The organism is Rugamonas violacea (assembly GCF_016461825.1).
Taxonomy (GTDB): domain Bacteria; phylum Pseudomonadota; class Gammaproteobacteria; order Burkholderiales; family Burkholderiaceae_D; genus Rugamonas.
Genome location: NZ_JAEMNU010000113.1, coordinates 1 through 113,378, shown reverse-complemented (window position 1 = coordinate 113,378; position 113,378 = coordinate 1). Strand labels below are relative to the sequence as shown.

97 protein-coding genes, 1 tRNA gene and 1 riboswitch (1 of these 99 running past the window's edge) are annotated in these 113,378 nt (G+C 69.0%); of the genes, 77 read left to right on the top strand and 21 right to left on the bottom strand.

Annotated features, from left to right (window positions below; translation table 11 throughout):
- The 35 genes from H7U20_RS20215 to H7U20_RS20045 all read left to right on the top strand — a co-directional run.
- On the top strand, positions 1-878 hold the final stretch of the coding sequence (locus tag H7U20_RS20215) for a TonB-dependent siderophore receptor (RefSeq protein ID WP_199760936.1). It extends 1,258 nt beyond the left edge of the window; 878 of the gene's 2,136 nt are visible here — the last part of the coding sequence; its start codon lies beyond the left edge, outside the window; the stop codon is at positions 876-878.
- Positions 879-951: 73 nt separating this feature from the next.
- Positions 952-2,010: a Fe(II)-2OG oxygenase family protein gene (locus tag H7U20_RS20210; RefSeq protein WP_199760935.1), complete on the top strand. Its 1,059-nt coding sequence runs from the start codon at positions 952-954 to the stop codon at positions 2,008-2,010.
- Positions 2,011-2,063: 53 nt separating this feature from the next.
- A complete protein-coding gene (locus tag H7U20_RS20205) occupies positions 2,064-3,065 on the top strand; it encodes an ornithine cyclodeaminase family protein (RefSeq protein ID WP_199760934.1) in 1,002 nt (333 codons plus the stop codon).
- Between the two features lie 25 nt (positions 3,066-3,090).
- Entirely contained in the window at positions 3,091-4,608 is a 1,518-nt protein-coding gene (locus H7U20_RS20200; RefSeq protein ID WP_199760933.1) for an alanine racemase, read from the top strand.
- Positions 4,609-4,644: 36 nt separating this feature from the next.
- Positions 4,645-5,679 (top strand): cysteine synthase family protein, encoded by a 1,035-nt coding sequence (locus H7U20_RS20195; RefSeq protein WP_199760932.1) that lies wholly within the window; start codon positions 4,645-4,647, stop codon positions 5,677-5,679.
- Positions 5,676-7,094, top strand: coding sequence for an MATE family efflux transporter (locus tag H7U20_RS20190; RefSeq protein ID WP_199760931.1), 1,419 nt, complete (start codon positions 5,676-5,678; stop codon positions 7,092-7,094). The genes H7U20_RS20195 and H7U20_RS20190 overlap by 4 nt, the downstream gene beginning before the upstream one ends.
- A gap of 44 nt (positions 7,095-7,138) precedes the next feature.
- On the top strand, positions 7,139-8,212 hold the full coding sequence (locus tag H7U20_RS20185; RefSeq protein WP_199760930.1) for a FecCD family ABC transporter permease: 1,074 nt from the start codon (positions 7,139-7,141) through the stop codon (positions 8,210-8,212).
- Complete coding sequence (locus tag H7U20_RS20180; protein ID WP_199760929.1) at positions 8,209-9,312, top strand: FecCD family ABC transporter permease; 1,104 nt, start codon at positions 8,209-8,211, stop codon at positions 9,310-9,312. The genes H7U20_RS20185 and H7U20_RS20180 overlap by 4 nt, the downstream gene beginning before the upstream one ends.
- 1 nt (position 9,313) lies before the next feature.
- Positions 9,314-10,123 carry an ABC transporter ATP-binding protein gene (locus H7U20_RS20175; RefSeq protein ID WP_199760928.1) on the top strand — a complete coding sequence of 270 codons (810 nt, stop codon included), beginning with the start codon at positions 9,314-9,316 and terminating at the stop codon, positions 10,121-10,123.
- A gap of 40 nt (positions 10,124-10,163) precedes the next feature.
- Entirely contained in the window at positions 10,164-11,144 is a 981-nt protein-coding gene (locus tag H7U20_RS20170; protein WP_233410931.1) for an ABC transporter substrate-binding protein, read from the top strand.
- 16 nt (positions 11,145-11,160) lie between these two features.
- Positions 11,161-11,640, top strand: coding sequence for a ParB N-terminal domain-containing protein (locus tag H7U20_RS20165; RefSeq protein ID WP_233410930.1), 480 nt, complete (start codon positions 11,161-11,163; stop codon positions 11,638-11,640).
- A gap of 143 nt (positions 11,641-11,783) precedes the next feature.
- Positions 11,784-12,983: a S8 family peptidase gene (locus H7U20_RS20160; protein WP_199760927.1), complete on the top strand. Its 1,200-nt coding sequence runs from the start codon at positions 11,784-11,786 to the stop codon at positions 12,981-12,983.
- A 59-nt stretch (positions 12,984-13,042) separates the two neighbouring features.
- A riboswitch (cobalamin riboswitch) is annotated at positions 13,043-13,268 on the top strand.
- A gap of 156 nt (positions 13,269-13,424) precedes the next feature.
- A complete protein-coding gene (locus H7U20_RS20155) occupies positions 13,425-13,622 on the top strand; it encodes a CbtB domain-containing protein (protein WP_199760926.1) in 198 nt (65 codons plus the stop codon).
- 14 nt (positions 13,623-13,636) lie between these two features.
- Positions 13,637-14,644: a CbtA family protein gene (locus tag H7U20_RS20150; RefSeq protein WP_199760925.1), complete on the top strand. Its 1,008-nt coding sequence runs from the start codon at positions 13,637-13,639 to the stop codon at positions 14,642-14,644.
- A gap of 4 nt (positions 14,645-14,648) precedes the next feature.
- Complete coding sequence (locus H7U20_RS20145; protein ID WP_199760924.1) at positions 14,649-14,978, top strand: (2Fe-2S) ferredoxin domain-containing protein; 330 nt, start codon at positions 14,649-14,651, stop codon at positions 14,976-14,978.
- Between the two features lies 1 nt (position 14,979).
- Positions 14,980-19,257, top strand: a complete 4,278-nt coding sequence (locus tag H7U20_RS20140) for a cobaltochelatase subunit CobN (protein WP_199760923.1) — start codon at positions 14,980-14,982, stop codon at positions 19,255-19,257.
- 1 nt (position 19,258) lies between these two features.
- On the top strand, positions 19,259-21,226 hold the full coding sequence (locus H7U20_RS20135) for a putative cobaltochelatase (RefSeq protein ID WP_199760922.1): 1,968 nt from the start codon (positions 19,259-19,261) through the stop codon (positions 21,224-21,226).
- 10 nt (positions 21,227-21,236) lie between these two features.
- On the top strand, positions 21,237-22,010 hold the full coding sequence (cobA, locus tag H7U20_RS20130) for a uroporphyrinogen-III C-methyltransferase (protein WP_199760921.1): 774 nt from the start codon (positions 21,237-21,239) through the stop codon (positions 22,008-22,010).
- Positions 22,007-22,732 (top strand): cobalt-precorrin-7 (C(5))-methyltransferase, encoded by a 726-nt coding sequence (locus H7U20_RS20125; RefSeq protein ID WP_199760920.1) that lies wholly within the window; start codon positions 22,007-22,009, stop codon positions 22,730-22,732. The genes cobA and H7U20_RS20125 overlap by 4 nt, the downstream gene beginning before the upstream one ends.
- Positions 22,733-22,743: 11 nt before the next feature.
- Positions 22,744-24,327: a precorrin-8X methylmutase gene (locus tag H7U20_RS20120; RefSeq protein ID WP_199760919.1), complete on the top strand. Its 1,584-nt coding sequence runs from the start codon at positions 22,744-22,746 to the stop codon at positions 24,325-24,327.
- Positions 24,314-25,459, top strand: a complete 1,146-nt coding sequence (gene cbiD, locus H7U20_RS20115; RefSeq protein ID WP_199760918.1) for a cobalt-precorrin-5B (C(1))-methyltransferase CbiD — start codon at positions 24,314-24,316, stop codon at positions 25,457-25,459. The genes H7U20_RS20120 and cbiD overlap by 14 nt, the downstream gene beginning before the upstream one ends.
- 41 nt (positions 25,460-25,500) lie before the next feature.
- Positions 25,501-26,214 (top strand): precorrin-2 C(20)-methyltransferase, encoded by a 714-nt coding sequence (cobI, locus tag H7U20_RS20110; protein ID WP_199761000.1) that lies wholly within the window; start codon positions 25,501-25,503, stop codon positions 26,212-26,214.
- A gap of 4 nt (positions 26,215-26,218) precedes the next feature.
- Entirely contained in the window at positions 26,219-26,995 is a 777-nt protein-coding gene (cobM, locus tag H7U20_RS20105; protein WP_199760917.1) for a precorrin-4 C(11)-methyltransferase, read from the top strand.
- Positions 26,992-27,792 (top strand): cobalamin biosynthesis protein, encoded by an 801-nt coding sequence (locus tag H7U20_RS20100; protein WP_199760916.1) that lies wholly within the window; start codon positions 26,992-26,994, stop codon positions 27,790-27,792. Before cobM ends, H7U20_RS20100 begins: the two co-directional genes overlap by 4 nt.
- Entirely contained in the window at positions 27,789-29,363 is a 1,575-nt protein-coding gene (cobJ, locus tag H7U20_RS20095) for a precorrin-3B C(17)-methyltransferase (protein ID WP_199760915.1), read from the top strand. Before H7U20_RS20100 ends, cobJ begins: the two co-directional genes overlap by 4 nt.
- Complete coding sequence (locus H7U20_RS20090; RefSeq protein WP_199760914.1) at positions 29,360-30,472, top strand: CobW family GTP-binding protein; 1,113 nt, start codon at positions 29,360-29,362, stop codon at positions 30,470-30,472. Before cobJ ends, H7U20_RS20090 begins: the two co-directional genes overlap by 4 nt.
- 36 nt (positions 30,473-30,508) lie before the next feature.
- A complete protein-coding gene (locus tag H7U20_RS20085; RefSeq protein WP_199760913.1) occupies positions 30,509-31,084 on the top strand; it encodes a HupE/UreJ family protein in 576 nt (191 codons plus the stop codon).
- Positions 31,085-31,284: 200 nt separating this feature from the next.
- Positions 31,285-32,412, top strand: coding sequence for a hypothetical protein (locus H7U20_RS20080; protein ID WP_199760912.1), 1,128 nt, complete (start codon positions 31,285-31,287; stop codon positions 32,410-32,412).
- A 202-nt stretch (positions 32,413-32,614) separates the two neighbouring features.
- Positions 32,615-33,694, top strand: a complete 1,080-nt coding sequence (locus H7U20_RS20075; RefSeq protein WP_199760911.1) for a hypothetical protein — start codon at positions 32,615-32,617, stop codon at positions 33,692-33,694.
- Positions 33,695-33,749: 55 nt separating this feature from the next.
- Positions 33,750-34,253 carry a hypothetical protein gene (locus H7U20_RS20070; RefSeq protein WP_199760910.1) on the top strand — a complete coding sequence of 168 codons (504 nt, stop codon included), beginning with the start codon at positions 33,750-33,752 and terminating at the stop codon, positions 34,251-34,253.
- Positions 34,254-34,275: 22 nt separating this feature from the next.
- A complete protein-coding gene (locus H7U20_RS20065) occupies positions 34,276-35,556 on the top strand; it encodes a cytochrome c oxidase subunit II (RefSeq protein ID WP_199760909.1) in 1,281 nt (426 codons plus the stop codon).
- Positions 35,540-37,360 (top strand): cytochrome c oxidase subunit I, encoded by a 1,821-nt coding sequence (locus tag H7U20_RS20060; protein ID WP_199760908.1) that lies wholly within the window; start codon positions 35,540-35,542, stop codon positions 37,358-37,360. The genes H7U20_RS20065 and H7U20_RS20060 overlap by 17 nt, the downstream gene beginning before the upstream one ends.
- A gap of 173 nt (positions 37,361-37,533) precedes the next feature.
- Positions 37,534-38,154: a cytochrome c oxidase subunit 3 family protein gene (locus H7U20_RS20055; protein WP_199760907.1), complete on the top strand. Its 621-nt coding sequence runs from the start codon at positions 37,534-37,536 to the stop codon at positions 38,152-38,154.
- Between the two features lie 46 nt (positions 38,155-38,200).
- Complete coding sequence (locus tag H7U20_RS20050) at positions 38,201-38,905, top strand: heme-copper oxidase subunit III family protein (protein ID WP_370593202.1); 705 nt, start codon at positions 38,201-38,203, stop codon at positions 38,903-38,905.
- Between the two features lie 9 nt (positions 38,906-38,914).
- A complete protein-coding gene (locus H7U20_RS20045; RefSeq protein WP_199760906.1) occupies positions 38,915-39,229 on the top strand; it encodes a cytochrome C oxidase subunit IV family protein in 315 nt (104 codons plus the stop codon).
- 30 nt (positions 39,230-39,259) lie between these two features.
- Here the strand turns inward: H7U20_RS20045 and H7U20_RS20040 are convergent, their stop codons facing one another.
- Positions 39,260-40,318, bottom strand: coding sequence for an acyltransferase family protein (locus tag H7U20_RS20040; RefSeq protein ID WP_199760905.1), 1,059 nt, complete (start codon positions 40,316-40,318; stop codon positions 39,260-39,262).
- A gap of 848 nt (positions 40,319-41,166) precedes the next feature.
- On the opposite strand from H7U20_RS20040, the gene H7U20_RS20035 reads away from it, so the two are divergent.
- The 5 genes from H7U20_RS20035 to prsR all read left to right on the top strand — a co-directional run bounded on the left by H7U20_RS20035 (position 41,167) and on the right by prsR (position 48,451).
- A complete protein-coding gene (locus H7U20_RS20035; RefSeq protein WP_199760904.1) occupies positions 41,167-42,456 on the top strand; it encodes a nucleotide sugar dehydrogenase in 1,290 nt (429 codons plus the stop codon).
- A 40-nt stretch (positions 42,457-42,496) separates the two neighbouring features.
- On the top strand, positions 42,497-43,540 hold the full coding sequence (locus H7U20_RS20030) for an SDR family oxidoreductase (RefSeq protein WP_199760903.1): 1,044 nt from the start codon (positions 42,497-42,499) through the stop codon (positions 43,538-43,540).
- A gap of 66 nt (positions 43,541-43,606) precedes the next feature.
- Positions 43,607-45,007: a TIGR03013 family XrtA/PEP-CTERM system glycosyltransferase gene (locus tag H7U20_RS20025; RefSeq protein ID WP_199760902.1), complete on the top strand. Its 1,401-nt coding sequence runs from the start codon at positions 43,607-43,609 to the stop codon at positions 45,005-45,007.
- Between the two features lie 2 nt (positions 45,008-45,009).
- Entirely contained in the window at positions 45,010-47,067 is a 2,058-nt protein-coding gene (gene prsK / locus H7U20_RS20020; protein ID WP_199760901.1) for an XrtA/PEP-CTERM system histidine kinase PrsK, read from the top strand.
- 13 nt (positions 47,068-47,080) lie between these two features.
- Positions 47,081-48,451 (top strand): PEP-CTERM-box response regulator transcription factor, encoded by a 1,371-nt coding sequence (gene prsR / locus H7U20_RS20015; RefSeq protein WP_199760900.1) that lies wholly within the window; start codon positions 47,081-47,083, stop codon positions 48,449-48,451.
- Here prsR and H7U20_RS20010 read toward each other — a convergent pair.
- Genes H7U20_RS20010 through H7U20_RS19975 form a run of 8 tightly spaced genes read right to left on the bottom strand, consistent with a single transcriptional unit; the run spans position 48,390 to position 57,502 of the window.
- Positions 48,390-50,921, bottom strand: coding sequence for a hypothetical protein (locus H7U20_RS20010; protein ID WP_199760899.1), 2,532 nt, complete (start codon positions 50,919-50,921; stop codon positions 48,390-48,392). The two genes, prsR and H7U20_RS20010, sit on opposite strands and share 62 nt — an antisense overlap.
- A complete protein-coding gene (locus H7U20_RS20005; protein WP_199760898.1) occupies positions 50,918-51,613 on the bottom strand; it encodes a tetratricopeptide repeat protein in 696 nt (231 codons plus the stop codon). The genes H7U20_RS20010 and H7U20_RS20005 overlap by 4 nt, the downstream gene beginning before the upstream one ends.
- Complete coding sequence (locus tag H7U20_RS20000) at positions 51,610-52,950, bottom strand: glycosyltransferase (RefSeq protein WP_199760897.1); 1,341 nt, start codon at positions 52,948-52,950, stop codon at positions 51,610-51,612. The genes H7U20_RS20005 and H7U20_RS20000 overlap by 4 nt, the downstream gene beginning before the upstream one ends.
- Before the next feature lie 11 nt (positions 52,951-52,961).
- Positions 52,962-54,026, bottom strand: coding sequence for a hydrolase 1, exosortase A system-associated (locus H7U20_RS30800; RefSeq protein ID WP_199760896.1), 1,065 nt, complete (start codon positions 54,024-54,026; stop codon positions 52,962-52,964).
- An 8-nt stretch (positions 54,027-54,034) separates the two neighbouring features.
- Positions 54,035-54,868, bottom strand: coding sequence for a hydrolase 2, exosortase A system-associated (locus H7U20_RS19990; RefSeq protein WP_199760895.1), 834 nt, complete (start codon positions 54,866-54,868; stop codon positions 54,035-54,037).
- Positions 54,865-55,110 (bottom strand): acyl carrier protein, encoded by a 246-nt coding sequence (locus H7U20_RS19985; RefSeq protein WP_199760894.1) that lies wholly within the window; start codon positions 55,108-55,110, stop codon positions 54,865-54,867. The genes H7U20_RS19990 and H7U20_RS19985 overlap by 4 nt, the downstream gene beginning before the upstream one ends.
- A 2-nt stretch (positions 55,111-55,112) precedes the next feature.
- Positions 55,113-56,204, bottom strand: a complete 1,092-nt coding sequence (locus H7U20_RS19980; protein ID WP_199760893.1) for a GNAT family N-acetyltransferase — start codon at positions 56,202-56,204, stop codon at positions 55,113-55,115.
- Complete coding sequence (locus tag H7U20_RS19975) at positions 56,201-57,502, bottom strand: aminotransferase class I/II-fold pyridoxal phosphate-dependent enzyme (RefSeq protein WP_199760892.1); 1,302 nt, start codon at positions 57,500-57,502, stop codon at positions 56,201-56,203. The genes H7U20_RS19980 and H7U20_RS19975 overlap by 4 nt, the downstream gene beginning before the upstream one ends.
- A 269-nt stretch (positions 57,503-57,771) precedes the next feature.
- On the opposite strand from H7U20_RS19975, the gene H7U20_RS19970 reads away from it, so the two are divergent.
- The 7 genes from H7U20_RS19970 to H7U20_RS19940 all read left to right on the top strand — a co-directional run bounded on the left by H7U20_RS19970 (position 57,772) and on the right by H7U20_RS19940 (position 66,936).
- Positions 57,772-59,400, top strand: coding sequence for an acyl-CoA ligase (AMP-forming), exosortase A system-associated (locus H7U20_RS19970; protein WP_199760891.1), 1,629 nt, complete (start codon positions 57,772-57,774; stop codon positions 59,398-59,400).
- Between the two features lie 80 nt (positions 59,401-59,480).
- A complete protein-coding gene (locus H7U20_RS19965; protein WP_370593201.1) occupies positions 59,481-60,713 on the top strand; it encodes a pyridoxal-dependent decarboxylase, exosortase A system-associated in 1,233 nt (410 codons plus the stop codon).
- 136 nt (positions 60,714-60,849) lie between these two features.
- A complete protein-coding gene (locus H7U20_RS19960; protein WP_199760889.1) occupies positions 60,850-62,700 on the top strand; it encodes an asparagine synthetase B family protein in 1,851 nt (616 codons plus the stop codon).
- Positions 62,693-63,670 carry a glycosyltransferase family 2 protein gene (locus H7U20_RS19955; RefSeq protein ID WP_199760888.1) on the top strand — a complete coding sequence of 326 codons (978 nt, stop codon included), beginning with the start codon at positions 62,693-62,695 and terminating at the stop codon, positions 63,668-63,670. The genes H7U20_RS19960 and H7U20_RS19955 overlap by 8 nt, the downstream gene beginning before the upstream one ends.
- Positions 63,671-63,681: 11 nt before the next feature.
- Positions 63,682-64,827 (top strand): acyltransferase family protein, encoded by a 1,146-nt coding sequence (locus H7U20_RS19950; protein ID WP_199760887.1) that lies wholly within the window; start codon positions 63,682-63,684, stop codon positions 64,825-64,827.
- Positions 64,808-65,911, top strand: coding sequence for a glycosyltransferase family 4 protein (locus tag H7U20_RS19945; RefSeq protein WP_199760886.1), 1,104 nt, complete (start codon positions 64,808-64,810; stop codon positions 65,909-65,911). Before H7U20_RS19950 ends, H7U20_RS19945 begins: the two co-directional genes overlap by 20 nt.
- Positions 65,908-66,936: a glycosyltransferase family 2 protein gene (locus tag H7U20_RS19940; RefSeq protein WP_199760885.1), complete on the top strand. Its 1,029-nt coding sequence runs from the start codon at positions 65,908-65,910 to the stop codon at positions 66,934-66,936. Before H7U20_RS19945 ends, H7U20_RS19940 begins: the two co-directional genes overlap by 4 nt.
- Positions 66,937-66,980: 44 nt before the next feature.
- Here the strand turns inward: H7U20_RS19940 and H7U20_RS19935 are convergent, their stop codons facing one another.
- A complete protein-coding gene (locus H7U20_RS19935; protein ID WP_199760884.1) occupies positions 66,981-67,637 on the bottom strand; it encodes a class I SAM-dependent methyltransferase in 657 nt (218 codons plus the stop codon).
- A 249-nt stretch (positions 67,638-67,886) separates the two neighbouring features.
- On the opposite strand from H7U20_RS19935, the gene H7U20_RS19930 reads away from it, so the two are divergent.
- From H7U20_RS19930 to H7U20_RS19920, 3 genes are all read left to right on the top strand, one after another.
- On the top strand, positions 67,887-68,633 hold the full coding sequence (locus H7U20_RS19930) for an N-acyl amino acid synthase FeeM domain-containing protein (protein ID WP_233410929.1): 747 nt from the start codon (positions 67,887-67,889) through the stop codon (positions 68,631-68,633).
- Between the two features lie 125 nt (positions 68,634-68,758).
- Entirely contained in the window at positions 68,759-69,547 is a 789-nt protein-coding gene (locus H7U20_RS19925; RefSeq protein ID WP_233410928.1) for an N-acyl amino acid synthase FeeM domain-containing protein, read from the top strand.
- Position 69,548: 1 nt separating this feature from the next.
- A complete protein-coding gene (locus H7U20_RS19920; protein WP_199760883.1) occupies positions 69,549-70,424 on the top strand; it encodes a ThiF family adenylyltransferase in 876 nt (291 codons plus the stop codon).
- A gap of 129 nt (positions 70,425-70,553) precedes the next feature.
- Here the strand turns inward: H7U20_RS19920 and prsT are convergent, their stop codons facing one another.
- The 8 genes from prsT to H7U20_RS19880 form a co-directional block, all read right to left on the bottom strand.
- Positions 70,554-73,325, bottom strand: coding sequence for an XrtA/PEP-CTERM system TPR-repeat protein PrsT (gene prsT / locus H7U20_RS19915; RefSeq protein WP_199760882.1), 2,772 nt, complete (start codon positions 73,323-73,325; stop codon positions 70,554-70,556).
- Between the two features lie 153 nt (positions 73,326-73,478).
- Positions 73,479-74,522, bottom strand: coding sequence for a nitroreductase family protein (locus tag H7U20_RS19910; protein WP_199760881.1), 1,044 nt, complete (start codon positions 74,520-74,522; stop codon positions 73,479-73,481).
- Positions 74,523-74,614: 92 nt separating this feature from the next.
- Entirely contained in the window at positions 74,615-75,502 is an 888-nt protein-coding gene (gene pepA, locus H7U20_RS19905) for a flocculation-associated PEP-CTERM protein PepA (protein WP_199760880.1), read from the bottom strand.
- Between the two features lie 215 nt (positions 75,503-75,717).
- The gene (locus H7U20_RS19900) at positions 75,718-76,812 is read right to left on the bottom strand and encodes a nucleotidyltransferase domain-containing protein (protein ID WP_199760879.1); all 1,095 of its coding nucleotides are present in this window, start codon (positions 76,810-76,812) and stop codon (positions 75,718-75,720) included.
- Positions 76,809-77,768 (bottom strand): HprK-related kinase A, encoded by a 960-nt coding sequence (locus H7U20_RS19895; protein WP_199760878.1) that lies wholly within the window; start codon positions 77,766-77,768, stop codon positions 76,809-76,811. The genes H7U20_RS19900 and H7U20_RS19895 overlap by 4 nt, the downstream gene beginning before the upstream one ends.
- Positions 77,762-78,049: an HPr-rel-A system PqqD family peptide chaperone gene (locus H7U20_RS19890; RefSeq protein WP_233410945.1), complete on the bottom strand. Its 288-nt coding sequence runs from the start codon at positions 78,047-78,049 to the stop codon at positions 77,762-77,764. Before H7U20_RS19890 ends, H7U20_RS19895 begins: the two co-directional genes overlap by 7 nt.
- A 37-nt stretch (positions 78,050-78,086) precedes the next feature.
- Positions 78,087-78,665 (bottom strand): hypothetical protein, encoded by a 579-nt coding sequence (locus H7U20_RS19885; RefSeq protein WP_199760876.1) that lies wholly within the window; start codon positions 78,663-78,665, stop codon positions 78,087-78,089.
- Between the two features lie 211 nt (positions 78,666-78,876).
- Positions 78,877-79,509 (bottom strand): XrtA/PEP-CTERM system exopolysaccharide export protein, encoded by a 633-nt coding sequence (locus H7U20_RS19880; protein ID WP_199760875.1) that lies wholly within the window; start codon positions 79,507-79,509, stop codon positions 78,877-78,879.
- 342 nt (positions 79,510-79,851) lie between these two features.
- Here H7U20_RS19880 and H7U20_RS19875 point away from each other — a divergent pair, with 342 nt between their 5' ends.
- The 25 genes from H7U20_RS19875 to mbnC all read left to right on the top strand — a co-directional run bounded on the left by H7U20_RS19875 (position 79,852) and on the right by mbnC (position 108,888).
- Positions 79,852-81,387: an XrtA system polysaccharide chain length determinant gene (locus tag H7U20_RS19875; RefSeq protein ID WP_199760874.1), complete on the top strand. Its 1,536-nt coding sequence runs from the start codon at positions 79,852-79,854 to the stop codon at positions 81,385-81,387.
- A gap of 29 nt (positions 81,388-81,416) precedes the next feature.
- Complete coding sequence (locus tag H7U20_RS19870; protein WP_199760873.1) at positions 81,417-82,349, top strand: XrtA-associated tyrosine autokinase; 933 nt, start codon at positions 81,417-81,419, stop codon at positions 82,347-82,349.
- The gene (locus H7U20_RS19865; protein WP_199760872.1) at positions 82,330-83,940 is read left to right on the top strand and encodes a TIGR03016 family PEP-CTERM system-associated outer membrane protein; all 1,611 of its coding nucleotides are present in this window, start codon (positions 82,330-82,332) and stop codon (positions 83,938-83,940) included. Before H7U20_RS19870 ends, H7U20_RS19865 begins: the two co-directional genes overlap by 20 nt.
- 16 nt (positions 83,941-83,956) lie before the next feature.
- Positions 83,957-84,973 (top strand): XrtA/PEP-CTERM system-associated ATPase, encoded by a 1,017-nt coding sequence (locus tag H7U20_RS19860; RefSeq protein WP_199760871.1) that lies wholly within the window; start codon positions 83,957-83,959, stop codon positions 84,971-84,973.
- A 4-nt stretch (positions 84,974-84,977) separates the two neighbouring features.
- The gene (gene wecB / locus H7U20_RS19855; protein WP_199760870.1) at positions 84,978-86,141 is read left to right on the top strand and encodes a non-hydrolyzing UDP-N-acetylglucosamine 2-epimerase; all 1,164 of its coding nucleotides are present in this window, start codon (positions 84,978-84,980) and stop codon (positions 86,139-86,141) included.
- Positions 86,131-87,036, top strand: a complete 906-nt coding sequence (locus H7U20_RS19850; protein ID WP_199760869.1) for an XrtA system polysaccharide deacetylase — start codon at positions 86,131-86,133, stop codon at positions 87,034-87,036. Before wecB ends, H7U20_RS19850 begins: the two co-directional genes overlap by 11 nt.
- Positions 87,033-88,130 (top strand): FemAB family XrtA/PEP-CTERM system-associated protein, encoded by a 1,098-nt coding sequence (locus H7U20_RS19845; RefSeq protein WP_199760868.1) that lies wholly within the window; start codon positions 87,033-87,035, stop codon positions 88,128-88,130. The genes H7U20_RS19850 and H7U20_RS19845 overlap by 4 nt, the downstream gene beginning before the upstream one ends.
- Positions 88,127-89,395, top strand: a complete 1,269-nt coding sequence (locus H7U20_RS19840) for a TIGR03087 family PEP-CTERM/XrtA system glycosyltransferase (protein WP_370593200.1) — start codon at positions 88,127-88,129, stop codon at positions 89,393-89,395. The genes H7U20_RS19845 and H7U20_RS19840 overlap by 4 nt, the downstream gene beginning before the upstream one ends.
- A complete protein-coding gene (locus H7U20_RS19835; RefSeq protein WP_199760867.1) occupies positions 89,392-89,607 on the top strand; it encodes a hypothetical protein in 216 nt (71 codons plus the stop codon). The genes H7U20_RS19840 and H7U20_RS19835 overlap by 4 nt, the downstream gene beginning before the upstream one ends.
- A complete protein-coding gene (locus tag H7U20_RS19830) occupies positions 89,604-90,824 on the top strand; it encodes a TIGR03088 family PEP-CTERM/XrtA system glycosyltransferase (RefSeq protein ID WP_199760866.1) in 1,221 nt (406 codons plus the stop codon). The genes H7U20_RS19835 and H7U20_RS19830 overlap by 4 nt, the downstream gene beginning before the upstream one ends.
- A complete protein-coding gene (locus H7U20_RS19825; RefSeq protein WP_199760865.1) occupies positions 90,812-92,707 on the top strand; it encodes an XrtA/PEP-CTERM system amidotransferase in 1,896 nt (631 codons plus the stop codon). The genes H7U20_RS19830 and H7U20_RS19825 overlap by 13 nt, the downstream gene beginning before the upstream one ends.
- A gap of 47 nt (positions 92,708-92,754) precedes the next feature.
- On the top strand, positions 92,755-93,972 hold the full coding sequence (locus H7U20_RS19820; protein ID WP_199760995.1) for a TIGR04063 family PEP-CTERM/XrtA system glycosyltransferase: 1,218 nt from the start codon (positions 92,755-92,757) through the stop codon (positions 93,970-93,972).
- Positions 93,969-95,078, top strand: a complete 1,110-nt coding sequence (locus tag H7U20_RS30410; protein ID WP_370593199.1) for a glycosyltransferase family 4 protein — start codon at positions 93,969-93,971, stop codon at positions 95,076-95,078. Before H7U20_RS19820 ends, H7U20_RS30410 begins: the two co-directional genes overlap by 4 nt.
- Positions 95,075-96,487, top strand: coding sequence for a phenylacetate--CoA ligase family protein (locus H7U20_RS30405; protein ID WP_233410927.1), 1,413 nt, complete (start codon positions 95,075-95,077; stop codon positions 96,485-96,487). Before H7U20_RS30410 ends, H7U20_RS30405 begins: the two co-directional genes overlap by 4 nt.
- A complete protein-coding gene (locus tag H7U20_RS19810; RefSeq protein ID WP_199760864.1) occupies positions 96,484-97,956 on the top strand; it encodes a putative O-glycosylation ligase, exosortase A system-associated in 1,473 nt (490 codons plus the stop codon). Before H7U20_RS30405 ends, H7U20_RS19810 begins: the two co-directional genes overlap by 4 nt.
- Positions 97,953-98,978 (top strand): polysaccharide deacetylase family protein, encoded by a 1,026-nt coding sequence (locus H7U20_RS19805; protein WP_233410926.1) that lies wholly within the window; start codon positions 97,953-97,955, stop codon positions 98,976-98,978. The genes H7U20_RS19810 and H7U20_RS19805 overlap by 4 nt, the downstream gene beginning before the upstream one ends.
- Positions 98,975-100,441, top strand: a complete 1,467-nt coding sequence (locus tag H7U20_RS19800; protein ID WP_199760863.1) for a lipopolysaccharide biosynthesis protein — start codon at positions 98,975-98,977, stop codon at positions 100,439-100,441. Before H7U20_RS19805 ends, H7U20_RS19800 begins: the two co-directional genes overlap by 4 nt.
- Positions 100,442-100,478: 37 nt before the next feature.
- Complete coding sequence (locus tag H7U20_RS19795) at positions 100,479-102,221, top strand: asparagine synthase-related protein (RefSeq protein WP_199760862.1); 1,743 nt, start codon at positions 100,479-100,481, stop codon at positions 102,219-102,221.
- Between the two features lie 134 nt (positions 102,222-102,355).
- A complete protein-coding gene (locus H7U20_RS19790) occupies positions 102,356-102,754 on the top strand; it encodes a DUF2946 domain-containing protein (protein ID WP_199760861.1) in 399 nt (132 codons plus the stop codon).
- A 191-nt stretch (positions 102,755-102,945) separates the two neighbouring features.
- Complete coding sequence (locus tag H7U20_RS19785; RefSeq protein ID WP_199760860.1) at positions 102,946-105,021, top strand: TonB-dependent receptor domain-containing protein; 2,076 nt, start codon at positions 102,946-102,948, stop codon at positions 105,019-105,021.
- A gap of 15 nt (positions 105,022-105,036) precedes the next feature.
- Entirely contained in the window at positions 105,037-105,885 is an 849-nt protein-coding gene (locus H7U20_RS19780; RefSeq protein ID WP_199760859.1) for an MbnP family copper-binding protein, read from the top strand.
- Entirely contained in the window at positions 105,882-107,186 is a 1,305-nt protein-coding gene (locus H7U20_RS19775; protein ID WP_370593198.1) for an MbnH family di-heme enzyme, read from the top strand. Before H7U20_RS19780 ends, H7U20_RS19775 begins: the two co-directional genes overlap by 4 nt.
- Positions 107,187-107,246: 60 nt before the next feature.
- Entirely contained in the window at positions 107,247-107,336 is a 90-nt protein-coding gene (gene mbnA / locus H7U20_RS19770; protein WP_093383380.1) for a methanobactin, read from the top strand.
- Between the two features lie 83 nt (positions 107,337-107,419).
- The gene (gene mbnB / locus H7U20_RS19765) at positions 107,420-108,283 is read left to right on the top strand and encodes a methanobactin biosynthesis protein MbnB (protein WP_199760857.1); all 864 of its coding nucleotides are present in this window, start codon (positions 107,420-107,422) and stop codon (positions 108,281-108,283) included.
- Positions 108,280-108,888: a methanobactin biosynthesis protein MbnC gene (mbnC, locus tag H7U20_RS19760; RefSeq protein ID WP_199760856.1), complete on the top strand. Its 609-nt coding sequence runs from the start codon at positions 108,280-108,282 to the stop codon at positions 108,886-108,888. Before mbnB ends, mbnC begins: the two co-directional genes overlap by 4 nt.
- 16 nt (positions 108,889-108,904) lie before the next feature.
- Here the strand turns inward: mbnC and H7U20_RS19755 are convergent, their stop codons facing one another.
- Positions 108,905-110,263, bottom strand: coding sequence for a 3-oxoacyl-ACP reductase (locus tag H7U20_RS19755; RefSeq protein ID WP_199760855.1), 1,359 nt, complete (start codon positions 110,261-110,263; stop codon positions 108,905-108,907).
- Positions 110,264-110,309: 46 nt separating this feature from the next.
- Positions 110,310-111,692, bottom strand: a complete 1,383-nt coding sequence (locus tag H7U20_RS19750; RefSeq protein ID WP_199760854.1) for an amino acid permease — start codon at positions 111,690-111,692, stop codon at positions 110,310-110,312.
- A 119-nt stretch (positions 111,693-111,811) separates the two neighbouring features.
- On the opposite strand from H7U20_RS19750, the gene H7U20_RS19745 reads away from it, so the two are divergent.
- Positions 111,812-111,888 (top strand) — tRNA-Cys (locus tag H7U20_RS19745).
- 49 nt (positions 111,889-111,937) lie between these two features.
- Here the strand turns inward: H7U20_RS19745 and H7U20_RS19740 are convergent.
- Entirely contained in the window at positions 111,938-112,366 is a 429-nt protein-coding gene (locus H7U20_RS19740; RefSeq protein WP_370593197.1) for a transposase, read from the bottom strand.
- Between the two features lie 423 nt (positions 112,367-112,789).
- Here H7U20_RS19740 and H7U20_RS19735 point away from each other — a divergent pair, with 423 nt between their 5' ends.
- Positions 112,790-113,323, top strand: a complete 534-nt coding sequence (locus H7U20_RS19735) for a hypothetical protein (protein WP_199760853.1) — start codon at positions 112,790-112,792, stop codon at positions 113,321-113,323.
- Positions 113,324-113,378 lie beyond the last annotated feature (55 nt).

Here is a 113,378-nt window from a genome sequence, read left to right as displayed (position 1 = left end):
CGCCGCCGAAGAACCTGACCGAGAACCGCCAGACTTCGCTGTTCGTCAGCGATTTGCTGACCTTGAACTCGTCGTGGCAGGCCATCGTCGGCCTGCGCTTCATCCGCTATACCAACGAGTTCACCAAGCCGGGCCAGGCCGGCACGGTCTACCAGCAGAACTCCAGCGTGCCCAGCGCCGGCTTGATGTACAAGCCGGACCGGCGCGTGACGGCCTACGCCAGCTACTCGCAGGGACTGGAGCAGGGCGGCGTGGCGCCGTTCAACGCCGCCAACGCGGGAGTGGCGATGGAGCCGATCAAGAGCCGCCAGGTGGAACTGGGCGTCAAGGCCGAAGTGCTGGACGGCTTGCTGCTCGGCGCCGCCTTGTTCGAGGTGGAGAAGGGACTGGAGTACCTCAACAGCCACAAGGTGTATGTGCAGGACGGCCGGCAGCGGCACCGTGGTGTGGAGTTCAGCGCCAACGGCCAGCTGAGCAAGCACCTGTCGCTGGTGGCCGGCCTGGCCCTGCTCGACAGCGCGCAAGTGGCCACCGGCGACCCGCTCACCAGCGGCAAGCGGGCGCCCAACGTGCCACGGCGTCAGGCCAGCGTGTTTGCCGACTACCGCGTCGCCGTGCTGGACGGCCTGTTCCTCAACGGCGGCGCCTATTTCGTCGCCGCGCGGCCGCTCGACAGCGTCAACTCGGTCGATCTGCCCGGTTACGCCCGCGTCGATCTCGGCCTGCGCTACCAGGCCTGGATAGGCGGCCGCCGCGCCACCTTGCGGCTGAACGTGGAGAACCTGGCCGACCGGCGTTACTGGAACGCGGCGACCTTCGCCAGCGTCTATCCCGGCAAACCGCGCAGCATCGCCGCCTCGGCGCAGTTCGAATTGTAGCCAACAGTTTCACCTACATAGCCAGCCCCGGTGCCAGCGATCTTGTTCACTTGTTTAATTCAGGAGATGATAGATGGCACAGGCAAGTCCCCTGGGCGGCAGCGATGTATCCGCCCTCTACACCCACCGCTTGACGGCGCCCGAGCTGGCCGAGCTCAAGACCCTGGTCGATGAGCTGACGCAGAGCTTCGGCAGCGTCGAGACGGCGGAATTCGCCGACGCCTGCAGCCTGGCGGCGCAGCAGCTGCCGCGCCGCCTGCGCGAGTTGGCGCACCGTTTCAAGTACCTGCACCTGGCCTGCGGCGCCGTGCTGCTGCGCGGCGTGCCGGTCGACGACGAGCGCATCGGCCCCTCGCCGAGCCACTGGGACGCGCCGTGGCGCAATCCGCCGACCTTGCGCGAGGAGGTCACGCAGTGCCTGCTGGCGGCGGCGCTGGGCGATATTTTCGGTTGGCGCACGCAGGAGAACGGCCGCTTCCTGCGCCACATCGTGCCGATTCCGAAGGAGCGCAACGAGCAGCTCGGCGGCAGCAGCAGCACCACGCTGGTGTGGCACAACGAGGAGGCCTTCCACGAGTTCCGCAGCGACTTCCTGGCCATCCTGTGCTACCGCAACGAGGAACAGGCCGAGACCATCCTGTCCTACATCGGCAACCTGCACATCCCGGACGACAAGTGGCGCATCCTGTCGGCGCCGCGCTTCCTCATCCTGCCGGACAAGTCGCACCTGCCGGACCAGAACGTCAGCGCCCATTGGCGCCTGGACGACCACGCCTTCGAACATATTCAGCGCATGCACTCCGATCCACGGCCGGTGCCGGCCTTGTCGGGCGCGCGCGACAAGCCCTTCATCCAGGTCGACGAGGCCTTCATGCGCGCCGCCGACGGCGACGAGGAGGCGGCGCAGGCCTTCGACTGGCTGCTGCGCGAGTTCGACGCCAAAAAGCTCGGCGTGGTCATGGAGCCGGGCGACATGCTGTGGATCGATAACAAGCGCGCCGTCCACGGCCGCTCGATTTATCAACCCAACTACGGCCCGCGCCACCGCTGGCTGCGCCGCGTCAACGTCACGTTGAGCCTGCGCGCCTCCTTGCCCTACCGCGAGAGCGCGCTGGGCCGCCACATCGTCTAGGCGGCGCCCGGCTACACACACGATTACACCATCACATTGAACGGAGATTGTCCATGCATTCCATAGTCACCCATGACGGCGGCGGCTTGCGCGTGTTGAGCAAGCAGGACCTGGCGGCTGTCGATTACTCGCTGGCCGAGGTGCTGCGCAGCGTCGAAGGCGCCTACAAGGCCTTCGCCGCCGGCCTGTCGGCCAACCCGCGCAAGCTGACCACCAAGCCGGCCGACGAGCGCTCGGTGGCCTACGCCATGCTCGGCCGCGACGGCGAGCGCGACACCGTCGCCATCAAGACCTCGTACAAGTTCGACGCCGACCACGACAAGGCGACGCAGAAGTACTACACCTCGCTGCTGCTGTACGACGACAGCACCGGCCTGCCCATCGCGCTGATGGATTGCAGCCTGGTGGGCGCGCTGCGCACGCCGGCCGCCTCGGCGCTGATCGCCCGCGTCTGCGCGCCGGCCGAGGCGCGCACCGCGCTGGTGGTCGGCTGCGGCACCCAGGGCCAGACCGCCTTGCCCTTCCTGGTCGAGGCGATGCCGCAGCTGACGCGGCTGATCGTCCACGGCCACCACGCCGAGGGCGTCGCCGCCGTGTTGGCGAATATGCGCCGCTTCCATCCAGGCCGGCAGGTCGAGGTGTCGACCGATCTGGCGGCAGCGGCGCGGGTCGCCGACATCGTCATCGGCGCGGCGGGGCCGCATTCGCCGGCCCTGGTGCGCGCCGACTGGCTCAAGCCGGACGCGCTGACCATCCTGGTCGGCTACGGCCTGCACGCCGAGCTGCTGCACCGGGCCGACTACCGCATCGCCACCAGCGCCGAGCAGATGCGGGTGACCGGCGTCGACATGGCCGACGAGCGCGGCGAGCTGCCCGAGGTGGACGCCGAGCTGCCGGATATTTTGGCCGGCAAGCAGCCGGGCCGCAGCGCCGACGGGCGTGGCCGCGTGTTCGCCTACAACAGCGGCATGGTCATCACCGACATCGCGCTGGGCCGCCTGTTCGCCGAGCGCGCCCGCGCCCAGGGTCTGGGTCATGTGGTTCAACTCTGGTGAGGCGGCGATGGGACGCATAGAAAACATGGCCGCACATGACGCGCTGCGCGAGCTGCCCCGTTTGCCGGCGCTGGCGCACCCGCTGGTGGCGCAGTTGATCGGTGCGCGCGGCGGCCTGATCGCCGAGTTGGTGCACGGCCTCGGCTCGACCTTGCACGTGGTGCTGCCGGAGGTGTTCGACGCCACGGTGCGGCGCTTCCAGCAGACGCTGGACGAGGCCGGCGTCGATGGTTTTATCCTGTTCGCCAAAAAAGCCAACAAGGCGCGCTGCTTCGTCGAGCGCTGCGCTGAACTGGGTATTGGGGTCGACGCCGCCAGCGTGCAGGAGGTCGAGCAGGCGCTCGGCTCGGGTGTGGCCGGTCGCCACATCGGCATCACCGGTCCGGCCAAGCATCCCGAGTTGCTGCGCCTGGCGCTGCGGCAGGGCTGCCTGGTGGCGATCGATAGTCTCGACGAGCTGCGCCGCTTCGCTGGGTTGGCGACCGAAACCGGCTGCCATGGCCGGCTGCTGCTGCGGCGCCGGCCGCAGGAGCAGCCCAACAGCCGCTTCGGCATGACGGCGGAGGAGGGCGAGCAGGCGCTGGAGCTGTGCCTGGCGCAGCGCGCGCACGTGACGCTGGAGGGTTACGCCTTCCACCTGTCCGGCTATTCGCCGCAGGCGCGCGCGGCCGGCGCCGAGCAGATGATAGACGCGTGCATCGAGGCCAGGCGGCGCGGGCTGGAAGACTGCCGCAGCGTGAATATCGGCGGCGGCTTCGCCGTGCCGTATGTGGCGCAGGCCGACTGGCAAGCCTTTCTGGAGCGGCAGCGGCCGGCGCACTACCACGCCGGCAAGGCCTTCGCCGAGTTCTATCCCTACCACTCGGCCAGCCATGGCGCGGCGATGCTGGCGCAGATCCTCGCCAGCGTGCCGGCGAAGGATGGCGATGGCGGCGACGGCAACGATGACGGGGCAGGGGCAGGGGCGTGCAGCACGCTGGCGCAGCGTTTGCGCCGGCACGGCATTCGCCTGCTGCTGGAGCCGGGCCGGGCGCTGCTCGACCAGGCCGGCTTCAGCGCCTTCCAGGTGCAAGGCGTGAAGGATCGCTTCGGCGATGGCTACGGCATCCTGACCGTCGGCGGCACCAGCTTCAGCCTGTCCGAACAATGGTTCAACAGTGAATTCCTGCCAGACCCGCAATTGCTGGGCGTCGCGCCGGCCGGTGACGCTGCTGCTGCTGCTGCTGCTGCTGCTGCTGCCGCCGCCGCTGCCGCCGCTGCCGGCGCTGTTGCCGATGCCGATGCCGATGCAGGCTATGCCGCCTGTGTCGGTGGCGCCAGCTGCCTCGATTCGGACATGCTCACCTGGCGCAAGGTGCGCTTGCCGCGCCGACCCGAGGTCGGCGACGTGCTGCTGTACTTGAACACGGCCGGCTACCAGATGGACTCGAACGAGTCGCCCTTCCACGACCTGCCGCTGCCGCCCAAGGTGGTGGTGACGCTCGCGCAGGGGGCGCCGCGCTGGCGTCTGGACAGTCATCGCGGCGCCATCGGCGGCGCGTAATCACACTCGCAATCTCACTCTTTGAAGGAATTCGATATGGACCGTCATCCCCTGCAGCACGCCGCGCCGGTTGCCACCAGCGTCTCCGCCCTGATCGGCAACACGCCGTTGCTGGAACTGCTGCGCACGCGCTTCGGCAGCCGCATCCTGCTCAAGCTGGAACAATGGAACCCGACCGGCAGCGCCAAGATCCGCATGGCGCGGCAGATGCTCGACGAGGCCGAGGAACAGGGCCTGCTGAAACCCGGCGGCTGGGTCATCGAATCGACCTCGGGCAACACCGGCATGGGCCTGGCGCTGCTGGCGGCCGAACGCGGCTACCGCTTCACCGCCGTGGTCGACCACCACGCCGCCAAGGACAAGATCCGCGCCATGCAGGCCTTCGGCGCCGAGCTCATTTACGTCAACGAGGACGGCGGCGACGATCTGGCCACCGCCGACCGCGAGGCGCTGGCGGAGAAGATCGCCGCCGAGCAGGGCGCCTACTGGACCGAGCAGCACAACAATCCGGCCAACGGCAACGCCTACCGCTACGTGGCCGACGAGCTGACGGACGCGCTGGGCGACGACATCACCCACCTGATCGGCGCGGTCGGCACCGGCGGTTCGCTGTTCGGCACGGCGCGCGTGCTCAAGCCCAAGCTGCCGCAGATGCGCGTGGTCGGCGTCGAGCCGGTCGGTTCGATCGCCTTCGGCGGCCCGGGCGGCCCCTACTACCAGTCGGGCACCGGCACGCCGGAGGGCGCCGAGATCGGCGCGCTGGTCGACTATGCGCTGCTCGACGAGGGTTTGAAGGTGTCCGACAAACAGGCCTTCAACACGGCGCGCTACCTGGCGCGCAAGTACTCGCTGCTGGTGGGCGGCTCGGGCGGCGGCGTGGTCTACCAGGCGCTGAAACGGATCGAGACGGCGCCACCGGGCAGCACCTTCGTCGTGCTGATCTGCGACGGCGGCGAGAAGTATCTCGACACGGTCTTCAACGACGAATGGATGGCCGAGCGCGACCTGATCGACTTGAGCGTCGGGCCGGAGCTGGACCAGCTGATCGCGCAGATGGTCGCGCATCCATGACAGTGGCGCAATGGCGGCTGGATGGCGGCCACATCGCCGCGCTGGCCGGGCCGCTGATCCTGACCCAGTTCGCCCAAGTGGCCTTGTCCACCGTGGGCATTCTGATGATGGGCTTGCTCGGTCCGCTGGACATCGCCGCCGGCGGGCTGGCGCTGGCCGTGTTCAATCTGCTGCGCACCATGGGTGTCGGGCTGGTGACGCCGACCGGCAATCTGGTCGCGGCGGCCAGCGCGCGCGCCGGCGCCGGCGGCCTTGCCGCCGCCGGCAGCGAGGCCGAGGCGGAGATCCGCGCCATGGTGCGCGCCAGCTTCGCCATCGCCACCCTGGCCGGCCTGCTGTTCTGCGGCCTGATGCTGGGCGCCGGCCCGCTGCTGCTGTGGCTGGGGCAGGACGCGGTGGTCGTGGCCAAGGCCACCGCCTATCTGGCCGCCGCCGCGCCGGGCATCCTGCCGCTGCTGTGGTTCCAAGTGGTGCGCAACTTCACGGTCGGCCTGCGCCGGCCCGGCCCGCTGCTGGCCATTACCATCGGCTCGGTGGCGCTCAGCGCGGGGCTGAACCTGGTGCTGATGTACGGCGCCTTCGGCCTGCCGGCGCTGGGTTTGGCCGGCATTGCCTGGTCGTCCACGCTGGTGCAGGGCTGTTCGCTGGCGGTGTTCCTGCTGGTGGTGCGGCGCGATCCGCTGCTGGCGCGCTGCCTGTCGCTGCGCTGGTGGCGTAGCGACAGGGGCGCCTTGCTGCGCTGCTGGAAGATGGGCTGGCCGGTGGCCGCCACCTACGGTTCGGAGGCCGGATTCTTCGCCGTGGTGTTGCTGTTGGTTGGCGCCGTCAGCGCCGACGCGCTGGCCGCGCACACGGTGGTGAACCAGCTGGTGTACATCGTCTTCATGATCTCGGTCGGCCTGTCGCACGCCGCTTCGATCAGCATCAGCAAGGTATGGGCGCAGGGCGACGTGCACAGCGCGCGCCGCTACGGCCACACCGGGCTGGCGATGGGGCTGGCCTGCATGGCGCTGATCGGCGTGGTGTATTGCGCCGTGCCGACAACCATCCTCGGCCTGTTCCTCGGGCAGGGCGTCGGTGTCAGCGCCGAGGCCATGGCGCTGGCGGCGCAACTGCTGACCATCGCGGCCGTGCTGCAGTTCTTCGACTGCGCGCAGAACATCGGCATCGGTATTTTGCGCGGCGCCGGCGAGACCGGCAGTTCGCTGTGGATGACCTTGATCGGCTACTGGGGTGTGGGTTTGCCCACCGCCTGGCTGTTGGGACGGCATTTCGGCTGGGGCGCCGGCGGCGTGTGGATCGGATTGACGCTGGGGTTGGTGGCGACCGCCGGCCAGCTGCTGCTGCGCTTCGAGCGCCTGATGCGCCAACGCCTGGCGCGGGACGGCGAGGGCAAGATGGTGCTGGCGCCATGAGCACGGGTATGAGTAGGGGTATGAGTAGGGGTATGAGCGCGGATATGAGCGCGGGCACGAGCGCGGGTATCGGCGCGGGCGGCAAGGCGGATGGCGGCAGCAGCTGGGTCGCGCCAGCCTTCGCCGGCGTGACGCTGGTCGTACTGCTGGCGGCGGCCGTCGGCGGCCTGCTGCTGGGCGCCATCGATATCGGCGTCGGGCAGGTCTGGGCCGTTCTGCTGCAACATGCCGGCGCTGCGGTCGGCGCCGTTGCCAGCGACTTTGCCGGCGACACGGCCGGCGAGGTGGTGTGGTCGCTGCGCGCGCCGCGCGTGGTGGTGGGGGCGCTGGCCGGCGCCTGCATGGCGGTGTCGGGCGCGCTGATGCAGGGCATGACGCGCAACCCGCTGGCCGATCCGACGCTGACCGGCGTGGCCGCCGGCGCGGCTTGCGCCATCGTCGCGGCGCAAACCTGCTGGCCGGCGCTGGCGCCGCAATGGCATGCGCCGCTGGGCATCGCCGGCGGTGTGGTGGCGGCCGGATTGGCTTTCGCGCTGGCCTGGCGCGAGCGCCTGGCGCCGACCCAGCTGGCCCTGGCGGGATTGGCGGTGACGGCCTTCGCCACCGCCGGCATCACCACCTTGCTGGTGTTGTCGGGACCGGACGCGGCGTCGCTGTTCTTCTGGCTCAGCGGCGGCCTGGCCGGACGGGGCTGGGAGCACGTCGAGCTGTTGTGGCCATGGGCGGCGGCCGGCATGGCCTTGGCCTGGCTGTGCGCGCCGGCGCTCGACGTGATGGCCTTGGGCGACGAGGCGGCCCATGGACTCGGCCTGCATTTGACGCGCTGGCGCCTGGCCTGCGGCGCGGCGGCGGTGGCGCTGGCCGCCGCCGCCGTGGCCGTGGCCGGGCCGTTCGGCTTTGTCGGCCTGTGCACGCCGCATATCGCCCGCCTGTGCCTGGGCAATGGCCACCGCAGCCTGCTGCTGGGCGCGGCGGGCTGCGGCGCCGCCCTGGTGTGCGTCGCCGATCTGCTGGCGCGCAGCGTGGCCGCGCCGCGCGAGCTGCCGGCCGGCTTTGTCACCGCGCTGATCGCCGCGCCGCTGTTGATCGGCGTGCTGCGCAAGGGGAGGGCGGCATGAGCGCGACGCTGACGGCAATGCCGGGAGTGCCGGCCAATACGCCGACGGCGGCGCGCGCTGGGCGGGCGCTATGGCTGTCGCTGGCGGCCGGCGTGGCGGTGCTGGTGCTGGCGCTCTGCGCGACCTTTTGGGGCGCGGCCGATCTGTCGGCCGGCGCGGTCTGGCAGGCCTTGTCCGGCGCGCTGAATAACGGCAGCGGCAGCGGCGACGGCAATGGCAGCGGCGCCACCATCGTGTGGCAGTTGCGGTTGCCGCGCGTGGTGCTGGCCATCGTGGTCGGCATGCATTTCGCGGTCAGCGGCATGCTGCTGCAGTCGGCCCTGCGCAATCCCCTGGCCGACCCGGGCGTGCTCGGCATCTCCTCCGGCGCGACCTTGGCGGTGATGCTGTTCTTGTTGTTCAACGTCTTCCTCGGTGCCGCCGACAGCAGCCGGCTCGACGCCTATCCGGTGGCCTGGCTGCCGGCGGTGGCGCAATGCGGCGGCATCGCCACGGCGCTGTTGGTGTATGGCTTGTCCTGGCGCGGCGGCGCGGCGCCGGCCCGGCTGGTGCTGTTTGGTGTGGCGGTCGGCGCCACCTTGCAGGCGCTGGCGATGGGTATTCTGGCCGGCTGGGGTTCGGCGCGGGTCGAGTTTGTGTTGAGCTGGCTGGCCGGCAGCCTGTACGGCAAGGACTGGCAGCACCTGTATCCGCTGCTGCCATGGAGTGTGCTGGGCGCGCTGGCCCTGCCGTTGGTGCTGCGGCCGATGGGCGTGCTGGCCTTGGGCGACGACGGTGCCCGCAGCCTGGGTCTGGCGGCCGAGGCTTGGCGCTTCGCCCTGGTGGCGCTGGCGGCCTCGCTGGCCGCGTCGGCGGTGGCGGTGACCGGGCCGGTCGGCTTCCTCGGCCTGCTGGTGCCGCACATGGCCAAGAAACTGGTCGGCGGCCCGCCGGGGCGGCAACTGCCGCTGGTGCTGCTGTTGGGCGCCGGCGTGGCGCTGGCCGCCGATCTGCTTGGCCGTCTGCTGATCGTGCCCGACGAAGTGCCGGTCGGCGCCGTCACCGCCTTGTTGGGCGCCCCTTTCTTCCTGTACCTGATGGCGCAACGCCGGAATAGTTGACATGACACTCTCTTGCAAGCAGCTGACGCTGGGCTACGGCGCGCGCGCCGTCATCAGCGACCTGTCCCTGGCGCTGGAACCGGGCCGCATCACCACCTTGATCGGCCCCAACGGCTGCGGCAAAAGCACGCTGCTGCGCGGTCTGGCCGGCTTGCTGAAGCCGCAGCGCGGCGAGGCGCTGCTGGACGGTCGAGCGCTGGCCGGCTGGCCGCGCAAGCGCCTGGCGCGCCGTCTGGCCTTCCTGTCACAGGGCGGCCTGCCGCCCGAGGGCCTGACGGTGCGCGAAATGGTGCGCCACGGCCGCTTCCCGCACCTGGCGCTGTTCCAGGGCGAGGGCGCGGCCGACCGCGCCGCCGTCGACTGGGCCTTGAAGGCCACCGATATGGCGGGGTTGGCCGGCCGCTTGTTGACCGAGCTATCCGGCGGCGAGCGGCAGCGCGCCTGGATCGCCATGGCGCTGGCGCAGCAGGCCGACATTTTGCTGCTCGACGAGCCGACCAGTTATCTCGACCTGCGCCACCAGTTGGAGGTGTTGCAGCTGCTGCAGGAGCTGAACGTCAGCCACGGCCTGACCTTGCTGATGTCGCTGCACGACCTGAACCAGGCGATGCGCTTTTCCCATCACACGGTGGTGCTGGACGGCGGCAGAGTCGCCGCCAGCGGCGCGCCGGCCGAGATCATCGACGCCGGCCTGCTGCGCCGCGTGTTCCAGGTGGAGGCCACGCTGATCGCGCGCGGCGACCACCAACCACCCATCTGCCACCCGGAGGCCGCCGTGCGCGCCCCGGCGGCGGCCCGACAAGCAGGATAGACAGGACAAGCAGGATAGACAGGACAAACAGGAGATGAGAATGAAGACGATGTATCGCAAGGCGCTGCGGCGCGGACGGGCCTGGGCATTGGCCGCCGCCGGCCTGCTGACCCTGGCCGGCGTCCAAGCCGCGCCGCACAAATTGACCGACGACCGTGGCAAGCCGGTGCTGCTGCGCGACGACGCCAAACGGGTGGCGGCGATTTCCTACTTCGCCGCCGACACGGCGCTGGCGCTGGGCCTGCGGCCGGTGGCCTCGACCTTCCTGGTCAAGGGCCGCGAGCCGGAGTATCTGCTCGGCTGCACGGCCAGCGCGGCCAAGCTGGGCCAGCGCGCGGCGCCGAACCTGGAGCTGCTGGCGCAATCGCGGCCGGACCTGGTGGTGGCGATCCGCCGCTACACCGAGGCCAACGCGGCCAAGCTGGAGCAGGTGGCGCCCTACATGGCGCTGAACCTGGAGAACTACGCCGACAGCGACCGTTCGATCCGCCTGCTGGGCGAGGCGCTGGGCAAGCCGGCCGCGGCGCAGCGGCTCAACGACGACTTCCGCGGCGCCTCGCGCGAGCTGGCGGCGCGCGCCGCCGGGCGGCAACGGCCGTCCTATCTGTTTCTGTGGGGGAGCGGCGACGCGCCCTGGGCCTTCTACAACGAGCACATGACATCGGCCATCGTCAACGGCGTCGGCGCGGTCAACGCGGCCGGCGCCAACCCGACCCCCGCCGTGGCCGACAACACCGCCTTCGAGATGAGCGTGGAGGCGATGCTGGCGGCCGACCCGGACCTGATCTTCGTCTACGACTACGGGCCGAACCGGCGCTTCGAGCGCAATCCGCTGTGGGCGCGGCTGAAGGCGGTGAAGAACCGCCGCGTGGTCTACGTCAAGGACCACTGGATCGAGTCGCACGGTCCGGTGGCGCGCCAGGTGGTGCTGCGCGAGGCGGCGCACGCGCTGCATCCGGCCGTGTTCGCGCCGGCCGACGTGCGCGCCATCGCCACGACGATGATTCCCCGCTGCCCCTGACCTTGAAGGAGACCCCATGCTTAACTGGAATTGCCAAGCCCTCGACGGCGCCGCGCCGCCGCGCCGCGACGAGGCCCACTGGGCCATGCTGCGCGCCGCGCTGCCTTACCGCGTGGCGATCCGCCCGCTCGGATTCTTCCGCCCCTCCGAGGCGGTCGACCACGAGGCGGTGCGCCTGCTGGCCAGCATGATCGCGGCGGCCGGCGCCTGGACCCGGCCGCTGCCGGTGCACGGCGAGACCGGCATCATCATGGACGGCAACCACCGCGCCGCCGCCGCCGCGCTGCTGGGGCTGCGCCAGCTGCCCTGCGTGCTGCTCAGCTACCAGGACCCGCGCGTGACGGTGACGGACTGGCGCAGCGGCGCGCCGTTCAGCGTCGAGGCGATCTACCGCGCCATCCTGGCCGAGCGCGGCTTGCTCGCCTATAAGACGACGCGCCACGACTTCGCCCCGGTGCTGCCGGAAACCGATATCGAGCTCGACATGTTGCGTTAGCGCGCCGGTCTGCGCTGGCGCAAAGCCGGTGGATTCCGGGTGCGTAGGATGGTGCGGTCAGTTTTCTGACAGCGGACTTTTTCCAGCACATCGTGTGTATCGTGTGTATCGTGTGTATCGTGTGTATCTTACGGGAGAACAAAATGAAATCCGATTTCATCGTTTTGCGCAGGGAAGCGTCGCCGACGCGCGACCAGTTGTGGGGCGCGCCGCTGGCCGGCGCGGCCGGCATCGCGGCGGCGGGGCCGGCCGGGCGGAATCTGACGGCCGAGGTGAGCAACGTCGAGCGCAAGCAGGTGCGCCAGATCGCGGCCCAGGCCGATACCGTGGCGGTGGCGCCGGTGATGCCGATGCGCTTGATCGCGCCGGTGTCGTCCGAGGCCGTGGTCGGCGCCAACGCCCAAGCCGCCTGGGGCCGGCTGGCGGTCGGTGCCGACACCTCGCCGTTCGACGGCGACGGCATTGTCGTGGCGGTGCTCGACACCGGCATCGACGCCGCCCATCCGGCCTTCATCGGCGTCGAGCTGGTGCAGATGGACTTCACCGGCGAGGGCAACGGCGACGGCCATGGCCACGGCACCCACTGCGCCGGCATCGCCTTCGGCCGCCCGGTCGACGGCGTGCCGATCGGCGTGGCGCCCGGCGTCAAGAAGGCGCTGATCGGCAAGGTGCTCGACAGCCAGGGCAGCGGGTCGAGCGACAACATCGTCAAGGCCATCTTGTGGGCGGTCGACCAGGGCGCCAACGTCATCTCCATGTCGCTGGGGATGGACTTCCCCGGCTACGTCGCGGCGATGGTCGCCGACGGCATGCCGGCCGACCTGGCCACCGCGCGCGCGCTGGAGGGCTACCGCGCCAACACCCGCCTGTTCGACAGCCTGTCGGCGCTGATCAGTGCCCACGAGCTGAGCGCGCAGGCGAGCATCGTGGTGGCCGCCGCCGGCAACGAGAGCAAGCGCGCCGTCGACCCCGAATACGAGGTGACGGTGAGCCCGCCGGCGGTGTCGCTGGGCTTCCTGTCGGTCGGCGCGCTGGGGCAGCAAGGCAGCCAGTTCGCTGTCGCCAACTTCTCCAACACCGGGGCCAACGTCAGCGCGCCGGGCGTCAACATCGTTTCGGCGGCGGCCGGCGGCGGCCTGCGGGCGATGAGCGGCACCAGCATGGCCACCCCCTGCGTGGCCGGCGTGGCGGCGTTGTGGGCGCAGAAGTTGACCGCGGCGGGCCGGCTCAACAGCTTCCAGCTGATGTCCAAGCTGGCCGGGATGGCGAGCGCGGCCGACATGGTCGCCGGCTCGGACCCGTTCGACTTCGGCGCCGGTTTGGTGCGCTGCCCGCAGGATTAGGCGGGCGCGACTGGTCGGATTTATCTTGCCAGTCAACGATTTCGTGAATACAATCATAAACTTGCAACATTGTTTCAGGTCCTGCTCGGGCTGTCGTCCGAGCGGTGAAATGGGAAGCCGGTCAGTTTTTCGATGAAAGACGATCCCGGCACTGCCCCCGCAACGGTATTTGAATAAAAAACCCGCATCACGCCACTGTGTTAAACCATGGGAAGGCGCGGGTTTTGATCGCCGCAAGGTGATCGCTTCAAGAGTCCGGAGACCAGCCTGAAACTGAACATAAACGTTTGTATCGCGGAGGGCGATCCAGGTGGTTTGCAGTGTTGCGCACCCATCATTGCTTGGTCCTCCCGATATGAATCCCTGTTCCAGTCCTGCTCGCCGCGCGCGCTTTTTCGTCGTGTCGCCCAGGCTGGTATTTGTGCTTTCTGGAAGGACATCATGTCAATTCACGCCTCCGCCGTCGTCGATCAAGCCACCGCCCCAGCCACGTCCGTCGCCAAAGACAAAGTCATGCCGGCCCTGTTCGCCAGCGCGCTGGCCGTCGCCCTGTTGTACGGCGCCGCCTTCTCGCCGATGGAGGCGCTGCACAATGCCGCCCACGACGGGCGCCATTCGGCGGGATTCCCGTGCCATTGAAGCAAAGTGAGCGCATGACGAAGAACAGTCCTTTCAACCGCATCGTGCGCACTGCGGTGGCGGCCGGGCTGTTGTCCGGCCTGGTGCTGACCGGGCTGCAAAGCCTGCAGGTGGCGCCGATCATTCTGCAGGCCGAGACTTACGAGGACGCGCAGGAGCGGGCCGAGGCGGTTGCCGATGTCGTTGCTACGCCGGCGCCGGCGCAGACGCAGGCCGCGGACGCGCGGGAAGTCAAGGCGGAGCTCGCCCACGAGCACCCCGTCGCGGCGGCGCACGAGCATGTCGCCTCCGCTGTGCACGAACACGGCGCCAAGGTCGGCCACACGCACGGCGTGGCCGGCGCACATACGCATGATGCCGCCGTCGAGCAGGACCACGATCACCAGCAAAGCGCTTCCGCTTCCTCTTCCTCGTCCGCTTTCGAGCCGGCTTCCACTTCTGCCGCCACCGCCGCGACGCCGGCGCCGCACGCGCATGGCGCCGAAGCCGGCGGTGAGCACGAGCATGGCCACGAGCACGGCGGCTGGAAGCCGGAGAACGGCGCCCAACGCACCTTCTTCAGCGCCGTGGCGAATATCAGCATGGCGGTGGCCTTCGGCCTGCTGCTCAGCGCGGCGATGACGCTGCGCGGCGTCAGCCACGGTTGGCGCGGCGCCTTGTTGTGGGGCGCGGCCGGTTACGCCGTGTTCTTCCTGGCGCCGTCGCTGGGTCTGCCGCCGGAGGTGCCGGGCACCGCCGCCGCGCCGCTCGGCGAACGCCAGGTGTGGTGGTTGTTGACCGTGGCCGCCACGGCGGGCGGCTTGGCGCTGCTGGCGCTGGCGCCGCGTTGGCCGCTCAAGCTGGCCGGTGTGGCGATCCTGTTGGCGCCGCATCTGGTCGGCGCGCCGCAGCCGCTGGTGCATGCCAGCGCCGCGCCGGCCGAACTGGCGCAGTCCTTCATCTACGCCACCGCTTTCGCCAACGCCGTGTTCTGGCTGGCGCTGGGCGCGTTGTCCGGTTTCTTCTTCAAAAAGTTCAACTGAGCGCATGAGAACTCACACACGCCACGTCTTCATGTGCGTGGGGCCGCGCTGCACCGAAAACGGTGAGCGCGCGCAGGCCATGTTCGAACTGATGGGCGAAAAGATCGACGCCTTGCCGGAGCTGCGCGTCAAGCGCACGCGCACCCACTGCATGGTCGCCTGCCGCGCGCAGGGGCCGGTGCTGGTGGTCTACCCGGAAGGCGTGTGGTACAACCGCGTCGACGAGGCGGCGGTCGAACGCATCGTCACTGAACACTTGCTCGGCAACGAGGAAGTCAGCGATTTAATTTTCCATCGCCTCGGCGAAGGCGACACCTGTCCAGCGGAAGAATAAGATGTCCGAAACACCAGTAGGCCAGGCGCAGATTGTTCTGCTTACCCACGCCTCGAACGACCTCACCGTATTGCACCACGCGCTGGCCCAGCTGCCGGCGCAGTTCCCCTCCCTGAATGGCATCAACCTGCAGCCGCTGGCCAGCGACAGCGAGATGACGGCGCTGCTGGCCGGCGAATTGTCGGCCGCCCGCGTCATCATCCTGCGCGTGCTGGGGCGGCTCGGCAGCGTGCCGGGCGTGGCCGAGCTGGTGGGCCAAGCGCGCCGCCACGGCGTACACCTGATCGCCATCAGCGGCACCGGCGAGGCCGATCCCGAGCTGGCCGCCGTGTCGACGGTGGCGCCGGATGTGCTGCGCCACTGCCTGGAGTACTTCCAGGCGGGCGGCAGCGCCAATCTGGCCCAGCTGCTGCGCTACCTGGCCGACCATTTGCTGTTGACGGGCTTCGGCTTCGAGCCGGCCCACAAGCTGCCCGAGCACGGCATCTACCATCCCGACCTGGCGCCCGGCGCAAGCAGCGAGGACTGGCTGGCCATGCGCGCGGCGGACAAGCCCAGCGTGGGCATCGTCTTCTACCGCGCCCATTGGATGAGCGGGAACACCCGCTTCATCGACGCCATGCTCGACGCGCTGGAAAAGCGCGGCATGAACGTGCTGCCGGTGTTCACCTCGTCGCTGCGCGCCGGGGCGGACGAGGCGGGCGCGTTGCCGAGCGCCTTGCGCTACTTCCGTGGCGAGCAGGGCACGCATGTCGATGTGCTCATCAACACCACCTCCTTCGCGATGGGCGAGATCACCGCCGGCGGCTCGACCCCGGCCGGCTGGTCGGTCGGCGTGCTGGAGACGCTCAACGTGCCGGTGCTGCAGGCGATCACCAGCGGCATGACGCTGGCGCAGTGGCAGCAGTCGGCGCGCGGTATGAATCCGCTGGACGCGGCGATGAACGTGGTGCTGCCGGAGTTCGACGGCCGCATCATCACCGTGCCGATCTCGTTCAAGGCGCGCGCGGCGGGCATGCCGAGCGAAGTCATTGAGTATGAGCCGGTGTTCGAGCGGGTGGCGCGGGTGGCCGGCATCGCCGCGCGCTTCGCCCAGCTGCGCCGGATACCGAACGCGAACAAGCGGGTCGCCTTCATGTTCACCAATTCGAGCAGCAAGGCTTCGCAGATCGGCAACGCGGTCGGGCTGGACGCGCCGGCCTCGCTGATGCGGATTCTGGAGGCGATGCGGCTGGCCGGCTACGATGTCGGCACGCTGCCCAAGGACGGCACGGCGCTGATCCACGATCTGGTGGCGCGCTGCTCCTACGACAATATCTATTTGAGTGCCGAACAACTGGTCAACGCGGCGGGGCGGGTGCCGACGGCGCAGTACGCCGAATGGTTCGCCGATCTGCCTGAGGAGATGCGTCAGCGCATGGTCGCGCAGTGGGGCGAGGCGCCGGGCGAGGCCTACTTCCACGACGGTCATCTGGCGCTGGCCGGCATTGAGCTGGGGAATACCTTCGTCGCGCTGCAACCGCCGCGCGGCTACGGCATGGACCCGGACGCGATCTACCACCAGCCGGATCTGCCGCCGACCCACCACTACTATGCGCTGTACCGCTGGTTGCGCGAGGAGTGGCGCGCCGACGCTATCGTCCACGTCGGCAAGCACGGCACCATGGAATGGTTGCCGGGGAAGGGCGTCGGCCTGTCGGAGAACTGCTTCCCGGACGCGCTGCTGGGCGATCTGCCGCTGTTCTACCCGTTCATCATCAACGATCCGGGCGAGGGCTCGCAGGCCAAGCGCCGCGCCCACGCGGTGGTGGTCGACCATTTGACGCCGCCGATGACCACCGCCGATACCTACGGCGCGCTGGCGCAGCTGACGCAGCTGGTGGACGAGTATTATCAGGTCGAGGTGCTCGACCCGTCCAAGCTGCCCTTGTTGCAGCAGCAGATCTGGGAGCTGGTCAAGCAGACCAACCTGAATTCGGATTTGCAGGCGCGCTTGCTGCATCACGACCATGACCACGAGGGCGGGCACGATCATGGGCATGGGCATGGGCATGGACATGGACATGGACATGGACACGACCATGGTCACGACCACGGACATGACCATGGCCACGATGGTCATCACGGTCATGACCACGATCACGATCACGATCATGAACACGACGGCGAGTTGCCGGCGGCCCTGGCCGCGATGGGCGGCTCCGATGTCGCCCACTTGATCGAGGATCTGGACGGCTACTTGTGCGAACTGGGCTCGGCCCAGATCCGCGACGGCCTGCACATCCTCGGACGCGGACCGGACCACGAACAACTGCCGGACATGCTGGTCTCGCTGACCCGCCTGCCGAATCAGGACGTGCCAGGCTTGCAGGCCGAAGTCGCCCGCTTGTTCGGGCTGGACTTGAACATGCTGCTCGACCAAAAAGGCCGCCGCGTCAACGTGGTGCCGTCGTTGGCGCGCATCGCCGGCCGCGCCGTGGTGACGCGCGCCGACGCGCTCGAATCAATCGACAGCCTGTGTCTGAAGCTGTTTGTCGAACTGCGCGAGTTCGACTACGCCGCTACTCGCATCGACGCCGTGCTGGACCAGGTGTTCGGCCAGCTCGACGCCGACGACGCGGCAGCCAAGCCCTTGCTGCAACCGGCCATGCGCGCCGGCGGCGGGACTTTGTTGGCGCAAATGGGCAAGCAGCGCGCCATGCTGCCGGCCCGTCCCGCAGCAGCGGCCACGGCTGCCGCTTCGTCTGCGGTCGCACAGGCGGCGGTTGTGCCGGCGCCGACGGCGAGGGTAACCGTAACCGTAACCGCAACGGCACCCGCAACCGCAACGGCGCCCGAAACTGTCGTCAACAAGGCAGCGCCGCAGGGCGACCGCGCCAGCCGATTCAAGGCGCTGCGCAGTGTGCTCGGTTTCGCCTGCCGCGAACTGGTGCCGAACCTGGCCCTGGCCACCGACGAAATCGACAATCTGCTCAACGGCCTGTCCGGCCAGTACGTGCCGGCCGGTCCGAACGGTTCGCCCAGCCGTGGCATGGCGCACATCCTGCCGACCGGGCGCAATTTCTACTCGGTCGATCCGCGCAGCGTGCCGTCGCAGTCGGCCTGGCGCGTCGGTCTGCAACTGGCGCACGAGGTGCTGACGCGCCATGAGCGCGAGACGGGCGCCTATCCGGAGAGCGTGGCCATCAGCATTTGGGGCACCAGCGCGATGCGCACCCACGGCGACGACGTGGCGCAGATCCTGGCGCTGCTGGGCGTGCGGCCGGTCTGGCGCGCCGAGAACCGCCAGGTCAGCGGCGTCGAAGTGATTCCGCTGGACGAGCTGAAACGCCCGCGTATCGACGTGACGACGCGCATCAGCGGCTTCTTCCGCGACGCCTTCCCGCAGTTGATCGACCTGATCGACGAAGCGGTCAACACGGTGATCCAGCTAGACGAGCCGTTGACGCACAACTTCGTGCGCAAGCACTATCTGGCCGAGCTGGGCGACTGGATCGGCCAGGGCCTGCCGCAGGAAGAGGCGGAACAGCGCGCCGCCTACCGCGTGTTCGGCGCCAAGCCGGGCAGCTACGGCGCCGGCATCCTGCCGCTGATCCAGCACAAGAACTGGGAGACCGACGCCGACTTCGCCGAAGCCTATGTCAACTGGGGCGGCTACGCCTACGCGCGCGGCGCGCAGGGCGTCGACCAGCGCGACGCCTTCAAGCTGCGCCTGTCCGGCGTGGAGGTGGCGCTGCACAACCAGGACAACCGCGAACACGACATCTTCGACAGCGACGATTATCTGCAATTCCACGGCGGGATGATCGCCACCATCCGCGCGCTGAGCGGTCAACAGCCACGGCATTATTTCGGCGACAGCCACGACCCGGCGCGGGCACAGGTGCGCGACTTGAAGGAGGAGACGCTGCGCGTGTTCCGTTCGCGCGTGGTCAACCCGAAATGGCTGAACAGCATACAGCGCCACGGCTACAAGGGCGGCCTGGAGTTGACCGCCACGGTCGACTACCTGTTCGGCTACGACGCCACGGCGCAGGTGATGGACGACTGGATGTACGAGGACGTGGCGCAAGCCTACGGTTTCGATCCGCAGATGCAGCAGTTCCTGCAAGAGGCCAACCCGTGGGCGCAAAACGCCATCGCCGAGCGACTGTTGGAGGCGGCCGGCCGTGGCATGTGGAAGGCGCCGCGCGCGGAAACGCTGGAGCGGCTGCGCGAGCTGTACTTGAATAGTGAAACCCTGTTGGAGGCGCGCGGCGAAACGCCGCGCAATGGATAAGATGAGAAGCACGAATTTCCCGTTCGCGGCCGTGGTCGGCCAGCCCAAGCTGCAAACGGCGCTGCTGTTGTGCGCCGTGGACCCCAGCATGGGCGGCGTGCTGATACGCGGCGACAAAGGCACGGCCAAGAGCACCGCCGCGCGCGCGCTGGCGGATATCCTGCCGCGTATCGACCGGGTGGCCGGCTGCGCCTTCAACTGCAGCAGCGCGGCGCCGAGCGAGCATTGCGAGGTGTGCCGCGCCGATGGCGCTGCGGCGGACCTGTCCGCCGTGCCCTTCGTCACGTTGCCGCTGGGCGCGACCGAGGACCGCGTGCTGGGCAGTCTCGACGTGGCCAGCGCGCTGCAAGGCGGCGGCCGGGTGTTCCAGGCCGGCTTGCTGGCGTCGGCGCATCGCGGCATTCTGTACATCGACGAGGTGAACCTGCTGGCCGACCATCTGGTCGACGTGCTGCTCGACGTGGCGGCGATGGGCGTCAATTCGGTGCAGCGCGAGGGCCTGTCGATACGCCATCCGGCCCGCTTCACCTTGATCGGCACGATGAATCTGGAGGAGGGCGACCTGCGTCCGCAACTGCTGGACCGCTTCGCCCTGATGGTCGAGGTGGCGGCGCCGCGCGACAAGGCGGTGCGCTCCGAGGTGGTGCGCCGGCGCATCGCCTACGAGGCCGATCCGCTGGCCTACGTGGCGGCGTGGCAGTCGCAGCAGGATGCGCTCAATGTTCAACTGGCGACGGCGCAGCAGTTGCTGCCGCAGGTGGAGCTGGACGACACCATGCTCGATCTGATCAGCCATTTGTGCTGCGAGTTCGAGGTGGCCAGCCTGCGCGCCGACATTGTCATGCACAAGGCCGCGCGCGCCTTGGCGGCGCTGGACGGCCGCTTGAAGGTGACGCCGGGCGATCTGCGCAGCGCCGCCGAGCTGGTGCTGCCGCACCGCCGCCGCCGCAAGCCGTTCGAACAGCCCGGTCTGGACCAGGACAAGCTCGATGACTTGATGCGCCAGGCGCAGAAGGAGGAGCAGGAGCAGCAGGAGCAAAAAGCGCAGCAGGAACAACAAGAACAACAGGAACAAGGGCAGGGCGACGAGGCCGACTCCGATGAGGACGCGGCCGAGCAGCCGTCCGCCAACGACGCGCAGGAGCAGCCGGAACAAATGTTCGCCAGCGGCTCCAGCGGTGCTGCGCCGCATCTGACGGTGGCGGCCAGCTCCCGTATCGGCCGTAACACCATGGGCCGGCGCAGCGACGCCCTCAACGCCGTGCGCGGCCGCGTGGTGCGCGCCGTGCCGGACGAGAACCCGACTAGCCTGGCGGTCGGCGCGACCCTGCGCAGCGCGGTGCTGCGCGACCCCGGCAATTTCAACGTGACCAAGGCCGACCTGCATCAGCAGATCCGCGTTGGCAAGAGCGCCAACCTGATCCTGTTCGTGGTCGATGCCTCCGGTTCGATGGCGGCGCAACGGCGTATGGAGGCCGTCAAGGGCACCGTGCTGGCGCTGCTGACCGACGCTTACCAACGCCGCGACGAGGTGGCGGTGATCGCCTTCCGTGGCCAGTCGGCCCAGCTGCTGCTGGCGCCGACCCGCAGCGTGGAACGCGCCGAGCAGGGCTTGAGCCAGCTGCCGACCGGCGGCCGCACGCCGCTGCCGCACGCCATGCAGCTGGCGCTGGAGACGCTGGAGCGCGGCACGCACACGGCGCCGCCGCTGCTGGTGCTGCTCACCGACGGCAAGGCCAACGTGGCGCTGGCCGAGGGCGGCGATCCGTGGCGCGAAACGCTGGCGCTGGCCGAGTCGCTGGCCGAACGCGGCGTGCCGGCGCTGGTGCTCGACACCGAGACCGGCTACCTCAAGCTGGGCCGCGCGGCGCAACTGGCGCAGGCTTTGGGCGCCGAGTGCCTGACGCTGGAGCAGCTGTCGGCCGACAATCTGGTGCTGACCATTCGTGCGCGTCTGGGCGCGGTGTAAGGTGGCGGCTATGAATCCAGGAAAAGTGTATTTGATCGGCGCCGGCCCCGGCGACCCGGAACTGATGACCTTGAAGGCCGTGCGCCTGCTCGGCGAGGCGCAGGTGGTGCTGCTCGACGCGTTGGTCAACCGCGAGGTGCTGCGCTTCGTCGCGCCCGGCGCGGAGGTGATTGAGGTCGGCAAGCGCGGCGGCCGCCATTCGGCCACGCAGGACGAGATCCAGCAGCAGTTGCTGGAGCACGCCTTGCGCGGCAAGACGGTGGCGCGCTTGAAGGGCGGCGATCCGTTCATGTTCGGCCGTGGCGGCGAGGAGATGCAGTGCCTGCAAGCGGCCGGCATCGAGGTCGAGGTGGTCAGCGGTATCACCAGCGGCATGGCCGTGCCGGCGGCGCTGGGCATTCCGGTGACGCACCGCGACCACGCCCGCAGCGTCACCTTCCTGACCGGCCACGGCTGCAACGATACGCCGCCCAACTGGGCCGGCCTGGTGGCGGCCGGCGGCACGCTGGTGATCTACATGGGCGTGGCCAACCTGCCCGGCATTACGGAACAATTACTGGCGGCGGGCATGCCGCCGACGCGGCCGGCGGCCGTTATCCAGAACGGCACGCTGGCGGAGCAGCGCTGCGTGGCGGCGCCGCTGGCCGAGCTGGTCGAGCGGGTGCGCCTGTCCGGTATCGGCAGCCCGGCCATCGTCATCATCGGTGATGTGGTCGGCGTGGCATCGCAGCTGGCGGCGCAACTGCGGCCGCAGCAAGAACAATTTGAGGAGCAGTTTGTATGATTATTTGTATCGGTGCCGGTCCCGGCGATGTGGCTTATTTGACCCAACGCGGCGCGCAATTGATCCGCGACGCCGACGTGGTGGCCGGCTTTGAAGCGGTGTTGAACGTGGTGCGCAGCCTGATTCCGGCCGAGGCCCAGGTCATCACCATGGGCTACCGCGACCAGGTCGCCAAGCTCGACGAAGTCGCCGTCGAACACCACGCCGGCAAGAAGTGCGTGGTGGTCTTCATGGGCGACATCCACTTCAGCGGCTTCCAGTATCTGGAGCGGGTGGAACGCGCCTGTGGCCATCCGGTCGAGTCGCTGCCGGGGATTTCGTCGGCGCAGATCCTGGCCTCGCGCACCAAGGTGTGCTTCGACGAGACCACCTTCATCACCTTCCACCGGCGCGGCGACCTGACGCCGTTCAAGCGCCATCTGGTGCACGTGCTGGAGGACCAGCGCAACGCCATCGTGATTCCCTGCCCGTGGGACGAGGCGCGTTCCTTCATGCCCTGGCATATCGCCGCCTATCTGATCGAGCAGGGCATTCCGCCGGAGCACCCGGTCGAAGTGTGGGAGAACCTGACGCGCGGTGACGCCGAGTGGCACGGCAGTCTGGCCGAATGCGCCGAGCACCGCTGCTCGGACATGAGCATCATGCTGATCCGCACCCTGGCGCCGATGGCAAGCCAGATCGAGGCGGCGCCGGGCCAAGCTGAAACGGCGCCGGCAAAATGAACGGCGTTCCAATGAATACTGAAGACGCTGCGGCGATCAAGTCCGGCATCGTCGTCGCCGGCCACGGCAGCCGCGACCCGGACGCCGTGCGCGAATTCGAGGCGCTGGTCGAACTGGTGCGGGCGCGGGCGCCGCAGGATGTGGTGACGCACGGTTATCTGGAGTTCTCCAGCCCGACCATCGCCGAGGCGGTGGCGGCCAATCTGGCGGCCGGCACGCGCCAGGTGGCCGTGACGCCGGGCGTGCTGCTGGCGGCGCGTCATGCCAAGAACGACATGCCGGCCGAGGTGCAGGCGATGGCGCGCGACTATCCTGAGATCGATTTCCACTTCGGCGCGCCGCTGAACCTGCATCCCAAGCTGCTGCAACTGGCGCAGGAACGCATCGTCGAGGCGGAGGCGACTTCGGCCGCCACGGTGCGCCGCGCCGACACCTGCTTGGTGCTGGTCGGCCGTGGCACCACCGACCCGGACGCCAACGGCGAAGTGTCCAAGCTGGCGCGCATGCTGGAGGAGGGCATGGGCTTCGGCGGAGTCTACGTCTGCTATTCCGGCACGGCGACGCCGCTGGTGGCCGACGGCCTGCGCGCCGCCGCCCGCATGGGCTTCGCCCGTCTGGTGGTGCTGCCGTTCTTCCTGTTCGACGGCGTGCTGGTCAAGCGCATCTACGCGGCGGCCGACGAGCTGGCCGAGCGCGAGCCGGCTGTCGAGGTGCTCAAGGCCAGCTACTTCGGCGTGCATCCGCTGGTGGCCGACGTGATGATCGAGCGCGCCCGCGAGGCCGTCGCCGGCCGCGCGGCGATGAACTGCTCGCTGTGCAAATACCGTGTGCAGATCGTCGGCTTCGAACAGCAGGTCGGCGAGCCGCAACGCGCCCACCACATGGCGGTGCGCGGCTTGCTGGCGCAGGAGGGCGCCGCCACGGCGCCCGCCGCGCCTGAGCGTTTCGCGGCCTACGTGCCGCATCCGATTGAGGCGGAGAGCTTCGAGATCATCGCCGCCGGCCGCGACTGGGCGCCGTTCCCGGTCGAGCAGTTGACGGTGTTGCAGCGGCTGGTGCACACCAGCGGCGACTTCAACGCCGTCGACGATATGTACTTCTCGCCGGGCGCGGTGGAGATCGGCATCCGCGCGCTGTTGCGCTGCAAGCGCGTGCTGACCGACGTGACGATGGTGCAGACCGGCCTGAAACGCGCGCTGCTGGAGCAGCTGGGCGTGGACACCTGGTGCGGCGTGCACGACCGCGAGACGCATTTGATGTCCGAAACGCTGGGCATCACCCGCTCGGCGGCCGGCATCCGCCGTGGCTTTGAAAAGTACGGCAACGACGTGGTGGTGGCGATCGGCGACGCGCCGACCGCCATCGCCGAGGCGGTGCGCTTGATCCGCGACCACGGCTGGCGCCCGCAACTGGTGATCGGCCTGCCGGTCGGCTTTGTCGGCACGCGGGAAACCAAGGAACTGCTGCGGCGCTGCCTGCAAGTGCCGCGCATCACCAACAGCGGCACGCGCGGCGGTTCGCCGTGGGCCGCCAGCGTGGTCAACGGCATGATGATCGACGCCGTCAACCAGCTCGCCGGGTATGCGCCTGGCTGAACGCAGCGAATTCGACCTGAGCGTGCTGGCCCTGAACGGCCTGCGGCGCGGGCGCACCACGGGTAGTTGCGCGACGGCGGCGGTGAAGGCGGCGCTGCACCTGCTGCTGTTGGCCGAGCGGCACGAGCGGGTCGCCGTCACGCTGCCGGACGGCGCACACTATTTGATGGTGCCGATCCAGCTGGTCGAGACGATGGACGGCGGCGCCCGTGCCGAGGTGCTGAAGGACGGCGGCGACGATCCGGACAATACGCACGGCTCGACGATCTTCGCCGAGGTGCGGCGCAACGGTTTGAACGAGGTGCGCTTCTTCGCCGGGCGCGGCGTCGGCACGGCGACCCTGCCGGGCCTGCGCGTGGCGGTCGGCGAGCCGGCGATCAACCCGGTGCCGCGGCAGATGATGCGGCAGGCGGTGGCCGAGGTGCTCGACGAGGCGCCGGCCGAGGCCGAGAACAGCGGCTTCGATCTGACCATCGGTTGCGAGGAGGGTGAAGTCATCGCCCGCAAGACCTTCAACCCGCGGCTGGGCATCCTGGGAGGGATCTCCATCCTCGGCACGTCGGGCATCGTCGAGCCGATGTCGCTGTCGACCTGGATCGCCTCGATCGAAGTGTATGTGCGGGTGGCGCTGGCCGACAATGCGCCCAGCGTGGCCTACCTGCCGGGGAAGATCGGGCGGGAGTATGCCAAGGACGTGCTGGGCATGCCGGAGCGGCGCACCGTGCAGATCGCGAACTTCCTCGGCGACGCGCTCGACTTCACCGAGACGGCGCTGCGGCAGGACGGCCGCGAGCTGGATGTGCTGTGGTTGGCCGGCCATCCGGGTAAGCTGGCCAAGGTGTTGGACGGTGTGTGGGACACGCATTCAAGCAAGAGCAATATGGCGATGGCGGGCGTGGCCCGCGTCGCGGCGGAGTGTGGATATGCGCCCCATTTGGTGCAGGCGATAGAACAGGCAAATACAGTGGAAGCAGCGATGGAAAGAATGAAGAATGAAGCAGGGGCGCGCGATCTGTGGGTGGAGATCGAGCGGCGCGTCGGCGTGCTGGCGCGGGCCCGCGTGCCGTCGGTGCGGCGCTTGGAAGTGCGCCTGTTCGACCTGGCCGGCAACTGCCTGGGAGCGGACGCTTGAGCGCCGTGCCGCAGGCCGCATCGGCCGCCGCCGCGCCGGGCATGTTCTGGGGTGTCGGCGTCGGCCCCGGCCCGGCCGGCTATGTGCCGCTGGCGGCGCTGGAGGCGCTACGCGAGGCCGATCTGATCTACGCGCCACGGGCGCGCGGCATCGAGACCTCGGTCGCCTTGCAGTGTCTGGCCGGCGTCGAGATCGACGCGGCCAAGCTGCGCGATGTCGAGTTCAATATGGACCCGGACCGCTCCGTCCTCAGCGAGCACTATGCCCAACTGGGCGACCAGATCGCCGCCGAGCTGCGCGCCGGCCGCAACGTCGCCTACCTGACCATCGGCGATTCGCTGACCTATTCGACCTACGGCTATGTGCTGGCGGCCTTGCAGGCGCGCCTGCCGGACCTGCGCCAGCGCACCTTCCCCGGCATCACCAGCTACGCCGCCGCCGCGTCGGCCTTGTCCTGGCCGCTGGGCGAGGGCAAGGAGCGCGTGCTGATTTTGCCGTGTCCGGAGACTGCCGAGGAGCTGCGCCGCGACATCGAGACCCACGACATCGTGGTGTTGATGAAGATCGGCCAGCGCCTGCCGTGGGTGCTGGAACTGCTGCGCGAGATGGGCATTGCCCAACACTGCGCCTTCGCCCGCCGCATCGGCCTGCCGGGCGAGATGCTGGCCTCCGGCCTGGACGATTTGGTGGCGCAGGACGCCATGGGATATTTGGCCACCATGCTGGTGCGCCGCGCTTCACGAGAGGAACGATAAGCATATGAAGGTCTACTTTATTGGTGCCGGCCCCGGCGCCGCCGATCTGATCACCTTGCGCGGCGCGCGCCTGCTGGGCCGCGTCGACATGGTGCTGTACGCCGGTTCGCTGGTGCCGACCGACATGCTGCAGCACTGCCGCGCCGACGCCGAGTTGATCGACACCGCCCAGCTCGACCTGGAGCAGCAGCAGGCCTGTTACCTGCGCGCCCAGGCCAGCAACAGCGATGTGGTGCGGCTGCACTCGGGCGACCCGGCCATCTACGGCGCGACGGCGGAGCAGATGCGCCGGCTCGACGCGCTGGGCATCGACTACGAGATCGTGCCGGGCGTGTCCTCGTTCACGGCGGCCGCCGCCGCGATCAAGTCCGAGCTGACCAAGCCGGAGGTGTCGCAGTCGGTGATTCTGACCCGCGTATCCGGGCGCGCCTCGGCGGTGCCGGAGCTGGAGTCGATCGCCCGCTTGGCCGAGCACCGCGCCACGATGTGCATCTTCCTGTCCGGCCCGCACCTGAAGAAGATCGTCGCCGATTTGTCGCTGCACTATCCGCAGGAGACGCCGGTGTCGCTGGTCTACCGCGCCAGCTGGCCGGAGCAGAAGATCTATCAGGGCACGCTGGGCACGGTGCTGCAGGATACCAAGCGCGGCGCCTGGAATCTGACCACGATGATGCTGGTCGGCGCGGCGCTGGGCAAGGAGGCGGCGGCCGAATCGAGCTTGTATTCGAAGGACTTCACCCACCTGTTCCGCGTGGTGAAGAAGAACAAGGCGGCGGCGTGAGCGAGCCGGGGCCGGAGTCGAAGCCGGGGCCAGCGTCGGCGACGGCAGCGTCGCTCGGCGTCTGGCTGGTCCGGCCCGAGGGCGAGGACCTGGCCGCCTGCCTGCACGAGCGTTTGGGCGCGCAGGTGTACCGGCCGTGGTTGCAGGCGGACGTCGCACAAAAAGCGCAGTTCGCCGCCGCCTACCGCCGGCACACGCAATGGGTGATGGTGGCGGCCAGCGGCATCGCCGTGCGCTTCCTCGACGGCCTGCCGCAGGATAAGCACAGCGATCCGGCCGTGGTGGTGCTGGACGAGGCGGGCCGCTTTGCCGTCTCGCTGCTGGCCGGGCACGAGGGCGGCGCCAACGCGCTGGCCTACCGCGTCGCGGCGCTTGTGGGCGCGGTGCCGGTGGTGACCACGGCGACCGAGGCGCTCAAGCCGCTGGTGGTCGGCATCGGCTGCCGCAAGGGCGTGCCGGCCGAGCGCATCGAGGCGGCCGTGCGGCTGGCCCTGGGCGATTATTCGATCGCCGATGTGCGCGAGGTGGCGACGGTGGACCTGAAGGCCAACGAGCCGGGGCTGCTCGACTTCTGCCGGCAGCACGGCCTGCCGCTGCGCGTGTTCGCGCGTGAGACGCTGGCGGCGCGGCCCTGGGTCAGCCAGCCGTCGGCCTGGGTCAAACTGAATGTGGGACTGGACGGCGTCTGCGAGCCCTGTGCGCTGGTGGCCAGTCCGCGCGGCCGTTTGCTGGTTCCAAAAACAAGCCTGGACGGCGTCGCCGTCGCAGTGGTTCAAGATCAATGGATGGAAATATGAGTGGTGTACTGAATTTGGTGTCGGTCGGACCGGGATTTGAGGACTTGATCGCGCCGCGCGCCGTCGCGGCGCTGGAGAGCAGCGACGTGATCGTCGCCTACGAGCTGTATCTGCGCTGGATCGGCCCGCATATCGAGGGCAAGGAGATTCACTCGCCGCCGCTGACGCAGGAGCGCGAGCGCGCCTTGCTGGCGATCGAGAAGGCGCGCGGCGGCGCCAAGGTGTCGTTGATTTCGAGTGGCGACATCGGCATCTACGCGATGGCCGCACTGGCTTTCGAGGAGATGGGCGAGGACGATACCTATGAGGTCAACGTGATCCCGGGGATCACCTCGGCCAACGCCTGCGCCTCGCTGCTTGGCTCGCCGCTGTCGCATGATTTCGCCACGCTCAGCCTGTCCGACTTGCTGTGCCCGTGGGAGTGGATCGAGCACCGCGCCCGCCACATCGCCCAGGCCGACCTGGCCTGCGTGATGTACAACGTGCAGAGCGCCGGCCGCCAGCAGGGCGTCTATCGCGTGCTGCAACTGATGCTCGAAGCGAAGGCGCCGCACACGCTGTGCGGCGTGGTGAAGAACGCTTATCGGCCGGGGCAGCAGGTCAGCATCCATCGCCTGGACGAGCTGCCGTCGCTGCAGTTCGACATGCTGACCACCATCGTGGTCGGCAACCGCTTCACCAAGCGCAAGCGCGGCAGCATCTACACGCCGCGCGGCTATAACGACTGGGCGCTGCCGGAAGGCGCGCCGGTGGTGCCGACGGCACCGCGCGACGCCATGCCGGACGACGCGGCCTGGGTCTTCTCCGGCACCAGCGACGGCAACGCGCTGGCGGCGGAATTGGCCGCCGAGTTGGGCGCCACCGTCGGCCGCAAGGTGGTGGTGTCGGCGGCGACGGAGCACGGCGGCGCGCTGGCCTTGAAGGACTGCCCGGGCGTGACCGTCTGGGCCGGCCGGCAGGGCGTGGAGGCGCGCCGGCAGGCCTTGACCGGCAGCGGCGCGCGGGTGCTGGTGGATGCCACGCATCCTTTTGCCAGCAGCATGTCCGAGCAGTTGATGGGCTTGTCGCGCGAGCTGGGTATTCCGTATGTGCGCTATGAGCGCGCCAGCGAATTCGCCGCCGCCGACGGCGCCCTGTGCGCCACGCCGCAGTTGGCCGCCGAGCGCGCCATCGCCAGCGGCCAGCGCATCTTCCTGGCCACCGGATCGAAGGATCTGGCCACCTTCCTTCAAGCGCCGGGCGCCGCCGACAAGCAGTGGTTCGTGCGCTTGACCGCCGAGCCGGAATTCATCCAACGCGCCGTCGCGCTGGGCGTGCCGCGCGAGCGCATCTGCGCCATGCAGGGGCCGTTCTCGGCCGAGTTCAACACCGCGCTGTGGCGCGACTGGGGCATCGACTGCGTGGTGACCAAGGATTCCGGCGGCGCCGGCGGCTATCGCGCCAAGGCCGACGCCGCGCGCGCGCTGGGCATTCCGCTGGTGGTGGTGGCGCGGCCGCAGTTGTCGTATCCGACGCTGGCGGGCAGCACCGCCGAGGTGCTGGCGCAGTTGAAGGCGGTGGGTGTCGCATGAGGAAGTTGATTCCAGTGACCATCGTCACCGGCTTCCTCGGTTCGGGCAAGACCACCTTGTTGCGCGGCCTGATCGAGCGGCGCCAGACGCGCCGCCTGGCGATCCTGATCAACGAGTTCGGCGAGATCTCCATCGACAGCGCGCTGGTGCGCGACGGCGTCGGCGCTGACCAGGCCGACGAGCAGGTGCGCATCCACGACTTCGCCTACGGCCTGATCGCGTATGGCGAGGACCAGCAATTCGTGCCGACCATGCAGGCCATCGCGGCGCGGCGCGCCAACGTCGACCATGTGCTGATCGAGACATCTGGCCTGGCGCTGCCGACGGCGGTGATGGAGCAGTTGCAAGGCGCGGCGCTGGCCGACGATTTCATCCTCGACGCGACCATCGCCGTGGTCGACACGCCGCTGCTGCTGTCCGACCAGTTCGAGCACGCCGCCGGCATCAATCCGGTGGCCGAGATGTTCGAACGCCAGTTGGAGTCGGCCGACGTGGTGGTGCTGAACAAGGTCGACGAGCTCGATGACGAGCAGCTGCTGCTGGCCGAGACGCGGGTGCGCTTGCGCGCGCCGAACGTGCGCTTTCTGGAGCTGGCGCGGCAGGCGCAACTGGATATTCGTCTGGCGCTGGGCCTGCGCCTGCACCAGCCGACCCGCACCGAACACGAACACGCTTACACCTTGCTGCCGGCGATGCCGGGGCCGCAGACCGGCGTGCTGGCCAGCCAGAGCCGCTTGAACGGCCACGCCCATTCGGGCCTGGGGGCGCACAGCCACGGCCTGTCCACGCACAAGCATTTCCACGAGCAGGACCCGGGCTGGCAGTCGTTCGTGCTGCGCAGCGATGCGCCGCAGAGCAGCGCGATCCTGGCGGCGGCGCTGCGCGAGGCGGCCATGGCCGAGCCCATCCTGCGCAGCAAGGGTTTTGTGCGGACCGGCGACGGTGAGGCCGCCTTGCTGGTGCAGGGCGTGCGCGCCCGCATCGACATCAAGGCCGACGCCTCGCGGCCGGCCGGCAAGCGTTCCGAGCTGGTGTTCATCGGTTACCACGTCAGCCGCAGCAAGGTGGCGGCGCTGTTGTCGGAGCTGACCGGCAGCAACTGGCGCTAGATTTTCCCTATTCATTTTTCTTTAAGGAGTACCTTTATGTATGCAAAAACGTATCGTTGGTTGGGCTTGGCGGCGCTGGCCGTGGCCGGTGTCGCGCAGGCCCATCCGGGTCATGCCGAGGGCGCCATGGCCGGCCTGACGCACCCCTTCATGGGCTGGGACCACTTGCTGGCGATGTTCGCCGTCGGCGTCTGGGCGGCGCAACTGGGCGGCCGGTCGCAGTGGTTGTTGCCGCTGAGCTTCGTTGCATTCCTGACCGTGGGGGCCGGCATGGCCACCGCCGGCCTGGCGATGCCGATGGTCGAGGGCGGCATCGCCGCGTCGGTGCTGTTGCTGGGTGTGCTGATCGCCATGGCGGTGGCCGTGCCGAGCGCGCTGGGCGCCGCCATGGTCGGCGTGTTCGCCTTGTTCCATGGCTATGCCCACGGCATGGAAATGCCGTCGATGAGTTCGCCTTGGCAATATGCCGCCGGCTTCGTCGCTTCCAGCCTGGTGTTGCATGGTCTGGGCGTTGGCTTCGGCGCCGCGTTGCGCCGCAGCGATTTGTGGCTGCGCGCCGCTGGCGCGGTGGTGCTGATGGCGGGCGGTTGGATGACCGCCGGCGTGGTTTAAGCCAGGGATTTCTGCTGCATCGTTTGATTGTTTCTACTCCGGCCCGTTGGCGGTAAGCCACGCCAGCGGGCCGCGCACTTTTGATTTTTCTCAAAGCCCCTTCCCGATTCGCCTATTAAGTTGATAGCTAGTGTGCGGTTCCGCGTTCGCGCCGGACGGCACGGTTGAGTTGTGCTTCAATTCAATTCAAGGGCTGGCTTATGAAGCGGGATAGACGGGGATGGCCGAAGCCGTGGCGCCTAGCGTTGCTGGCCGTGCTGTTGGCGCTGGCGCCGATGGGGCTGGGCGGGGCGTACGCGGAGCAATATGTGGACGCGACGGGGCTGCGGCAACCGGCGCCGGCGGCGCCGCAGCCTGTGGTGGCGCCGTCACCGCAGCCGCCATCGCAGCCGGCATCGCAGCCGCCATCGCGCACCGAGCCGCCGGCGCCATCATCATCACCATCGTCATCGCCATCCAGACAGCAGAGCGACTACCCGCGCCAACGCGGCTCCAGTTCTGTCGCCAACGCCGCGATTCTCGTCGGCATCGGCGCCGTCCTCGCGAACATCTTTTCCTCGCCGTCCGAGCAGGCCTCGGCGCCCGCCGCCAACGACGACTACCTCGAACGCAACGGGCCGCGCTTCGCCGTGACGCAAAAGGTCGGCACCTTTGTCGTCGAAGGATACATTCGCGGCGGCTGGCCCTTCGTGGTCGATTTTCTGCCGCAACCGGATACCTGCACCGAGTTAAACGTTTACATGGGGGAGAAGCAGGTGTTTTCACGCCTGCTCGACGCCGACGGCCGCAGCGGCCGGCGCCTGCTGAAGCTCGTGCTGCCCGACAATATAGCGTCGGTGACGCGGCCGGCGCTGTACGTGCTGCGTTCGGCCCGCCCGGCCTGCGCCCAGCGCGGCGCCAAGCCGGATGGCGGCGCCGTGTCGGTCGAGGTCTATGGCATCGGTTGCGGGCCGCGCGCGGTCGGCTCGGTCGCGGTGGATCGGCTGGTGTTCGGCCCGCCGCAGCCGAAATTGCCGCGCGAACTGGTGCAGGTCGGCTACCGCATGCAATGGCCGTTCAACCACATCGCCGTCGAGGTGCTGCGCTTCCGCCGCAGCGGCACGGACGATATTGAGGTCGAACGGGTCGCCACCCTGGACCCGGAACTCAGCGGCGGCTTGCCGGCCGGCGAAGTGGCCGGCCGGACCTGGGACGGGCGCAACGGCGCGGCGGCGCTGTCGCTGGGCTTGCATCGGCTGCAAGTGCGGGCCTGGCTGGCCGGCGACGACCGCAGCTGGGTCGGCGCGATTTCCCCCGGCACCGTGCGGATCGCCGAACATGTCCAATAAGCGCAGACGTCCGCCGCAGGCGAGTCCGCCATCGGCGCCACGAGCGAGTCCGCCAGTGGCTTCACAGGCGAATCCGCCGGCGGCGCCATGGGTGAATCCGCCGGCGGCTCCACAGGCGAGTCCGCCAGCGGCGCCACAGGCGAGCCCATCGGCGACGCTGCGGACGGCCGCGCCGGCCTCACTGAAGGAGAAGGCGGCCGCCGTGTCGGTATTTCTGGCGGCGACGGCGGGCATCTATTACATCGTGCAGTTGCCGGTGGCCGACGTGGTCGATCCGGCCGACGCGGCGCTGCGCTTGAAGGCGGAGGGCGGCGACACCTTGTTGTTGCGGCCGCCGATAGCCGCCGCCGGCGCCACCGTGCCCCTGTTGACGGTGCTGGGGGAGGGCAACGAGGGCGTCGACGTGCATGTCGAGGACGGCGCGCTGGACGCGGCGACGGCGGCCGAGCTGCGCGAGGTGTGGTCGTTGGCCCTGCCGGCCACGCGCGGGCCGATCAATTGGACCACGACGGCCAGGGGCAACGGCCGCAGCCGCATCGACATTGGCCTGCGGGCGGCGCCACATGCAATGGCGACGGCGGCGACGGCGGCGACGACGGCGGCGCCGGGCAGGCCGGAGGTCGAGTTCGCGCAGGCCGGCAGCGGCAGCGCCGCCGCGCTGCGCGTGCGGGTGCGCAACGCCGTCGCCGTGCTGAGGTTGACTGTGCTGCTGGGCGATGAGGCGGCGGCCGGTGGCCAGCACAGCGCGCCGGCCGAGCGGAACGTGTTGCGCATTGGCAGCGCCGGCGCGCTGAAGCTGCCGGGCGCCTTGCCGATCGGGCTTGAGGTGAGCGAGGGCCGCGCCATCGTGCTGGTGTTTCCGGTCGGCGCGCCGGCCGGCCGCTTCTATCTGGGCGAGGGCGCCGAGGGGCCGGGCGTCGGCGAGGACGCCGGTGTCGCCGTGCGCGACGTCGGCCTACGCCGGCGCGATGGCAGCTACAAGTGGTACGCCTGCTCGGCCGGCAAGGGACGGTTGTTCCCGTGGCCGCGCGCGCCCGGTCCGGATGATTGCGCGGCCAACCCGACGCTGCGCGCCCACCACCTGGCCTTGGCGCCGGAGCAGGTGGCGCTGCGCGTCGACGGCGCCGGCTTCGTGGTCAGCGACGGCGTCGCGCGCGGCGGCGACTGGTTGGCCCGGCTGGAGCGATACAAATTGCCGGCGGCGCTGCTGGGCTTGTGCTATTCGGCGCTGGCGAACTGGGTGTGGCAGGTGTGTTGGGTGCGCCGCAGGGCCGCTGCTTGAGCGGCCGGCGCGGGCGCAACCGCCGTTCGGGTTGAACTTATCCTTGGAGAACGTCATGCAACTACATTTGTTGTCAGCGCGCTGGACGGCGCAGCGCACCGATTGGCTGGCGGCGGCCGTGGCCGGTTTCGGCGGCGGTGGCGTGCTGATGCTGCTGGAGCTGTTCTGGACCTCGGTGGTGCAGGACGGTAATCCTTGGCCGGCGACGCGCATGGTGGCGGCCATCGCGATGGGCGGCGAGCTGCTGCGCGAGAGCGGCTTCAGCTTGGTCGTGGTGGCCACCGCGCTGGCGCTGCACTACGCGCTGGGCACGCTCTACGGCCTGCTGCTGGTGGCCATCGTGGTCGCCTGCGGGCTTGAGCCGCGCGCCGTCATGGCCTCGCTGGCGGGCGTGGCGTTCGGCCTGCTCTTGTATATCGTAAATTTCTACGGGGTGGCGCAGGCCTTTCCCTGGTTCACGGCGCTGCGCGGCGCCGGGACGGCGGCGGCCCACGCGGTCTTCGGCGTGGCGGTGGTGGTGTTCTATCTGGTGCTGGAACGGCCGGCGTGGCGGCGTTGAGCCAGCCGTCGCGGACCCCGCCATGCCCTTGGTCATCGCCCTGATACTTGTCACGGTTGGCGCCGTGGCCTTCCACCTGCTCAGTCCCTGGTGGTTGACGCCGATCGCCTCGAACTGGCGGCAGATGGACGAGGCGCTGCGGCTGACGCTGCTGCTCAGCGGCGCGGCGTTTGTCGCCATCAACCTGTTCCTGGCCTACGCGATCTGGCGCTTTCGCCACCGCGACGGCGTGCGCGCCGCCGCCGAGCACGGCAACAAGCGGCTCGAGTGGGGCTTGCTCGGCCTGACCTCGGTCGGCATCGCCGCCTTGCTGGCGCCGGGCTTGTCCGTGTATGCCGAGCTGATTCATGCGCCGGCCGACGCGCTGCTGTTCGAGGTGGTCGGGCAGCAGTGGCGCTGGACCTACCGCTTCCCGGGCGCCGACGGCAAGCTGGGCCGCACGGACGCGCGCTTCGTCGGCGCCGATAATCTGTTCGGCATCGACCCCGGCGATCCGAACGGCAGCGACGATTTGCTGGTGGCCGGCGGCCAGGTGCATTTGCCGCTGGGCTTGCCGGTCAAGTTCGTGCTGCGCGCCCAGGACGCCGTGCACGACTTCTTCGTGCCGCCGTTCCGCACGCGCATGAATATGGTGCCGGGCATGGTCACCACCTTCTGGCTGACGCCGCAGCGCAGCGGCCGCTTCGAGGTGCTGTGCGCCCAGTTGTGCGGTGTCGGCCATGCCGGCATGCGCGGCGAGGTGGTGGTCGAGGAGCCGGCCGCCTTCCGCGCCTGGCTGGCGGCCCTGCCCACCTTCGCCGGCGCGCGCCGGCCGATCGACGTGGCGACCGGGACGGCGGCGGCGGCTGGAGCGGAAGCGGCGCCGGGACCGACCCCGACCCCGACCCCGACCCCGACCCCGACCCCGACCCCGGCGGTGGCGGTGGCGGTGGCGACAACTGGCGGCGGCGCCGCAGCGGGCGGCACGGCCGCCGCCCAGGGCCGCCTGCTGGCGCAGGCGCGCGGCTGCGTCGCCTGCCACAGCGTCGACGGCGGCACCGGTGTTGGGCCCAGCTGGAAGGGCCTGTACCGCCGCCGCGAGGCGATCGAAGGCGGCCAGAGCGTGTTGGCCGACGAGGCGTATCTGCGCGAATCGATCCAGGCGCCGAAGGCGAAGATCGTGCGCGGCTTCGCGCCGATCATGCCGGAGCAGGTCTTCGGTGAGGCCGACCTGGCGGCCCTGGTGGCGTATATCGAATCGCTCGGCGGCGGCGCGGCGGCGCCGACGGCGGGCAAGGGAGACGGCGATGACGTACGGCGGTGATACGGGCAGCAATCCGGACCAGGACCCGGGCCACGGCCCGCAGAGCTGGTGGTTGCGCTATGTGTGGAGCCAGGACCACAAGGTGATCGCCGTGCAGTACACCGTCACGGCGCTGGCGGTCGGCGTGCTGGCTATCGTGCTGTCCGACCTGATGCGCTTGCAGCTGGGTTTTCCGGGGCGTTTCGCCTTCATCGACGCGGCGCGCTACTACCAGTTCATGACGATGCACGGCATGATCATGGTGATCTACCTGCTGACGGCCTTGTTCCTCGGCGGCTTCGGCAACTACCTGATCCCGCTGATGGTGGGCGCGCGCGACATGGTGTTTCCCTTCCTGAACATGCTGAGCTACTGGTTTTATTTGCTGGCGGTGCTGATCCTGCTGTCCAGCTTTTTCGTGCCGGGCGGTCCGACCGGCGCCGGCTGGACGCTGTATCCGCCGCAGGCGATCCTGCCCGGCACGCCGGGCGTCGAATCGGGCATCGTGGTGATGCTGGTGTCCTTGCTGGTGTTCATCGCCGCCGCCACCATGGGCGGCCTGAACTATGTGACGACGGTGCTGCAGGCGCGCGCGCCCGGCATGACGCTGCTGCGCATGCCGCTGACGGTGTGGGGCATCTTCGTGGCCAGCATCCTCGCCCTGTTCGCCTTCCCGGCGCTGTTCGTCAGCGCCGTGATGATGTTGTTCGACAAGCTGCTGGGCAGCAGCTTCTTCATGCCGGCCGTGGTCTCGCTGGGCCGGCAACTGCCGCACCGGGGCGGCAGTCCGCTGCTGTTCCAGCACCTGTTCTGGTTCTTCGGCCACCCCGAGGTGTACATCGTCGCGCTGCCGGCCTTCGGCATCGTCTCCGACCTGATCAGCGTGCACGCGCGCAAGTGCATCTTTGGCTACCGCATGATGGTCTGGGCCATCGTCGCCATCGGCGTGCTCAGTTTCGTCGTCTGGGCCCACCACATGTATGTCAGCGGCATGCACCCGTACTTCGGCTTCCTGTTCGCCACCACCACGCTGGTGATCGCCGTGCCGACCGCGCTGAAGGTGTACAACTGGACGCTGACGCTATGGCGTGGCGACATACACCTGACCGTGCCGATGCTGTTCGCCGTCGGCTTCATCAGCACCTTCGTGGTGGGCGGGCTGACCGGCCTATTCCTGGGCAACGTCAGCGTCGACATCCCCCTGTCCAACACCTATTTCGTCGTCGCCCACTTCCACATGGTGATGGGGGTGTCGCCGGTGTTGGCGGTGTTCGGCGGCCTGTACCACTGGTTCCCCAAGGTCAGCGGGCGGCTGTACCACGAGGCGCTGGGGCGGCTGCACTTCTGGATCACCTTCGTCGGCGCCTACGTGATCTTCTTCCCGATGCACTATCTGGGCTTCCTCGGCATGCCGCGCCGCTACTACGCCTACGAGGGTTATGCCTTCATCCCGCCGTCGGCGCAGGCGCTCAATGCCTTCATCACCGTCGCCGCGCTGCTGGTCGGCGCGGCCCAGCTGCTGTTCCTGTACAACCTGGCCGTCAGCATCTGGCGCGGCGCGCCGGCCGGCGGCAATCCCTGGCGCGCCGCCAGCCTGGAATGGCAGACACCGGACACGCCACCCATCCACGGCAACTGGGGCGTGCGCCTGCCGCTGGTGTGTCGTGGCGCCTACGACTACGGCCGCGCCGACGGCGACAGCGACTACCGGGCACAAAACGTCGGCCCGGACGAGGAGGCCGAGGAGGCCGAGGCGGCGCGCGTGCGGCCGCCGACGGGCGCCGTGCCGGCCACGGCCGAACCACGGCCGGAAGGTGCGCCATGAGAACCGTGCCGTCAGGGCCGGGCGCGAGGGCTAGCGGGCCGACGGCGCAGGCCGCGCCGGCGCCAGCGGCATCACCGATACCAGCGACATCACCGATACCGCAGGCCTTGCCAGCACCAGTGACGCCAGCCGCCATGGCCGGCTTGTGCCTATTCATGGGCGTGATTAGCGTTTTGTTCCTGCTGTTCGGCGCCGCCTATCTGATGCGCATGAGCCTGCCGGATTGGCGGCCCTTGCCTTTTGTTCCCTGGCAGTTGTGGCTCAGCAGCGCCTTGTTGGCGGCGAGCAGCGCCGGCTGGGAGGTGGCGCGCCGTCGCGCGGCCCGCCCGGGTGGGCGCGTGGTGACTGGGCCGCTGGCCACCGCCTGTTTGGCCGCGCTGGCCTTCCTGGCGGCGCAGCTGTGGGCTTGGCAGCGCATGAGCGCGTTCAATCTTCCGCTGGCGGGCAATCCGGCCAACAGTTTCTTTTACCTGCTCACCGGCCTGCACGGTTTGCACGTGGTCGGTGGACTGCTGGTTGGCGCCGGCGTCGGCGTCGCGTGGCTGCGCGCCGTGCACGCTGGCAATGGCAATGGCAATGGCAATGGCAATGGCAATGCCGATGCCGATGCCGATGACGATGGTGATGGTGATGGTGATGGCGACGTGGGACGGCGCGGCGCGGCGAACCCGGGTCTGCGGCTGGGTTTGTGCGCGCGCTACTGGCATTTTCTGCTGCTCTGGTGGTTGTTGCTGTTCGGTCTGCTGTTCCGGCTCACGCCGGAACTGGCGCGGGCCATCTGTGGCACCGGCTAGGCGGTGTCGGCGGCGCACGTGGCGGAAGGGAAAGCGAGGTGAGACGATGTCCCAACAAATGGTGGTAGACGCCGGCCCGGACGGCGGCGCGGTTGGCGGGCCGGCGCCGCTCCGCTGGCGCGGCATGGTGCGTGACTGGTCGGCCGAGCGCACGGTGTTCCGCGTTCCCTGGGGCAAGGCGATGATGTGGATCTTTTTGCTGAGCGACACCTTCATCTTCGGCAGCTTCCTGACCGGTTACATGACGGTGCGCATCGCCACGACCGCAGCTTGGCCCAATCCCAGCGAGGTGTTCGCGCTGAGCGTGGGCGGCACCCGGCTGCCGCTGATCCTGATCGCCTTGATGACCTTCGTGCTCATCAGCAGCAGCGGCACGATGGCGATGGCCGTCAACTTCGGCTACCGGCGCGAACGGCGGCGCTGCGCGCAACTGATGCTGCTGACGGCAGCCTGCGGCGCCCTGTTCGTCGGCATGCAAGCCTTCGAGTGGAGCAAGCTGATCGGCGAGGGCGTGCGGCCCTGGAGCAATCCCATGGGGGCGGCCCAGTTCGGCGCCTGCTTCTTCATGATCACCGGCTTCCACGGCCTGCACGTGACGGCTGGCGTGGTCTATCTGAGCACCGTCGCCGGCAAGGTGCTGCGCGGCCGCTACGAGCAAGGTGGCTACCACGCCGTCGAGATCGCCGGTCTGTACTGGCACTTCGTCGACCTGGTGTGGGTCTTCATCTTCGCCTTGTTTTATCTTTGGTAGGGAGGCGCCATGGACGCCGCGCACGGGCAACAACATCCGCCGGGCCTGTATTTGAAGGTGTGGGGCCTGCTATTCATCCTCTCGACCCTGTCCTACCTGGTCGATTTTTATCACCTGAGCGGCTATCTGCGCTGGTCGCTGATCGTCGCGCTGATGCTGCTCAAGGCCGGCCTGATCGTCGCCGTCTTCATGCACGTGCGCTGGGAGCGGGCGGCGCTCGTCGGCGCCATCCTGTTGCCACCCTTGTGTCTGCTGGTGCTACTCGGGTTGATGCTGACCGAGGCCCGTCACACGCTGGCCACGCGGTTGCTGTATTTTGGCTAGCGGCCGGCGGCTGCCGGCCGGGCCGCCGCGCTACAGCGCCAGGCGGCGGAACGGCGTGTCGATCCAGCTGGCGGATTGGCGCATGCGGCACAGGCTCCAGGTCAGCAGCAGGGTGCAGGCCAGCAGGGTGCCCATGCGGATCTCCGGCGGCAGATACGACAGCCGGGCCAGCACCAGCAGCTCGGCCAGCGCGTGCAGAAAGAAGCGGTGCATGACGAAGGAGCCCAGCGCGTACTTGCCGATCAGCTCGATCGGGTCGGCCAGCCAGCGCAGGCGCGACAATTTCAGGATGTGCGCCAGGAAATACATCCAGGCGAACTTGCCGGCCGCGCCGAAGGTGGCCACGAACAGCGCCGAGGCGAACGAGGTCGGCAGATACGAGGTCAGGTAGATGCCGAGCTGTAAGCCCATCAGCAGCAGGATCACCCTTTGCCAATGCCATGCGCTGTGGTTGCGCAGCATGCCCAGGGCGATGCCGATGCAGCCGTTGAGCACGAAGGGCAGCACGGGAAAGCCGCCGAAGCCTTCGAGCAGGAAGAAGCGGGCGCCCCAGCTGCCGGCCAGCGAGGACTGGGCGACCCAGATGCTGAGCACGGCGATCAGGGCGCGGGCGCCGATCATGTAGAAAAGCAACTGCCAACACGAAAAGCGGAAACGGCGCTGCAGCTCGGGCGCGCACATCAGCAGCAGGGCGGTGGGCAGCAGCACGCCGGAGATGGTCCATGGTGTCTGCAGCGTGAGAAAGCCCAGCCACCACGGCGCCGTGTGGACGGCGTCCAGATTGCCGGCGACGGCCTCGCGCAGGATGGCGAAGATGGCGTTGGAAATCAGCATGACGGCGAAGATCTGCTTGGCGCGGCGGTACAGTGTGCTGTCCCAGGCCGCGCTGGGGCTGCGCCGCGAGGTGATGAAGCCGACGCTGTAGCCCGACAGCACGACGAAGGTCACCGTGGCCCAGCCGGTCGGCAACCACAGGTCGGACAGCAGCCAGCTGTCGCCGGCAAGGCGGGACACCGAGCAGGCGTGGGTGTTGGCCATCAGGACGAACAGCATGCCCCGGCAAAGGTCGATATTGGTCGATTTGTCCATTATGCAATCGTGTCGGCGCCTGTCGTCGCGGTCGAGTTGGCTTGGCGTGCGCGCGGTAGTGTTGAGCTCGCTGCAGCGTTTCATTCTAGCAGCTGCTGTCATTATCATAACTTTAATATTGCGGCGGATGCGTATTATTTAAACAACGGATTGCCGTCAGGAATGAGCATATTTACAACACCCCGAAATTCACTCGCTTCCTATACGGAAGTTTATCTTGTGACAATTGGTGTATTTTAGGGCCGCGCCAAGGCGTTATATTTAATACATCCTGCCGTTTTGTAGGACCTGTCCCACAGCAAGGTTCAGCCAAAGGGTGATACGTTGAAGGCGATAGCAGATCTTTTCATGTTGTCCTGCGCGACCCCGCTTGGGGCCGCCGCGCGGCCGCACTTGGTAACAGTCTTTGCCTTGCGGCATGAGACGGGCGGCGCGCCAGCGGCCGGTTCCGAGGTCGACTGGCGTCGTCGCCGGCGCCGTCCGATGCCGCGCCGTTGATGCCGGCCATGCTTTCCGCCTGACGCCGCGCCCGGCAAACAGTCCTTTTTTCCAGCCGTCCCCGGCCCGCCGATGCCGCTTTCGCGCCCACCGCGAGCGCGCCGGCCCACGTCTGCCCCGCGTCTGCCCGCCGCTCGCTCGGCGTCCCAGCGGGCGGCCTAAGGGATGCGCGGCCGGCGCCGCCGAAGCATGATGGACGGCAAGAAATATGCCGCCGAGTGTGTCTGAAGCATTGTTTTAAAGATATTTACGTTGCCATATAACTTAAAAATTTTATAACTTTGAGTGCGCTATCGTGGTATAACCACAATTGTTATTATGATAATTTAAATTTACTTCTTGGAAACACGATGAAAAACACTCAAAGCGTCGCAATCGTCGGGTTGGGCTATGTGGGCCTGCCTTTGGCCGTCGAATTTGGCAAGAAGCGGCCGACGGTCGGATTTGATTTATCGCCGGCCAAGATCGCGCACTACCGCAATTTCGTCGATCCCACCGGTGAGGTGTCGGGCGAGGACCTGCGCGCCGCCAGCCAACTGACGGTGGGCACCGACCCGGCCGCGCTGGCCCAGGCCGACTACATCATCGTCGCCGTGCCGACCCCGGTCGACAGCGCCCACACACCCGATTTCCACCCGCTGATCTCGGCCAGCGAGGCGGTCGGCAAGTACATGAAGCCTGGCGCCATCATCATCTACGAGTCGACCGTCTATCCGGGCGTGACCGAGGACGTCTGCGTGCCGATCCTGGAGCGCTGCTCCGGCCTGACCTGGCGCAAGGACTTCCACGTCGGCTTCTCGCCCGAGCGCATCAACCCGGGCGACAAGACGCACACCCTGACCACCATCCTGAAGGTGGTGTCGGGCGACGACGAAGCCACCTTGGATGCGATCGCCGCGTTGTACGAGTCGGTGGTCACGGCCGGCGTCTACCGCGCCAAGAGCATCAAGGTGGCCGAGGCGGCCAAGGTCATCGAGAACACCCAGCGCGACTTGAACATCGCGCTGATGAACGAGCTGGCGCTGATCTTCGACCGGGTCGGCATCGACACCCTCGACGTGCTGCAGACCGCCGGCACCAAGTGGAACTTCCTGCCTTTCCGGCCCGGCCTGGTGGGCGGCCACTGCATCGGCGTCGACCCCTACTACCTGACCTACAAGGCCGACATGCTGGGCTACCACCCGCAGGTGATCCTGGCCGGGCGCCGCATCAACGACGGCATGGCCAAGTTCGTCGCCGAGAAGACCATCAAGTCGATGATCGCGGCCGGCTTCAACGTCAAGGGCGCGCGCGTCAACGTGATCGGCCTGACCTTCAAGGAGGACTGCCCGGACCTGCGCAACTCCAAGGTGGCCGACGTGGTCAGCGAGCTGCGCTCCTACGGCGTGCAGGTGCACGTGCACGATCCGGTGGCCGACCCGGTGGCGGCGGCCAAGGAATACGACATCGACCTGGAGAGCTGGGCCAGCCTGCCGCGCGCCGACGCCATCGTCGCGGCGGTGTCGCACCGCGAGCTGCTGGCGCTGAGCACGGAGGACTTCCTCTCCAAGCTGAACAAGGGCGGCTGCTTCATCGACGTCAAGTCGCAGTTCGACTTGGCGCCGCTGCGCGCGGCCGGCTGCTCGGTCTGGCGCCTGTGAGCCGGCCACCACTTCACCACGATTTCAAGGAACAGCGTCGATGAGCGTATTCGAATCCATCCAGCAGCAACTGCGCGGCCGCCGCCACCACTGGCTGGTGACCGGCGCGGCCGGCTTCATCGGTTCCAACCTGCTCGAGCAGCTGCTGCTGTTGAACCAGCGCGTGACCGGGCTGGATAACTTCGCCACCGGCTTCGCCCACAACCTCGAGTTGGTGCGCGAGCGGGTCGGTGCCGAGGCCTGGGGCAATTTCAGCTTCATCGAGGGCGACATCCGCCAGGCGGCCCACTGCGCCCAGGCCTGCCAGGGTGTCGACTACGTGCTGCACGAGGCGGCGCTCGGCTCGGTGTCGCGCTCGATCGAGGACCCGATCGCCACCCACGAGACCAACGTCACCGGCTTCCTGCACATGCTGGTGGCGGCGCGCGACGCCAAGGTCAAGCGCTTCGTCTACGCCGCCTCCAGCTCGACCTACGGCGACCATCCGGCGCTGCCCAAGGTCGAGGAGCAGATCGGCCGGCCGCTGTCGCCCTACGCCGTGACCAAGTACACCGACGAGTTGTACGCCGAGGTGTTCGCCCGCTGCTACGGCCTGGAGTCGATCGGCCTGCGCTACTTCAACGTGTTCGGTCCGCGCCAGGACCCGAACGGCGCCTACGCGGCGGTGATCCCGCAATGGGTCGCCGCCTTGATCCGCGACGCCACCGTCTACATCAACGGCGACGGCGAGAGCAGCCGCGATTTCTGCTACATCGACAACGTGGTGCAGGCCAACCTGCTGGCCGCGCTGAGCACCTCGGCCGAGGCGGTCAACCAGGTCTACAACGTCGCCCTCAACGAGCGCACCACGCTCAACGAGCTGCATCTGATGATGTGCCGGCTGCTGCGCGAGCGCTTCCCGCACCTGCGCGAGCACCGGCCGCAGTACCGCGACTTCCGCGCCGGCGACGTGCGCCATTCGCAGGCCGACATCTCGAAGGCGCAGGCGCTGCTCGGCTTCCAGCCGACGCACCGCCTGTCGGACGGCCTGCGCGAGGCGATGGATTGGTATGTGCGGCGGCTGGCGCCGGCGCAATCAAGGTGACACCGGGTACGCCACGGCGTCGTACAAGCACTGTTTGACTGCCGCCCAAGATGCGGGGAGAAGAAGATGTACCGAATATTCAACCACTACGTCTCAAAGGCGGTTTCCAGCCTGCTGGTGCTGGAGCTGTTGATCCTGGTCGGCTCGTTCTACGCCGGCGCCGGGCTGCGCTTCTTCCACGACAGCCCGCTGATCCTGCCCAAGCTGGAGCACGCCTTCCTGTCGGCCTGCGTGTTCGCCGTCGCCATGGTGTTCAGCATGGGCACCCTGGGCATGTACCACCTGGACTTCCGCGCCGGCCTGCTCAAACCGCTGCTGTTGCAACTGATGCCGGCCTTCGTCATGGGCTTTTGCATCCTCACGCTGGTGCTCGACACCGTGCCCGGCCTGTACATCGACCGTGGCACCTTGATGATGGTGCTGCTGGTGGCCGGCAGCGGCATCGCGCTGGTGCGCGTGGTGTTCCTCAAAACCTCCGACTCGGCCTTCCTCAAGTCGCGCATCCTGATCCTCGGCAGCGGCCAGCTGGCCAACGAGATCGGCGAGCTGGCGCTGCGCCAGAGCTATCGCAAGTACCACATCATCGGCTTCATCCCGGTGCCGGCCGAGCCGTCCTGCGTGGCGCCGCAGCAGCTGCTGCAGCTCGACGCGGCCACCTCGCTGCTGTCGCTGGCGCGCCAGCACAACGCCGACGAGATCGTCGTCTCGGTGAAGAACCGGCGCGGCGGCCCGTTCCCCACCGACGAACTGCTCAACTGCAAAATGTCCGGCATCCGCATCATCGACGCCGACTCCTTCTTCGAGCGCGAGACCTGCCAGATCCGCGTCGAGTCGATGCAGCCGAGCTGGCTGGTGTACGGCGGCGGCTTCGACCAGACCACCTTGCGCACCTTCATGAAGCGCAGCTTCGACGTGGCGGTCAGCCTGTGCCTGCTGTTGTTGACCCTGCCGGTGATGCTGCTGACGGCGCTGTGCATTTACGCCGAGGACCGCCAGCCGGTGTTCTACCGGCAGGAACGCATCGGCAAGGACTGCAAGGCCTTCCACGTCTGGAAGTTCCGTAGCATGGGTTTCAACGCCGAGCGCGATGGCAAGCCGCAGTGGGCCACCAAGAACGACCCGCGGGTGACCCGGGTCGGCCACTTCATCCGCCGCGCGCGGATCGACGAGCTGCCGCAGATCTGGAACGTGTTCAAGGGCGAGATGAGCTTCGTCGGGCCGCGTCCCGAGCGCCAGCACTTCGTCCGCCTGCTGGCCGAGGGCGTGCCCTACTATAACGTGCGGCATTGTCTGAAGCCGGGCATCACCGGCTGGGCCCAGGTCCACTACGGCTACGGCGACTCGGTCGAGGACGCGGTGCAGAAGCTGCGCTACGACCTGTACTACGTGAAGAACAACAGCCTGCTGCTCGACATCCTGATCCTGATCGACACGGTCAAGGTGGTCCTGCTGGGCGCCGGGCGCTAAGCATGGCGGCCGAGGTCGCGCTGTTCAGCCACGCCATCGCCGGCGCCGCCTTCCTGTTGCTGGCGCTGTTGCTGGCGCTGCTGTGGCGCGGCCATCCGCACAGCCGGCTGCTGCTGGCGGTGGCAGCGTTGATGCTGGCGTGGAGCGCGGCGCTGGGCTGGCAGGCGCGCGGCGGCGGCCTGCCGGCGGTCCTGCTCGAAGCGCTCGAACTGGCGCGCAACGCCGCCTGGAGCCTGCTGCTGCTGGCGCTGGCCGGCCAGCTGGCGCGGCGCCCGGGCCAAGCCTGGTATCGCGGCGCCGCCGCGACGCTGGCGCTGGGCTACGCGGCGGCGGCGGCGCTGACGCTGCTGCCCTTGTGCTGGGGCGTGGCGCTGCACTTCCTGCCGGCGGTGATGCTGCGCTTGGGCATGGCCATGCTGGGCATGCTGCTGGTCGAGCAGCTGTACCGCAGCACGCCGGCGCAGCGGCGCTGGGCCATCAAGTACGCCTGCCTGGGCATAGGCGCGATGTTCGTCTACGACTTCTACCTGTACAGCGACGCCCTGTTGTTCCGCGCCCTCAACCCGGAGCTGTGGAGCGCGCGCGGCGTGGTCTACGCGCTCAGCGCGCCCTTGCTGGCGGTGGCGGTGGCGCGCAGCACCGAATCGGCGCCGCAGCTGGCCCTGTCGCGGCTGGCGCTGCTGCGCTCGGCCACCTTGCTCGGCTCGGCCTGCTACCTGCTGACCATGGGCGTGGCGGCCTATTACCTGCGCTACGTCGGCGGCAGCTGGGGCGCGATGATGCAGCTGGCCTTCCTGTTCGGCGCCGTGCTGCTGTTGGCCGGCATCCTGTTCTCGGGACGCTTCCGCGCCGGCCTGAAGGTGCAGATCAACAAACACTTCTACCGCTACCACTACGACTACCGTGAAGAGTGGCTGGCGCTGACGCGCGCGTTGTCCGAGCCGGGGCCGGATCTGGGCAGCCGCAGCATCGAGGCGGTCGCGGCGCTGGTCGGCAGTCCGGCCGGGGCGCTGTGGTTGCGCCGAGATGCGGCCTGCTGCGAGCCGGCGGCGCACTGGCACATGCCGCTGCCGGCCGACAGCGAGCCGGCCGATTCGCCGTTCTGCCGCCTGCTGGGCGAAAAACAGTGGTTGCTCGAAGTGGCCGGGCACGCCGCCGGCGCCGAGGGCGAGGTGGCGCTGCCGGCCTGGTTGCTGGCCACGCCGCGCGCCTGGCTGGTGCTGCCGCTGATCCTGCACGGCCAGTTGTTCGGTTTCGTGCTGCTGCAGCAGCCGTCGCAGCCGGTCAAGCTGGACTGGGAAACCATCGACCTGCTGAAGATCGCCGGCAGCCAGGTGGCCAGCTACCTGGCGCAGCGCGAGGCGGCCACCGCGCTGACCATGGCGCGCCAGTTCGACTCCTTCAACCGCCTGTCGACCTTCGTCGTGCACGACCTGAAGAATCTGGTGTCGCAGCTGTCGCTGCTGATGCAGAACGCCGAACGCCATCGCGACAATCCGGACTTCCAGCAGGACATGAACGAGACGGTCGACTTCGCGGTGCAGAAGATGAAGCGGCTGCTGCAAAAGCTCAGCCGGGGCAACGCCGCCGAGCGCGCCGTGCCGCTGCCGATCGCCCAGGTGCTGCGCCAGGCGGTGGCCTTGAAGGCCGCCTTCGAGCCGCGCCCGACCTTGCTGCTCGACGACGCCGGCGCGCAGGTGCTGGCCGACCCGGAGCGGCTGGCGCGGGTGCTCGGCCACCTGATCCAGAACGCCATCGAGGCGACGCCGCGCAACGGCGCCGTCACCGTGCGCCTGGCCTGCGTCGACGGCGCGGCGCAGGTCGAGGTCAGCGACACCGGCAGCGGCATGAGCGCGGACTTCATCCGCGAGCGCCTGTTCAAGCCCTTCGACTCGACCAAGTCGGCCGGCATGGGCATCGGCGCCTTCGAGAGCAAGGAATACATCGCGCAGCTGGGCGGCCGCATGGAGGTCGCCAGCGTGCCCGGCCAGGGCAGCACCTTCGTGCTGCGCCTGCCGCTGTACCGCAGCCAGCGGCCCGCCGTCGAGCAGGCCGCCTAAACAGATAGGGAATATGGTGAAAACGAACAAACAGACCTTGCTGGTGGTCGAGGACGATCCCGGCCTGCAAAAGCAGCTGCGCTGGAGCTTCGACGCCTACCAGGTGGTGGTGGCGGGCGACCGCGACAGCGCCATCGCCCAGTTGCGCCGCTACGAACCGGCGGTGGTGTTGATGGACCTGGGCCTGCCGCCCGATCCCGAGGGCGCCACCGAGGGCCTGGCGACGCTGGGCGAGATCCTGGCGCTGGCGCCGGCCACCAAGGTCATCGTCCTGACCGGCAACCAGGACCCGGCCCACGCGCTCAAGGCGGTGGCGCAGGGCGCCTACGACTTCCACCAGAAACCGGCCGACGCGCAGATGCTCGAACTGGTGTTGCAGCGCGCCTTTTACCTGCACGAGCTGCAGGCGGAGAACCTGCGGCTGAGCCAGAGCCAGGCGGCCGAACAGCCGCTGGCCGGCGTCATCAGCCGCGACCCCGGCATGCTCAAATTATGCCGCAGCATCGAGAAGGTGGCGCCCAGCTCGGCCTCGGTGATGCTGCTCGGCGAGAGCGGCACCGGCAAGGAGGTGCTGGCGCGCGCGTTGCACCAGATGAGCGCGCGCCAGCAGGGCCGCTTCGTCGCCATCAACTGCGCGGCGATCCCGGAGAACCTGTTGGAGAGCGAGTTGTTCGGCTACGAGCGCGGCGCCTTCACCGGCGCCGTCAAGCAGACCAAGGGCAAGGTCGAGCTGGCGCACGGCGGCACCTTCTTCCTCGACGAGGTGGGCGACCTGCCGATGGCGCTGCAGGCCAAGCTGCTGCGCTTCCTGCAGGAGCGGGTGATCGAGCGGGTCGGCGGGCGCGAGGAAATCGCCGTCGATGTGCGGGTGGTGTGCGCCACCCACCAGAATTTGCAGCAGCTGAGCGCCGCCGGGCGCTTCCGCGAGGACTTGTACTACCGTCTGTCGGAGATCGTCATCGCCATTCCGCCGCTGCGCGAGCGGATCGGCGACGCCGTGCTGCTGGCGCAGCACTTCAAGACGCTGTTCTGCGCCCGCGAGCAGCGCGCCGGCCTGGCCTTCAGCGACGAGGCGCTCAGCGCCATCGCCGCCCACCGCTGGCCGGGCAATGTGCGCGAGATGGAGAACTGCATCCGCCGCGCCGTCATCATGGCCGACGGCGCGCAGATCGCCGCCGACGACCTGGGCCTGGCCGGCGTGCTGCCGCCGGGCGAGCCGCTCAACCTGCGCCAGGTGCGCGACCAGGCCGAATATGGCGCCGTGCTGAACGCGCTGAACCGCTCGGAGAGCAATATCGTCAAGGCCTCCGAGCTGCTCGGCGTCACCCGCCCGACGCTATACGATCTGATGGCGCGGCTGTCGATCCGGAGCGGCGCCGACTGAGGCGCGGCGCGGCGTGGGCCGGACGCAGCGTGGCGGCCAGGATGATCAGGCCGAGCAGCAGCGTCAGGCGCGGCACGTCGACGATGCTGTCGAACAGGCCGACCGCCATCACGCCGGCCAGCGCCGCCAGATAAACGCCGGCCGCCGCTTCGCCGGCCAGTCCCCGCTTGAGCAGATCGACGGCCACGGCCAGCAGCAGCAGGGCCATCGCGGCCAGGCCGCACCAGCCCATTTCGAACAGCAGATTGACGACGAAGTTCTTGATGTGCCAGGGGAAGTGGTTGTGGTCGCTGCTGAAGAACCAGCGGTCGTTGCCCTGTGCGAAAGCGCCGTTGGCCAGCGCCTGCTCGCCGCTGTCGGCCGCCGTCAGACTCAAGTTGGCGACGTCGAGCACGGCGTTGCCGCCGTCGATGGAGATCTCCAGCTGGCTTGGCGCGCGCAGCGGCCAGCGCTGCTCGGGCGGATCGAAGTTCAGGCCGACCTGGTAGTGCTGCCACTTGCCGTCGACCGGGCGCAGACGCAGCGGCGCCGCCGCGCAGTTGGTCGGATACAGCAACCAGCGCTGGCATACCGCCACCGTCATGCCGGTGGCGTTGTCGCGCCGGCGCACGTCGAGCGACAGCTGGTAGGGTTGGCCGTGGCGTAGCGCGACGTGCTGCAGCATGCGCAGTTCCTCGCCGTGGCCGCCCTGGTACTGCGACACCGACAACTGCAGGAAGGCGCGGCCGGCCTCCTCGCCGAAGCGGAAGGTGGGCGGCTGTTCGCCGTGCTTGTTGTTCCACAGGTAGGTGGCCGGATAGCGGCCCAGGCCCATGCCCAGCGCCTGGGTGGCCGGGTCCTGGTCCATCATTTGCAGCGCCTCGTCCCAGTGGGCCAGGCGCACCGCCAGGTCGCCCGGGGCGGTGGAGAAGCGGCTGCCCAGATAGTAGCTGCCGACCAGCGGGATGGCGATGGCCATGGCCATGGCGCAGCACAGGCCGGCGGCGATGCTGCGCCGGTTCAGCGTCCACAGCGCGGCGCCACGCCGCCAGCGCAGCGCCACCAGCGCAACCGCCAACGCGATGGCGGCGAGGATGGCGGGCCGCGCCGCCGCGCCGCCCCAGTGCTCGGCCACCAGCGCGGTGCTCAGTCCCAGGCCGGGAAAGGCCAGCGTGGCCAGCGACAGGTCGCCGGCGCCGCCGCCGTGGCCGCGCTGCGACAGCGGCAGGGCCAGCGCGAAGACCGCGGCCGACAGCGCGTAGGCCAAGTAGGCGCCCTTGTCGGTGCCGGGCGGTGCGCCCTCGCGCAGGTAAAAATAACAGGCCAGATCGAGCAGCAGCAGTGTCAGCGCGCCGGCCGCCAGCCAGGCGCGCGGCCAGCGTCCGCGGCCGCTGGCGGCCAGCAGCGCGGCGGCCGCCAGCAAGCCGAGGGCGGCGCCCAGGCCACGGTAGCCGCTGGAACCGAACACCTCGCGCAGCAGCAGCGCGGCCAGCGCCACCAGGGCCAGCGTCCAGCCGGTCTTGTGGGCGTCGAGCTCGCCGTGACGGCGCCAGCGTTGCAGGGCCAGCAGGCCGATGATGGCGGCCGAGCAGCCGTAGGCCAGGTAGACGTCGCGCGAGAAGGTGGCCAGGCCGGCGTAGACGCCAAGTCCCAACAGCAGCAGGGCGGCGACCAGGCGCCGCCGGGCGTGGTGGTCGAGCAGCCAGCAGGCGACAAAGGGGAAGGCCATGGCCAGGTAGGCGTCGAGCGCGGCGCCGCCGGTGTGCATGGCGGAGAACGGCGCGGTGGGGCGGTAGTCGCTGGAGAAGTTGAGCAGGCCGGGGAAGACGGCGCGCTCCCAGGCCACCGCCAGGCTGGCGCCGGCCAGACCGAGCAGCATGCCGGGCACGAAGTAGCGCGCCAGGTTGGCGGCGCTGGCGTGGCGCCGCAGCAGCGGATACAGCAGCAGCAGCCAGGCGAAGCCCTTGGCCACGCGCAGGCTGTTGTAGGGGCTCAGGTAGTTGGCGAAGGAGTTGGCGTCCAGCGCAGGCAGCGGCTGCACGCCGATCCAGGCGGCGATGGCGACGCTGGCGCCGACCAGCAGCACGCCCAGGCGCACCGCGCCGGGCAGTTGTAGCAACGGCGCCGTCGGCGCCAGCGGGCGGGCGGCGCCGACGGACGGCGCATGCATGGACGGCGCGGACATGGACGGTGCGTGCAGGGGCGGCGTGCGGGCCGGCGCGCTGCGCCAGTAGCCGACCACCACGGTGGTCAGCAGCAGCAGGTCGAGCTCCTCAAGGAAGTACCAGCCGGTGTAGGGTGCCAGGTCGAACACCGGCAGCAGCGCCGGCACCACCAGCAGCCAGAGTTGTGGCCGCCAGCACAGCAGCGCGGCGTAGGCTGCCAGGCCGGTGGCCAGCGCCGGCACATATGCCGGATACACCGAGAGTGACCACAGCAGCGCCGCCAGCAGCGGCAGCGCCAGCAGGCGGCGCGCGGCGAGGCCCGTCATTTCGGCGGTTCAGGCCATTGTCCGGCGGCGACCAACTTTTGCCGTAGGCCGGGCAGCGGGAAGCCGAGGGCGTAGGCGCGCTGGGCGTGCAGCAGGGCGTTCGGATAGTCCTTGCGCTGCAGGTAGACCAGGCCGATGTTGTACTGGATGGCGGCGTTCTCGGGCGACAGCTCGACGGCCTGGCTCAGCATGGCGAAGGCCTTGTCGCTCTGCCCCTGCGTGCGGTAGAAGCTGGCGTAGGCGGCGCGCACCGCGCCGTCGTCGGGGGCGAAGCGGATGGCGCGGTCGAAGTAGCACTCGGTCGGATACTTCGCGCCCGGCAGCTGGGTCACCTTCTGCCGCGCGGTGATGCTGCTGATCGATTCGAGCGCGCGGGTGTGGTTGGGGAAGACGTGCAGCGTGTAGCTGATGTCGGCGCCCAGGGTGCCGGTGTTGCCGTGCACGCCCTGGGCGACGTCGTCGGTGAAGTGGGCCTGTTCGACCATCGCCAGGTTGGTGGCGAATTCGGCGCGGCGGTAGTCGAAGGGGCCGAAGGAGGCGGTCAGCTCGCCGCAGAATTTGCCGGCGGCCAGCAGCGGCGCGGCCGGCAGCAGCAGGCCGGCGGCCAGCAGCAGGCGCGCGGCCAGCCTGGCGTGTGCCGACACCGGCACAGACAGGGATGCGGACAGGCCTGGCGACGGACGGGCCGTCATGGCGCGCCACCTTCGCTGCCGGCTTGTGGCAGGGCGCGGCCGGCGGTGTCGGCGCGCAGTGCGACGCGGTCGAGCAGTTCGCCCAGCTGGGCGCTGCGCGCCGCGCGCGAACTGGCGGCGACGGCGGCGGCGGAGGCGAGCGGAGCCTGGCCGGCCTCGGCCAGGGTGAGGAAGCGGAGTAGCTGCTGCATGATGTCTTCGCTGGAGTCGAGTTGGGCGATGGTGTCGATGCCGGCCTTGCGCAGCGCGGCGGCGGTGTCGCCGGCGGCGTCGGTCAGTGCCAGGATGGGCCGGCCGGCGCGGAAGTATTCGTACAGCTTGGCCGGGATCTGGTGGTTGCAGTTGGCCGCCTGCAGCACCAGCAGGCCGCCGGCGCTCAACATTTCGCCGAGGGCGGCGCGGTAGGCGATGTGCGGGGCCAGGCTGACCAGCTGCTCGATGCCGTATTCCCGCAGCAGCGGGCGCAGATAGTCGTCGTGGCCGGTGGCGCGCAGCACCACCTGCAGCCGCTGCGGCGAGACATGGCCGGCGCGCTGCAGCTCGGCCAGCGCGGCGAACAGCGGCCGGGGATCGCGCTCGGACGGGTAGATCACGCCGCTGTGCACCAAGGTCAGCGGCCCGGTGGCCGGCGTCGCCGCTGTGGTGGCTGTGGTGGCGGTGTCGGCGTAGTCGGCGGCGTTGGCCGCCGCGCGTGGTGGCGCGGTGCCGCCGGCCTGGGCGAAGTTGGCCTCGTCGTAGCCGTTCTCGATCAGGGCGTAGCGTTCGGCCGGAATGTCGGGGAAGCGCGCGCGGTAGGTCTGGATGGCGCCCGGCGTGGTGCAGACGGCGACGCTGCAGCGGGCGATGGTTTGCCGCTCGATCCAGCGGTAGACGCGCCGCGTCAGCGGATGCGAGGGGTAGTCGTGGTCGGTCATCGGGTCGCGCAGGTCGGCCACCCAGGGCAGGCCGGTCAGGCGGTGCAGCGCCAGGCCGATCAGGTGGGCGGTGGCGATCGGATAGGTCGACCAGATCAGCGCCGGGCGGTGGCGGCGGATCAGGCCGAGGCCGGCCGGCACGGCGCCGAGCAGCCAGGCGCTCCAGCGGTCGGGCAGGGCCAGCAGCAGCGGATAGCGGCCGGCGATGGACAGGTGGCGCGAGGTGTCGAGGGCGAAGCTGCGCCGCACCACCATGTCGGCCGGGATTTCGGCCAACTGGTCGGCGCCGCTGTTGGCGTAGGCGCGCGGGTGGGCCGACAGCAGCAACGGCTGCCAGCCGTGTTGCGGCAGGTGCTGGCTGAAGGTCAGCGTGCGCTGGATGCCGCTGCTGCCGCGCATGGGCGGATAGTGGAAGGCGATCATCAGCACGCTCCTCACCATGAGCGTACCCAGTCGGCGGTCAGCCGCGCCACCTCATCGCGCCAGGCGGCGCGCGAGAAGGTGTGGTCGGCATCGGCCAGCAGATGGCGGCTGATGCGCGGTGCCGCCAGCAGGCGCCGCCAGTGTTTCGATGAATCGACCATGTCGAGGAATTCCTTTGCCGTCAAATCGTTACCGCTGAAGATGAACATCACCTTGCCGGGGAAGTAGCGCAGCCCGGCCAGCATGCGCTCCGGCAGGGCGGCGGCGCCGGCCGGCGCGCTGATGTCGGACTTGGCCGAAGGGCCGGCCGGCGCTGCGGCGCTGCGCGTGTCGCCGGCAGCGCCGCTTGCGTTGCCGCCGCCGCCGCTGGTGCCGTTGCTGCCATCGGTGCCGCCTGCGCCGTTACCGCTGGCGCCATCCCTGCCGGCGCCGGCGCGCAGGCGCACGCCGCCGATCAGGGCCTCGTTGCCGGGCAACGGCGCGCCACCGGCGCCGGCGGTGGCCGGCGTGCCGGCGCGGCTGGCTTGTAGCAGTTGGCGCAGCGAGGCGGCGGCGGCGCGCAGGTCGAAGCGGCCGCCCAGCAGCTTGCGCCAGAACTCGCCCTGGCGCAGCCGCGCCAAATAGTAGTGGCGCAGGGTCGTGCGGGCGTAGCTTTCGCTGGTGCGCACCCAGGGGTTGAGTAGCACCAGGCCGGCCACGCGCGGGTCGCCGGAGGCGTAGAACAGGGCGGCGCTGGCGGCGTCGCACAGACCCCAGATGACGATGTCGCACAACGTCGGCACCTGGCGGGTGAATTCGTCGATGGCGGCGCGCAGGTCGGTGGTGACCGCCTCGAAGTCGCGCGCCGTGCCCTCGCTGTCGCCCATGCCGCGGTAGTCGAAACGCAGCACCGGAATGCCTTGCGCGGCCAGCGCGCGCGCCAGCAGGGTGAATTGGCGGTGGCTGCCGGCGCGGTACTGCGGCCCGCCCACCACCACCAGCACGCCGCGCGTGGCGGCCTGGCGCGGCCGGCTGAGGATACCGATCAGGGCGGCGTCGTCGCAGGAAAATTGCAGGGCGTGTTCGTCGAAGAGCATGGTGCGTCCTAGGCCAGTATGGCGCAGCTGGTATCGAGCAGGGCGGGGTTTTCGCTGATTTCCTGCGTCGCCCAGAACTGCGCGCCGACCAGCGGGTGGCAGTGCAGGTCGACGCCCTTGTCGCGCCAGGCCTGGGTGATGCGGGCCGAGGCCGGCGTCAGCTGGCCGTCGCCGCGCGGCGCCACTTCGAGCCAATGCACCGGGCAGCCGGTCACGGTCAGCGCGGCGGCGTCGAGCGCGTCGATGCTGGCGGCCAGCGCCGGCGCCAGCGCGTAGCCGGCGATCTCCAGTGTGGCGCCGTCGGCCAATTGGCGGCGCAGCGCGGCGGTGCTGTTGTCCTCGGCGGCGCCCTCGGCCAGCAGCTGGCCGGCCATCCGCAGGCGCAGGAATTGGGTCAGCAGCGTGGCGCCGTTGGCCGGGGTTTGCCACAGCAGCAGGCGTTGCGCCACGCCGGGCGCGGCGCGCGCATAGTCGAGCGCCAGCAGGGCGCCCAGGCGCAGGCCCCACAGGGTCAGCGGCTGGTCCAGGCGCTGGCGCAGCCAGGTGGCGCCGTTGGCCACGTCGGCCAGCCAGATCTCCCAGCGGGCGTCGGCGGCGTCGCCGGCGCTGTCGCCGCAGCCGTACAGGTCGAGCTGCAGCACGCCGTAGCCCAGCTGGGCCAGCGCGCGCGATTGCAAGGCGGCCATGCGGCGCGCCTTGTTCATCTCTTCGCCCCAGGGATGCAGGTAGAGCACGGCGCCACGGCAGCGGCCGGCGGGGGCGTGGTACAGGCAGAAGCGTTCGCCCGCCTCGGCCGGCAGGAAGAAGGGCAGGGCGCCGGGTGCGGCGGCGGACTGCGTCATGCCAGCTTGGCCTCGACGAAGCGGGCCAGGCTGCCGACGGTGGCGAAGGTGGCCGCGCCGATCTCGTCGTCGTGCACGGTGATGCCGAACTGCTCTTCGAGCGCGGTGATCAGCTGCACCACCGCCATCGAGTCGAGTTCGGGGACGCTGCCCAGCAGTGGCGAATCGGCGTCGAAGTCGGCGCTGCGTTCGCCCAGACTGAGGACGGCGCCGAGGATGTGTTTGACTTCACCAAGATACATGTCTACTCCAAAGGACTGCTAACGGGACTCGGCGGCGCCGCGCGCGGCGCCAGGCGGGCGCGCAGTTGGCCGAGCAGGGTGGGCGAGCGGCGCGAGAAGCGGTGCAGGCGCACCAGTCCCGGCCAGCGATAGTGGTTCAGGTGGTAGAGCGTGCGGATCTCTTCGGTCCAGCGGGTGTGCCATTCGAGCACCTTGCCGTAGAATTCGACGCGGCCGAAGCGGGCCTGCTCGAAGAACAGGCGGCAGCACTCTTCGCGCATCAGCAGGCTGGGCGACAGGCCCGAGGCGACGCTCTCGTCGTAGCTGGTCTTGAGCACGACGATCATGCCGTTGCCCTCGACGCACAGGTCCATCGCCACCAGCTGCTCATTGAACCAGTAGCGGTAGACGCTGGCGCTATCGCGGCGGCAGAAGGCCTCCAGCATGCCGCGGTAGAAGCGGCCCTGGTCGTTGTCGCCATGCAGGGCGGTGCCCAGGCCGGCCTTCCAGCCGGCGCTTTCCAGCCGGCCGAAGTCGCGCACCGCCTCGGCCATCTCCTCGGGCGCGCGGCTGATCTGCAGGCGCGCGACGATGCCTTCCTTGTGCAGCTTGGCGCGCTGCTTCTTCATGTTGGCGCGCAGGTTCTTGCCGCGCGCGGCCCAGTAGTCGTCGAAGCTGCCGTGCACCGTGATGTGGGCGGTGTCGATGTAGTCGATGCTGTTCTGGGTCGCGCTGTCGCTCGGGCGCGGGCCGTGCCAGGGATCGCACTGGGTCAGGCCGAAGATCAGCGGCGTGCCGGGCAGCTTGCGCATCAGGCTGTCGAGCAGCGGCGCGGCGTCGACCCCGGGGCGCTGCAGCCAGATGCCGAGCGGCGCCTGCGACGGCTGGAAGGTCTCCCAGACGCCGCGCCGGCGCGGCACGACGATGCCCATCAACAGCGTGACGCCGTCGCGCACATAGCACACCAGCAGTTCCTGGCCGTTGGCGAATTCGGCCAGCAGCGGGGTGACGAAGTCGGGGTCGAGCAGCGGCGAGGCGGCGCTGGCGGCGTTCAGTTCGCGCCATTGCTGTTTGTAGCCCTCGAAAGCGCCGGCGGGCAGGACGATCCAGCTCATGTTGGTTTCCTTGGTTGACGTAACACCGATGTGATCTGCTCGATCATCCAGCCCAGTTCCGTCTCGCGCAGCTCCTGGTGGCAGGGGAATTGCAGCACGCGGCGCGACAGGTCGACGCTGACCGGGCAGACCGTGGCGTCGACGCCGGGCCACAGGTATTCGCCGAAGCGGATCACCGGCACGGCGGCGCGCTTGAGGGCGTCGAACACCGGTTCGGGCGCGTCGACCAGCAGCGGGAAGACCCACGGGCAAACGCCGTCGGGCAGCGTATCGAACAGCGGGCGGCAGCCGGGCAGGCCGGCGACGGCGTCGGCGATGCGTTGGTAATGGCGTCGGCGCAGGGCGGCCATGCGCTCGCGCGAGACCAGTTTGAGCAGCAGGCGCGCGCAGTAGGACGAGCGCTTGGTCAGCCAGGCCGGGTCGAAGCCGAAACCGCCGTCCGAGGAGTCCGGCGCCAGCGCGGCGGTGGCGCCGGCGTGGCGCGCCTTGATGCGGTTCCACAGCAGGTTCTTGGCGCGTAGCGGCAGGCTGCACAAGGCTTTCAGCACGGGCAGGCGGCGGTAGGCGAAGGCGTCTTCCAGGGTGCTGAGCAGGACCTTGGCCTCGAAGCCGGCGCCGGCCGAGCTGAGTGTCACGCCGCCCAGGTCGTGGCGCGCCGAGACCAGGCAGCCGCCTTCGTACATGGGGAAGAACTTCATGCTGCTGGCGATGGCGTAGTCGCCGAAGCTGCCCAACGGGCGGCCCTGGTGCTCGCCGAGGAAGGAGTGGGCGCAGTCCTCCAGCATGCGCAGGCCGCGCGCGTCGCAGAAGGCGCGGATGCTGTGCAGCTGCTGGGGAAAGCCGAAGTAGTTGGTGACCATCAGCAGTCGGCAGTCGGCGTCCAGCTTGGCGGCGACGTCGTCCAGATCGACCGAGGCGTCCGGCCGGATGCGGTAGAACACCGGTTCGGCGCCGCACCAGATCACCGGCTCGACCATCGAGGCGCAGTGGTAGGCCGGCAGCAGCACGCGGGCGCCGGGACCGATGCCCATTTCGCGCAGCGCCAGGGCGATGGCGATGCGGCCGCTGGTGACCAGGCGCAGTTGGCCGGCGTCGAGGATACAGGGCACGCGGCGCGCGCCGCCCCGGCGCAGCGAGGCCAGCGACAGCACCGGCGTGACCGGCAGCGCCGGACGCGGATAGTCGGCGTCGGCGTGGGGTTGCTGTTGTTGCTGTTGTTGCTGGGCGGCGGCCCGGGGCGGACGCGGCGGCGCGGCTGTGTCCAGCGACAGGGGCGCGTCGACATCATAGCTGTTCATGAAACCCCATCTGTCTGGTGCTGCTTGGATCGGAATCAAAGGGCGCACGGTCGCACCGTGCGCCAGATCATGATGTTGCGCAGCCATGAGTATAGCGCCAGGTAAGGACTTTGCGTAGTAAAATTGAAACTGTCGTTTTTGCAACTAAGTTTCTTTACAGCTCATCCCGGGCCGCGTACCATACGTGACTATCGTTGTAATTTTGATATTTGCCGCGCCGGCCGCCGCGCCGCCGCGCCGTCGCAGCTCTGGACTTGATAGGGTGTCGAATGAGTCAACTGGTGCACGATCTATTGTTTGAGGCGGCGCGTCGGGCGCCCGGCGCGGAGGCGCTGGTGTATGGCGCCCGCCGGCTCGATTACGCCGGCCTGGCCGGCGCCGTGCGCGGCGCCGCCAGCGCGCTGTTGCGCCACGGTCTGGCGCGGCAGGAGCGCCTGGCGGTGTACCTGGAAAAAAATCTGGAAAACGTCACCGCCATGTTCGGCGCGGCGGCGGCCGGCGGCACCTTCGTGCCGGTCAACCCGCTGCTCAAACCGGAGCAGGTGGCGTATATTCTGGCCGATTGCAATGTCGGCGTCCTGGTCACCTCGGTCGAGCGCCTGCGCCTGCTCAAGCCGGCGTTGGCCGGCTGCCCGGAGCTGCGCCTGGTGCTGCTCACCGGTTTGGCGGCCGGCGCCGCAGTGCCCGAGTTGGCCGAGCTGCCCGCTCTGCGCTTGCTCGGCTGGGACGAGCTGATGGCCGCCGGCGCCTTGCTCGATGCCGCCGGCGCGGCCGACGCCGTGGCGCCGCACCGCTGCGTCGACGCCGACATGGCCGCCATCATGTACACCTCGGGCAGCACCGGCAAGCCGAAGGGCGTGGTGCTGTCGCACCGTAACCTGGTGGCCGGCGCCCACAGCGTCGCCGAGTATTTGGACAACTCGCCGGCCGACCGCATCCTGGCGGTGCTGCCCTTGAGCTTCGACTACGGCCTGAGCCAACTGACCACCGGTTTCCGCGCCGGCGCCAGCGTGGTGCTGCTCAACCACCTGTTGCCGCAGGACGTGCTGCACGCCGTGCGCGACGAGCGCATCACCGGCCTGGCCGGCGTGCCGCCGCTGTGGCGTCAACTGGCCGGCTTGAACTGGCCGGCCGATTGCACGCTGCGCTATCTGACCAACTCCGGCGGCGCCATGCCGCGCGTGACGCTGGACGCGCTGCGCCGCGCGCTGCCGGCGGCGCGGCCCTTCCTGATGTATGGCCTGACCGAGGCCTTCCGCTCGACCTATCTGCCGCCCGAGGAGCTGGAGCGGCGTCCCGATTCGATGGGCCGGGCCATCCCCAACGCCGAGGTCATGGTGCTGCGGCCGGACGGCAGCGAGTGCGAAGCCGACGAGCCGGGCGAGCTGGTGCACCGTGGCGCGTTGGTCGGCATGGGCTACTGGAACGATCCGGTCAACACGGCGCTGCGCTACCGCGTGCTGTCGCCGCGCCTGTCCGGCCTGACCCTGCCGGAGGTCGCCGTTTGGTCGGGCGACACGGTGCGCAAGGACGCCGAGGGCTTCCTCTACTTCATCGGCCGCAACGACGAGATGATCAAGACCTCGGGTTACCGGGTCAGCCCGGCGGAGATCGAGGAGGTGGTGTACGCCCGCCAGCAGGTGGCCGAGGCGGCCGCCTTCGGCGTGCCGCATCCGGCGTTGGGCCAGGCCATCGTGGTGGTGGCCAGCGCCCGCGACGGCGTTGCGTTGACCGCCGAGGCGCTGTTGGCGGCCTGTCGGCCCGAGCTGCCCGGCTACATGCTGCCGGCGAAGATCGTCATCTGGCCGGAGAGCCTGCCGCGCAACCCGAACGGCAAGATCGACCGCAAGCTGCTTAGTCTGCAGTTCGTCGCCGCCTTCGCCGAGCCGACGCCATGAGCGCGCCGCTACCCGACGCTATCCCGGCAGCGGCAGCGGCAGCGGGCGCGCCTACTGCTCCTATAGCGCCTGCCGCGCCCGTGCGTCCGCCACCGCAGCACGCCCCGCTGAACCAGTTCGCGGTGCGCGACGACAGCCTGCAACTGGGCGGCATGACGCTGCAACGTCTGGCCGAGCGGGTCGGCCAGACGCCGTTCTACGCGTATGACCGCGCGCAATTGAGCGAGCGCGTGGCGCAGTTGCGCCGCGCGCTGCCGGCCGAGGTGCATCTGCACTACGCCATGAAGGCCAATCCGATGCCGGCCGTGGTGCAGCACATGGCGCGCCTGGTCGACGGCCTCGACGTCGCCTCTGGCGGCGAGTTGCGGGTCGCCCTCGACACGCCGATGGCGGCCGACGACATCAGCTTCGCCGGCCCCGGCAAGCGCGATCAGGAACTCGCTTGCGCCATCGCCGCCGGCTGCGTGTTGAACATGGAGTCCGAACAGGAGATGCGGCGCATCGCCGCCATCGGCAGCCGCCTGGGCATACGTCCGCTGGTGGCGGTGCGGGTCAACCCCGACTTCGAGCTGCAGCGCGCCGGCATGAGCATGGGCGGCGGCGCCAAGCAGTTCGGCGTCGACGCCGAGCGCGTGCCGGCGATGTTGGCCGAGGCGGCCCAACTGGCGCTGGATGTGCGCGGCCTGCACATCTACAGCGGCTCGCAGAACCTCAGCGCCGCCGCGCTGGCCGAGGCGCAGGACCAGACATTGGCGCTGGCGGTGCGCCTGGCGCGGCACTGGCCCGGCCAGCTGCGCACGCTGAACCTGGGCGGCGGCTTCGGCGTGCCTTACTTCCCCGGCGAGCAGCGGCTCGACCTCGACGCCGTCGGCCGCCATCTGCACGGCATCGTCGCGGCGGCGCGCCAGCAACTGCCGGGCACCCGCATCGACATCGAGCTGGGACGCTATCTGGTGGCCGAGGCGGGCGTCTACGTCTGCCGGGTGATCGAGCGCAAGGAGTCGCGCGGCAAGGTCTTCCTGGTGACCGACGGCGGCCTGCATCACCACTTGGCCGCCTCGGGCAATTTCGGCCAGGTGATCCGCAAAAATTATCCTGTGGTGGTGGGCAACCGCGTCGCCGGCGGGCCGCGCGAGCGCGTCTCCGTGGTCGGTCCGCTGTGTACGCCGCTCGACCTGCTGGCCGAGCAGATGGAGCTGGCCGTGGCCGGCCCCGGCGACCTGGTCGCCGTGCTGCAGTCGGGCGCCTATGGCTGGACTGCCAGTCCGCAGGCCTTCCTGGGCCACCCGGCGGCGCTGGAAGTACTGGTCTGAACCCCCCTGCCGGCCGCTGGCCGGCGGCATCGATTGAAGGAGTGCCCATGTCGCACCTTATTATGTTGGGCCTGATGTTGAGCGCCATGTCGAACACCCGCTTGGCGCCAAAAATGCACCCGGCGGGAGTGCGACGATGAGCGGTATCTGCGGCTGGATCGGCCACGGCGGCCAGGAGGACGGCCAGCGCGGCCTGCTCAACGCCATGGCCGTGCCGATGCAGCGCTTCGACGACGCCGCGCTGCACAGCCACGTCGGCAAACTCAGCGCCGTCGCCGTGGCGGCCACGCCGGGCGCCGCGCTGCTGCTGCGGGTCGGCCCCTTGCAACTGGCGATCTGGGGCCGGCCGCGCCTGCGCGACACGGCGCTGGCGCAGCAAGCCCAGGGCGAGGGCCTGGGCCGCGTGCTGGCCGGACTGTGGCGCCAGGGCCCCGAGCTGTTGTGCCGGCAGCTGGCCGGCTCTTTCGCGCTGTGCCTGATCGACGAGACGGCCGGCGAGGCGCTGCTGGCCCTGGACCGCATGGGCACCTTGCCCTTGAGCTGGCAGCTGAGCGGCGAGACGCTGGTGTTCGCCTCCACCGCCGACGCGCTGCGCCGCCATCCGGCCGCGCCGTCGCGCATCGACCCGCAGAGCATCTACAACTATGTCTATTTCCACATGGTGCCCGGCCCGGACAGCATCTACCGCGAGCAGCGGCGTTTGGCCGCCGGCCACTACCTGCACTTCCGCCAAGGCCGGGTCGAGCAGCAGTGCTACTGGCGCATCGCCTTCGAGGAGCAGGGCGGCAGCTCGTTCGGCGAGCTGCGCGAGCAGTTCCGCCAAGTCTTGCGCAGCAGCGTCAAGGAGGCCGCCGACGGCGCCCGCAGCGGCGCCTTCCTCAGCGGCGGCACCGACAGCTCGACCATCGCCGGCGTCCTCAGCGAGGTCGGTGGCGCACCGGCGCGCACCTATTCGATCGGTTTCGACGCGCCCGAGTACGACGAGTCGGCCTACGCCCGCATCGCCGCCGAGCACTTCCACACCGAGCACCACGCCTACTATGTGACGCCGGAGGACGTGGTCAGCGCCATCCCGCAGATCGGCGCCGTGTTCGACCAACCGTTCGGCAACGCCTCGGCGGTGCCGGCCTACTACTGCGCCAAGCTGGCGCGGGCCGACGGCATCGAACGCCTGCTGGGCGGCGACGGCGGCGACGAGCTATTCGGCGGCAACGAGCGCTACGCCAAGCAGAGCGTGTTCGCCCGCTACGAGCGACTACCGCGCCTGCTGCGGCGCGCGCTGGAGCCGGCCGTCAACCACTTCCCCGGGCGCGACCGCCTGTACCTGACGCGCAAGGCGCACAGCTACATCGCGCAGGCCTCGGTGGCCATGCCGGCGCGGCTGGAGACCTACAACCTGCTGGGCCGCTACGGTCCGACGCAGGTGTTTACCGACGACTTCCTGGCCCAGACCGACGCCGGCGCGCCGCTGGCCAGCCTGAGCGCCACCTACGGCCGCAGCGAGGCGCGCAGCCTGATCAACCGCATGATGGCGCTGGACCTGAAGATCACGCTGACCGACAACGACCTGCCGAAGGTGGTCAAGGCCTGCGAACTGGCCGGCGTGCAGGTCGCCTTTCCCTTCCTCGACGACGCCATGGTGGCCTTCTCGGCGCGGCTGACGCCGGCGCAGAAGCTCAAGGGCACGCAGCTGCGCTACTTCTTCAAGGAGGCGCTGCGCGGCTTCCTGCCGGAGGCCATCCTGCGCAAGGAGAAGCACGGTTTCGGCCTGCCGTTCGGCGTCTGGTTGCAGGACCACGCCGGCCTGCGCGAGTTGGCCACGGCCAGCCTGCACTCGCTGGCCGGGCGCGGCGTGGTGCGGCCGGCCTTCATCGAACAGCTGCTCAGCCAGCACCTGCGCGAGCACGCCGGCTACCACGGCACCATGGTTTGGGTGCTGATGATGCTGGAGCAGTGGTATCAACAGCACGAGGACCGCCATGTCTGAACACCTGGCCGAACGCCTGGCGGTGGTGATCCCGTATTACCAGACCCGCCCCGGCATCCTGCTCAAGGCGGTGGGCTCGATCCTGGCGCAGCGCGGCGCCGGCGCCGACCACATCATCATCATCGACGACGCCTCGCCGGTGCCGGCGCGCGAGGAGCTGGCGGCGCTGCTGGCCGAACACGGCGCGCGCATCCGCATCGTCGAGCAGGCCAACGCCGGCCCGGCGGCGGCGCGCAATTGTGGCCTGGCCGAAGTGCCCAAGGGCGTCGAGTACGTCGCCTTCCTCGATTCCGACGACGAGTGGACCGAGCAGCACCTGCAGCGCGCCCGCACGGCGCTGGGGCAGGGCCACGATTTTTATTTCGCCGACCATTTCCAGCTCAACCAGAGCGTCAGCGCCTTCCAGCGCGCCGGCCGCATCGCGCCGGCGCAGCATCCGCAGCTGGGCGGCGGCGAGCAGCTGCACGCCTATGCCGGCGACATGTTCGACCAGATCCTGATGGGGAACATCATCGGCACCTCGACCGTGGTGTATCGCTACGCGCGCTTCCCGACGCTGCGTTTCCGCGAGCAGTTCGTGTATGCCGGCGAGGACTACCTGTTCTGGCTGGAGTTGTGCACGCTGACCCGGCGCATCGCCTTTTCGGCCGAGTGCGAGTGCCGTTACGGCGCCGGCGTCAACATCTTCTCCGGCTCCGGCTGGGGCACCGAGAAGTCGCTGCTGCGGCTGCACCACGAGATCAAATACCAGAAGGCCCTGCCGCGCCTGTTCAAGCTCAGCGAGCAGCACCGCGCCGCCAACCGGCGCACGGTCAGTGGCCTGCGGCGCAGCTTCGTCGCCGACCTGCTGCACCGGCTGCGCCACCGCAAGGCGATCGCGCCGGCCCTGCTGGGCCAGCAGTGGCGGGTCGATCCGCAGACCTTCTTCTACTCGATCCCGCTGGCGCTGGGCATCGTGCTGAAACGATGACGGCGCGGAGCATGGCGGCCGCGCCCGGCCGGCACAACAACTTCAACCTGATCCGGCTGGCGCTGGCGCTGCTGGTGATCGTCTCGCATGCGCCGGAGATGCTCGACGGCGACCGTAGCCGCGAGCTGCTCAGCCGCCTGTTCCACACGCTGTCCTTCGGCGAGCTGGCGGTCGACGGCTTCTTCATCCTCAGCGGCTACCTGATCCTGCAAAGTTGGCTGGGCCGGCCGCAGCCGCTGGCCTTCCTGCAAAAGCGCCTGCTGCGCATCGTGCCCGGCTATCTGTTGGCGGCGCTGCTGTCGGCCTTCGTGGTCGGCGCGCTGGGCGCCGGCGGCGGCTACTACGGCCAGTTCTGGTGGGGCGGCCTGGCGCGCAGCCTGCTGCTGCTCGACACCCCGGTCACGCCGGCCACCTTCGTCGGCAGCCACTACCCCAGCGTCAACGGCGCCATGTGGACCATCCACTACGAGTTCCTCTGCTACCTGACGGTGCTGGCGCTGGGCCTGGCCGGACTGCTGCGCTGGCGTCACGCCCCGCTCGCCGTGTTGGTGCTGTGCCTGTCGCTGTGGGGCGCCCTGGCGCTGGGCGCCTGGCCGGCGCTGGCCGGCGCCGCCCGCGAGGAGACGCTGCTGATGCTGCGCTTCTACAGCTGCTTCTTCACCGGCGCCAGCTACTTCAGCTACCGCGCCGTCATCGTCTACAGCGCTCGCGGCGCCTTGCTGGCGCTGGCCGTGCTGCTGGCCGGTTTGACCCAGCCGGCCAGCGCCGAGGCCGGCCTGCTGCTCGGCGGCGCCTATCTGCTGTTCTATTGCGCCTTTGCCGCCGGCGGCCCGCTGCTGCGGCGCACGCAGGACATGCCGGACGCCTCCTATGGCGTCTACCTGTACGGTTGGCCGGTCGGCAAGCTGCTGGCCTGGTATCTGCCGACGATTTCCCCGCTGGCGCTGGCCCTGGCCACCATCGCGCTGGCCTATCTGTGCGGTCGCCTGAGCTGGCACTGGGTTGAACAACCGGCGCTGCGTTTCAAATCGCAGGCCTGGAACTGGCGCGCTTCTGCATCTGCATCTGCAACGGCATCGGTAGCGGCATCGGTAGCGGCATCGGCGCCGGCGCTGGCCGCCGCGCAAAGGAAGAACGATGCGAACGCTGATTGTTGACCCGGTCGCGCCGGCGCCCTACAACCTCGATACCTTGCGCGGCGGCGCCCTGGGCGGCACCGAGGCGACGGTGATCCGCATCGCCGAGGGCCTGGACGCGCGCGTGCTGCAGCACAACCGGGCGCAGGACCAGGGCCGCTACCTGGCCGGCGCCGGCGCCGGCGCCGACGGCGCGGTGCCCGAGGCCAGCCACGTGGTGGTGCTGCGCGAGCCGGCCGCCGCGCTGGCGCAACGCCAGCGCTATCCGCAGGCGCCCATCTGGCTATGGCTGCACGACCTGTCCGGACCCGGCAGCGGCCGGGGCGACAAGCTGCTGGCCCACGCCGCGCGGCTGGCGGCGGCCGGCGTGACGCTGGTCTGCGTGTCCGATTTCCACGCCGGCCAGGTACGCCAACTGCTGGCCGCGCTGGCCGAGGCCGAGCGGCCGCGCGTGGTGCGCATCTACAATCCGGTCGACGTCGACGGTGTGGGCGCGGCCGGGCAGGGCGGCGCGGCCGCCGACTACGACCCGAACAAGCTGGCCTTCTTTTCCTCGCCGCACAAGGGGCTGGACTACACGCTGCACCTGTTCCGCCATCTGCACAAGCGCAATCCGGCGCTGCGCCTGTACCTGGCCAACCCCGGCTACCGCAGCGCCGCGCTGGACGCCCAGCCCGGCGTGGTCAACCTCGGCGCGATCCCGCACCACGTGCTGATGCAGCACCTGCGCAGCGCGCTGTGCGCCTTCTATCCGAACTATGTGTATCCGGAGACCTTCGGCCTGGTGCTGGCCGAGAGCAACGCGGTCGGCACGCCGGTGTTGACCCACGGCGTGGGCGCCGCCGCCGAGGTGCTCAGCGGTCCAGGCCAGTTGATCGCCGTGCCGCGCGTGCGCGCGCTGGCCGACAGCGTGTTCTGGCGCTGGCCGGCCTTGCGTCCGGTCGGCGAGCGCGGCCTGAACCTGCTCGGCGCCGCCGACGGCTACGCCGCCACCTTGCGCCGCTGGCAGCACGGCGAGCGGCCGCGCGTCAGCGGCCAGCCGCGGTTTGCCCTGGCGCGCGTGCTGGCCGACTGGCGCGCCGAGTTGGCGGGGGCGGCGCCATGATGGCCCGGGCGCCACTGCTGATCAGCATCCTCAACTGGAACGGCCTGGCCGACACGCTGGCCTGCCTGGCGACGCTGGAGGCGCAGCGCATCGACGACGCCGACGACCTGCCGTGGCAGGTGCTGGTGATCGACAACGGCTCGCGCGAAGATCCGCGCGCCGAGCTGGCGGCGCGCTTCCCCGCCGTCGAGGTGCTGCGGTTGCAGCGCAACGCCGGCTTCGCCGCCGGGCAGAACCACGGCCTGCGGCTGGCGCTGGCGCGCGGCCACGAGGCGGTGCTGATGCTCAACAACGACTGCGAGATCGACGGCGCGGCGATCGCCGCCATGCTGTGCCAGATGCGCACCGAGCCGCAACTGGCCGCGCTGTCGCCGCTGATCTACTGCCTCGACGCGCGCGAGAAGCCGCAGATGGTGGCGGCCTGGCTGGACTGGGACCGGCACTGCTCGGTGCGGCCCTCGCTGCCGACGGCGCCGCGTCCGCCCGGTCTGCCGGTGATGGTGCCGGGCACCGCGCTGATGCTGCGCTGCGAGGCGCTGGCCGGCATCGGCCTGCTCGACGAACGCTACTTCGCCTACTACGAGGACAACGAGTTGAGCGCCCGCATCGCCGCCCACGGCATGGCCGCCGCCTACTGCCAGGAGGCGCGCGCCTGGCACGCCAGCCGGCCGGTGCGCCAGTACAGCGAACTGGCCTTGTACCTGAGCGCGCGCAACGCCTGGCTGTTTTGGCGCGAGCACACGCCGCCGGCGCGCCGGCGCGGCCTGTTGCGCCACCTGCTGGCGCAGTCGCTGGGCGAGCTCGCCACGCTGCGCGCGGCCGGCGAGGAGGCCAAGTGCCGCGCCGTGGTGGCCGGCTTCTGGGACGCGCAATGGCGCCGCTTCGGCCCGCCGCCGGCGCGCCTGCGCAGTCCCTGGTGGTTGCGCCAGTTGATGTGCCGCGCGCCGTTTTTGCTCAGCCAGCTGCTGCTCGATCCCCGCGCGGTCCTGCGCGCGCGGCTGGCGCGCTGGCGGCGCGCGGCTTGAGCGGGCCGGCCCGGCGGGCGCGTTAGCCCGGCCCGGCGGGCGCGCTAGCCCGGCGCGCCCGGCGCCGCCACCACCGCGTACTGGATGAAGCGGGTGTCGGCCAGGTAGTCGGGGAACAGGCGGAAGGCCAGGCGGCGCCACAGTTGCGGCGTCCACCAGCTCTCGTTGATGCCGGCCAGTTGCTCGATGGTGTAGCCGTTCTGTTCGAACAGTCGGGGGATGCTCTTGCGCGTGAAGAAGCGTAGATGGGTCAGGTCGCGCACGCCGTTGGCCTCGTAGCGGAAGTCCTTGTCGAGCAGCATGTGTTCGAGGTTGTCGATATGCCGCAGGTTGGGGATCGAGGCGACCACCTTGCCGCCCGGCTTGAGCTTGGCCACGGCGACGCGCAGCGCCGCGCCCGGATCGCTCATGTGTTCGAGCACGTCGTTGAAGAAGATCGCGTCGAAGTGGCCGTCCGGCACCAGCTCGGCCGAGAAGGCGCCGACCAGCACACGGTCCAGGTGGGCCTCGGCGGCGGCGGCGGCCTCGGCGTTGAGCTCGATGCCCCACACCTCCGGCACGCCGAGGCGTTTGAGCGAGCGGCCGAAGGCGCCGGTGTGGCAGCCGACGTCGAGCACGCGGCCGGCGCCGGCCGGCAGGTAGGGATGCATTTCGTTGCGCGGATAGTCGCCGTAGAGCGGGGCGGTGACGGACTCGATCATGGGGTTCCGGTCGGGGTTGGGGAGTGGAAAAACGATGTATTTATTGTAATGTGAAAAATTGCCGGACGCCTAGATATTTTTCTTCACCGTGGTGCGCCAGCCCCGGCCCAGCCTCATTCTGCGCACACCTGAGCTCGTATCGTGCGGTGTTGTTTTGTCGTCTTACGCTAGTATTCCGCTCGCGCGGCCGCTGTGCTGGCGCACGGCGGCTCAATTCTTGAACCACCGCACGCCACGAGGAACAGTTGGATGGAAAATCGCCTCAACTCGCTACTTGCGCTCGACTGGAACGCGGAGCAATACGGCTCGGCCATCATCCAGGACATCAAATGGCTGCCCGGCGGCGAGCCGGTGGCGTCCGCCGCCGCGTCCTTCGGCATCCACCTGGCCGACCTCGACGCGGCGCGCCACTCGTCCAGCCAGTTGATCAACCGGCGCTACCAATGGCGCGGCTACGGCGAGCAGCACCGGCTTGAATCCCATCCGCAGCGCGTCACGCTGGCCGCCTCCGGCGAGGGCCGGCTGTTCGGCACCGTCAGCCTGACCATCGATTCGGCTGCCGGCATCCAGGCCGACGCCGTGTTCAAGGAGGAGATCGACGCCTGCCGGCGCGACGGCGCCCGGGTCTGCGAGGTGACCAAGCTGGCCATCGACCCGGTGCCGCACTCCAAGCTGGCGCTGGCCTCGCTGTTCCACATCCTGTTCCTCTACGCCCGCAAGGTCCACCATTGCAGCGACGCCTTCGTCGAGGTTAACCCGCGCCACCGCCGCTACTACCAGGACATGCTCGGCTTCGAGCAGGTCGCCGACAGCCGCTACAACCCGCGCGTCGACGCCACCGCCTATCTGCTGCGGGTCAGCCTGGAACACATGGAACGGCAGATCGCCGCGCTGGGCGGACGCGGCCACGAAGGCGGCGAGCGTTCGCTGTATCCCTACTTTTTCGGCCCGGCCGAAGAGGCCGGCATCACCGCACGGTTGCTGGCGTTGCGCTGAGGCGACGCGGCCGCGGGAGGGTGGTGAAAAATTCAAAATTGCTAATATTCTGAGTAAAACGAGTGTATATTATGACAACGTGCAACTTGCTATGCGCTCGCACGCCGCCACCCCCGGAGGAGCAGATGAAGCATAAAAACGATGCAGCCGATACTGTTGAACAGCGCGCGGCGCAGGGCGAGCCGGCGCCGCGCCGCCCGGACCAGGCCGCGCCGGAAGAGACCGATGAGAACGATGAGACCGGCGAGGCCGGCGTGGTCGACCTGCTCACCGACAACCGCGCCTTCGGCTTGCGGATGGCCGACACCGCCGAGGGCCGCAACAAGGCCAGCCTGCTGATCAACCGCATGTACGCCTGGCGCGGCTATTCCGGCAGCCACGTGCTGAGCGACGACCCGAACCGCATCACCCTGACCGCCAGCGACAAGGGCGAGGCGGTCGGCACGCTGACCCTGGGCATCGACGCGGCGCCGATCGGCCTGCTGGCCGACGAGATCTTCCGCGACGAGATCGCGCCCTATCGCGGGCCCGGCAAGAAGTTGTGCGAAATCACCAAGTTCGCCTTCGACCCCCGGGTCCGCTCGAAGGAGCCGATGGCCGCGCTGTTCCACCTGTCGACGCTGATGGCGCGCGACATCCACGGCTGCACCGACCTGTTCATCGAGGTCAACCCGCGCCACCGCGCCTTCTACGAGAACAAGCTCGGCTTCACCTGCCTGGGCGAGCCGAAGAGCAACCCACGGGTCAACGCGCCGGCCTACCTGTTGTGGCTCAGCTACGCCTATGTGACCGAGCAGATCAACCGTTTCGGCGGCAATCCGCCCGAGGCGGCCGGCAACCGCTCCTTCTACCCGCTGTTCTACTCGCCGCGCGAGGAGCAGGGCCTGATCTCCCGTCTGCGCGAAAACCGCTGACATGGCGGCCGCCTTCGACTACCAGCAGGCCTTCTCGCGCAACATCGGCTGGCTCACACCGGACGAGCAGACCAGGCTGCGCGGCAAGCGCGTCGCCATCGGCGGCATGGGCGGAGTCGGCAGCGTGCACGCGGTGACCTTGGCCCGGCTCGGCGTCGGCGCCTTCCACATCGCCGATTTCGACACCTTCGACCTGCCCAACTTCAACCGCCAGGTGGGCGCCACCATGTCCAGCCTGGGCCAGCCCAAGGTCGAGGTGGTGGCGCGGATGATCCGCGACATCAACCCCGAGGCCGACATCCAGGTCTTCCCGCAGGGCGTCAACGACGCCAACCTGGAGCAGTTCCTGGCCGGCGTCGACTACTATTTGGACAGCTACGACTTCTTCGCCTTCGACGTGCGGCAGAAAACCTTCGCCCGTTGCGCCGAACTGGCCATCCCGGCCAGCACGGCGGCGCCCTTGGGCATCGGCACGGCGCTGCTCAACTTCCTGCCCGGCCAGACCACCTTCGAGCAGTACTTCCAATGGGGCCAGCTGCCGGAGGATGACAAGGCGATCCGCTTCCTGGTCGGCCTGGCGCCGGCCGGCCTGCACCGGCCCTATCTGGTGGTGCCGGCGGCGGTCAACCTGGCCGAGCGGCGCGGTCCGTCGACCATCATGGCCTGCCAGCTGTGCGCCGGCCTGGCGGCGGCCGAGGCGATGAAGATTTTGCTGGGACGCGGCAAGGTGAGGGCGGCGCCGCACGGCATGCAGTTCGACGCCTATCGCGGCAAGCTGGTGCACACCTGGCGTCCCGGCGGCAGCAGCAATCCGCTGCAGCGCCTGGCCATCGTCATCGGCAAGCGCATGTACCTCAAGGCGCTGGGCAAGTCCTGAGCCGGGTCCGGGTTGGGTTTGAGCCGGGTGCGGGGAGGGCCTGATCCGGGCCGGCGCCGCGCCGGATCGGACGCCCGCACAGCGCCCGCACAGCGCCGGCTCAGACGCCGGCGCCGCGCCGCCCCGCCGCTACAGCTTCGCCAGCATCGACTTGACGTCGGCATTGTCTGCGAAGGCCTTGTCGAGGCCGATCAGCCGCGTGATCTCCTGCTTGGCGGCGAGCTTGTCGCCGGAACGGAACAGGCCCACCGCCAGATGGTAGCGCAGGTCGGCCGACTCGCTGGCCAAGGTGGTGGCCTTGCGCAGCAGCGGCAGGCCGCGCGCGGCGTCGCCCTGTTCCAGCAGAATCCAGCCCAGCGTGTCGAGCACGGCCGGGTTGTCGGCGGCCAGGCGGTAGGCCTGCTCGGCGTAGGGCAGGCCGCGCGGGTCCTTTTGCCGGGCGTAGGCCCAGGCCAGGTTGTTGAGCGCGTCGATATTGTTCGGTTCGATCTTCAGCACCGCCAGGAAGGCCTGGATGGCGGCCGCCTGCTGCGGCGTGCGGTCCAGCGTGGCGGCGTACATGCGCACGCTGACGCTCTTCGGCCGCTCGGCCAACCACTGCGCCAGCAACTGGTCGGCCTTGCCGCGCTGGCCGGCCTGGTCCATCGCCTGGTGCAGCTTGATGATGGCGATCGGCGCCTCCTTGCCGCGCGCGTAGGCCTGCTCGAAGGCGGCCACGGCCGGCTGCGGCTTGGCCTGGCCGAGCAGCACGTCGCCCTCCAGCAGATAGCCGACCGGCAGCTTGGGCCAGGTGGTTTGCAGATGGCGGGCGGTCTGCATGGCGGCCTCCGGTTTGCCCCGGCGCACCTCCAGCGCCGCCAGCGCCATGTGCGCCTCGATGAAGTCGGGCTTCAGCGCCAGCGTGGTCTTCAAGGCGCCGGCCGCCGCCGGCAGATTGTTCATGCTCATGTACAGCTGGGCGATGCGGAATTGCGTCGCGTACGAGGCCGGCAGCAGCTTGGCCAGTTGGCTGAAGGCCTCCAGCGCGCCGGCCTGGTCGCCGTTGGCCGCCAGCGTCTGCGCCAGCAGGTCGATCACCTCGGGATTGCCCGGATTGCTGGTCTGTAGATTCTTGGCGATGGTCAGCGCCTTCTGCGGCTTGCCCCTGGCGTTGTAGTACTGCGCCAGGCGGATCGCCGGGTCCGCCTCGGCCGGATCGACGTTGTAGGCGCGCTCCAGCCAGTTGGCGGTGTCGGCGTCGTCGTTGCGCGCCACCGCCAGGCTGGCCAGCGCGGTCATCGCCTGCGTCTTCTTCGGCTCCTGCGCCAGCAAGGCCTGCAGCCGCTTGACGGCGTCGGCGGGGCGCCGCTCCAGCATGTCCAGCTTGGCCAGGCTGGCCGTGGCGGGGAAGAAGTAGGCCTGCTTGCCGAGCGCCCGCTCGAAGCTGGCGCGGGCGCCATGCAGGTCTTTTTGCGCCAGCAGGATTTCGCCCTTCAGGTTTTGCAGCACCGGGTTGTCCGGCTCGTTCTTCTCCAGCGCCTCGGCCACCGCCATCGCCTTGGCGAACTCGCCCAGGCGCAGCTGGGTCATCGCCAGCAGGATGCCGGCCTGGGAGGATTTTTTGTCGAGCTCGTTGGCGATTTCCAGCTCGCGCACGGCGCGGCCGTTGTCGCCCTGGGCCAACCGGCTCAGGCCGAGCGCGGTGTGGATGGGCGCCTGCTGCGGCGCCAGCGTGCTGGCCTTGACCAGGTAGTCGCTGGCCTTGGCGTACTGCTTGACCTTCATCGCGGCCTCGCCGGCCAGGGCGTACAGCTGGGCGTCCTGGCTGCCTTCCTTGAGCAGCGGCGCCAGCAGGGCGGTCGCCTCGGCGCCACGGTCGAGCTTGAGCAAGGTCGAGGCCAGCAGCTTGCGGGCGTACAGGCTCTTCGGCTCGATCTCCAGGTACTTGCGCAGGTATTGCTCGGCCTGGGTCATCGAGCCCAGGTTGAACTGCACGGCGCCGGCCATCAGGATGGTCGGCGCGTGCTCGGTGGCGGTGCTGAGGATCTGTTGCAGCGTCTCCATCGCCTCCTTGTTGCGGCCCTGGGCGTAGTCGAGCCGGGCCTGGGCGTAGTACATCTGCAGGCCGTGCGGCGTGCTCTTGCGCGCGGCGGCGATCTCGGCGCCGGCCTCCTTGTAGTCGCCCTTGCCGATCAGCAGGTGGGCCTTCATCAGGCGGGCGGCGGCGTTGTTCGGGCTGAGCTGGATGATCTGGTCGTAGGCGGCCAGGGCCGGCGCCGTCTGCTCCTGGGCGCGCAGCATCTCGCCCTTGAAGAACCAGGCGTCCAGGTTGCCGGGGTTGGCGGCGATGGCGCGCTCGACGTGGCGCGCGGCGGCGTCCAGGTCCTGCTCGCCCAGCGCGTGGCGGGCCAGGCCGATCAGCGCGTCGGCGTCGTCGGCGTGCGAGCTTAGCGCCGCCTCGAACGCCGCCTTGGCCTGGGCCGGCTGGCGCAGACCGAGATAGGCCTTGCCGCGCAGGTTCAGCAGCGCCGGCACGGTCTGCTCCGCGGCGCCGGCGCTCTCGTCGAGCACCTTCTGGAACTGGCCCTGGCTCAGCAGGGCCTCGCCCAGCGCCTGTTTGGCGGCCAGCGGATCGGCCTTCAGCGCCAGCGCCCGGCGCGCCTCCTTCTCGGCCGAGGCGGCGTCGCCGATGTCGTTGTACAACTTGCCCAGCAGCAGGCGCGCCTCGGCGTTGTCCGGGCTCTGCGCCACGGCGTTCTTCAATTGGATCAGCGCCGCCTTGGTGTCGCCCTTTTGCAGATACTGCTTGGCCTCGCCGAGCAGCACGGCGGCCGATTGCGGCCGCTCGCAGGCGGCGACGGAGATGGCCAGCGCCAGCACGGCGCCGGTGAGCCTGGCAATTCGAAGCGTGTTACGCGGCATATGTTTCCCTATCTGGTAGAGCGGGCGGACGGGGCCGCGGCATGGCGCGGCGATTCCCGTTGACGAAGCAGTGTAGCAAACAAGCATAGCAAAATGCTATGACTTTTCCGCAAATCCACCGTCGTCGCGCCGCCTGTTGCGCCGCCGCCCGCCTCAGGCCGCGCTGGCGTCGTGGAACACCGCCTCCAACGGCAAACGGCGCGAGCGCAACGGCGCGTCGGCCGGATAGCCGACGCGCAATATCATGTGCAACATGCTGCCCTCGGCCAGCCCCAGCAGGGCGGCCACCTCCTGTTCGACCGCCGTCATCGCGCCGTCGAAACCGGCCGCCAGCGTGCCGTTGCGGCGCCGGTTGAGCTGGTCGGTGACGACGTAATAGGGTTGCGCGGCGATGCCTTGCAGATTCAGCGCGGTCCAGACGCGCGTCATGCGCCGGCCGGCGTCGATGATGCTGTTGCGGTCGGCGCCGCCGGTGACGCACAGCAGGCCGGGCGCGGCGGCGATCAGCTTGACCTCCGACAAGGCCAGCAGCTTGTAGGCGCCGAAGCGGTTCAGCACGGCCAGGCGCGGCCAGTGCGAGATGAAGCGCAGCATTTGCCGGCCGCCGGGCGGCAGGCCCAGGCTGTCGACATCGAGGCCGTCGCCGCGCGCCACCTGCTGCGGCGTGTGGCGCAGGCTGTCGAACAGCCAGTCGTGCAGCGCCCGGTTGCAAAAGCGCGCCTCCGAGCACAGCCGCACCAGCCGCACCAGGCGCTTGCGCTGGCCGCGCTCGACCAGCAGCTTGAGCGCGCGGTCGTCGCCCAGGCCGAGCTGGGAGATCAGGTCGGCCGGCAGCGGCGTGGCGCGGAAGCCGAGCCGGTTGGTGTGGCGCAGCAGCGGGCCGTCCGGCGCGCTGAAGCGCGGCGGCAGGCGGGGCAGGCCCAGCGCGGCGTAGGGCTGGCCGCCGCCGTTGCCCATGCGCCAGTCGGCCGCCAGGCCATTGGCGGCCAGCGCCATGTCGAGGTTTTCCAGCACCGCGCCGACCGCCATCAGCGTGGCGTGGCTGTCGGCGTTGAAGACGCCGCCGGCGCCGTGCCGGTCGGCATAGTTGAGCGACAGCTCGCGGCCGTCCCAGCGCAGGGTCCACGGCTGGCTGTTGTCGGCCGACGGCGCCAGGGCGCCGATGCGCGCCAGTTGGGGGATGAAACTTGCATTCATAGGGCGTGCTTCAGAAGGCGTGCTGCGGAGGATAAAAAAACAGCCCGCGCAAAGCGACGGGCTGTCGGTGGCGGGCGAACCCGGTGCGAGCCTTAGGCGCCGCGACGGCGGCCGGCGGCGACCATGCCCAGCAGACCCAGGCCGACCAGGGCCAGCGAACCGGGCTCAGGGATCTTGTTGAAGTCGATGTTGCCGACCGCCTGGTTGATGGCCAGCAGGCCGCCGTTGGTGGCCGGACCCTGGGTGGTGTTGTTGAAGGCGTCGAAGGCGATGCCGTAGAACGGTTTCGGCGAGGCGAAGAAGTTGCTGCCGATGTCGTTCAAGCAACCGGCCGCCGCGATCGTCGTGCCGGCCAGATTGGCCGTGCCGGCGCCGCTGCAGGTGGCGAAGGACTGGATCGAGTTGAGGAAGGCGCCACCCAGGGCGTTGATGCCCGATACGCCTTGGACCAGGCTGCCGACGGCGAGCATGATGTCGTCGCCGCCGACATCGGCGACGGTCGCTTCGGTGCCCAGGCCGGCGGCGCTCGATGGGGTGTAGGTGTTCTGGTTGTGCGGATCGGCCCAGAACTGGAAGTCCAGCTGGGTCACCTTGTTGGCGCTGCCGGGGACGTTGATGGTGCCCGACACCAGCACGTCCTTGAGCTGGAAGGTGATGAACAGGCCGTAGTTGATATCCAGGCCGGTGGCGAGCGGGCTCAGGCCGGCGCTGTTCAGGGCGAAGCTGCTCAGGTCGATCCAGCCGCTGCCGAAGTGGCTGTTGCCGGAGGTGTGCAGCAGTTCCGACGAGGTGCCGCTGATCTGGTTGGCCTGGAACGGCGTGTTCGGACCGAAGATGGGGCCGCCCAGACCCAGCGCCGCCGGGTTGATGGTGAATATCGGCGCGGTCGGCGCCGCCAGTGCTTGTGACGTGCTGCCCAGCAGGATCATCGCGCCGGCAAGGGCGGTGAGCGCATATTTTCGGACCAGTGGCATGTGCATTAGAAATCTCCTCGAACGGGGTATGGTGTTGAATCGCAATTTTTGAACCGCTGAAGCCGGAACACTTGTCTATAAGCAGGAATTGGGCCAGGGCACGCTTATTGATGAAAATCAATGACTTGCATGCTGTACCTGGCCACCGGCCGCCGCCGGTGTAAAGAATTCCGACACTGTTTGTCGGCGGCATCGCCGGCCGACTTGGCCGCCCCGCCGCTTCAGGCCGGGTCGGCGCCCGGTTCGGCCTTGGGCGACAGCAAGGCCTTGTGCAGCAGGTGGCGGGTCAGCAGCAGCGGCGGCATGCGCAGCCAGTTGCCGCGGATGTAGAGCAGGAAGCGGGCGGCGCCGCTGCAAGCGTCGTCGCAACTGGCGTGGCGCGGCAGCAGGGCGCGGCTGAACAGGGCGTCCATCAGGGCCAGCCGCCAGGCGGCCGGCGCGGCGGCGGCGCCGGCGTCGCTCAGATAGGCCGGCACCGGCGTGTGCAGCAGCCGGGCGCTGTAGCGCAGCGCGTAGAACAGCGGCCGTTGCAGTTGCAGGCGGGCGGCCCGTTCGGCCAGGCGCTGGTAGAAGCCGGCCTCGGCGCCGTATTGCAGCAGCAGGCGGTGGATGTCGACCAGGTCGCGCAGGCCGTGGCTCAATTCGCTGTCGTAGAACAGGTGGGTGGCGCTGTGCAGCACCAGGTCGAGCGGCGCCAGCGTCTGCAGGCCGGCGTGGCCGGGCAGCGGCCGCGCCGCCGCGCGCAGCAGCGCCGGATCGGGCCGGGCGGCGGCGGTGGGCGGCAGGATGGCGTGGTGCACGTCGATGAAGGTCTGGCGCCGCGCGTGCTGCATCGGCGGCAGCTCGTGCATCCACTCGCGGTAGTAGCGCTGGTCGTAGGCGTCCTGGTGCTGGGCCACCCAGCCGTGCAGCATCAGCGCCGCCTCGACCTCGTCCAGGCTGTCCTTCGGCACCAGGATGTCGATGTCGGAGAACAGCCGGCCGCGCGCGGTGGGCAGCGCGGCCATGGCGTAGGCGGCGCCCTTCAACAGGATCAGCGGCAGCTGCAGGCCGGCCAGCGCGCGGGCGATCTCGCGCACCTCCCACTGCACCGCCTGGGCGTGGCGCTCGGCCAGCGCCTGCGCCCAGCCCAGGTGGGCGCGCGGCCGCTCCGGCACCTGGGCCAGCAGCTGGCGCTCGGCCAACATGGCCGCCAGGCTGGCCAGCAGATGGGCGGCGCCGGCCTGGCGCAGCAGCAGGTCCCAGTCGCCGGCGCAGAGGCCGACGCACAGTTCCGGCTGGCGCATGGCGCGCAGGACCAGCGGCGGCCGCCTCATGCGGCGCGCTCGGCCGGCCGTGCGGCCAGTTGCTCGGCCAGTTGTTGCTCGGCCAGCCGCTCGAACAGGGCCAGCGCGTCGTCGAGCTGGCCGTACTCCAAGGTGTAGCCGGCGCTGCCGTCGACCACCCGGCCGAGGGCGTCGAAACCGCGGCGGCCCAGCAGGCTGTAGTTGAAGCTGTTGCCGGCCACGCGCATGAAGGCTTGCGCCCGGCTCAGCGCGTCGAGGCGCAGGGCGGCGCCGGCGCGGTACTGGGGGAACAGCAGCCAGGCCGGGCGCGCCGTCTCGGCGGCGCGCGCCACGCTGTCGCTTGGCGCTTTCAGATGGGCCACCGTGCCCTTGACGGTGTCGCGCACCGCCGGGCTCAACACGGCGTCGCCGAGGTAGTCGCGGATCACGTCGATCGAGCCGTTCTTCAGGCTGACCGGACGCGGCAGCGGCACCACCCGGCCATCGCCCAGGCGGATCAGGGTCAGCTCGTCGGACAGCAGGCGCCAGCCGCCGCGGCCGACCAGGGCGGCGCACAGCGTGCTCTTGCCCGAGCCGGGCGGCGCCGGCAGGATCGCCGCGCAGCCGTGCTTTTCCACCACGGCGGCGTGGACGATGAGGAATTCGTTGGCGCGGCTGGAGACGCACCAGTTCAGGCCCCATTCGAACATCGGGAAGGCCTGCGCCAGCGGTAGCGGCTGGAACAGCGAGTTGCCGTCGTAGAGCAGGCGCACCTGCGGCTTGAACCAGCGGCGCGCGCCGGCCGGCCGTTCCAGGCTGAGGCGGAAGTCGGCGAAGTCGTCGGCCGCCAGTAGTGGATAGTCGGCGTACAGCAGGCCGATGCCGTGCGCCACGCTGGCGATGCCGCTGCGCAGGCAGACGCTGAAACCGGCGGTGCGCAGGTGCAGGCCGTCGCCGGCTAGGCGCTCGGCCAGCTCGGTCGGACTGAGCGCGGCCACGGTCAGCATGGCGTGGTGTCGATCAGCGCCAGGCGGCGCAGGTCGTCGAGCATCTGCGCCAGCTCGGTGGCCAGCTCGGCGTGGCCGGCGGCCGGCGCTGCTGCCGTTGTCGGCGCGGCGCTGTCGCGCAGGAGCGCGAGCAGGGCGGCCTCGTCGGCCTCGCCCTGTTGCAGCCGCTGTAGCACCAGCATGGCGTCGGCGCCGAGCAGGTGGGTGTCGCCCGACAGGTTGTTGTAGACCACGAACTCGTCGTCCCAGTGGCGGCTGGCCGCCAACTGGCCGACGCTCATGCGCCACACGGCGCGGCTGCGGCCGGCGGCGCCGGCCTCAAGACATGGTTCCCGACAGGTAGAAGGCGATGTCATAGGCGTACCATTTTTTCCCGGCGATCGGCGCGTAATAGCCCTTGGTCTGGTATTCCTGCCAGATGGTTTGTAGCATCAGCAAGTTCTGGAAGCTGCTCAGCTTGGCCTGCACGTTGAGGTAGGCGGCCGCCAGATACTGGCCGATCTTGTGGTTGTCGAAGGATTGGCCGGCCAGCATCTGCTGCAGGGTCGCGTCCTTGTAGCTGCGGTTGGCGGAGGTGCAACTGAAGATGGTGCTGAATTTGGTGGTCTTGGCGATGCGGTTGGGCCAGTTGTCGTTGCCTTTCCAGTACACCGGCGAGCGGCCCGAGCAGACCGTGTTGCGCAGGTGCTGGCTCTGCAGCGCGCCGGACAGGAAGCCCGACGGCGAGCGGCAGATGTCGCAGGCCATGCCGGGCTGGCTGGCCACGGTGAGCAGCACGCCGGAGGCGGCCACGCCGGCGGTGGCCAGACGTCGACGCGCCCGGCCGGCCGGGCTCAGCGCGGGGGCGCCGGTCGCGGGGGGCGTTTCCTGCTTGTCGTGCGATTCTTGCATAGCCATTCCATTCCTGAAAAATTGACGGTGCGCGAGCGGCCGCTGCCGTCTCTTCGTGCTGTGTTGCAAAGCAATATGTGCGCCATGAAAGTTACTGCGCCGCACCGCCTTTGCGAATCAAGGGCTTAGCGTTGGAAGCGTCGGGGCGGCGGCATGCGCCAGGGAAGCCGGTCGGAAAAGTGTAAAGTTTTCCGACACTTCCGCAAGGCAATAAATCCTAGAAGAAGCTCTCCGGGATCACCAGCACGTCGCCCGGGCGCATCGGCAGGTTGGCCGAGATGTCGCCTTCGCGGATCAGGTCGCTCAGGCGCACCGCCAACTTGTGTGGTTTGCCGTCGATGGTGCGGATGATGCTGGCGCGGTTGCCGGCGGCGAACTCGGTGACGCCGCCGACGGCGATCAGCACGTCCATCAGCGACATGTCGCGCCGGTAGGGCAGCGCCTGCGGCCGCGCCGCCTGGCCGATGACGCGGATCTGCTCCGAGTAGATGCCGACGAAGCCGGTGACGATCACCGTCACCATCGGTTCCTGCAGGTACTTGGCCAGCTTCTTCTCGATGTCGCGCGCCAACTGGGTCGAGGTTTTTCCGCTGGCTTCGAGGTCTTCGACCAGCGGCGTGGTGATCATGCCGTCGGGCCGCACCGGCACCGTCATCGACACCTCGGGATTGTGCCAGACCATGATGTTGATGTTGTCGCCGGGACCGATGCGGTACTCGCTGGCGGGGACGGCGGCGGCGGCCGGCGCTTCGAGCGGCGCCTGGCGCAGGCTCGAGCAAGCACCCAGGGCGAGCAGCAGCAGCGGCGCGGCGCGGCGCGTCCAGCTCGATTTCATTGACGCAAACCTCATGGCATTTCCTCTCTGGTGGCGGCAAAACATGCATGGGAAGCACGCAGTGTTTTCATTTTTGCATGTTTATTTTATACCACAACCGGCCGCCGAAGGTCGTTGTTGAAAGAGAATTTTTTTTCGGGCCGGTGCGCCTCCGCAGGTCGGCCCGCGCCGCCTGTGGCGGGGCGGCCTTGGCCGCGCACGCCCGTGGCGAAGGCTAATTAGATGCTAGTTTTGAAATAAATTTATAACAACAAATATTGCCCGGTTCGGGTATGATAGGCGTCTTGAAATGCTATTTAAACAACGTTCACGAGCGCCGCTCGGGATGCCCCAACCCCACTTTGGCGAGTTGAATCGATGGCTGAATTGATAGCGATGTTGTTGGCCTTTTTGAAGGCGATCGCCAAGTACCGTTGGTATGCGGTGGCGATCAGTTGGATCGTCGGCATCGCCGGCGGCATCTACGTCTACCGCCTGCCGGCCGACTACCAGGCCTCGGCCCGGGTCTACGTCGACACGCAAAGCATCCTCAAGCCGCTGATGGCCGGCATGACCACCTTGCCCAACGTCGAGCAGCAGGTGATGTTCATGCGCCGCACCCTGATCAGCCGGCCCAACGTCGAGCGCGTCATGCGCATGGTCGACCTCGACGTCCAGGCCAAGAGTTCCAACGAGCACGAGCGCCTGGCCGACGAGCTGATGGCGCAGATCAAGGTCGGCGGCACCGAGCGCGACGACATCTACACGATCTCCTACAACAACCCCAAGCCCAAGCTGGGCAAGGACGTGGTGCAGTCGCTGCTGACCATCTTCGTCGAGGGCAGCTTCGGCGGCAAGAAGCAGGACTCGGAGAAGGCCGTGCAGTTCATCGACGAGCAGATCAAAAACTACGAGGACAAGCTGGCCACCGGCGAGAACGCGCTGAAGGACTTCAAGATCCGCAACATGGGCCTGCTGCCGCGCCAGGGCAGCGACTATTCGAGCAAGCTGGCCGAGCTGACCGACCATCTGAGCCAGGCCAAGCTGGAGTACACCGAGGCCGAGATGTCGCGCAACGCCATCAAGCGGCAGATCGCCGGCGAGGACCCGGCGCCGGTCGGCGGCGTCGCCACCGAGCCGGCGCTGATCAATCCCGAGCTGGACTCGCGCATTTCGGCCATCAACAAGAACCTCGACGGCCTGCGTTTGCAATACACCGAGAACCATCCGGACATCGTCTCGGCCAAGCGTTTGATCGAGCAGCTCGAGGCGAAGAAGCGCGAGGAGGCCAAGCGCACCCGCGTCACCGACCCCGGCGCCAGCTACAGCCCGATGCTGCAGCAGATGAACGTCGCGCTGTCGGTGGAGGAGGCGCGCATGGCCGGCCTGAAGGCGCGCGTGGCCGAATACGCCACCCGCTTGGGGCGCCTGCAGTCGCAGAGCACGGCGGCGCCCGAGGTCGAGGCCCAGCTGGCCCAGCTCAACCGCGACTACCAGGTGAACAAGGAAAACTACGAGAAGCTGGTCAACCGGCGCGAGGCGGCCAAGCTGTCGGGCGACCTGAGCTCGGCGACCGACATGATGAGCTTCCGCGTCATCGATCCGCCCAGCGTGCCGCTGACGCCGGCCGGCCCGAACCGGCCGCGCTTGTACGCCATGGTGCTGGCGGCGGCGCTGGTGGCCGGCGTCGGCGGCGCGCTGCTGATGAGCCAGATCCGGCCGACCTTCCTCAGCCAGCACAGCCTGCGCGAGGTCAGCGGCCTGCCGGTGCTGGGCAGCGTCAACATGAACTGGACCCAGGCCGAGACGGTCAAGCGGCGCCGCCGCCTGTACGCCTTCGGGCTGGCGGTGCTCTCGCTGGTGAGCACCTATTGCGGAGTGATCGGCCTGGCCATCCTCCGCCCTTCCTTGTAGCCGAACCAACGCAGCAGTGTGAGGACAGCATGAGCATTATCGAAAAAGCGGCGGGGCGGATCGAGCACGGTCGACAGGAGCGCGGGCCGGCGCTGGCGCGCGCGGCCGAGAGTACGGCCGGCGCCGGCCCGCTGCGCGACGAGGGACACGGCGCGGCCACGGCCACGGCCATGCCGCCTGCGCCTGCGCCAACGCCAACGCCAACGCCAACGCCAAGCATGCCAAGCGCGCCAACGCGGCGCACCCGCGAGGTCGAACTGGATCTGGCGCGCATGCAGGAGCGCGGCCTGATCACCGTGGCCGGCGGCCGCACCCTGCTGGTCGAGGACTTCCGCGTCATCAAGCGCCCCATATTGAAAAAGGCCTTCCCCGGCGGCACCGCCGTCCTGCCCAGCAATCTGGTGATGATCACCAGCGCGCTGGCGGGCGAGGGCAAGACCTACTGCTCGATCAACCTGGCGATGAGCATCGCCATGGAGCTCGACCACACCGTGCTGCTGATCGACGCCGATGTCGCCCGGCCCTCGGTGCTGAAGGCGCTCGGCCTGCCGCCGCAGCCGGGCCTGATGGACCTGCTGCTCGACGACAGCCTTGACCTGGCCGACGTGATGTTGCGCACCAACGTCAACACCCTCAGCATCCTGCCGGCCGGCACCGCCAACCTGCGCGCCACCGAGCTGCTGGCCAGCCAGAGCATGAAGGCGCTGGTGCTGGAGATCGCCCAGCGCTACCCGGACCGCATCATCATCTTCGACTCGCCGCCGCTGCTGTTGACCAGCGAGGCGCGCGTGCTGGCCGGCCACATGGGCCAGATCGTGGTGGTGGTCGAGTCGCAGCAGACCACCCAGCACGCCGTGCTGGAGGGCCTGCGCCGTCTCGAGGGCTGCGACAACGTCAGCCTGATCTACAACAAGAGCCGCGACTTCGCGGGCACCGAAACCTATGACTACCACTATGGGTAGAGCGACGGTTGGCGCCGTGGCGGCCGCCCCGGCCGCTGCGGTCGGCATCGCGCGGCGCCGGCCCGTGCCGCCGTGCCCGCGCCCGCGCTTGCTGGCGGCCGTGCTGGCGCTGCTGTTCGCGCCGGCCTGCCGGGCGGACTTGGTCTTCAGTCCCAGCGTCGAGCTGCGCGCCAGCGCCACCGACAACGCCAACATGGCGCCGCCCGAGCGTGCCCACGGCCGCGTGGTGGAGGAGGCGGCGCCCGGCTTCAGCCTCAGCGAGCAGACCGCCCGGCTGAACCTGAAAATGGCCTACCAGCTGCACTTCTACACCGGCGGCGGCGACGACGCCAACAGCCAGCGCCACCAGAGCCAACTGCAGGCCAGCGCCAACGCGCGCCTGATCGAGGACTGGTTGTTCCTCGACAGCGCCGCTTCCATCAGTCAGCAGAGCACCTCGGCCTTCGGCCCGCAGCTCAGCGACCAGGGCTACAGCACGGTCAACCGCAACGAGGTGCGCACCATCAGCATCAGCCCCTATTTGCGGCGCCGCCTGGGCGTCGGCGCCGACCTGGAACTGCGTTACACGCGCGACCAGGTGGACTCCAACAACGCCGCCTTCGGCCGCAGCCAGTCGGACAATCTGTTCGCCAGCCTGGCCAGCGGCCCGGCCTTGCGCAGCCTGGGCTGGGGACTGCAGCTGAGCAAACAGCGCCAGCATGACAGCGTGGCGCCCGATTCGAGCAGCAGCGGCGCCAACGGCTCGCTCAACTACGGCGTCGCGCCCAGCCTCAACCTGAGCCTGGGCCTGGGTTACGACAAGCTGGACTACGGCCTGGGCGGCGTCAGCCAGGGCCGCTCCTGGAGCACCGGCCTGCGTTGGACGCCGACCCAGCGCAGCAGCCTGCAACTCAGTCACGGCGGCCGCTACTACGGCGCCAGCAACAGCCTGGCGCTGCAGCACCGCAGCCGCAACACCGTCTGGAGCGTCCACTACGACGACTCGGTCACCACCAGCCGCTCGCAGTTCCTGCTGCCGGCCGCCGTCAGCACGGCCGACATGCTGAACCGGCTGATGTCGGCGACGATCAGCGATCCGCTGCTGCGCGCGCAGGCGGTCGAGGCCTACATCCGCGCCAACAGCCTGCCGCGCTCGCTGGCCACCAGCGTCAACTACTTCAGCAACCGCTACAGCCTGCAGAAGCAGTTGCAGGCCTCGGTCGGCCTGAACACGGCGCGCACCATCACCATGTTCAGCGTGTACGACACGCGGCGCAGCGCCCTGTCGGCGCGGCAGAGCGACAGCGCGCTGCTCGGCAGCAGCAACGAAACCATCAACGACGACACCCGCCAGCGCGGCGCCAGCGTGGCGCTGAACTGGCACCCGTCGTCGCGCTTCGGCGCCACCCTGAGCGCCGACATCGGCAACACCCGTTCGCTCTCGACCGGCCTGGGCAGCCGCCAGCGCAGCCTGCGCCTGCAGCTCAGCCGCCAGTTCCAGCCGCGCCTGAGCGGCAACGTCGAGCTGCGCCGCGTCCATGGCGACGGCCTGTCGGGCAGCGGCGCCTACACCGAGAACGCCGTGGCGCTCTCACTCTCACTGAAGTTATAAGCGGAGCGCACCAGCGATGTACGAGACATACTACGGACTCAGCGGACGGCCCTTCAGCCTGCGGCCCGATCCCCACTTCTTCTTCGGCAGCAAAGGCCACACGCGCGCCATGGCCTACCTCGAGTACGGCCTGGCGCAGGGCGAGGGCTTCATCGTCGTCACCGGCGAGATCGGCGCCGGCAAGACCACGCTGGTGCGCACGCTGTTCCAGCAGATCGAGTCGGACGGCTTCGTCGTCGCCCACATCGTCAACACCCAGCTCAATTGCGACGACACCTTGCGCATGGTGGCCAGCTGCTTCGGCCTGCCCTGCGAGGACGGCGCCAGCAAGCCGGTGATCCTGGCCCGGCTGGAGACCTTCCTGCGCGGCTGCGGCGCCCAGGGCCGGCGCGCGCTGCTGGTCATCGACGAGGCGCAGAACCTGACGCCACGGGTGGTCGAGGAGCTGCGCATGCTGTCGAACTTCCAGACCGACAGCGAGTCGCTGCTGCAGACCTTCCTGCTCGGCCAACCGGAGTTCCGCGTCACCCTGCACCGGCAGGACATGCAGCAGCTGCGCCAGCGCGTCATCGCCAGCTACCACCTGGGGCCGATGGACCCGGCCGACACCCGGTCCTACGTCGAACACCGCCTGCACACGGTCGGCTGGCACGATGACAAGCTGTCCTTCACCGCCGACGCCCAGGCCGCCATCTACGCCTACAGCGGCGGCATCCCGCGCAAGACCAACCACCTGTGCGACCGCCTGCTGCTGATGGGTTTCCTCGAAGAGATCCGCCACTTCACGGCGGCCGAGGTGCAGATCGTGGTGCAGGACATCGAGCAGGAGTTCGGCCAGCCGGCCCAGCCCGAGGGCCTCGCCGCCGTCGCCCTCGACGAGGGCGAGACGGCGATCTTCTCCAACCAGTACCCGGCGCTGCTCGACGAGCGCATCCTGCGGCTGGAGAAGACGCTCGGCTCGGTGCTCAGCGTATTGAAAAAGATCGTCCGCGGCCAGGCCGTGGCCAATCTATCCGTCGACAATCTGGAGTGACACCATGACCGCAATCCAGCACCCGCCGCTGCGCATCCTCTGCGTGGTCGGCGCCCGCCCCAACTTCATGAAGATCGCCCCGATCCTGACGGCGCTGAAGGCGCACGCGCCGGCCGTCGAGGCGCGCCTGCTGCACACCGGCCAGCACTACGACGTGGCGATGAACAGCCAGTACTTCGAGGCGCTCGGCATCCCGGCGCCGGACGACAACCTGGAGGTCGGCTCCGGCAGCCACGCCGCGCAGACCGCCGAGGTGATGCTGCGCGTCGAGAAGGTGCTCGACCAGTACGCGCCGGACGCGCTGCTGGTGGTCGGCGACGTCAATTCGACGCTGGCCTGCGCGCTGGTGGCGGCCAAGAAGGGCATCGCCGTGGTCCACGTCGAGGCCGGCCTGCGCAGCGGCGACCGCGCCATGCCCGAGGAGATCAACCGGGTGCTGACCGACCAGCTGTCCGACCTGTTGTTCACCACCGAGGAGAGCGCCGCCGACAACCTGCGCCGCGAGGGCGTCGCCGCCGAACGCATCCACTTCGTCGGCAACGTGATGATCGACACGCTGCTGCACAACCTGCCGCGCGCGGTGTCGGCCGCCACCCTGGCCGAGCAGCACGGCCGGCCCGGTTTCGGCGCGGGCGAGGGCGGCTACGGCGTGCTGACGCTGCACCGGCCCAGCAACGTCGACCAGGCCGAGACGCTGGCCGCGCTGCTCGACACGGCGCTGCGGATCGGCGCCAGCACGCCGCTGATGTTCCCCGTGCATCCGCGCACCCGCGCCGCCATCGAGCGTTTCGGCCTGGGCGGCCGGCTCGACGCCGCCGCCATCCTGCCGCTGCCGCCGATGGGCTACCTGGAGATGCTCGGCCTGATGAAGGACGCCCGCCTGGTGCTGACCGACTCCGGCGGCATCCAGGAGGAGACCACGGCGCTCGGCGTGCCCTGCATCACGCTGCGCGAGAACACCGAGCGGCCGATCACCGTCGAGCAGGGCACCAACACCATCGCCGGCACCGACCCGGCGCGCATCCTGGCGCTGCACGCGGCGCTGTTGGCCGACGGCGGCAAGCGCGGCCGCCAGCCGCGCTACTGGGACGGCCAGGCCGCCGTGCGCATCGCCGCCATCCTGCTCGACTGGCTGGAGCGGCGCCGTGGAGGCGGTCATGGCGGCTGAGGCTGGCGCGTCCGGCGCCGGCCGGGCCGACGCGGCGCCCGCCGGCCGGCCGCCCGCGCCCATCCGCAACGCGATGACCATCGACGTCGAGGACTACTTCCAGGTGTCGGCCTTCGCCCCCTTCATCACGCCGGACAGCTGGCCGCAGCGCGAATGCCGGGTCGAGGCCAACATCGAACGCATCCTGGCCATCCTGGCCGAGGGCGGCGCCAGCGCCACCTTCTTCACCCTGGGCTGGATCGCCGAGCGCTACCCGGCCATGGTCGGGCGCATCGTCGACGCCGGCCACGAGCTGGCCAGCCACGGCTACGCCCACCTGCGCGCCAGCGACCAGGACCGCGCCGCCTTCGGCGAGGATATCCGCCGCAGCAAGGCGATCCTGGAGGACCTGGCCGGCCGGCCCGTGCTCGGCTACCGCGCCCCCAGCTTTTCGATCGGCGCCGCCAACCTGTGGGCGCTCGACGAGCTGCAGCAGGCCGGCTACCGCTACAGTTCGAGCATCTACCCGATCAGCCACGACCACTACGGCATGCCGCAGGCGCCCCGTTTCGCCTTCCGGCCGAACGGCCCGGACGGCCTGCTGGAGGTGCCGATCAGCACGGTGAGGTTGCTTAATCGCAACCTTCCGGTCGGCGGCGGCGGCTACTTCCGCCTGCTGCCCTACGCGTTGTCGCGCCGGCTGATGCGCCGCGTCAACCAACACGACGGCCAAGCGGCGATCTTCTACTTCCATCCCTGGGAGCTTGACACCGGTCAACCGCGCCAACACCTCGCCGGCGTCAAGACGCGCTTCCGCCACTACGTCAACATTGCACGCATGGAGGGGCGGATCCGTGCGCTGACGCGCGATTTCGCCTGGGACCGGATGGACCGCATTTTCTTGGAGAAGGCATGAACATGATGATGGATGCGCCGTCGGCGCGCTTGGATGCCGCGCCGGCGGGCGGCGCCGAGCGTCTACACCTGCAGTTGATGCAGCCGGGCGACCGGCTGCGCTGGGACGCCTTCGTGCAGCGCTGCCCCGAGGCGAGCTTTTTCCACCGCGCCGGTTGGCAGCAGGTGATCGAGCAGGAATTCGGCCACCGCACCTGGTTCTATTATGTCGAGCAGGACGGCCATATCCAGGGCGTGCTGCCGCTGGCGCAGATCAAGAGCCGGCTGTTCGGCCACTCGCTGGCGGCGCTGCCGTTCTGCGTCTACGGCGGCGTGGCGGCGTTGTCCGAGCCGGCCCGCGCCATGCTCGACCAGGCCGCGCAACGGTTGGCCAAGGAACTGGGCGCCGGCCACCTGGAGTATCGCCATTTGAACGCCGTGCCGTGCGCCGGCGCCGACTGGCACGGCAGCGACTTGTATGTCACCTTCCGCAAGGCCATCGTCGCCGACGACGAGACGAATATGAACGCGATCCCGCGCAAGCAGCGCGCCATGGTGCGCAAGGGTATCAAGTGCGGCCTGCGGGGCGTGGTCGAACAGGACGTCGAGCGCTTCTTCACCGCCTATTCGAACAGCGTGCACCGGCTCGGCACGCCGGTGTTCTCCAAGCGCTATTTCGCCCTGCTCAAGCAGGTCTTCGGCGACGACTGCGAGGTGCGCAGCATCGTGCGCGGCGACGACCTGGTCGGCGGCGTGCTCAGTTTCTTCTTCCGCGACGAGGTGCTGCCTTACTACGGCGGCGGCATGCCGCTGGCGCGCGAGGTGGCCGGCAACGACTTCATGTACTGGAACTTGATGCAGGCCGCCGCCGCGCGCGGCTGCCGCCTGTTCGACTTCGGCCGCAGCAAGCGCGGCACCGGCGCCTACGACTTCAAGCACAACTGGGGCTTCGAGGCCACGCCGCTGCCCTACGCCTACCAGTTGCACGCCTCGCGCGCGCTGCCGGACGTCAATCCGCTGAATCCGAAGTACCAGTTGATGATCAAGCTCTGGCGCCGCCTGCCGCTGGGGTTGGCGAACTTTATCGGTCCTTATATAGTCAAGGACCTGGGATGACGCAGATGGACGAGTTGCTGTTGCTGGTGCACCGCATGCCATATCCCCCCAACAAGGGCGACAAGATCCGCTCCTACCACCTGCTGCGCCAATTGACGCAGCACTACCGCGTCCACCTGGGCACCTTCATCGACGACGCCGACGACTGGCGGCACGTGCCGCAGGTGCGGGCGCTGTGCGCCTCGGCCAATTTCCTGCCCCTGTCGCCGTTGCGCGGCCGGCTGCGCGGCCTGCGCGCGCTGCTGGCCAACCGCGCGCTGTCGCTCGACTTCTATAGCGATCGCCGGATGCGCGCCTGGGTCGCCGCCACCATGGCCGAGCGCAATATCGGCCGCGTCGTGGTGTTCTCTGCGCCGATGGCGCAGTACGTGCCGCAGGCGGCCGGCTTGCGCAGTGTGATCGACTTCTGTGACGTCGACTCGGACAAGTGGCGCCAGTACGCCGAGAAGAAACGCTGGCCGGCCAGCCAGTTGTACCGCTACGAGGCCAGCCGCCTGCTGCGCTACGAGCGCGCCGTGGCGGCCCGCAGCGACGCCGCCTTGTTCGTCTCGCGCGAGGAGGCCGCGCTGTTCGCCCAGCTGGCGCCGGAGAGCGCCGGCCACATCGGCCACTTCAACAACGGCGTCGACACGGTCTATTTCGCGCCCCAGCTCGACAGCGTCAACCCGTATCCGCCCGGCCAGCGCGCCGTGGTGTTCACCGGCGCGATGGACTACTGGCCCAACGTCGACGCGGTCGAGTGGTTCGCCCGCGAGATCCTGCCGCTGGTGCGGCGCGAACAGCCGGCGGTGCGCTTCCACATCGTCGGCGCGCGGCCGACCCCGGCCGTGCTGGCGCTGGCCAAGTTGGACGGCGTCAGCGTCAGCGGCACCGTGCCCGACGTGCGGCCGTATCTACAGCACGCCGAGCTGGCGGTGGCGCCGCTGCGGGTGGCGCGCGGCATCCAGAACAAGGTGCTGGAGGCGATGGCGATGGCGCGCACCGTGGTGCTGACGCCGCAGGCGCTGGAGGGCATCGTCGCCACGCCGGGCAGCGAGTTGCTGCTGGCCGCCGAGCCGGCCGCCTTCGCCAGCGCCGTCTGCCAGGCGCTGGCCCATCCGCAAGCCGGCATGGGCCGCGCCGCGCGCGCCCGCGTCGAGGCGGACTACGGCTGGGGCGCCAAGCTGGCGCCCCTGCTGGCGTTGCTGGCGGCGGCACCGGCGGCCGGGCGGGACGGCGTGGCTATGCACACGTTGGCGGGGGCGGCGGGGGCGGGGGCGGCATGATGGACGTCCGGCAAAAACCTGCCTTAGTTAACAGGAAGTTGTTGTTTTCAAAACAAAAACTTCTGACCGGCAACGCCAGTGGTGTTGTTATTATTGTATTTTCTTCGTATGATGAAAACAGCGTGGCGGCGCCGGTCGCCGCGCGCGATTTTCTCGGCGCCACACTGAGTTCGCCCGCTACCACCCTCGCCCTCAGCAAGGAGCTACGATGACGCAGTCCGATGTGCCAGCCGTGCCGCTGGTGGTTCACCTGATCTACCGTTTCGACTGCGGCGGCATGGAGACGCTGCTGGTCGAGCGCATCAACCGCATGCCGGCGGCCAGCTACCGCCACGCGGTGATCTGCCTGAGCGACTACAGTCCCGCCTTCGCGCAAAAAATCACCCGGCCCGGGGTCGGCCTGCACGCGCTGCACAAGCGGCCCGGCCTGTCGCCGGCCACCCATCTGCATTTGTGGCGCCTGTTGCGCCGGCTGCGCCCCGCCGTCTTCCACAGTTACAACCTGTCGGCCATCGAGTACGCCCCGGTGGCGTTGCTGGCCGGCGTGCCGGTGCGCGTCAACGGCGCCCACGGCCGCGAGCTGGGCGACCTGGACGGCAGCAACCGCAAGCACAACTTCCTGCGCCGGCTGATGCGCCCGTTCTACCACTGCTGCTATGCCAATTCGGCCGCCATGCTGGCCTGGAGCCGCGAGGTGATCGGCGTGCGGCCGGCCCGCAGCCGCCTGCTGGCCAACGGCATCGACACCGAGCGCTTCCAGCCCGCCGCCGGCGCCGTCGGCGCCACCGGTGAAATCACACGCCGCTTCGCGGCCGACTGCATCGTCATCGGCACGGTCGGCCGCATCCAGGACATCAAGGACCACTGCGGCCTGCTGGCCGCCTTCATGCTGCTGCGCCAGCGCGCGCCGGCGTTGGCACCCCGGCTGCGCCTGGCCATCGTCGGCGACGGCCCGCTGCTGGCGACGCTGCGCGGCCGCGTCGACGCCGCCGGCCTGGCCGACGTGGTCTGGCTGCCCGGCGCCCGCGGCGACGTGCCGGCGCTGCTGCGCGGCTTCGACCTGTTCGCCATCTCCTCGCTGGCCGAGGGCACGCCCGGCGCCGCGCTGGAGGCGATGGCCTGCGGCCTGGCCGTGGTCGGCACGCGGGTCGGCGGCATTCCCGAGGTGGTGGAGGAGGGCGTCACCGGCACGTTGGTGCCGGCCGGCGATCCGCTGGCCATGGCGGCGGCGCTGCAACGCTACGCGCTGGCGCCGGACTTGGCGGCCGGCCACGGCGCCGCCGGCCGCGAGCGGGTGCTGCGCCACTACAGCATGGGCGCGATGGTGTCCGCTTACCAGCAACTCTACGATCAACTGCGTCACGTCGAGGCCGACGTCGTCGCGGACGCGGCCGGGAAGAAAAAAGGAATCGAATCATGTGCGGAATAGTAGGCATGTTGGACACCCGTGGCGGCCGCAGCATCGACCCGGCGCTGCTGCGCCGCATGAACGAGACGCAGCACCATCGCGGCCCCGACCAGGGCAACGTGTATGTCGAACCGGGCCTGGGTTTCGGCCACCGCCGCCTGTCGGTGATCGACTTGAGCAGCGGCCTGCAACCGATGGGCAACGAGGACGGCAGCGTGATGGTCTGCTACAACGGCGAGATCTACAACTACCGCGAGTTGATGGCCGAGCTGCAGGGCCTGGGCCACGTGTTCCGCACGCGCTGCGACACCGAGGTCATCGTCCACGCCTGGGAACAGTGGGGCGCGGCCTGCGTCGAGCGCTTCCGTGGCATGTTCGCCTTCGGCCTGTGGGACCGCAATCAGCGCCAGTTGTTCCTGGCGCGCGACCGGCTCGGCGTCAAGCCGCTGTTCTACGCCATGCTACCCGACGGCATGCTGGCCTTCAGCTCCGAGCTGAAGGCGCTGCGCAGCCTGCCCGGCCTGCCGCGCGCCATCGACCCCTGCGCCGTCGAGGAGTACTTCGCCTTCGGCTACGTGCCCGAGCCGCGCACCATCTACCAGGGCGCGCTCAAGCTGGCGCCCGGCCACACCCTGCTGCAGCAGGTCGGCGCGCCGCCGGCCCAGCCGCAGCGCTACTGGGACGTGCCGTTCAAGCTACACCACGGCATGACCCAGCGCGACGCCCAGGGCGAGTTGATCGAGCGGCTGCGCGAGGCGGTGCGCATCCGCTTGGTGGCCGAGGTGCCGTTGGGCGCCTTCCTGTCCGGTGGCGTCGACTCCAGCGCCATCGTGGCGATGATGGCCGGGCTCAGCGACCAGCCGGTCAACACCTGCTCGATCGCCTTCAACGACAAGGCCTTCGACGAGTCGGCCCACGCCGCCCAAGTGGCCCAGTTGTATCGCACCGCCCACCACGCCGACACCGTCGACACCGACGACTACAGCCTGCTCGACACCTTGGCCGACCTGTACGACGAGCCCTTCGCCGACAGCTCGGCCATCCCCACCTACCGGGTCTGCCAACTGGCCCGGCGCCGCGTCACGGTGGCGCTGTCGGGCGACGGCGGCGACGAGAACTTCGCCGGCTACCGGCGCTACCGCTACGCCATGGCCGAACACGCGGTGCGCGGCCGCATCCCGCTGGCGCTGCGCCGCTCGGTGTTCGGCACGCTGGGCAAATACTATCCGAAGGCCGACTGGGCGCCGCGCGTGTTCCGCGCCAAGACCACCTTCGAGGCGCTGTCGCGCGGCTTGGTGGAGGCCTACTTCCACGGCGTCTCGCTGATGAGCGACCAGATGCGCGCCCAGTTGTTCAGCAAACCCTTCCAGCAGAAGCTGCAGGGCTACCGCGCCGTCGAGGTGATGCAGGCCCACGCGCGCCGCTCGCCGACCCAGGACCCGCTGTCGCTGCTGCAGTATCTCGATCTGAAGACCTATCTGCCGGGCGACATCCTGACCAAGGTCGACCGCGCCAGCATGGCCCACGCGCTGGAAGTGCGCGTGCCGCTGCTCGACCACCAACTGGTCGAGTGGGTTTCCGGCCTGCCGCCGGAGATGAAGCTGAACGGCGGCGAGGGCAAGTACGTGTTCAAGAAGAGCCTGGAGGCGCATCTGCCGCAGGAAATCCTGTACCGGAAAAAGATGGGTTTTTCCGTGCCGCTGGCCGCCTGGTTCCGTGGCCCGCTGCGTGAGCGCATGCGCAGCGCGCTGCTCGGCCCCGTGCTGGCCGACGCCGGCATCTTCAACCGCGCCTACCTGAGCGAGATGGTCGAACACCACGAGTCCGGCCGGCGCGACTACAGCGCGCCGATCTGGAGCCTGCTGATGTTCGAGGCCTTCCTGCGCAAGGAGGCGGCGGCATGAACGACGTCACCGCCGCCGCCGGCACCGCGACGACAGTGCGCGCGCCGCTGCGCATCCTGCATGTGCTCGACCATTCGATCCCGCTGCACAGCGGCTACACCTTCCGCAGCCGCTCCATCCTGCTGGGCCAGCGCGCGCGGGGCTGGGACACATACCACGTCACCGGCGCCAAGCAGGGCGCCTCGACCCACGACTACGAACTGGTCGAGGGTCTCGGCTTCCACCGCACCGCGCCGGCGCGCGGTTGGCTGGCGCGCCTGCCGGTGCTGCGCCAGTTGGCCGTCATCACGGGACTGTACGGCAGCCTGCTGCGCGTCGCCCGCGAGGTCAAGCCGGACATCCTGCACGCCCATTCGCCCGCCCTGAACGCGGTGGCGGCCCTGCTGGTCGGCCGCCGCCTCGGCATCCCGGTGGTGTACGAGGTGCGCGGCTTCTGGGAGGACGCCGCCGTCGACCACGGCACCAGCAGCGAGTGGGGTGTGCGCTACCGCCTGACCCGCGCCATGGAAACCTGGGCGCTGAAGCGGGCGCAGGCCGCCACCACCATTTGCGAAGGCTTGCGCGCCGAGATCGTCAGCCGTGGCATCGCCAGCGCCAAGGTGTCGGTCATCCCCAACGCGGTCGACCTGGGCGACTTCGCCGTCGCCGGCACGGCCGACCAGGCGCTGGCCGCCAGCCTCGGCCTGGACGGCAAGACGGTGCTCGGCTTCATCGGCTCCTTCTATTCCTACGAGGGACTGGCGCTGCTGCTGCAGGCGCTGCCTGTGCTGCTGCGCGCCCGCCCCGAGATCCGCGTGCTGCTGGTCGGCGGCGGCCCGCAGGAGCAGGCGCTGAAGGCGCAGGCGCAGGCGCTGGACCTGGCCGGGCAGGTGGTGTTCACCGGCCGCGTGCCGCACGAGCAGGTCAAACGCTACTACGACCTGATCGACGTGCTGATCTACCCGCGCCTGAAGATGCGCCTGACCGACCTGGTGACGCCGCTCAAACCCTTGGAGGCGATGGCCCAGGGCCGCTTGCTGGTGGCCTCCGACGTCGGCGGCCACCGCGAGTTGATTGAACACGGCCGCACCGGCCTGTTGTTCAGCGCCGGCGATCCCGCCGCGCTGGCGCAGCAGGTGCTGGAATTGCTGGACAATCCGGCCCAGTGGCCCGAGCTGCGCCGGCGCGGCCGTGGCTTCGTCGAGGCCGAGCGCAACTGGGACGCCAGCGTGGCGCGCTACCAGGCGGTGTACGCGCCGCTGTCCGCTGCGGCGGTGGCGCCGTGAACGGCTTGCGCGTCGGCCTGGTGGGGCCGCTGCCACCGCCGTCGGGCGGCATGGCCAATCAAACCTTGCAACTGGCCGCGCTGCTGCAGGCGGCCGGTTCGGAAGTCGAAACGGTCCAGGTCAACGCCCCTTATGTGCCGGCCTGGAGCGCGCGTCTGAAGGGCGTGCGCGCCGTGTTCCGCCTGCTGCCGTATGTGTGGCGGCTGTGGCGTGTGGCCGGCCGGGTCGACCTGGTCCATGTGATGGCCAACTCCGGCTGGTCCTGGCACCTGTACGCGGCGCCGGCCATCTGCATCGCCCGCCTGCGTGGCACGGCGGTGGTGGTCAACTACCGCGGCGGCGAGGCCGAACCCTTCCTGCGCGCCTCGGCCGCCGTGGTGGCGCTGACCTTGCGCCGCGCCCAGGCGCTGATCGTGCCGTCGGGTTATCTGGCGGCGGTGTTCGGCGCGCGCGGTTACCAGGCGCTGGTGGTGCCGAACATCATCGACCTGACGCGCTTCCGCAGCGCGCCCGTGCCCTCGCAGGCGCCGGCCAATCGCCTGCACCTGCTGGTGGCGCGCAATCTGGAAGCGATCTACGACAACGCCGGCGCGCTGCGCGCCTTCGCCCTGGTGTTGGCGGTCCACCCGGAGGCGCGCCTGACGATTGCCGGCAGCGGCCCGCTGCGGACGGAACTGGAGGCGCTGGCGGCCGAGTTGGGCGTGGCCCACGCGGTGCGTTTCAGCGGCCGCGTCGAGCACGCCCAGATGGCGGCGCTGTACCGCCAGGCCGGCATCCTGCTCAATCCCAGCCTGGTCGACAACATGCCCAACTGCCTGTTGGAGGCGCTGGCCAGCGGCGTGCCCATCGTCAGCACCAATGTCGGCGGCGTGAGCTTCATGGTCGAGGCGGGGCGCACCGCGCTGCTGGTGCCGCCGGCCGATCCGCGCGCGCTGGCCGACGCCGTGCTGCGCCTGGCGGCCGAGCCGGCGCTGGCCGAACGCCTGATCCAGAATGGCCTCGACCAGGTGCAGCAGTATTGCTGGCCCAGCGTGAAGCCGCTGCTGTCCCAGGTTTATCGCGACGCCCTGGCGGCGCCGGTCGGCACCCTGGCGGCCAAATCATGAGCGCGCCGTCGCACCTGGCGGCGCCGGCCCGCCGCACCATCTACACGCGCTTGGTGTCCGGCTTGCTGTTCCCCTTGCACGAGCGGCTCAAGCGGCATAGCAGCGTGCGCGTGCGCCGGCAACTGGAACAGACCCAGTATTTGAAGCCGGAGCAGCTGCGCCAGCTTCAGCTCGAACGCTTGCGCCGGTTGCTGTTGCGCGCCGGCCGCCAAGTGCCTTACTACCGCGAGCTGTTCGCCACGCTGGGCTTCGACCCGCAGCGCGACCTGCGCAGCCTGGCCGACCTGGCCCGCCTGCCGCTAAGCGACAAGAGCGTGATGCGCAGCCAGTCGGCCCGCTTGCGCGCCGACGACGCCGGCCCGCTGGCCCGCTTCAACACCGGCGGCTCCAGCGGCGAACCGCTGGTTTTCTACATCGGCAAGGAGCGCGTCAGCCACGACGTCGGCGCCAAATGGCGCGCCACCCGCTGGTGGGCGGTCGACATCGGCGACCCCGAGATTGTCGTCTGGGGTTCGCCGATCGAACTCGGCGCGCAGGACCGCGTGCGCGCGGCGCGCGACGCCATGCTGCGCACCGAGCTGCTGCCGGCGTTCGACATGTCCGAGGCGCGGCTGGACGGCTTCATCGCCAGCATCCGCCGGCGCCGGCCGCGCATGGTGTTCGGCTATCCCTCGGCGCTGTCGCACATCGCCCGCCACGCCGTCGCCCGTGGCGTGCGGCTGGACGACCTGGGCATCCGCGTCGCCTTCGTCACCTCCGAGCTGCTGTACGCCGAGCAGCGCGAGCAGATCAGCGCCGCCTTCGGCTGCCCGGTGGCCAACGGCTACGGCGGCCGCGACGCCGGTTTCATCGCCCACCAGTGTCCCGAGGGCGGCATGCACCTGACCGCCGAGGACATCATCGTCGAGATCATCGCGCCGGACGGCCAGCCGCTGCCGGACGGCCAGTCCGGCGAGATCGTCGTCACCCACCTGGCCAGCGGCGACTATCCCTTCATCCGCTACCGCACCGGCGACGTCGGCACCTTGTCCGACCAGCCCTGCGCCTGCGGCCGCGGCCTGCCGCTGCTCAACGACATCCAGGGCCGCAGCACCGACTTCGTCGTCGCCGCCGACGGCACCGTGATGCACGGCCTGGCCCTGGTCTATGTGCTGCGCGACCGGCCCGAGGTGAAGGCCTTCAAGATCGTGCAGGAGAGCCTGCAACTGACCCGTGTCCAACTGGTGCTCGACGGCGCGCTCACGCCGGCGTTGCGCGCGCTGCTGGAGCAGGGCCTGCGCCGCCGTCTCGGCGCCGCCGTGCGCATCGAGCTGGAGCAGGTCGAGCGCATCCTGCCGGAGAAGTCGGGCAAATTCCGCTATGTCTCCAGTAAGGTCGACGCGGCCCAGCCGGGCAGGGCGGTGCCATGAGGGATCTGCTGGTGACGTTGCTGGTGTTCGGCAGCCTGCCCTATGTGTTCAAGAAGCCCTGGTTCGGCATGGTGCTGTGGGTGTGGATCAGCGTGATGAATCCGCATTCGCAGGGCTGGGGCTTCGCCCGCTCCTTCCCGTTCGCCGCCGTCATCGCCGCCGCCACGCTGGCCAGCATCGTGCTGAGCAAGGAGCGCTTCCGCGTGCCGGTCACGCCGGTGTCGACGGTGTTCATGCTGTTCATTTTCTGGATGTGTGTCACTTCGCTGTTCGCCATCCACCTCGACCAGGTCGGCACGCAGTGGATCAAGGTGATGAAGATCATGGGCATGACCCTGGCCGTGTTCATGCTGGTCAAGGAGCGGCGCCACATCGAATGGATGATCTGGACCATCGTCGTCTCGATCGGCTACTACGGCGTCAAGGGCGGCCTGTTCACGCTGCGCAGCGGTGGCAACTACCGCGTATGGGGACCGGCCGGCACCTTCATCGACGACAACAACGCCTTCGCGCTGGCGCTGATCATGGTGATCCCGCTGATGTACTACCTGCTGTCGCTGTTGAAGAACAAGTACGGCCGCTACGCCATGATGGCCTCCATGCTGTTGTGTACCCTGGCTTCGCTGGGTTCCTATTCGCGCGGCGCGGCCGTCGCGATGGCGGCGATGATCCTGTTCTTCTGGGCCAAGAGTAACAACCGCGCCATCATCGGCATACTGCTGGTGTGCGTGATGCCGATCCTGGTGCTGAGCATGCCAAGCCAGTGGCACGAGCGCATCGACACCATCAAGACCTACGAGGAGGACGGCTCGGCCATGGGCCGCATCAACGCCTGGCGCATGGCCACCAACCTGGCGCTGGACCGGCCGCTGGTCGGCGGCGGCTTCGAGATCTACGACCCCGGCGTCTTCCTGATGTATGCGCCGGTGCCGGAGGACGTGCACGCCGCCCACAGCATCTACTTCCAGATCCTCGGCGAGCATGGCTTCGTCGGCCTGCTGCTGTATCTGACGCTCGGCGCGCTGAGCTGGCGCGAGGGCACCCGCGTCGTGACCTTGGCGCGCACCTTGCCGCGGCTGGCCTGGGCCAGCGATGTCGCCCGCATGCTGCAGGTCAGCCTGCTCGGCTTCGCCGTCGGCGGCGCCTTCCTCAGCCTGGCCTACTTCGACGTGCCGTACTACCTGATGGTGGCGCTGGCCGCCACCCGCGCCATCGCCGAGCGCGAGAGCCGCGCCGCCATCGCCGCTGAAACCGCCACCCTGTTCGGCGAGGACAACGCCGCCGACCTCGCACCACCATCCGCAGCCGCCCCCATGCATACACCACCATCGCCATCCTCTTCACCTCTGCCTGCAGCGAGCGGCAACGGCAACGGCAACGGCAACGGCAACGGCAACGGCAACGGCAACGGCAACGGCAACGGCAACGGCGGCCCGGCCTTCGCGCCGCCGCGAAAGACCCTGTCATGAGCGGCCTGCGACTGGGCCGCATGGCCGGCGCGCTTCTCGGCCGCGCGCTGCTGTCGCCGTTGGCGCGTGGCGGCCGCCAGGGCTTGTCCATCCTGATTTACCACCGCGTGCTGGCGCAGCGCGACGCGCTGTTCCCCGAGCAGATGGAGCAGTTGGAGTTCGACCGCCAACTGGCGCTGCTCAAGTCCTGCTTCAAGGTGCTGCCGCTGCTCGACGCCGTGCGTCATCTGCGTGCCGGCACGCTGCCGGCGCGCGCCGCCTGCATCACCTTCGACGACGGCTATGCCGACAACGCCGAGGTGGCGCTGCCGCTGCTGCAGAAGCACCAGTTGCCGGCCACCTTCTTCGTCGCCAGCGGCTTCATCGACGGCGGCCGCATGTGGAACGACAGCATCATCGAACTGGTGCGCAACGCGCGCGGCGCCAGCATCGACGCCAGGCCGCTGGGTCTGGCCGACTATCCGATCGGCACGCCGCAGCAGCGCCGCGACAGCATCGCCGCGCTGATCGGCAAGCTCAAATACCTGCCGATGGCGCAGCGCCAGGAGCAGGTCGACTGGTTGATCGCACTGTGCGGCGTGACGCTGCGCGACGACCTGATGATGAGCTCCGCCCAGCTGCGCCAGCTGCACGCCGCCGGCATGGAGATCGGCGCCCACACGGTCAACCATCCGATCCTGGCGCGGCTGTCGGCGGCGCAGGCGCGCGCCGAGATCGAGCAGGGCAAGCTGGCGCTGGAGGCGATGACGGGCGCGCCGGTGCGCCTGCTGGCCTACCCGAACGGCAAACCGGGCGAGGACTACACCGCCGAGCATGTGGCGATCGCCCGCGAGCTCGGCTTCGAAGGCGCCGTCAGCACCGCCTGGGGCGCCAGCCAGGGCGCGCCTGACCTGTTCCAACTGCCGCGCTTCACGCCATGGGACCGGCGCGCCGCGCCTTTCCTGCTGCGCCTGGCGCGCAACCTGACCGCGCCGGCCGAACAGCTGGCGCTGCCGCGCCGGCCGCAGGGGGAGCGCGCATGAGTCTCAAGACGGACGTGCTGCGCGGCCTGAAGTGGACCGCCGGCGCGAAGTTCAGCGGCCAGCTGGTCACCTGGGGCATCACCATCGTCGTCATGCGCCTGCTGGCGCCGGCCGACTACGGCCTGCTGGCCATGGCCTCGGTGCTGATCGTCTTCATGAACATGGTGGCCGAGGTCGGCCTGGGGCCGGCGCTGGTGCAGGCGCAGGAGGTCAACACGCGCGAGCTGCGCCAGGCCTTCGGCATCTTCCTGCTGGTGAACTGGGCGCTGTGCCTGCTGCTCAACCTGCTGGCGCCGGCGATGGCCGTGTTCTACGACGAACCCCGGCTGGTGCTGGTGCTGCGCGTGCTGTCGGTGCAGTTCCTTTTCACGCCGCTGGCGGTGGTGCCGGAGGTGCTGCTGCAGCGCCAGCTCGAATACAAGAAGCGCTCGCTGATCGACCTGAGCACCGCCATCTTCACCAGCGTGGCCACGCTGCTGCTGGCGCTGGGCCACTATGGCGTTTGGGCTCTGGTGCTGGGCAACGTCGGCGCGACGGTGTGGCGCACCGTGCTGGTCAACAGCATCGCGCCGTTCCGCCACTGGCCCAGCTTCGCCGTCGGCGGCATGCGCAAACTGCTGTCCTTCGGCGGCAAGGTGACGGTGTCGCGCTTCCTGTGGATGTTCTTCACCCAGATCGACGTGGTCATCGTCGGCCGCGTGCTGGGCAGCGAGATGCTGGGCATGTACTCGGTGGCGATGCACCTGGCCTCGATGCCGGTGCAGCGCGTCTCCTCCATCCTCAATCAGGTGGCGTTTCCCGCCTTCGCCCGCCACCAGCACGACCGCAGCCTGATCGCCGCGCAGTTGTTGAAGGTGCTGCGCATGCTCGGTTTCGTCGCCTTCCCGGTCCTGTGGGGCATCGCCAGCGTGGCGCCGGAGCTGGTCGCCGTGCTGCTCGGGCCGGGCTGGAGCGGCGCCGTGATGCCATTGCAGGTGCTGGCCCTGGTCATGCCGCTGCGCGCCATCGTCGGTTTTCTGCCCAGCGTGACGGACGCCGTCGGCCACCCCGAGGTGGCCATGCAGAACGTGTTGGTCGGTTGCGCCATCATGCCGCTGGCTTTTTTGCTGGGCACGCAGTGGGGCCTGGTCGGCGTGGCCTACGCCTGGCTGCTGGCTTATCCGGTGGTCCTGCTGATCAACACGCGGCGCATGGTGGCGGTGGTCGGCCTGACGCTGGCCCAGGTCAGCCGGCATGTCGCGCCGTCGTTGTTATGCGGCGCCGCCATGTTCGGCGCCGTGTGGGCGGTGCAACTGGCGCTGCGCGCCTATCCGGACCGCCGCGTCGTGCTGGCGGTCGAGGTGCTGGTCGGCGCCGCCAGCTATCTGCTCAGCGCGCTGGCGCTGAACCGCGCCGCCTTGCAGGAAATCGGCGCCGCGCTGTTCGGCAAGGGCGGCGTGCCGCAAGCGGTCCACGCCGAGTAGGCCACAACCATTTAATCAGGGACCAAGGAAAAGCCACATGTCATTTTTCGCCGGAGCGTTTAGTCTCGACCGTAACAAGCCCTTGTCGCCGCAATTGTGCGCCGATTTGCGCGACAATCTGTCGCGCCATGCGGACGAGCAGATCGAGCAAGTCAACACCGGCGCCTTCTTCCTGCTCAAGGGCGACGTCGGCGCCTTCGGCGTGCCGGCTTTGTTGCGCGACGACGCCGGCAATGTCAGCGCCGTCGCCGGCGAGCCGCTGATGCGCGAGGGCGAGTCGGCGCCGGACTGGGACCGGGCGCGCGACTTGGCCCTGCTGCAGCGTCAGCTCGGTGCCAGCAATTGGGACGCTCTGGCGCAAAGCCGTGGCACCTTCTGCGGCGTGCACTACGAGCAGGAGCGCCATCTGTTGCTGCTGTTCGTCGACAAGGTCGGCGTGCGGCCGCTATATGTTTGGCACGACGAGGACGTGGTGGTGTTCGCCACCGCGCTGCGCGTGCTGGAGGCGCTGCCGCAGGTCGGCAAAACCTTCGACGTGCGCGGCGTCACCGAGATCGCCACCTTCGGCTACCCGCTCGGCACGCGTACCGCCTACAGCGGCATCCGCATGCTGGCCGGCGCCGAGGTGACGCGCTGCGTGGACGGCGCCGTCGGCCACCACAACTACTGGGACTGGCAGGCCGGCACACCGGAGGAGGGCGGTGCGCAGGCGCTCGAGCAATGCTACGACGCCTTCCTCGACGCGCTGCGGCGGCGCCAGCGGCGGGCCGCCAGCGCCACCTGTTTTCTCAGCGGCGGCCTCGATTCGCGCGCCATCGTTGGCGGCCTGGACTTGATCGTCGATGAGCTCCACACCGTCAACTTCGCGCCCGACCACACCCAGGACCAGGTGTTCGCCACGCTGGTGGCGGAAAAGCTCAACACCCGCCACGCCCAGTTGGTGACCAACGGCGACAACGTCGCCCAGGGCTACCGCAAGGACGCGCTGGCCTTGTGGCTGAAGGAGCGCTTCGGCGCCGGCAGCGCCGGTTTGATCTGGTCCGGCGACGGCGGCAGCGTCGCGCTGGGCCACGTCTACCTGACCCGGCCGATTCTAGAGGCGATGCGGCGCGGCGACCGGCGCGAGGCCGTCACCCTGTTCAACAAGGGCCTGCCGGGCCGCATCATCCAGCCGGCCATGCGCAAGGCGTTGACGGCGCTGCCGTTCCAGGGCGCCGAGGAGGAGCTGGCCGGCATCGCCAGCAGCGATCCGGGCCGCGCCTTCCACCTGTTCCTGCTGCAGAACGACCAGCGCCGCCACCTGGTCCAGCACTTCGAAGACCTCGACGTCGAACGCATCGAATTCCAGCTGCCGTTCTTCGACGCCGACTTCCTCGCCACCATCCTGCGCCACCAGTGCGAGCCATATATGCAGCACCGCTTCTATATCGAGTGGCTGCGCAAGTTCCCCAATGGCCTGGCGACGCTGCCGTGGCAGGCCTATCCCGGCCACGTGCCCTGCGACGTCGCCGCGCCGGCCGGCCTGAAATACCAATGGGAGGACTACTTCGACTCCGGCACCGTGCGCCAGATGCAGCGCAACACGGCGGCGCGCGGCAAGCGCGTGCTGGGCAACCGCAGCTTCCCGCGCCACCTGATCAGCCGCAGTGCGCTGAGCGCGGCGGTGTGGATGACCCGCCTCGGCGTGCGCGACTACGCCTACCTGATCAACACCGCCTACGTCTACGACAAGTACTGGTCGATGTGCGACGGCGGCGCGGCGCGAACGCCGGAGGCTTAGCCGGCGCGTTAAGAGCACCTTTAAAAACCCGTCGTTCCGCCGACGCGGAACGACGAATTCAGCTTATTCGATGCGCCCTTAACACCGCGACGCGGCACATGACGCGCGGCAATGCCTTTGTTATAATGTTGGTTATGAGTAAATTCCTGAGGCGTACTCGGCTGCATATCTGGATCGCGTGTTTCGCCATCCTGCTCAATGCGCTCGCCCCCTCGGTATCCCACGCGCTGGCGGCGCTGCATGGCGCGCCGACGCTGGTGGAGGTCTGCTCGGTGGCCGGCAACAAGATGGTCGCGCTCGACCAGAGCGTGGCCGACAGCGGCCCGACCTCGTCCGACTCGGTGCTGCATCACCTCGAACACTGCCCCTATTGCATGAGCCACGCCGGCGCCGCCATGCCGCCGCCGGCCCTGCCGACGCCGTTCGCGGTGCAGGGCGGGCACGCCGTTTTCCCCTCGCTGTTCTACCACGCGCCGACACCGCTGTTCTCCTGGTCGGCCGCCCACCCGCGCGCGCCGCCCGCCGCCTGCTGAGCCATCCCCAGCGCGCACACCGCCAGATGCGGCGCGTCCGCGCCGACCTTACCTACAACCTAGCCATAACTTGACGGACCGACGACGTCGCGCGCGCCATTGCATCAGCACTTGGCTCGCACCGCGCGTCCTTGCGCGCGCCTACGGTCACGCCGCGCGCCGGTCGTTGATGCAGCTGAATTGGATACACCATGAAACAGAAGAACTCCGTCCTTACGAAGGGCGCAGTCCTGCGCCGCCACCCGCTCGCCGGCAGCGTCGCCCTGACGCTCGCCTTGGGCGGCGGCTATGCGCCGGCCTTCGCCAGCGAGGACGCGGCCGCCATCGACACATTCGACAGCATCGTCGTCAGCGCGACGCGCACGCCGCAGTTGCTGAAGGACGCCGCCGCGCCGGTCAGCAAGATCGACGCCGGCGCCTTCGCCGAACGCCAGGCCCGCAGCATCGGCGACGCGCTGCAGGACCTGCCCAACGTCGATTTCGGCGGCGGCCCGCGCGGCGCCGGCCGCCAACCCACGCTGCGCGGCTATAGCGGCAAAGAGGTCACGCTGCTGGTCGACGGCGCGCGTATCAACGCCGCCTCCGGCCTGAGCGCGCCGATTTTCGTCGACCCGTGGTTGCTGTCCAGCGTCGAGGTGCTGCGCGGCGCCAGCTCGGCCTTGTACGGCAGCGGCGGCCTGGGCGGCGTGCTGGCGCTGAACACCGTATCGGCACGCGACCTGCTGGCGCCGGGCCGCAACTGGGGCGCCGACGCGCGCCTCGGCCACGATGGCGGCGAAGCGGGCCGTGCGCTGCAGACCCGCGCCTATGCCAAACAGGGTGCGTTCGACGCGCTGTTGGCGCTGGGCCGGCGCGACTGGGGCGCGATCCGCCAGGGTGGTGGCGGCGAGCTGGCGCCGAACGACGGCCACGCCAGCCAGGGGCTGCTCAAGCTCGGCTATGCCTTGCGGCCGGACCTGCGCCTGCGCCTGAGCCACCGCGCCTACCGGGAAAGCGCGCTGCGGCCGAACAATCCGCAGTCCGACGCCTCCCTTGGCCAGCCCGGCGCCGTGCCGGTGCAGCGCAACCTGAGCGAGCAGTCGCAGACCACCCTCGGGATCGAACAGACCGACAGCGCCGGCGCGCCAACGCTGAGCGCCCAGTTGTATCGGACGCGGCAGGACGCCAGCGCCGAAGCCAACCCGGCCCAGAGCCTGGCCGCCAGCAGCAGCTTCACCCGCACCCAGGGCGGCGGCGTGCAGCGCACCGCGCGCTGGGGCCGGCACCGACTTAGCTACGGCCTCGACGGCTACCGCGACGAGCAGGACGCCCGCAACGGCGGCCAGCCCAATCCGGTGACGCCGCCGGGCCGTCAAACGGTGGCCGGCGTCTTCGTGCAGGACGAATGGCGCCTCGGCGACGCCTGGTTGCTGACGCCGGCCGCGCGCTACGACCGCTACAGCACCCATGTCGACGGCGGCAGCGGCCCGGACGCTCGGCAAGGTCACCTGTCGCCCAAGCTGACGGCGGCGCTGCGCTTCACGCCGCAATGGCAGGGCTGGGCCAGTGTCGGCGAGTCCTACCGCGCGCCGTCGCTAAGCGAAGCGTATATGAACCTGAGCTGCACCGGCTGCCTGTTCAACTTCGCACCCAATCCGGCGCTGCGCCCCGAGACCGACCGCACCTTGGAGCTTGGTGCCAACTACGACGGGCGCGGCTGGTTCAACGCCGGCGACCGGGTGCAGATGAAGGGCAGTGTGTTCTATTCCACCGTCGACGATCTGATCACCACCGCCGTCGTCGGCGCCTATCAGCGCAGCTTCCCGTTCAAGGGACGCGGGCTGGTCTTCCAAAGCCAGAACAAGAGCAGCGCGCGGCGCCACGGCGTCGAATTGGAATGGGGCTGGCGCAACGGTGCCTGGCGCGCCGACCTGGCCTACAGCCTACTGCGTGTGCGCGACGCCGACTCCGACCAGAGCCTGTTCGCCCCACCCGACAAGCTGGTCGCCAACCTGCGCTGGCAGCGCCAGGGCTGGCGCCTGAACTGGCGTAGCCGCTTGGTCGCCGCGCAGTCGCGCGACAGCACGCTGGAGCGCCGCACGGCCGGCTACGCCAGCCACGACCTGTTCGTCCACTGGCGCCCCGACGCGGCGCCGCAGCTGGAACTGTCGGCCGGCATCAGCAACCTGGCCGACAAGCGCTATATCGTCTACCAGAGCGAGAATCCGACCTCGCGCGTGGTCGAAATGGGCCGTGCGCTGCAGGCCACGCTGGGTTGGACATTCTAAACAAGGAGAACAGAAATGAAACGAACCATCCAGGCCCTGGCCTGCGTTGCCGCGCTGGGCGCCGGCACCACCACTTGGGCGGCGGAGGCCGCCGAGCAGCGCGTCAGCATTCAATTCGAGCCGCAGTTGGCCGGCCAGCCGCTGCGCTGCGGCCAGCGTTACGAAGGGCAGGGCGCGGCCCAGTCCAGCGTGGTGTTCGGCGATCTGCGCCTGTTCGTCTCGGCGCTCGAACTGGTCGACGAGGATGGACATGGCGTGGCGGTCAAACTGGAACAGGATGGCCGTTGGCAGAACCACGACGTCGCCATGCTCGATTTCGAGAACGGCCAGGCGTCCTGTCGCAACGGCACGCCGGCCATGCACACCGCGCTGACCGGCACGCTGCCGGCCGGACGCTATCGCGGCCTGCGCTTCACGCTGGGCGTGCCGACGGCGCTGAACCACGCCGACTCGACCCTGGCCAGCGCGCCGCTGAACCAGACGGCGATGTTCTGGAGCTGGCAGTCCGGCTACCGCTTCATGAAATTCGAGCTGGAGGTGCAGGGCGGCGACAAGAAAACCGGCTTCCCCATCCACCTCGGCAGCAGCGCCTGCCAGGCGGCGAGCATGCGCGCGCCGGCCACCAATTGCCTGCAGCCGAACCGGGTGGCGGTGGCGTTGGAGCAGTTCGACCCGGCCCGCGACAGCGTGCTGCTCGACTTGTCCGCGTTGATCGCGCAAACCCGGCTGGACATGCAGACGCCCGGCACCGCCCCCGGCTGCATGGCGGCCGCCGACGATCCCGACTGCGCCGGCGTGTTCGAGGCGCTCGGCTTGCGCGGTGGCGGACCGCAGCGCGTGTTCGGCGTGCTGCGCAAGCCATGAGCTGCATCGGCCAGATCCGCAGGAGCCGTGAGGCCCGCCAGACCCGAACGGCCGCAGTGAGCTCACTGGCCGGCCTGCTCGCCGCCGGCCTGCTCGGCGCTGTCGCGGCCAGCGGCGCTGCCATGGCGGCAGGGGACGCGGGGACCGCAGCGGACGCAGGGACCGCAGTGGCCGCAGCCGGCGCGGGTTCCGCGCGCCCGACCGCCGCCGCGCCACCTGCCTACCGATGGCGCCTGCCGGCATGGGCACCGGAGCCGCTGGTCCCGGACGACAATCCGATGAGCGAGGCCAAGGTCGCGCTTGGCCGCGCGCTGTTTTACGACAAAGGCCTGTCGGCCAACCGCACGCAGTCCTGCGCCGGCTGCCACGAGCAGGCGCGCGGCTTCAGCGACGGCCGCAAGCTGGCCCTGGGTAGCACCGGCATGGTCGGCCTGCGCAACGCCATGCCGCTGGCAAACGTCGCCTACCTGCCCACGCTGACTTGGGCCAATCCCAACCTGACCACGCTGGAGCAGCAGGCGTTGGTGCCGCTGTTCGGCGACCATCCGGTGGAGATGGGCATGGCCGGCCGCGAGGATGTGTTGTTGGCCCGCCTGAAAGCGAAGCCCAGCTATCGCCGCCAGTTCGCCCGCGCCTTCCCCGAGCGCGGCGGCGACATCTCGCTGTGGTCGGTGACCCGCGCCATCGCCGCCTTCGAGCGCAGCCTGTTGTCGATGAACTCGCCCTACGACCGCTACCGTTACGAGGGCAAGAGCGCGGCCATCTCCGCCTCGGCCAAGCGTGGCGAGACGCTGTTCTTCGGCGACCGGCTGGAGTGCTACCACTGCCACGGCGGCCTGCACTTCACCGACAACCAGATCCACCGCCGCCTGCCCGAGGCGGAAACCGGTTACCACAACACCGGCTTGTACAACGTCGACGGCAAGGGCGCCTATCCACCCGGCCAGCAGGGACTACGCGAATTCAGCGGCGAGCCTCAGGATGAAGGGCGCTTCCGCACACCCAGCCTGCGCAATGTGGCGCTGACCGCGCCGTATATGCACGACGGCTCGGTCGCCACTTTGGACCAGGCGATCCGGCGGCACTACGCGGTCAAGGGCCGCGCCGCGCTTGGCACCGTTGGACCGAACCCCTTGCGTAGCCAGTTCATCGAAGGCTTCGAGCTGAGCGAGCGGGAGGTGGGCGACCTGAAAGCCTTTCTGGCCGCCCTTAGCGATGCCGACTTCTTGCGAACCGAGCGCCACGCCGACCCGGCCGGGGCCCGGCGCAAAACGGATTCATCTAACCAGAAAGGGAGGTAGCCAACGCGGCACATGTTCAACGCAATCTTGCAGTTCAACTTTCAATCGATAGGAAACACCATGAAAATCGTCATCGTCAAAAAAGTAGAGATCCAAGTGGCAGGTCGTACCGGCATGCGTTGCGCCAGCAGCTGCGGCGCCAAGTCCTAAGGTCGTTCATTCGGCATGACTGCGGCGGCGTTTGCACGCGCCTTGCGTGGCAAGCGCCGCCGCCCGTTTTGAAGGGAGTATGTATGCGCATCGGATTCAACTTCACACTGGGCGAAACGCTGCCCCTGGTCAGACAGCTGGCACAAGAGGGCGCCATCGATTATTGCGAACTGCTGATCGATAACTTCATGCAGGTGCCGCCGCAGGAACTGGCCGAGGCCTTCGACCTACCGGTCGCCTTCCACATCATGTTCTCCCGCTTCATCGAATGCGAAGAGGACTTCCTGCGCGACTTCGCCGCGCGTCTGCGGCCTTACATCGAGGCGCTGCGGCCGCTGTACGTGTCCGACCATATCGCCTGCTTCAGCCACCAGGGCCGCGCCTTGTTCCACCTCGGCGAGATCGATTACGCCGCCGACTACGAGCGCGTGCGCGAACGCGCCGCGCTGTGGCAGTCGCTGCTGGGGCAGAGCATCCATTTCGAAAACTACCCGTCCATCGTCGACGGTGGCCACGCCGCCCCGGCTTTTTTTCAGCAGCTGTCGCACGACACCGGCGCCGGCACCTTGTTCGACGTCTCCAACGCGGTCTGCGCCTGGCGCAACGATGGCCCCGATGTGTCGGCCTGGCGCGAGGTGATGGCGGGCGCCAGCCACTTCCACGTGGCCGGTTATGCCGGCGCCTTCATCGACGAGGGCGTCACCGTGGATACGCACGACCGCGCGCTGGCGCAGGACACGCTGGCCTGCCTACGCCGCCACCGCGACGTGATCGCCAAGGCCGGCGCCACCATCACCTACGAGCGCGACGAGAACATCGACATCGACAGCGTGCGTGCCGATCTGCTGGCCTTGCGCGCCATTTTCCCGCCGGAGCCGAAGCCGACGCCGACGCCGGCGCGGGCGCGGGCGGGCACGTCGGTAGCCGCGCTGGCGGTAGCATCGTGAGCGTGCCGAAAATGACGCCAGCGGGCGCGGCACCCGGTCGCCTGGTCAAGGACAGCGAGCTGCTGGCGCGCCTGGCCGATCCCGCCGCGCGCGCCGACTTCCCGCCCGGCTGCCGCGCCCATGTGCGTATCGACATCAGCATTCGCGCCTACTGGCACACCTTGTTCGACATCTGCCCCGGCCTGCTCGACATCGCCGATGCCGACGGCATGGCGATCTTCGAGCCCTTCATGGCCTGGGCGCGGCGCGAACAGCTGAGCATGGGCTGGTCGTTCTACATCTGGGTCGGGCGTTGGCTGGCGCAGTCGGCGTGGCGCGAACGGCTCGACGACGAGCTGACACAGGCCTTGCTGTCGGCCTCCGCCGCGCGCTGGGCGGTGCTCGACCGCAGCGCCGCCGTCGGCGTGGTGCTTGGCCGGCGCGACAGCGACGACTGGATCATCGGCTGGAAGCCGAATACCCTGGCGGCCGGCCGGCGCGTCGAGCGGGTTTCGCTGGACTCGCTCGACGGCCAGCTGCCACGCCCGGCCGAGGATGTCGGCGTCTTCCACCTCGCCGGCTATGAGCTCGACAGCTTTCCCGGCTGGACCGCGCTGCCGCGCTAGGGCAGCCAGGCCACCGTCAGGCGCCGATCAGGCCCTGGCCGCAGACGCGGATGGTTTCGCCGCTGACGCCGTAGCAGCCCGGCGTGCACAGGAAGGCGATCAGCTCGGCGGCGTCGCGCGGCTGGCCGCCCTGCTGTAGCGAGTTGACGCGGCGGCCGATCTCGCGGGTGAGGAAAGGCATCTGCGCCGTCATCGCCGTTTCGATGAAGCCGGGCGCGATGGCGTTGATGGCGATGCCGCGCGGCGCCAGCAACGGCGCTTGCGCCGCCACATAACCGATCAGCGCGGCCTTGCTGGTGGCGTAGTTGGTCTGGCCGAAGTTGCCGGCCACGCCGCTGATCGACGACAGGCAGACGATGCGGCCTTCGTCGCGCAGCACGCCGTCGGCCAGCAGTGCGGCATCGATCGCCGCGATGGCGGCGAAGTTGATGCCGACCACCATGTCCCAGTAGTGCTCCTTCATATTGGCCAGTGTGCGGTCGCGGGTGATGCCGGCGTTGTGCACGACGATGTCGACGCCGCCGAACTTCTCCTTGCAGAACGCGGCCAGCCGGGCCGGCGCCTCGGCCGTGGCGATGTCCAACGGCAGCGCCGTGGCGCCGATGTCGGCGCAGGCGCGTTGCAGGTCGTCCGCCGCAGCGGGCACGTCGAGGCAGACGACGCTGGCGCCTTCCTCCACCAGCCGCTGCGCCGTCGCCAGGCCGATGCCGCGCGCCGCGCCGGTGACCAGCGCCACCTTGCCGGCCAGCGCCGCAGTGAAGGGCAGCGCCGCCGGCGCCGTGACGCGCGAGGTCAGCCGCACCGTCTGGCCGGACACGTAGGTGGTCTGCACGCCGCCGAAGAAGCGCAGCACGCCGGCCAGCCGCTCGACCGCGTCCGGCGCCACATAGGCCAGGTTGACGGTGACGCCTTGCTTGCCCAGCTCCTTGCCCAGCGAGCGGTTGAAACCTTCGACGCCACGCGCCGCGGCGGCCGCCAGCGGGTCGGCGGCCAGTTCCGGCGGCGCCGCCACGATCAGCACGCGGCCGTTGCGGGCGATGCGCCGCATCAGCGGATGGAAGGTGTCGTACAGCGCGCGCAGCGCGGCCGGCGTGGCGCAGCCGGTGGCGTCGAGCAGCGCGACGTCGATGCGCGCGGCGGCGTCGGCCGGCGCCTGGCGCAGCGGCGCGGCGCCGGCCGCGCCGACGGCGGCGAGCAGGGCCTCGCCCGCGTAACCGCCGGCCGCGCCGGCCAGCAACACCGTCTTGCCGGCGAAGGGCAGGGCGACGTAGCCGCCCTCGGCGCGCGCCAGCTCGACCGGATTGGGCAGGCCGAGCGCCTTGATGACGGCGGCGGCGGCGCGGTTGCGGTTCAATTTGATCAACAGGTCGGACATGGGGAGCCTTGAATGTGAAAATCCCTCCGGGTGGAGGGATCGTGGTCTAGCGTTGCGAGCCGGCCAGCGGGCTGACCGCGGTGCTCGCCTTGCGCTGGCGTATCCAGTAACCGACGCCCAGCACGCCCAGCCAAGCCGGGATCAGGTAGACCGACAGGCGCAGATCCGGCGTCAGGTACATCACCACCAGGATGCCGGCCAGGAAGGCCAGGCACAGGTAGTTGGTCAGCGGATGGCCCAGGCTGCGGAAGGCGGTGCTCTGGCCGGCGGCAAGTTTGGCCGCGCGGAAGCGCAGGTGGATCCAGCTGATCATCGCCCAGTTGATGATGAGGGCGGAGACCACCAGGCCCATCAACATTTCAAACGCCTTGCCCGGCATGAAGTAGTTGAGCAGCACGCAGATGCCGGTGGCGGTGGCCGACACCGCCAGCGCCTTCAGCGGCACGCCGCGACCGTTGACCTTGAGCAGCGAACGCGGCGCGTTGCCTTGCAGCGCCAGGCCGTACAGCATGCGGGTGTTGCAGTAGACGCAGCTGTTGTACACCGACAAGGCGGCCGTCAACACCACCACGTTGAGCACGTTGGCGACCATGTTGCTGTTGAGCGCGTGGAAGATCAGCACGAAGGGGCTGCCGCCGGTGACCACTTTTTCCCACGGATACAAGGACAGCAGGATGCCCAGCGCGCCGATATAGAAGATCAGGATGCGATAGATCGCCTGGTTGGTGGCGCTGGGGATGGTTTTCGACGGCTCGTCCGCCTCGGCGGCGGTGATGCCGACCAACTCCAGGCCGCCGAAGGAGAACATGATGACGGCCATCGCCATCACTAGGCCGCCGAAGCCGTTGGGGAAGAAGCCGCCGTGCTGCCACAGGTTGGCGATGCTGGCCTGCGGTCCGGCGTCGCCGGAGATCAGCAGGTAGGCGCCGAAGACGATCATGCCGACGATGGCCACCACCTTGATGATGGCGAACCAGAACTCCATCTCGCCGAAGGCCTTGACGTTGCACAGACTGATGGCGTTGATGACCACGAAGAAGCCCAACGCCGACACCCACGAGGGGATGGCCGGCCACCAATACTGCACGTAGATGCCGACGGCCGACAACTCGGCCATGCTGACCAGCACGTACAGCACCCAGTAGTTCCAGCCCGACATGAAGCCGGCCAGGTGGCCGCAATACTTGTCGGCGAAGTAGCTGAACGAGCCGGCGACCGGCTCGTCGACCACCATCTCGCCGAGCTGGCGCATGATGAGGAAGGCGATCACGCCGGCCAGCGCATAGCCCAGCAGCACCGAGGGGCCGGCCATCTTGATCGTCTGCGCGATGCCCAGGAACAGGCCGGTGCCGATCGCCCCGCCCAGCGCAATGAGCTGGATGTGGCGGCTTTTCAGGCCCCGCTTGAGTTCATTCTTACCATCTACCATCGTGTCCCCTGAATTGTTTGCAGGTGTATAAGGCCAACGCATTGTATGCGCGCCATGCTTTGAAAGCAGGTGATTTTAATCCATAGTCAAGAAATAAAGGGGGGAAACCTTGCTGGGTCGGCATCGTTGTGGGAGTGGGGCGACGAAACGGCCTGCAAAGCCGTCTAGGTCGGTTCGATTCCGACCCTCGCCTCCAAATTCGATTGCAAAATCAAGAAAAAGCCCGCTCTCGAGTGTAATGCCGTTCAGTTAAGGTCTCTTTTCAAGACACGGACGGTATAGCGTTGAGGTAAGGCTTTGACGGCCCGGTCGAATTTTCGACCGGACTGTTCTTCCTTGAGCAGTGATACCAAACGCTGGCGAAGTCGTTGCAGCAACGACGCTAGTTTGCCCTGCGCGCGCGTGATGGCCGCCCAATGCAATTCGTATTGGACCACGTGGAAGGCGCGGATGAAACTGATCTCCGTCGGGTCGCATTTCACGGTCAGTGCCGCCTTCGCGATCTCTAGTCTCACCAAGTTATAGGCGGTGAGCGCTCCCCAAATCTCTTGATACACACCCTCGACAGTCTTGCTGCGCAACGTTAGCACCATGCCCAGCATGGTCTGCTTGAGTTCTCGGTAACTCGTCTCGATTTGCCAGCGACGTGTGTAGCAGCATAGGTTTACACACATCTTTTTCTGACCGTCGCACTGGCCCGCAAGAACCGCACTTTTTGAGTGTTTTTGCTTAAAAATTGAGCAAAGTCGTTGTGCGTTGACGGGAAATCCATCGGGCAGGCACTCCGGGATTGCTGTTTCTGCAACAGCTGGTGCTTTGTAAGTGTTTGATTTTATTGGCGAAAAAAGATGTGTATAAACCTATGGTGTAGCAGGCGGCAAGGGTTCTGGAATATCAACGGCAACTTGGTAGCACCAAGCGCGCCTTATCGTGTCCCAACTTTGGGCGAATTGGAGACTGGAGCGGTTTGGAGCGGAGCAAGGGATAGCATCACGTCCCTACCTAGCGCAGTTGTACGTGCCGTTTCAAACGGTGCCAGCACGCTTTACGACTTTGCGACAGGCGACTCCGACACTTGGAACCGAGCATCGCAATTTATGTCCGCCGCAAGTGTCGGCGGCGCCATTGATTCCACGACTGCTTTTATTCGCGATGCGAGCCCATTAAGCTATTTCGGTGCAGCGACCGATGGGAAATATTATGAGCTAGGCGGTAAAGCATCTTTGGGTGCGCTGGGTGCAGCACTGCCTATCCTAGGTACCTTGGGTACCGACGCCGTCTCTAGCATACGTAATGCACTTTCCGAGACCAATAGCGCGAATGCCGCCGGACGGCTCAACTATCTCGGCAATCGAACTTGGGAATCCCCATTAGGACTAGAGTATGGTCCTGATGCACAGTATGGCAATCGTATCCAACACGTCCTACGCCACGTGGAAGATCAACCGTTGCGCGCAGGAGAACATGGAGTATTTGATGTAGGACGAGCTGGAGTAGTTGGACTGATTGATGAAGCTTGGTCTATTGTTCAACAAGGTGGCCCGAATGTAATTAAAACATCAGTCGGTGCGAAAGACGTTTATACCGTCGGTATAAAGTGGACCCGTCAGTCAAGACACTCTGCCAGTTAATTTAAGCTGTGCCCATTTCCACTTCATCAGCTGCTCGGCGCTGTCCCGTACTACT

What these genes read in the sequence shown, in the direction of transcription:
- H7U20_RS20210 (WP_199760935.1), top strand. Translation starts at nt 952, where the DNA reads ATGGCACAGGCAAGTCCCCTGGGCGGCAGCGATGTATCCGCCCTCTAC.
- H7U20_RS20205 (WP_199760934.1), top strand. Translation starts at nt 2,064, where the DNA reads ATGCATTCCATAGTCACCCATGACGGCGGCGGCTTGCGCGTGTTGAGC.
- H7U20_RS20200 (WP_199760933.1), top strand. Translation starts at nt 3,091, where the DNA reads ATGGCCGCACATGACGCGCTGCGCGAGCTGCCCCGTTTGCCGGCGCTG.
- H7U20_RS20195 (WP_199760932.1), top strand. Translation starts at nt 4,645, where the DNA reads ATGGACCGTCATCCCCTGCAGCACGCCGCGCCGGTTGCCACCAGCGTC.
- H7U20_RS20190 (WP_199760931.1), top strand. Translation starts at nt 5,676, where the DNA reads ATGACAGTGGCGCAATGGCGGCTGGATGGCGGCCACATCGCCGCGCTG.
- H7U20_RS20185 (WP_199760930.1), top strand. Translation starts at nt 7,139, where the DNA reads ATGAGCGCGGGCACGAGCGCGGGTATCGGCGCGGGCGGCAAGGCGGAT.
- H7U20_RS20180 (WP_199760929.1), top strand. Translation starts at nt 8,209, where the DNA reads ATGAGCGCGACGCTGACGGCAATGCCGGGAGTGCCGGCCAATACGCCG.
- H7U20_RS20175 (WP_199760928.1), top strand. Translation starts at nt 9,314, where the DNA reads ATGACACTCTCTTGCAAGCAGCTGACGCTGGGCTACGGCGCGCGCGCC.
- H7U20_RS20170 (WP_233410931.1), top strand. Translation starts at nt 10,164, where the DNA reads ATGAAGACGATGTATCGCAAGGCGCTGCGGCGCGGACGGGCCTGGGCA.
- H7U20_RS20165 (WP_233410930.1), top strand. Translation starts at nt 11,161, where the DNA reads ATGCTTAACTGGAATTGCCAAGCCCTCGACGGCGCCGCGCCGCCGCGC.
- H7U20_RS20160 (WP_199760927.1), top strand. Translation starts at nt 11,784, where the DNA reads ATGAAATCCGATTTCATCGTTTTGCGCAGGGAAGCGTCGCCGACGCGC.
- H7U20_RS20155 (WP_199760926.1), top strand. Translation starts at nt 13,425, where the DNA reads ATGTCAATTCACGCCTCCGCCGTCGTCGATCAAGCCACCGCCCCAGCC.
- H7U20_RS20150 (WP_199760925.1), top strand. Translation starts at nt 13,637, where the DNA reads ATGACGAAGAACAGTCCTTTCAACCGCATCGTGCGCACTGCGGTGGCG.
- H7U20_RS20145 (WP_199760924.1), top strand. Translation starts at nt 14,649, where the DNA reads ATGAGAACTCACACACGCCACGTCTTCATGTGCGTGGGGCCGCGCTGC.
- H7U20_RS20140 (WP_199760923.1), top strand. Translation starts at nt 14,980, where the DNA reads ATGTCCGAAACACCAGTAGGCCAGGCGCAGATTGTTCTGCTTACCCAC.
- H7U20_RS20135 (WP_199760922.1), top strand. Translation starts at nt 19,259, where the DNA reads ATGAGAAGCACGAATTTCCCGTTCGCGGCCGTGGTCGGCCAGCCCAAG.
- cobA (WP_199760921.1), top strand. Translation starts at nt 21,237, where the DNA reads ATGAATCCAGGAAAAGTGTATTTGATCGGCGCCGGCCCCGGCGACCCG.
- H7U20_RS20125 (WP_199760920.1), top strand. Translation starts at nt 22,007, where the DNA reads ATGATTATTTGTATCGGTGCCGGTCCCGGCGATGTGGCTTATTTGACC.
- H7U20_RS20120 (WP_199760919.1), top strand. Translation starts at nt 22,744, where the DNA reads ATGAATACTGAAGACGCTGCGGCGATCAAGTCCGGCATCGTCGTCGCC.
- cbiD (WP_199760918.1), top strand. Translation starts at nt 24,314, where the DNA reads ATGCGCCTGGCTGAACGCAGCGAATTCGACCTGAGCGTGCTGGCCCTG.
- cobI (WP_199761000.1), top strand. Translation starts at nt 25,501, where the DNA reads ATGTTCTGGGGTGTCGGCGTCGGCCCCGGCCCGGCCGGCTATGTGCCG.
- cobM (WP_199760917.1), top strand. Translation starts at nt 26,219, where the DNA reads ATGAAGGTCTACTTTATTGGTGCCGGCCCCGGCGCCGCCGATCTGATC.
- cobJ (WP_199760915.1), top strand. Translation starts at nt 27,789, where the DNA reads ATGAGTGGTGTACTGAATTTGGTGTCGGTCGGACCGGGATTTGAGGAC.
- H7U20_RS20090 (WP_199760914.1), top strand. Translation starts at nt 29,360, where the DNA reads ATGAGGAAGTTGATTCCAGTGACCATCGTCACCGGCTTCCTCGGTTCG.
- H7U20_RS20085 (WP_199760913.1), top strand. Translation starts at nt 30,509, where the DNA reads ATGTATGCAAAAACGTATCGTTGGTTGGGCTTGGCGGCGCTGGCCGTG.
- H7U20_RS20080 (WP_199760912.1), top strand. Translation starts at nt 31,285, where the DNA reads ATGAAGCGGGATAGACGGGGATGGCCGAAGCCGTGGCGCCTAGCGTTG.
- H7U20_RS20070 (WP_199760910.1), top strand. Translation starts at nt 33,750, where the DNA reads ATGCAACTACATTTGTTGTCAGCGCGCTGGACGGCGCAGCGCACCGAT.
- H7U20_RS20065 (WP_199760909.1), top strand. Translation starts at nt 34,276, where the DNA reads ATGCCCTTGGTCATCGCCCTGATACTTGTCACGGTTGGCGCCGTGGCC.
- H7U20_RS20060 (WP_199760908.1), top strand. Translation starts at nt 35,540, where the DNA reads ATGACGTACGGCGGTGATACGGGCAGCAATCCGGACCAGGACCCGGGC.
- H7U20_RS20050 (WP_370593202.1), top strand. Translation starts at nt 38,201, where the DNA reads ATGTCCCAACAAATGGTGGTAGACGCCGGCCCGGACGGCGGCGCGGTT.
- H7U20_RS20045 (WP_199760906.1), top strand. Translation starts at nt 38,915, where the DNA reads ATGGACGCCGCGCACGGGCAACAACATCCGCCGGGCCTGTATTTGAAG.
- H7U20_RS20040 (WP_199760905.1), bottom strand. Translation starts at nt 40,318, where the DNA reads ATGGACAAATCGACCAATATCGACCTTTGCCGGGGCATGCTGTTCGTC.
- H7U20_RS20035 (WP_199760904.1), top strand. Translation starts at nt 41,167, where the DNA reads ATGAAAAACACTCAAAGCGTCGCAATCGTCGGGTTGGGCTATGTGGGC.
- H7U20_RS20030 (WP_199760903.1), top strand. Translation starts at nt 42,497, where the DNA reads ATGAGCGTATTCGAATCCATCCAGCAGCAACTGCGCGGCCGCCGCCAC.
- H7U20_RS20025 (WP_199760902.1), top strand. Translation starts at nt 43,607, where the DNA reads ATGTACCGAATATTCAACCACTACGTCTCAAAGGCGGTTTCCAGCCTG.
- prsK (WP_199760901.1), top strand. Translation starts at nt 45,010, where the DNA reads ATGGCGGCCGAGGTCGCGCTGTTCAGCCACGCCATCGCCGGCGCCGCC.
- prsR (WP_199760900.1), top strand. Translation starts at nt 47,081, where the DNA reads ATGGTGAAAACGAACAAACAGACCTTGCTGGTGGTCGAGGACGATCCC.
- H7U20_RS20010 (WP_199760899.1), bottom strand. Translation starts at nt 50,921, where the DNA reads ATGACGGGCCTCGCCGCGCGCCGCCTGCTGGCGCTGCCGCTGCTGGCG.
- H7U20_RS20005 (WP_199760898.1), bottom strand. Translation starts at nt 51,613, where the DNA reads ATGACGGCCCGTCCGTCGCCAGGCCTGTCCGCATCCCTGTCTGTGCCG.
- H7U20_RS20000 (WP_199760897.1), bottom strand. Translation starts at nt 52,950, where the DNA reads ATGATCGCCTTCCACTATCCGCCCATGCGCGGCAGCAGCGGCATCCAG.
- H7U20_RS30800 (WP_199760896.1), bottom strand. Translation starts at nt 54,026, where the DNA reads ATGCTCTTCGACGAACACGCCCTGCAATTTTCCTGCGACGACGCCGCC.
- H7U20_RS19990 (WP_199760895.1), bottom strand. Translation starts at nt 54,868, where the DNA reads ATGACGCAGTCCGCCGCCGCACCCGGCGCCCTGCCCTTCTTCCTGCCG.
- H7U20_RS19985 (WP_199760894.1), bottom strand. Translation starts at nt 55,110, where the DNA reads ATGTATCTTGGTGAAGTCAAACACATCCTCGGCGCCGTCCTCAGTCTG.
- H7U20_RS19980 (WP_199760893.1), bottom strand. Translation starts at nt 56,204, where the DNA reads ATGAGCTGGATCGTCCTGCCCGCCGGCGCTTTCGAGGGCTACAAACAG.
- H7U20_RS19975 (WP_199760892.1), bottom strand. Translation starts at nt 57,502, where the DNA reads ATGAACAGCTATGATGTCGACGCGCCCCTGTCGCTGGACACAGCCGCG.
- H7U20_RS19970 (WP_199760891.1), top strand. Translation starts at nt 57,772, where the DNA reads ATGAGTCAACTGGTGCACGATCTATTGTTTGAGGCGGCGCGTCGGGCG.
- H7U20_RS19960 (WP_199760889.1), top strand. Translation starts at nt 60,850, where the DNA reads ATGAGCGGTATCTGCGGCTGGATCGGCCACGGCGGCCAGGAGGACGGC.
- H7U20_RS19955 (WP_199760888.1), top strand. Translation starts at nt 62,693, where the DNA reads ATGTCTGAACACCTGGCCGAACGCCTGGCGGTGGTGATCCCGTATTAC.
- H7U20_RS19950 (WP_199760887.1), top strand. Translation starts at nt 63,682, where the DNA reads ATGGCGGCCGCGCCCGGCCGGCACAACAACTTCAACCTGATCCGGCTG.
- H7U20_RS19945 (WP_199760886.1), top strand. Translation starts at nt 64,808, where the DNA reads ATGCGAACGCTGATTGTTGACCCGGTCGCGCCGGCGCCCTACAACCTC.
- H7U20_RS19940 (WP_199760885.1), top strand. Translation starts at nt 65,908, where the DNA reads ATGATGGCCCGGGCGCCACTGCTGATCAGCATCCTCAACTGGAACGGC.
- H7U20_RS19935 (WP_199760884.1), bottom strand. Translation starts at nt 67,637, where the DNA reads ATGATCGAGTCCGTCACCGCCCCGCTCTACGGCGACTATCCGCGCAAC.
- H7U20_RS19930 (WP_233410929.1), top strand. Translation starts at nt 67,887, where the DNA reads ATGGAAAATCGCCTCAACTCGCTACTTGCGCTCGACTGGAACGCGGAG.
- H7U20_RS19925 (WP_233410928.1), top strand. Translation starts at nt 68,759, where the DNA reads ATGAAGCATAAAAACGATGCAGCCGATACTGTTGAACAGCGCGCGGCG.
- H7U20_RS19920 (WP_199760883.1), top strand. Translation starts at nt 69,549, where the DNA reads ATGGCGGCCGCCTTCGACTACCAGCAGGCCTTCTCGCGCAACATCGGC.
- prsT (WP_199760882.1), bottom strand. Translation starts at nt 73,325, where the DNA reads ATGCCGCGTAACACGCTTCGAATTGCCAGGCTCACCGGCGCCGTGCTG.
- H7U20_RS19910 (WP_199760881.1), bottom strand. Translation starts at nt 74,522, where the DNA reads ATGAATGCAAGTTTCATCCCCCAACTGGCGCGCATCGGCGCCCTGGCG.
- pepA (WP_199760880.1), bottom strand. Translation starts at nt 75,502, where the DNA reads ATGCACATGCCACTGGTCCGAAAATATGCGCTCACCGCCCTTGCCGGC.
- H7U20_RS19900 (WP_199760879.1), bottom strand. Translation starts at nt 76,812, where the DNA reads ATGAGGCGGCCGCCGCTGGTCCTGCGCGCCATGCGCCAGCCGGAACTG.
- H7U20_RS19895 (WP_199760878.1), bottom strand. Translation starts at nt 77,768, where the DNA reads ATGCTGACCGTGGCCGCGCTCAGTCCGACCGAGCTGGCCGAGCGCCTA.
- H7U20_RS19890 (WP_233410945.1), bottom strand. Translation starts at nt 78,049, where the DNA reads ATGAGCGTCGGCCAGTTGGCGGCCAGCCGCCACTGGGACGACGAGTTC.
- H7U20_RS19885 (WP_199760876.1), bottom strand. Translation starts at nt 78,665, where the DNA reads ATGGCTATGCAAGAATCGCACGACAAGCAGGAAACGCCCCCCGCGACC.
- H7U20_RS19880 (WP_199760875.1), bottom strand. Translation starts at nt 79,509, where the DNA reads ATGAGGTTTGCGTCAATGAAATCGAGCTGGACGCGCCGCGCCGCGCCG.
- H7U20_RS19875 (WP_199760874.1), top strand. Translation starts at nt 79,852, where the DNA reads ATGGCTGAATTGATAGCGATGTTGTTGGCCTTTTTGAAGGCGATCGCC.
- H7U20_RS19870 (WP_199760873.1), top strand. Translation starts at nt 81,417, where the DNA reads ATGAGCATTATCGAAAAAGCGGCGGGGCGGATCGAGCACGGTCGACAG.
- H7U20_RS19865 (WP_199760872.1), top strand. Translation starts at nt 82,330, where the DNA reads ATGACTACCACTATGGGTAGAGCGACGGTTGGCGCCGTGGCGGCCGCC.
- H7U20_RS19860 (WP_199760871.1), top strand. Translation starts at nt 83,957, where the DNA reads ATGTACGAGACATACTACGGACTCAGCGGACGGCCCTTCAGCCTGCGG.
- wecB (WP_199760870.1), top strand. Translation starts at nt 84,978, where the DNA reads ATGACCGCAATCCAGCACCCGCCGCTGCGCATCCTCTGCGTGGTCGGC.
- H7U20_RS19850 (WP_199760869.1), top strand. Translation starts at nt 86,131, where the DNA reads ATGGCGGCTGAGGCTGGCGCGTCCGGCGCCGGCCGGGCCGACGCGGCG.
- H7U20_RS19845 (WP_199760868.1), top strand. Translation starts at nt 87,033, where the DNA reads ATGAACATGATGATGGATGCGCCGTCGGCGCGCTTGGATGCCGCGCCG.
- H7U20_RS19840 (WP_370593200.1), top strand. Translation starts at nt 88,127, where the DNA reads ATGACGCAGATGGACGAGTTGCTGTTGCTGGTGCACCGCATGCCATAT.
- H7U20_RS19835 (WP_199760867.1), top strand. Translation starts at nt 89,392, where the DNA reads ATGATGGACGTCCGGCAAAAACCTGCCTTAGTTAACAGGAAGTTGTTG.
- H7U20_RS19830 (WP_199760866.1), top strand. Translation starts at nt 89,604, where the DNA reads ATGACGCAGTCCGATGTGCCAGCCGTGCCGCTGGTGGTTCACCTGATC.
- H7U20_RS19825 (WP_199760865.1), top strand. Translation starts at nt 90,812, where the DNA reads ATGTGCGGAATAGTAGGCATGTTGGACACCCGTGGCGGCCGCAGCATC.
- H7U20_RS30405 (WP_233410927.1), top strand. Translation starts at nt 95,075, where the DNA reads ATGAGCGCGCCGTCGCACCTGGCGGCGCCGGCCCGCCGCACCATCTAC.
- H7U20_RS19810 (WP_199760864.1), top strand. Translation starts at nt 96,484, where the DNA reads ATGAGGGATCTGCTGGTGACGTTGCTGGTGTTCGGCAGCCTGCCCTAT.
- H7U20_RS19805 (WP_233410926.1), top strand. Translation starts at nt 97,953, where the DNA reads ATGAGCGGCCTGCGACTGGGCCGCATGGCCGGCGCGCTTCTCGGCCGC.
- H7U20_RS19800 (WP_199760863.1), top strand. Translation starts at nt 98,975, where the DNA reads ATGAGTCTCAAGACGGACGTGCTGCGCGGCCTGAAGTGGACCGCCGGC.
- H7U20_RS19795 (WP_199760862.1), top strand. Translation starts at nt 100,479, where the DNA reads ATGTCATTTTTCGCCGGAGCGTTTAGTCTCGACCGTAACAAGCCCTTG.
- H7U20_RS19790 (WP_199760861.1), top strand. Translation starts at nt 102,356, where the DNA reads ATGAGTAAATTCCTGAGGCGTACTCGGCTGCATATCTGGATCGCGTGT.
- H7U20_RS19785 (WP_199760860.1), top strand. Translation starts at nt 102,946, where the DNA reads ATGAAACAGAAGAACTCCGTCCTTACGAAGGGCGCAGTCCTGCGCCGC.
- H7U20_RS19780 (WP_199760859.1), top strand. Translation starts at nt 105,037, where the DNA reads ATGAAACGAACCATCCAGGCCCTGGCCTGCGTTGCCGCGCTGGGCGCC.
- H7U20_RS19775 (WP_370593198.1), top strand. Translation starts at nt 105,882, where the DNA reads ATGAGCTGCATCGGCCAGATCCGCAGGAGCCGTGAGGCCCGCCAGACC.
- mbnA (WP_093383380.1), top strand. Translation starts at nt 107,247, where the DNA reads ATGAAAATCGTCATCGTCAAAAAAGTAGAGATCCAAGTGGCAGGTCGT.
- mbnB (WP_199760857.1), top strand. Translation starts at nt 107,420, where the DNA reads ATGCGCATCGGATTCAACTTCACACTGGGCGAAACGCTGCCCCTGGTC.
- H7U20_RS19755 (WP_199760855.1), bottom strand. Translation starts at nt 110,263, where the DNA reads ATGTCCGACCTGTTGATCAAATTGAACCGCAACCGCGCCGCCGCCGCC.
- H7U20_RS19750 (WP_199760854.1), bottom strand. Translation starts at nt 111,692, where the DNA reads ATGGTAGATGGTAAGAATGAACTCAAGCGGGGCCTGAAAAGCCGCCAC.
- H7U20_RS19740 (WP_370593197.1), bottom strand. Translation starts at nt 112,366, where the DNA reads ATGTGTGTAAACCTATGCTGCTACACACGTCGCTGGCAAATCGAGACG.
- H7U20_RS19735 (WP_199760853.1), top strand. Translation starts at nt 112,790, where the DNA reads ATGTCCGCCGCAAGTGTCGGCGGCGCCATTGATTCCACGACTGCTTTT.